Genomic DNA, 115,343 nt, shown 5'->3' on the forward strand with positions numbered 1-115,343 from the left:
TACTCCGGTCGCGATCCGAAGGACATCGGCGCCTACATGCGTCCGAAAATGCTCCAGGTTTTCCCGCAATTGGCGGACGTTAAAATCGATTATCAATGGGGCGGCATGATCGGTATCGGCGCCAACCGTTTACCTCAGATTGGCCGCCTGGCCGACCAACCCAACGTGTATTACGCCCAGGCCTACGCCGGCCATGGCCTCAACGCCACCCACTTGGCGGGCAAGTTGCTGGCCGAAGCCATCAGTGGCCAGCAACAGGGGCGCTTCGACCTGTTCGCCCAGGTGCCGCACATCACCTTCCCCGGCGGCAAGCACCTGCGCTCGCCGCTGTTGGCACTGGGGATGTTGTGGCATCGCCTCAAAGAGCTGGTGTGATTCAGTCGCGCCAGAAGGGCTTGAGACCTTCCTGGCGCGCCTGTTCGGCGGTCAACCCGACATCGCGCAGTTGTTCGCGGGTCAGATGCAGCAACGCCTTGCGCGTGTGACGACGGTGCCAGAACAGACCCCAGCGGCTGATATCGCGCGGCGCCGTCGCCCGCTCTTGTCCTGCCTGCAGTTCCTGACCGTGTAGCGCCAGCCGCACATCGCTCATGCCGTTCATTTTGCCGCCCCTCATTTGCCTTGTTGCCTTGAGTGACAAGGATGGGCGCAGGGCACAAACCATTACAGATTCAACCCGAATTTATTAAATCCATACAGATACTGCCTATCGGCGGCTGAATCCTGTATTTTCGGGCGATCTGTAATGGTTTCTCGGGAGCGACCGCCATGACCCTGTACATGAACCTCGCCGAATTACTGGGCACCCGCATCGAACAGGGCTTCTATCGCCCTGGAGACAGGCTGCCTTCTGTACGGGCTTTAAGCGTGGAACACGGGGTCAGCCTGAGCACCGTGCAGCAGGCCTATCGCTTGCTGGAAGACAACGGCCTGGCAATGCCGAAGCCGAAATCCGGCTACTTCGTGCCAGTCGGCCGCGAGTTGCCGGCCCTGCCCGAAGTTGGCCGTCCGGCACAGCGGCCTGTGGAGATATCCCAGTGGGACCAGGTACTGGAGCTGGTTCGCGCAGTCCCGCGCAAAGATGTCATACAGATGGGGCGCGGCATGCCGGATGTATTGTCGCCGACCATGAAGCCGCTACTGCGTAGCCTGGCTCGCGTGAGCCGCCGCCAGGATCTGCCGGGCCTGTATTACGACAATATCCTCGGCTGTATGGAGTTACGCGAGCAGATCGCTCGACTGTCACTGGACTCCGGCTGCCAACTGACGGCCGAGGACATCGTAATAACCACCGGCTGCCATGAGGCGCTGTCCGCCAGCATCCATGCGATCTGCGAGCCTGGTGACATCGTCGCGGTGGACTCGCCGAGCTTCCACGGCGCCATGCAGACCCTCAAGGGCCTGGGCATGAAAGCCCTGGAAATCCCCACCGACCCGATCACCGGCATCAGCCTCGAAGCCCTGGAGTTGGCGCTGGAACAGTGGCCGATCAAAGTCATCCAGCTGACCCCCAACTGTAACAACCCCCTGGGCTACATCATGCCCGAGGCGCGCAAAAAGGCGCTGCTGACCCTGGCCCAACGCTTTGACGTGGCGATCATCGAAGACGATGTTTATGGCGAACTGGCCTACAGCTACCCACGCCCGCGCACTATCAAATCCTTCGATGAGGACGGCCGTGTAGTGCTGTGCAGCTCATTCTCGAAAACCCTGGCGCCGGGCTTGCGCATTGGCTGGGTCGCGCCGGGTCGCTACCTCGAGCGGGTGCTGCACATGAAATACATCAGCACCGGCTCCACCGCAACACAACCGCAGATTGCCATCGCCGAGTTCCTCAAAGGTGGCCACTTCGAACCGCATTTGCGGCGGATGCGCACCCAATACCAGCGTAATCGTGACTTGATGATCGACTGGGTCAGCCGCTACTTCCCGGCAGGCACTCGCGCCAGCCGGCCTCAAGGCAGTTTCATGCTCTGGATCGAGCTGCCGGAAGGCTTCGACACGCTCAAGCTCAACCGCGTGTTGGTGGAGCAAGGCGTACAGGTGGCCGTCGGCAGCATCTTTTCGGCGTCGGGCAAATACCGGAACTGCCTGCGCATGAACTACGCTGCCAAACCGACCCCGCAGATTGAAGAAGCCGTGCGCAAGGTGGGCACTGCCGCAATCAAGATGCTGGCCGAGGCCGCCGACTGACCTTTCGCGGGAATTTGCCGTCATATGCCGACAACCGTCCTGATCTGGAAGCAACTCCCTTGATGATTCAACGGCTATTACCGTTTTTCCTGTTGGGAGCCCTGGCTCTGGGCGGCTGCGCGACGGTGAGCACGCCGCGCATCCCCAGCGACGCCCTGCCCGCCGCGCAATCGTCGTTCGGCCGCTCGATCCAGGCCCAGGCGGCACCGTATCAAGGCCGCTCCGGCTTTCGCCTGCTGCCCAACAGCAGCGAGGCTTTCATGGCCCGCGCCGAGCTGATCCGCAACGCCCAGACCAGCCTCGACCTGCAGTACTACATCGTGCACGACGGCATCAGCACCCGTATGCTGGTGGACGAACTGCTCAAGGCTGCTGACCGCGGCGTGCGCGTGCGCATCCTGCTGGACGACACCACCAGCGACGGCCTCGACCAGATCATCGCTACCCTAGCCGCCCATCCCAGGATCGAGATCCGCCTGTTCAATCCCCTGCATCTGGGGCGCAGCACAGGCGTTACGCGAGCCATGGGCCGGTTGTTCAACCTGTCGCTGCAACATCGGCGCATGCACAACAAGTTGTGGCTGGCGGACAACAGTGTGGCCATCGTCGGCGGGCGCAACCTGGGGGATGAGTATTTCGACGCTGAGCCCAACCTGAACTTCACCGACATCGACATGCTCAGCGTGGGCCCGGTGGCCGAACAGCTGGGTCACAGTTTCGACCAGTACTGGAACAGCGCGCTGAGCAAGCCGATTGACGACTTCGTCTCCAATACGCCCTCCAAAGGCGACCTGACCGCCGCGCGCGTGCGCCTGGAAGCGTCCCTGGCCGAGTCGCGACAACAGAACCACGCGCTGTACAACCGCTTGCGCACCTATCAGACCCAACCGCGCATGGACACCTGGCGCCGCGAGCTGATCTGGGCCTGGAACCAGGCGCTGTGGGACGCGCCAAGCAAGGTGCTGGCCAAGGCCGATCCGGACCCTCGGTTGTTGCTCACCACGCAACTGGCGCCGGAGCTGGAAGGCGTCAACCATGAACTGATGATGATCTCGGCGTACTTCGTGCCAGGGCAACCTGGGCTGGTGTACCTGACCGGGCGCGCCGATGCCGGTGTGTCGGTGAGCCTGCTGACCAATTCCCTGGAAGCTACCGACGTGCCTGCCGTGCACGGCGGTTATGCGCCCTATCGCAAGGCGCTGCTGGAGCACGGCGTGAAACTCTACGAGCTGCGCCGCCAACCGGGCGACCCCAGTGGCGGCAGCGGCCCACACCTGTTTCGTCGCGGCACCTTCCGGGGCTCGGATTCGAGCCTGCACAGCAAGGCGATGATCTTTGATCGGGAGAAGTCGTTTATCGGTTCATTCAACTTCGACCCGCGCTCGGTGCTGTGGAATACCGAAGTGGGTGTACTGGTCGACAGCCCGGAGCTGGCAGAGCACGTGCGCAACCTGGCGCTGCAAGGCATGGCGCCACCCTTGAGCTATGAGGCGAAACTGCAGGACGGCCACGTAGTGTGGGTGACCGAAGACAACGGTCAACTGCACACCCTGACCCGTGAGCCGGGCAGTTGGTGGCGACGGTTCAATGCCTGGTTCGCCACCACAGTAGGCTTGGAACGCATGTTGTAGGAACCGGCTTGCCAGCTCCTACAGGGCAGGCTGTGTTGCACCGAATGCACCTTGGCGCAGCAACAGCAGCACCAGGCCCAGCGCCCCCGCGGCCATCAGCAACGGCAATGCATGCCCGCTGATCCACTGGCTCCCGGCACCCGCCACCAGTGGGCCGACCAGGCAACCGATCCCCCACAACTGCGCCACATGCGCATTGGCACGCACCAGCGCATCGTCGCGGTAACGCTCGCCGATCAGGATCAGCGACAGCGTGAACAAGCCACCCGCACTCGCACCGAACACGACCCATACCGGCCAGACCAGCGAGGTATGCATCAACAACGGAATGGCCAGGCTCGACGCCAGCAACAGCACTGCACACGCCAGGAACAACGTGCGCCGTGGCAGGTAATCGGCCAGTGCGCCGATGGGCAGCTGCAGCAGCGCGTCGCCGACCACTACGGTGCTGACCATCGCCAAGGCAATCTCAGCAGTGAAGCCTTGTTGCAGGCAATACACCGGCAACAACGTCAGAATCATCGCCTCGAAAGCGGCGAATAACGCCACTGCCCAGGCAATCGCCGGCAGGCTCAGGCAGAAGCGCCACAGTTGCGCGAAGGTCACGCTGAAGGACTCGGCGCTTGGCGCGCCGGAGCGGCCCAGCAACAGGAATGGCGCCACCACCAACAAGCCCACGCCTACCCAGAAGCCGTAATCATGGTCGGTGCCGATCAAGCCCAGCAGCAACGGGCCTGACAGTTGGCTCAAGGCATAACTGCAGCCATACAGCGCCACCAGCCGGCCGCGCCACTGCTCCACCACCAACTGGTTGATCCAGCTTTCGCCGAGGATAAACACGATGGTCAGAATCACGCCGATCATCAGGCGCAGCACCAACCAGACCGGGTAGCTGGGCAGGATCGCCAGCAAGCCGATGGACACCGCACCCGCCCACAGGCACAGGCGCATGAGGTTGGCGGTGCCGAGCCATGAGGCCATGCGGCTGGAGATTTTCGCGCCGAGCAGTACGCCAAAGGCCGGCATGGCTGCCATCACGCCGATAGCGAAACTGCCGTAGCCCCAGCTTTCGAGGCGCAGGGACACCAGCGGCATACTGACGCCCAGGGCCAAACCGACGCTGAGCACCGAAGCCAGGACGGCGAAATAAGTCGCCCAACGCATTTCCACGCTCCTGTGGATAATTTTCAGGGAGTGCAAAACGAACTGTAGGAGCGAGCTTGCTCGCGAAAAACATTAACGATGACGCGCCTATCCTGGATAAACGCGGCGCCTTCTAGTTCTTCGCGAGCAAGCTCGCTCCTACAGGAATCAGCGGTGTTGCTTAGAGCTTGATCCAGGTCGCCTTCAGCTCGGTGTACTTGTCGAACGCATGCAGCGACTTGTCGCGACCGTTGCCCGACTGCTTGAAGCCACCAAACGGCGCGGTCATGTCGCCGCCGTCGTACTGGTTCACCCATACGCTACCGGCGCGCAGGGCCTTGGCAGTCAGGTGGGCCTTGGAGATATCCGCCGTCCACACCGCTGCGGCCAGGCCGTAGATGGTGTCATTGGCAATGGCGACTGCTTCTTCGGCGCTGTCGAAGGTGATCACCGACAGGACCGGGCCAAAGATCTCTTCCTTGGCGATCTTCATGGCATTGGTCACGCCATCGAAAATCGTCGGTTCGACGTAAGTACCACCCGTTTCTTCCAGCGTGCGCTTGCCACCGGCGACCAACTTGGCGCCATCGGCATGACCGGCTTCGATATAGGACAGCACGGTGTTCATTTGCTGGGTGTCCACCAGTGCGCCGACATTGGTGGCCGGGTCCAGAGGGTTGCCGGGCTTCCAGCCCTTGAGGGCTTCGATCACCAGCGGCAGGAATGTGTCCTTGATGGATCGCTCGACCAGCAGACGCGAACCGGCGGTGCAGACCTCGCCCTGGTTGAACGCGATAGCGCCAGCGGCGGATTCGGCAGCAGCTTGCAGGTCCGGTGCATCGGCAAACACGATGTTCGGGCTCTTGCCGCCCGCTTCCAGCCACACGCGCTTCATGTTCGATTCGCCGGAGCGGATCAACAGTTGCTTGGCGATCTTGGTGGAGCCGGTGAACACCAGGGTGTCGACGTCCATGTGCAGCGCCAGCGCGTTGCCGACTGTGTGGCCATAACCTGGCAGCACGTTGAACACACCTTTTGGAATACCGGCTTCAACGGCCAGGGCCGCGATGCGGATCGCAGTCAGCGGGGATTTTTCGGACGGCTTGAGGATCACCGAGTTACCGGTGGACAGCGCCGGGCCGAGCTTCCAGCAGGCCATCATCAGTGGGAAGTTCCACGGCACGATCGCGCCAACCACGCCAACCGGTTCGCGGGTCACCAGGCCCAACTGGTCGTGCGGGGTGGCGGCAACTTCGTCGTAGATCTTGTCGATGGCCTCGCCGCTCCAGCTAAGGGCATTCGCCGCGCCGGGTACGTCGATGTTCAGGGAGTCGCTGATTGGCTTGCCCATGTCCAGGGTTTCGAGCAGCGCCAGCTCTTCGGCATTGGCCTTGAGCAAGGCTGCGAAACGCAGCATGGCGGATTTGCGTTTGGCGGGCGCCAGGCGCGACCACACACCGGAATTGAAAGTGGCGCGGGCGTTTTCAACGGCGCGCTGGGCGTCGGCCACGTCACAGCTGGCAACGGTGGCCAGCAGGCGGCCGTCGACCGGGCTGATGCATTCGAAGGTGTCACCGGAAGCGGCGGCGGTGTACTCGCCATTGATGTAGGCGCGGCCTTCGATCTTCAGATCCTTGGCGCGTTGTTCCCAGTCGGCACGGGTCAGGGTGGTCATGCGAGTGTCCTCCTCTTATTGAATACGAGAGCCAGGGGATGTCCCACGGCAGCCTCAAAGAATTCTTGCCCGCCAGCCAATGGTTCGGCGCAAGGCAGCTGCCACCCTAAACCAGCGGCTGGGGGTGTTTCAATATATTTGACATAACGCCAGTAAACGCCCTTGCGATGTTCATTTTAATAAACATAGACTTTGGGCTCTCCAACCGCAGGCCAGACGGGACACGCACATGAGCATCCAGGACATCGTCGACTTCAGCCAAGCCAAGACCGCCGCCGAGCGCTACCGCCCTGCCGCTGAAAAAATCCTCAAGGGCGATCCCGAACAGACGATCTACAACCACTACAACAGCCCCTGCGGCCAGATGAGCGCGGGCGTGTGGGAAGGTGAAGTCGGGCACTGGAAGGTTAGCTACACCGAACACGAATACTGCGAGATTGTGCAGGGCGTGTCGGTGCTACGAGATGCCGATGGCAACGCCAAGACCCTGCGCGCCGGCGACCGCTTTGTGATTCCGGCTGGGTTCAGCGGCACCTGGGAAGTGCTGGAGCCTTGCCGCAAGATCTACGTGGTGTTCGAACAGAAGGCCTGACCGGTAAATCGCAGGCAAAAAAAAGCCCGAATCGTGAGATACGGGCTTTTTTTCACAAGGAGGAAAATCAATTACTTGATTTTGCCTTCTTTGTAGATCACGTGCTTGCGAACGCGCGGGTCGAACATTTTCTTTTCGAGCTTGTCCGGGGTAGTACGCTTGTTCTTGTCGGTAGTGTAGAAGTGACCAGTACCGGCGCTAGAGATCATTCGAATCAATTCACGCATGATATAGCTCCTTAGATTGTGCCAGCGCGGCGCAATTCAGCCAGCACGACAGTGATGCCACGCTTGTCGATGATGCGCATGCCTTTAGCAGATACGCGCAGACGGACGAAACGTTTCTCTTCTTCAACCCAGAAGCGGTGATGCTGCAGGTTCGGCAGGAAACGACGACGGGTTTTGTTATTTGCGTGGGAAATGTTATTCCCAGTCACCGGACCCTTACCGGTAACTTGACAGACTCTCGACATGCCTCAGCCCTCTAAAACCACATGCCCAACCCGGCATGGGTTGGCCGCTTAATCTCTCAGTCATTTGGCGCCAGGCGCCGCGTTTCTTTAGGGTCTTACCGGCTACACCTACAAGCGAAGGAACCGGGCCCCTAGAAAAGAGCGCTGCTTTATACCAGAAAGACCCAGGTGCAACAACAGCCCGAATGTTTTTACTGGCGTAAATCTTGGCGGCAGACGCCTGAACCGTTGCCAGGAGGGGCCGCTGTCACAGCCGACCGCTCGTCGCACAGAATGATTTACAGCGCCCGCGCGCACCATTAAGTGCTCGGCAAAATGCGCTGAGGTGCCATCAAAACAGCATTTGGGGCAAAAGCACAGGCAAAAATGGGCTAGTCATTTACCAATCAGACCTCTACGGTAGGACTTTTCCAGACTGCACTCGCAGATGGGCCTTCGATCTGCAAAGGAAACCGAACATGCGCCTCGCTGCCCTACCGCTATTGCTCGCCCCTCTCTTTATCGCGCCGCTGGCCTCTGCCGCCAGCAACTTGAGCGTCTGCACCGAGGCCAGCCCCGAAGGGTTCGATGTGGTGCAATACAACTCGTTGACCACCACCAACGCCTCGGCCGATGTGCTGATGAACCGCCTGGTGGACTACGACGCGGCCAGCGGCAAACTGGTGCCCAGCCTGGCGGACAGTTGGGAAGTCTCGCCGGATGGCCTGACCTATACCTTCAAGCTGCACCCGGATGTGAAATTCCACCGCACCGAATACTTCACCCCTAGCCGTACCCTGACCGCCGAAGACGTGCGCTTCAGCTTCGAGCGCATGCTCGACCCGGCCAACCCCTGGCACAAGATCGCCCAGAGCGGCTTCCCCCATGCGCAGTCGCTGCAACTGCCGACGCTGGTCAAGAAAATCGACGCCCTTGACCCGCTGACCGTGCGTTTCACCCTGGATCACGCCGACTCTACCTTTCTCGCCGCCCTGAGCATGGGTTTTGCCTCGATCTACCCGGCGGAATACGCCGACAAACTGCTCAAGGCGGGCACGCCGGAGAAGCTCAACAGCCAGCCAATCGGCACCGGGCCGTTCATCTTCAGCCGGTTCCAGAAAGATGCCGTGGTGCGCTACAAGGCCAACCCGGACTACTTCGCCGGCAAACCGTCTGTGGATAACTTGATCTTCGCCATCACCCCGGACGCCAACGTGCGCCTGCAAAAATTGCATCGCGACGAATGCCAGATCGCCCTGTCCCCCAAACCGCTGGATGTGGGCGAAGCCGAAAAGGACCCGGCGCTCAAGGTGGAAAAAACCGCCGCATTCATGACCGCCTTCGTGGCCATCAACAGCCAGCACCCGCCTCTGGACAAGCCCGAAGTGCGCCAGGCAATCAACTTGGCGTTCGACAAAGGCAGCTACCTCAAGGCCGTGTTTGAAGGCACCGCCGAAGCTGCCAACGGACCTTTCCCGCCCAACACCTGGAGTTACGCCAAGGAGCTGCCGGGTTATCCACAGGACCTCACCAAGGCCAAGGCGCTGCTGGACCGCGCCGGACTCAAGGATGGTTTCAAGACCACTATCTGGACACGCCCCACCGGCAGCCTGCTGAACCCTAACCCGAACCTTGGTGCACAGCTGTTACAGGCTGACCTGGCCAAGGTCGGCATCCAGGCCGAGATCCGCGTGATCGAATGGGGCGAGCTGATCCGCCGCGCCAAGGCCGGCGAACACGACCTGCTGTTCATGGGCTGGGCCGGCGACAACGGCGACCCGGATAACTTCCTGACCCCGCAGTTCTCCTGCGCAGCAGTGAAATCCGGCACCAACTTCGCCCGCTATTGCGACCCCGCGCTGGACAAGCTGATCAGCGCTGGCAAGACCACCAGCGAGCAAGGCGTACGCACCAAGCTCTACCAGCAGGCCCAGGCGCAGATCCAGCAACAGGCGCTGTGGTTGCCGCTCGCGCACCCGACCGCGTTTGCCCTGGCCCGCAAGAATGTCGAGGGCTACCAGGTGAGCCCATTCGGACGCCAGGACTTCTCCAAAGTCAGCGTCAAATAACCCTTGTAGGAGCTGGCTTGCCAGCGATGGCTTCAGCGAAGTCCATCGCGATCTTGCGGACCTGATCGCCGGCAAGTCGGCTCCTACATCCACCCATACTCCGCCATCGACAACGGGTCGCCATCCCCCACGATGATGTGATCGAGCACCCGCACATCCACCACTTCCAAGGCTTTTTGCAGCAGCCTGGTCAATTTTCGATCAGCCGCACTCGGCTCAAGGCTGCCGGAAGGATGGTTGTGGCACAGGATCAACGCCGCCGCGTTGTACGCCAGGGCGCGCTTGACCACTTGCCGGGGATAGACCATCGCCGCATCGATGGTGCCCTGGGACAACGCCTCGAAACCCAGCACCCGGTGTTTTGAGTCGAGAAACAGGCAACCGAAGGTCTCATGAGGCTCGTGCCGCAACAACGCCTTGAGGTAATCCCGCACGGCCACAGGGCTTTCCAGCACCGAGTCCTGGCGCAAGCGTTCGGCCATGTGGCGCCGGGCCATTTCCAGCACCGCCTGCAACTGGGCAAACTTCGCCGGTCCCAACCCCAATTGCTGGCTGAACAGCGCCTGGTTGGCCTCCAGCAAGGGACGCAAGCCGCCAAATTGCGCCAACAGATGGCGCGCCAGGTCCACCGCGCTCCGACCGGAAACCCCGGTACGCAGGAAGATCGCCAGCAGCTCCGCATCCGACAGGCTCGCCGCGCCCCCTTCCAAAAGCTTTTCCCGGGGCCGCTCCGCCACCGGCCAATCACGAATACTCATCTCACCTCCCTCTCCATACGCGCCGTGGCATGTGCGCCGCTGTTGCCTAGCGGACGCTGTGTTATCGTAGGCCCTCTTTTTTGCAGGCGATTTCCCCTGGGGAGGGGGCATCGCAGGCGTCACTGAACTGGCATCACTGAACTGGAAAGGCAAACCAATGCAGCGTCTGTATCGGAAACGCATCGTTCTCGGCGTTGGCGGCGGCATTGCCGCCTACAAGAGCGCAGAACTGGTTCGCAGGCTCCTGGACCAAGGCGCCGAAGTGCGCGTGGTCATGACCCGCGGTGGCAGTGAGTTCATCACCCCACTGACCATGCAAGCGCTATCCGGCCACCCGGTTCACCTGGACCTGCTGGACCCGGCCGCCGAAGCCGCCATGGGCCATATCGAACTGGCCAAATGGGCCGACCTGGTGCTGATCGCCCCGGCCACCGCCGACCTGATCGCCCGTCTGGCCCAAGGCATCGCCGATGACCTGCTGACCACCCTCGTACTGGCCACAGACGCCACCGTCGCCATCGCCCCGGCCATGAACCAAGCCATGTGGCGCGACCCAGCCACCCAGGCCAACACCCAACTCCTGCAAAGCCGTGGCCTCAAGGTGTTCGGCCCGGCGTCCGGCAGCCAGGCCTGCGGCGACGTTGGCATGGGCCGCATGCTCGAAGCCACCGACCTGGCGCTGTGTGCGGCCGAGTGCTTCCAGCACCTGGCCCTGACCGGCAAGCATGTGCTGATCACCGCTGGCCCGACCCAGGAAAACATCGACCCGGTGCGCTACATCACCAACCATAGCTCAGGAAAAATGGGCTTCGCTTTGGCTGAAGCGGCGGTCGAGGCAGGCGCGCGCGTCACCCTGATCACCGGCCCGGTGCATTTGCCGACCCCGGATCGGGTCACACGAATCGACGTAGTCAGCGCCCGCGACATGCTGGCGGCCTGTGAGGCGGCCATTCCGTGCGACCTGTTCATCGCCTCGGCAGCAGTTGCAGACTACCGCCCGGAAGTGGTCGCCCCGCAAAAGCTCAAGAAGGACCCTACAAGCGGCGACGGCCTGCTCCTGCAAATGGTGCGCAACCCAGACATCCTGGCCACCATTGCCACCCGCGCGGACCGTCCGTTCAGTGTCGGCTTCGCCGCCGAGACCGAGCATTTGCTGGACTACGCCGCACGCAAATTGAAAGACAAAAACCTCGACCTGATCGTTGCCAATGATGTCGCCAACCCGAGCATCGGCTTCAACAGCGAGGAAAATGCCTGCAGCGTGATCGACCGCGACCTGCATGCCACCCTTTTCGCCCAGACCAGCAAGGGCAAGATTGCCCGCCAACTGATCTCTTTTATCGCCCAACGGCTGAACCAGGTTTAATTTCCATGCACGCTTTGCAAGCCAAGATCCTCGACCCACGCATCGGCAACGAATTCCCACTGCCGGCCTACGCCACCCCAGGCTCCGCCGGCCTCGATCTGCGCGCCATGCTCAAGGAAGACACTGTCCTTGAGCCGGGCCAGACCATTCTTATTCCGACCGGCTTGTCGATCTACGTAGGCGATCCTGGCCTGGCAGCCCTGATCCTGCCGCGCTCTGGCCTGGGCCATAAACACGGCATCGTGTTGGGTAACCTGGTCGGCCTGATCGATTCGGACTACCAGGGCGAACTGATGGTGTCATGCTGGAACCGTGGCCAGACCGCGTTCAACATCGCTGTCGGCGAACGCATTGCCCAGTTGGTACTGGTGCCGGTGGTGCAGGCGCACTTCGAACTGGTACAAGAGTTTGATGAAACCCAACGCGGCGCAGGCGGTTTTGGGCATTCCGGCAGTCACTGACTAAGCTAATTCTGGCCGGGCGCTGTTGCCCGGCCCGACGCCACCGCAAGGCTTTTCAGGACGAAGAATGCGCGGATTTTATCAGCGAGATTTCCCCATAGAAATCAAAGTATTACGCAGACATAAACACGGAGCCAGCGCTCCGATGGCATTTTTGCACCACGAACTCTCTGCCGAAAACACCGTCATACCCTTCAGTTTGCGCCTGCCGGCCAGCCACATTAAGGCCAGCCTTGCCCCCTTCAGATGGAGTTTCCCCCCGCGATGAGTACCGCAGCCCGCGTAGCCCCAGCATTCCCCGACAGTATCTTTCGCGCCTATGACATCCGTGGCGTGGTGCCCAAGACCCTGACGGCCGAAACCGCCTACTGGATTGGCCGCGCCATCGGCTCCCAGAGCCTGGCCCAGGATGAACCCAACGTTTCGGTCGGCCGTGACGGTCGCCTGTCAGGCCCGGAGCTGGTGGAACAACTGATCCAGGGCCTGGCCGACAGTGGTTGCCATGTCAGCGACGTGGGCCTGGTGCCAACGCCCGCGCTGTACTACGCCGCCAACGTACTGGCCGGCAAGTCCGGGGTGATGCTCACCGGTAGCCACAACCCGTCGGACTACAACGGTTTCAAGATCGTCATCGCTGGCGACACCCTGGCCAACGAACAGATCCAGGCCCTGCACGACCGCCTGAAAAACAACGATCTGACCAGCGGCAAGGGCACCATCACCAAAGTCGACATCCTGCAACGCTACTCTGATGAAATCACCCGTGACGTCAAACTCGCACGCCGCCTCAAAGTGGTGGTGGACTGCGGTAACGGCGCGGCCGGCGTGATCGCCCCGCAGTTGCTCGAAGCCTTGAACTGCGAAGTGATTCCGTTGTTCTGCGAGGTCGACGGCAACTTCCCCAACCACCATCCGGACCCGGGCAAGCCTGAGAACCTGGTGGACCTGATCGCCAAGGTCAAGGAAACCGGCGCGGATGTGGGCCTGGCCTTCGACGGCGACGGCGACCGCGTGGGTGTGGTGACCGAGACCGGTGAAATCGTGTTCCCGGATCGCCTGTTGATGCTGTTTGCCCGTGACGTGGTGGCGCGCAATGCCAACGCCGAGATCATCTTCGACGTGAAGTGCACCCGCCGCCTCACCCCGCTGATCAAGGAATATGGCGGTCGCCCGCTAATGTGGAAGACCGGCCACTCGTTGATCAAAAAGAAAATGAAGGAAACCGGCGCGCTATTGGCCGGCGAAATGAGCGGCCACGTGTTCTTCAAAGAGCGCTGGTTCGGCTTTGACGACGGTATTTACAGCGCTGCGCGCCTGCTGGAGATCCTCAGCAAGGAAAAATCCACCGCCGAAGAGCTATTCCAGACCTTCCCGAACGATATTTCTACGCCAGAGATCAATATCCATGTGACCGAGGAGAGCAAATTCAGCATCATTGACGCACTGCACGATGCGCAATGGGGCGAAGGTGCCAACCTGACCACCATTGATGGTGTGCGAGTCGATTACGCCAAAGGCTGGGGCCTGGTTCGCGCGTCCAACACCACACCGGTGCTGGTCCTGCGTTTCGAGGCGGATACCGAGGCTGAGTTGCAGCGCATCAAGGACGTGTTCCACGCCCAGTTGAAACGTGTTGCCCCTGATCTCCAATTACCGTTCTGATTTTTTACCGGAGCCCTGAATGACCCTCGAACGCGAAGCCGCTGCCAACACTGCCAAGGTCCTGTCCGAAGCGTTGCCTTACATTCGACGCTATGTCGGCAAGACGCTGGTGATCAAGTACGGCGGCAATGCCATGGAAAGCGAAGAGCTGAAAACCGGCTTTGCCCGCGACATCGTGTTGATGAAAGCCGTGGGGATCAACCCGGTGGTAGTGCACGGCGGCGGCCCGCAAATCGGCGACCTGCTCAAGCGCTTGTCGATCGAGAGTCACTTCATCGATGGCATGCGTGTCACTGACGCGCAGACCATGGACGTGGTGGAGATGGTCCTCGGCGGCCAGGTCAACAAAGACATCGTCAACCTGATCAACCGTCACGGCGGCAGCGCCATTGGCCTGACCGGCAAGGACGCGGAACTGATCCGCGCGAAAAAACTGACCGTGACTCGTCAGACGCCGGAAATGACCCAGCCGGAAATCATCGACATCGGCCAGGTGGGTGAAGTGATCGGCATCAACACCGACCTGCTGAACCTGCTGGTCAAAGGTGACTTCATCCCGGTGATCGCGCCCATCGGCGTGGGCGCCAACGGTGAGTCCTACAACATCAACGCCGACCTGGTGGCCGGCAAGGTCGCCGAAGCATTGAAGGCTGAAAAGCTGATGCTGTTGACCAACATCGCCGGCTTGATGGACAAGGAAGGCAAGGTGCTGACTGGCTTGACCACGCAACAAGTGGACGAGTTGATCGCTGACGGCACCATCTACGGCGGCATGCTGCCGAAGATCCGTTGCGCGCTGGAAGCGGTGCAAGGCGGCGTGGGCAGCTCGCTGATCCTGGATGGTCGCGTGCCGAACGCGATCCTGCTGGAAATCTTCACCGATACCGGTGTGGGTACGCTGATCAGCAACCGCAAGCGTCCATGATGTAAAAATCTTGAATAGACCGTAGTTTTCGACGGCTCTTTCGGCGACACGTACCTATGTACGAAACCTCCGAAAGAATCGACGAAATCTGCGGTCTTTTTTATGCGAGAGGGAAATGCCCTACCGCAATGATCGAAGCATCCGACATCTTGCCGGCATACATCTGCTTAGGATCTTCCTTAAATCCACAGGAGATCTTCCCCATGCAAAAAACCTACACCCCCTACGGCAGCGACGTATCGGCAGGCACCTATGAGTGTGCCGACTGCGGACGCCACTACAGCAATCAGTCGAAGACTTCCCTTCCACCCTGCCCAAACTTCAAAGCAAGCCCGCACCTGCTAAAAGGCTGGAATATCCTCACCGGCCAGGGTGACGCTGTCGAAGATCCGTACCCGAACCAGCCTTCCCAATAACGGTGGGAGACTGAACCATGCAGATCTCATTCACTATTGATGCCCATACTTTCCAGCAGGAACAGCGGGAGCCGGTCAATAAAACCCTAAAAATTTCCGACAGCGAGATTGCAAGCGCGCTATAACGCATCGCCAAAGCACTGTTATGCCAGACGCTGGGCCTGAATGCCGTTGGGTGAAATCGTCGCGGTCAGCGGCCTGCTGCTGACCCTGACCACCTTCATGTTCAACTTGGCGTGGCCCAAGGTACATGATGCATTAGCAATGGATGAGAACCAATCAGGCGCGCAGGCCAGGAAACGTAGCAGGACGAAAGTCATCAATATTTTGCTTGCCTGCGCACTGCCCATGACCAGTACTTTCATGGCGCTGTTTTACGTAAACCTGCCCACCGCGGTCCGTGTCATGAACAGCAGCACACTGGACCTGTGGAACTTCGACGTGGATCGCACGCTGTACGTGCTAGTGGTCCTGGCATTGCGGGTGTTTGCGCTGTTCAATGCCTGGCTCGTCGTGCGACTGATCGATAAATGGCGGAAATTGGGTTAACCGCCAGTCGGGCTGCCGTGTTTCAACGCTCATGAGCGCCATAGCAACCCTGACCCTTATTCCAAAAAAAAGGCCCTGTTTTCACAGGGCCTTTTATTTAGACGCCGAACTGCTCGCGGTACGCCCGCACGGCCGGTAGATGCTGCTTAAGCTGCGGGTCGTCTTCCAGGAACTGCAACACTTGGTTCAACGACACAATGCTCACCACCGGAATGCCGAAATCGCGCTCCACTTCCTGGATGGCCGACAATTCACCGTTGCCACGTTCCTGGCGGTTCAGCGCGATCAGCACGCCGGCAGCCTTGGCGCCATCCTGGGAGGCGATGATCTGCATGACTTCGCGGATCGCAGTACCGGCGGTGATCACGTCGTCGATGATCAGCACGTCGCCCTTGAGTGGAGCCCCGACCAGGCTACCGCCTTCGCCGTGGGCCTTGGCCTCTTTGCGGTTGAAACACCATGGCAGATCCTGCCCGTGATGCTCAGCCAAAGCCACGGCCGTTGCCGCCGCCAGGGGGATACCCTTGTAGGCTGGGCCGAACAGCACGTCGAAGGAAATACCGCTTTCAACGATGGCTGCCGCGTAGAAACGACCCAGCTGGGCCAGGGCCGAACCCGAGTTGAACAAGCCTGCATTGAAGAAGTACGGGCTGGTGCGCCCGGACTTCAAAGTGAACTCACCGAAGCGCAAAACGCCGCGATCGATGGCAAAACGAATGAAATCGCGTTGATACGCCTGCATGAAAAAAGCCTCAGATACCACGGATTTAGCTAATTAGGTGGACGGCGTGTATCATACACGCACGCGATTTTTGGGGCCATTTATGCGGATCATCAGTGTGAACGTTAATGGTATTCAGGCTGCAGTCGAGCGTGGTTTGCTCAGTTGGCTGCAAGCCCAGAATGCCGACGTCATCTGCCTGCAGGATACCCGCGCCTCCGCCTTTGAACTGGACGACCCAGCCTTCCAACTGGATGGCTACTTCCTTTATGCCTGCGATGCCGAAGTGCCCACCCAAGGTGGCGTGGCTTTGTATTCGCGGTTGCAACCCAAGGCGGTCATCAGCGGCCTCGGCTTCGAGACAGCCGACCGCTACGGGCGCTACCTGCAAGCCGATTTCGATAAGGTCAGCATCGCGACCTTGCTGCTCCCTTCGGGGCAGAACGGCGATGAAGACTTGAACCAGAAGTTCAAGCTAATGGACGATTTCGCCCGTTACCTGGATAAACAGCGACGCAAGCGTCGCGAGTACATTTATTGTGGCTCGCTGTACGTGGCGCAACAGAAGCTGGATATCAAGAACTGGCGCGACAGCCAGCAATCCCCGGGTTTCCTGGCGCCGGAACGTGCCTGGATGGACGAGATTGTCGGCAACATGGGCTATGTGGATGCCCTGCGCGAAGTCAGCCGCGAAGGCGACCAGTACAGCTGGTGGCCAGACAACGAACAAGCTGAGATGCTTAACCTGGGCTGGCGTTTCGACTACCAGTTGCTCACCCCAGGTCTGCGCCGGTTCGTGCGCAGCGCACGCCTGCCGCGCCAGCCACGCTTCTCGCAGCACGCGCCGCTGATCGTGGACTACGACTGGACATTGACCATCTAAGGTCTTTTTCCAGGCACAAAAAAACCGACATCGCTGTCGGTTTTTTTGTGGGTGCTCATTATTTGATCAGGCGCCAGGTCAAGGGGTAGCGATAAACAATCCCCTTGTTGGCCTTGATGCTGCCAATGATAGTCAGCACCACTGTGGCGATCGCCAGGGCAACCATCAGGAAAAAGCCAATCACTGCAAAAGCCAGCACGATGCAAGCGATCCAGGCGATGGCCACGGTGATCTGGAAGTTCAGCGCTTCCTTGCCCTGATCATCAATGAACGGGTCCACTTCTTTCTTCATCTGCCACAGGATCAGTGGCCCCACGACGCTACCGAAGGGGAACACGAAGCCCAGAAACGCCGCGAGATGGCACAACATTGCCCCCTGGCGCACTTCGTAGGAAGGCGTAGGCACCGGCATTTGGCTGTTGTCATTCATGGCGTTTCTCCTTGAAACGGGCTCAGTCAGCCAGGGCGGCGTTCTGCAGCTCGAAGATTTCGGTCATGCCTTTCTGGGCCAGGGCCAGCATGGCGTTCAGCTCGGCCGGCTGGAATGGCGCGCCCTCGGCGGTGCCCTGTACTTCGATGAAACCACCGGTGCTGGTCATGACCACGTTCAGGTCGGTCTCGGCAGCCGAGTCTTCCAGGTAGTCCAGGTCCAGCACAGGCTCACCCTGATACATGCCTACCGATACCGCAGCAATCATCTGCTTGAGCGGGTCACCGCCTTTCAGGCCGCCACGCTTCTTGATCACTTTGAGTGCATCAACCAAGGCCACCATGGCGCCGGTGATGGACGCAGTACGGGTGCCGCCGTCGGCCTGGATCACGTCGCAGTCGACATACAGGGTCACGTCGCCCAGCTTGGACATGTCCAGGGCTGCGCGCAGGGAGCGGCCGATAAGACGCTGGATTTCCAGTGTACGGCCGCCCTGCTTGCCACGGCTGGCTTCACGCTGGTTACGCTCACCGGTGGCGCGCGGCAGCATGCCGTACTCGGCGGTCAACCAACCCTGGCCCTGGCCTTTGAGGAAACGCGGCACGCCGTTTTCGACGCTGACGGTGCAGATGACCTTGGTATCGCCAAACTCGACCAGTACAGAACCCTCGGCGTGTTTGGTGTAGTTGCGGGTGATGCGGATCGAGCGGAGCTGATCGGCAGCGCGACCACTTGGACGTTTCATAGGGAGACACCTGTACTGAGGACGAAAAACTGCCGAGCATTATAGAGCCGCGAGCCGTTTCGGGGCACTGCTAAAAAATTCGGTTACGAATGCTCGGGTTTGGGCGTGTCCGTCCCACTGCGCTACAATCCCGCGCCTTCTTAATCATCAGCCCGTGTTTGCGGGCTGCAACGCGAGGTACCTCCATGGTGCACAGCATGACCGCCTTCGCCCGCGTCGAAAAAGCCGGCGTCCAAGGCACCCTGAGCTGGGAACTGCGCTCGGTCAACAGCCGTTACCTGGAGCCGCACCTGCGCCTGCCGGAGTCGTTCCGCGATCTCGAAGGCGCCGTGCGTGAAGCACTGCGCCAGGGTATTTCCCGCGGCAAGCTGGAATGCACCCTGCGTTTTACCGAAGAAACCACCGGCAAGGCCTTGCAGATTGACCGCGACCGCGCCGCGCAACTGGTCGCCGCAGCCGAAACCATCGCCGGCCTGATCAAGCAGCCGGCCGCGCTCAACCCGCTGGAAGTGCTGGCCTGGCCCGGTGTACTGGTGGCCGACGCCACCGACCCGCAAGCCCTTAACGCCGAAGCGCTCGCCCTGTTCAACCAAGGCCTCAAGGAGCTGAAAGCCGGCCGCGAGCGCGAAGGCGCCGAGCTGGCGCGCTTGATCAGCGAGCGCCTGACCGCCATTGAAGCAGACGTTGTCACCCTGCGTGAACTGGTGCCGCAGATGCTCGCCAGCCAGCGCCAGAAGGTGCTCGACCGCTTCACCGACATGAAGGCCGACCTCGACCCCACGCGCCTGGAGCAGGAAATGGTCCTGTTGGCGCAGAAGAGCGACGTTGCCGAAGAGCTCGATCGCCTGAGCACCCACATCCTCGAAGTGCGCCGCGTGCTCAAGTCCGGCGGTGCCGCCGGTCGGCGCCTGGACTTCCTGATGCAGGAACTCAACCGCGAAGCCAATACACTGGGCTCCAAGGCGTTCGACCCGCGCAGCACCACGGCGGCGGTCAACCTCAAAGTGTTGATCGAGCAGATGCGCGAACAAGTACAGAATATTGAGTAAGGCAACCTCCATGACCCACAGCACCGGCACCCTGTACATCATTTCCGCCCCTTCGGGCGCGGGCAAGAGCAGTCTGGTCAAGGCCCTGACCGACGCTGACGAGCAGATCCGCATTTCGGTTTCCCACACCACCCGCGCCATGCGTCCGGGTGAGGTAAACGGCGTGCACTATCACTTCGTCGAGCGCACCGAGTTCGTCAAGATGATCGAACACGGTGACTTTCTGGAGCGTGCCGAAGTGTTCGGCAACCTCTACGGCACCTCGCAAAGCCACCTGCAGCAGACTCTGGATGAAGGCCACGACCTGATCCTGGAAATCGACTGGCAGGGCGCCGAGCAAGTGCGCAAGCTGATGCCCCAGGCGCGCTCGATCTTCATCCTGCCGCCTTCGCTGGAAGCCTTGCACCAACGCCTGACCAACCGTGGCCAGGACAGTGACGAGATCATCGAAGGTCGTATGCGTGAAGCCGTCAGCGAAATGAGCCACTACGTCGACTACGACTACCTGATCATCAACGACGATTTTGCCCACGCACTGGACGATTTGAAGGCGATCTTCCGCACCAATCAGCTCCAGCAAAAGCGCCAGCAACAGCGTTTCGGCAAATTACTGGCCGAACTGCTCGGTTGATTGGCTCTTCCCAAAACCGCTGCAAGGGCTTTACATTGGCACTTGTAGCGGTTTTGCGAGGGCCTGCGAAAAATCAGCGCTTCCCTAAACGCTGGTGATTTTTTAAACTGTTTAGTCCGCTCGCCCAACCGGGCAGCGCGCATCTTGCATTCGCTCCGAGGAATACCATGGCCCGCGTAACCGTTGAAGACTGCCTAGAACACGTGGATAACCGCTTTGAGCTGGTCATGCTCTCTACCAAGCGTGCCCGTCAACTGGCCACTGGCGGCAAAGAGCCCCTGGTCCAGTGGGAAAACGACAAGCCTACCGTTGTAGCCCTGCGTGAAATCGCTGAAGGCCTGATGAGCTACGAGTTCATCGCCAACGCTGAAATCGTTGAAGACGAACCGCTGTTTGCAGCGTTCGAGGACGAGTCCAACGAGGCCGTCTAAGCCTATGCCTGGTCGACGTAGCACGGCGCGGGGTCACAGCCAACGGCAGGAGTTCACACTTTGCCGAGCATAGACGCCCTCGCCGATCGCTTATCGGCCTACCTCGGCCCAGACCAGGTCAACCTGGTCCGCCGAGCGTATTTCTACGCCGAACAAGCCCACGACGGCCAACGCCGGCGTAGCGGTGAGGCGTATGTCACCCATCCTCTTGCGGTGGCAAATATTCTTGCCGACATGCACATGGACCATCAAAGCCTGATGGCCGCGATGCTGCATGACGTGATCGAAGACACCGGCATCGCCAAGGAAGCGCTCAGCGCACAATTTGGCGAAACCGTGGCCGAACTGGTCGACGGGGTCAGCAAACTGACCCAGATGAACTTCGAGACCAAGGCTGAAGCCCAGGCGGAAAACTTCCAGAAGATGGCCATGGCCATGGCCCGCGATATCCGGGTGATTCTGGTCAAGCTGGCCGACCGGCTGCACAACATGCGCACGCTGGAAGTGCTGTCCGGCGAAAAACGCCGGCGCATCGCCAAGGAAACCCTGGAAATCTACGCGCCCATCGCCAACCGGCTGGGCATGCACGCCATTCGTATCGAATTCGAAGACCTCGGTTTCAAAGCCATGCACCCGATGCGTTCGGCGCGCATCTACCAGGCGGTCAAGCGCGCCCGGGGCAACCGCAAGGAAATCGTCAACAAGATCGAAGAGTCCCTGAGCCATTGCCTGGCGATCGACGAGATCGAAGGCGAGGTCAGCGGCCGGCAGAAACACATCTACGGCATCTACAAGAAGATGCGCGGCAAGCGTCGGGCCTTCAACGAGATCATGGACGTGTATGCGTTCCGGATCATCGTCGACAAGGTCGACACCTGCTACCGCGTGCTGGGCGCTGTACATAATTTGTACAAACCGCTGCCGGGGCGCTTCAAGGATTACATCGCGATTCCCAAGGCCAACGGCTACCAGTCGCTGCATACCACGCTGTTTGGTATGCACGGGGTGCCGATCGAGATCCAGATCCGCACCCGCGAAATGGAAGAGATGGCCAACAACGGCATCGCCGCCCATTGGCTGTACAAATCCAGCGGCGACGAGCAGCCAAAAGGCACCCATGCCCGTGCCCGCCAGTGGGTCAAGGGCGTGCTGGAAATGCAGCAACGTGCCGGCAACTCCCTCGAATTTATCGAAAGCGTGAAGATCGACCTGTTTCCGGACGAGGTCTACGTGTTCACGCCCAAAGGCCGGATCATGGAGCTGCCCAAAGGCTCCACGGCGGTCGACTTTGCCTACGCCGTGCACACCGATGTGGGCAACAGCTGCATCGCCTGTCGGATCAATCGTCGTCTCGCGCCGCTGTCCGAACCGCTGCAAAGCGGCTCCACGGTCGAGATCGTCAGCGCACCGGGCGCACGCCCGAATCCGGCATGGCTCAACTTTGTGGTCACCGGCAAGGCGCGCACGCACATCCGCCACGCCTTGAAACTGCAGCGCCGCTCCGAGTCCATCAGCCTGGGCGAACGCCTGCTGAACAAGGTGCTCAACGGTTTCGACAGCGCCCTGGACAAGATTCCTACAGAGCGCGTGCAAGCGATGCTCCACGAGTATCGCCAGGAAACCATCGAAGACCTGCTGGAAGATATCGGCTTGGGCAACCGCATGGCCTACGTGGTCGCCCGCCGCCTGCTCGGCGAAGGCGAACAATTGCCAAGCCCCGAAGGTCCGCTGGCGATTCGTGGCACCGAGGGCCTGGTGCTCAGCTACGCCAAGTGCTGCACGCCGATCCCGGGCGATCCGATTGTCGGCCATTTGTCGGCGGGCAAAGGCATGGTGGTGCACCTGGACAACTGCCGCAACATCACCGAAATCCGCCACAACCCGGAAAAATGCATCCAGCTCTCATGGGCCAAGGATGTCACCGGCGAATTCAACGTCGAGTTGCGGGTGGAGCTGGAACACCAGCGCGGCCTGATCGCCCTGCTCGCCAGCAGCGTCAACGCAGCCGACGGCAATATCGAGAAGATCAGCATGGACGAACGCGATGGTCGCATCAGCGTGGTCCAGTTGGTGGTCAGCGTTCACGACCGCGTGCACCTGGCCCGCGTGATCAAGAAACTGCGTGCCTTGACGGGTGTGATCCGCATCACTCGCATGCGCGCCTAAGCCACATTACAAGGAGTCATTCATGACCAAGACTGTTATCACCAGCGATAAAGCCCCGGCCGCCATCGGCACCTACTCCCAGGCGATCAAGGCAGGCAACACCGTCTACATGTCCGGCCAGATTCCACTGGACCCAAAGACCATGGAACTGGTTGAAGGCTTCGAAGCACAGACCGTGCAGGTCTTCGAAAACCTCAAGTCGGTGGCCGAGGCTGCCGGCGGTTCGTTCAAAGACATCGTCAAGCTGAACATCTTTCTCACCGACCTGAGCCACTTCGCCAAGGTCAACGAGATCATGGGCAAGTACTTCGAACAGCCTTACCCAGCCCGCGCCGCCATCGGCGTTGCCGCCCTGCCAAAGGGTGCACAGGTTGAGATGGACGCGATTCTGGTCATCGAGTAAAACACCCGGCGCAGCCCCCATAGGCTGCGCCGACTTCGTTTTAAAAGGATTTCATGATGCGCAAAGCGCTTGTAGCCTCATCACTGCTCGCCCTGTTGCTCGGCGGCTGCGCCAGCAACCCTGCCGACCGGGATGTGAGCGGCACCTGGATCAACCAGGTCGCCATCGATGCGGCGGCCAAAGGCGGCCCTTTGCGTGAAGCCCTGCAGAGCTTTGGCCCGAACCTCGAATGGGAGGTCAATACCAAGGCCTCGCAGGCACGCTACTACAACGGTTTTGAAGTAGCGGAAGGCAAATTGCTGGGTGAAAAGTCCGGCGCGTGGAGTGTGGACTTCTACGGCAGCTCCGCCACCGAACTCAAGCGCAAAGGCAAACAGCTGCTGCAAGTGGCCAACGACAACGAGCCGGAACAGCTGTTCGCTCGCCCCAAAGAGCCCGCACCGGAAGGCGCGCCACTGGGCGCAAACTTCGAGCGTGCGCTGTACGCCGCTTATATGGGGGGTGACTGGAAGATCCTCGACGGTTTCGGAAGCGGCGCCATCGTGCAATTCCACGCCAACGGCAAGGTCGCTGGCCTGCCGAATGTCGATCAGTACTCGCTGTGCCTGGCGGGCGATTGCGCGTCCATGAGCGGTGGCTACGACAGTATCTGGCTGCAGTTGAACGGCCAGGGCAACCCGTGGATTTTTGTGCGCAAAGGCAAGCAACTGGAGATCTTCCAGGCGATCAATACCGCGCAGGCGGATGAGGTGCCTTCGTTTACGCCAGGGCCACGTCAGTGGCTGCTGGAAAAACAGTGACACCAAAAAAAGGAGCCTTAGGGCTCTTTTTTCTTAGTCTGTCCCATGACTTTTCCTTCCTATATCGGATAGCCCGATGCACAAGTTACTTGCCCTCGGGCTGATCCTGCTGGGCGGCTGCACACATGCGCCGCAACCCACGAACATCAGCGGGTTGTGGATCAACCAAGCGGCAATCGACTCGGCAGCCCAGGGCAGACCCTTGCTGCAATCCATTCATGTGCATGGTTTAAACCTGGAATGGAACATCGACACTCGTGCAAACAAAGCGCAATTCAGCAATGCATTCGAACTGGGCGAAGGCGAGTTGTTGCCGAAGGCTCCCGGCAAGTGGACTGTCGACTACAGGGGCTACGGCACCGACGAACTGCAGTTGGACGGCAGCCAACTGATCCAGCAGCCCAAAGAGCACATGGTCGGCCAGGTGTTCAGACGCCCAGCCCAGCCTGCCCCTGCGAGTGCACAGTGGGGCACAACATTCAGACGGGCGCTGAATTCAGCTTATATGGGCGGGCGGTGGAAAATCATTGAAGGCCAAGGCGTTGGCAATACCGTCGAGTTCATGGCCGACGGCAGCCTGTCCGGACTGGCGCACAATGACCGGTATAAGCTCTGCCTTGGCGGCGATTGCGCTACCCAAGGTGCGGGCAATGACTCCCTCTACCTAGGCAGGGGCGATGTCGGCGACGGGTGGTTTTTTGTACGCCACGGCAAACGAATGGAATTTCTGAAGGCGATCAATCAGTCCGCGCCGTATGAAATCCCCCATCTCGTTCCAGGCCCACGCCAGTGGCTACTGGAAAAACAATAACCCGTTGCAGTAGCGGGCGTGCCAGCTCCCTGCAACGGGAGCGGTCAGCCTTTTAGGATTGCCGCATAACCTTCTCGATAACTCGGATAGGTCGGCACCCAACCCAACGCCTTGGCTCGGGCATTGCTGCATTGCTTGCTGCCAGCACGCCGCACACTCGCGTCATCAGCCCATTCGGTCACACCCAGATACTCACGCAACCAATCCACCACCTCGGCCAGCGGCGCAGGCGCATCGTCGACGCCGATGTAGACCTTCTCCAGCGAGCCGCCCTTTTCCACATGACGCAACAAAAACGCCAGCAAACCCGCTGCGTCATCTGCGTGAATGCGGTTGCCATATAAAGGTGGGTCGATTGCCACGCGGTACCCTTGGCGAACCTGGGTCAACAGCCATTCGCGGCCCGGTCCATAGATACCAGTCAGCCGCACAATGCTGGCGGGAATGCCACTGTCGAGTGCAACTTGCTCAGCCTCCAACATTACTTGCCCGGAATATCCCTTCGCCTGAGTCTCCGACGTTTCGTCGACCCACTCGCCATTTTGCTGCCCGTAGACGCTGCTGCTGGATACAAACAGCAGGTGCTTAGGCTCCTGCCCGTAGTCGCCCAGCCACTCCAGCACATGTTTCAGCCCTTCAACATAAGCAGCGCGATAGCCGGCTTCGTCATGGTCCGTCGCGGCAGCGCAGTACACCAGATAATCCACCCCGCCGATCGGCCAGGTGTCAGGGCAATCCTTGTTGAACAGGTCACCGGCAATACCGATCACGCCCTCGGGCAGCCGCGAAATATCGCGGCGCAGGCCATGAACCTCCCATTCCGAGTCGAGCAACTGGCTGGCCAGCCGGCTCCCTACATCGCCACAGCCGGCAATCACAACAGAAGGCGCAGACATCACAAAACTCCGTACTGAAAGGTCTAGGTTAGCCCTCGCGAGTGACCGACGGCCAGAAAAAGGGCAAATAAAGTAACTGTATTACTTCTGTTAACAAGAATTACTTGCAATAATAACCGCCCATTTGTCCTCGACCCCTTGGGTCTGGAAGGACGATCACTCATTTTTTCTCTCAGGTCCGGCCAGCATGACACGTAATACAACCCCCGCTTCGCCAACCAAGCTTCACAGCCCATCCCGCGCCTGGCGTGCGATTGCTGCGCTGCTGTTCAGCGTACTGCTGGCACCGACCGCCGCCTTCGCTGACGCCACCGCACCCGCCACCCCGGCTGCCGCCGAGCAAAATGCCGCGGCACCGGCAGCTCCAGTGGCTGCGCCGGCCGCCACCGACCCGGCCCTGGCGGCTGACCCAGCCTCCGCCGAAGACACCGGTGTGGTGCTGGAAGAAGACAACACCCTGGGCATGGCCCATGACCTGTCGCCGTGGGGCATGTACCAGAACGCTGACGTGGTGGTGAAAGCCGTGATGATCGGCCTGGCCATCGCCTCGATCATCACCTGGACCATCTGGATCGCCAAAGGCTTCGAGCTGCTGGGCGCCAAACGTCGTCTGCGCACTGAAATCGTCCACCTGAAAAAGGCTACCACCCTCAAGGAAGCCAGCGAAAGCGCGACCAAGAAGGGCACCCTGGCCAACACTCTGGTGCACGACGCGCTGGAAGAAATGCGCCTGTCGGCCAACACCCGCGAAAAAGAAGGCATCAAGGAACGTGTGGCCTTCCGCCTGGAGCGCCTGGTGGCAGCCTGCGGTCGTAACATGAGCAGCGGCACCGGCGTGCTGGCAACCATCGGTTCTACCGCGCCGTTCGTCGGCTTGTTCGGTACCGTGTGGGGCATCATGAACAGCTTCATCGGCATCGCCAAAACCCAGACCACCAACCTTGCCGTCGTTGCCCCTGGAATCGCCGAAGCCCTGCTGGCGACCGCCCTGGGCCTGGTTGCCGCGATTCCTGCGGTGGTGATCTACAACGTCTTCGCCCGTTCGATTGCCGGCTACAAAGCCCAGGTATCGGACGCGTCGGCAGAAGTCCTGCTGCTGGTCAGCCGCGACCTCGATCACCTGCCTACCGAGCGCAGCTCGCAACCGCACATGGTGAAAGTGGGGTAATCGGCCATGGGCCTGCATTTGAATCAAGGCGACGACGAACTCGTCGAGAACCACGAAATCAACGTCACGCCGTTTATCGACGTGATGCTGGTGCTGCTGATCATCTTCATGGTGGCGGCACCGTTGGCGACCGTGGACATTAAGGTCGACCTGCCCGCGTCCAGCGCCAAACCTGCGCCACGGCCAGAGAAACCGATCTTCCTCAGCGTCAAGGCGGACCAACGCCTGTTCCTGGGCGAAGAAGAAGTCAAAGCTGAAACCCTGGGCCCGGTGCTCGACGCCAAGACCCAAGGCAAGAAAGACACGACGATCTTCTTCCAGGCTGACAAGGGCGTGGACTACGGCGACCTGATGAGCGTGATGGATGCCCTGCGGGCAGCCGGCTACCTCAAGGTCGGCCTGGTCGGACTTGAGACGGCAGCCAAGAAATGATCACGACGCGCCACAAACTGACGCGTTATGGCACCAGCCTCGCCGTCGTACTGGGCGTGCATGCCGTCGCGATCGCTATCGCGCTTCATTGGTCCGCGCCGCGCACGGTGCAGTTGCCGCCGGCTGCCATGGTCATCGACCTGGCACCGATGCCAGCCCCGCCGCCGCCAGCGCCGCCCAAGGTGGTAACGCCGCCGCAACCGCCTGCACCGGTGGAAGAGCTGCCCCTGCCGAAACTGGCCGAGGCACCCAAGCCAACGATCCAGGTGCCCAAGCCGGTCAAGCCCAAGCCTAAACCGCAGCCGCCGAAGCCTGTGGAGAAGAAGATCGAGCCGCCCAAGGAGAAACCCTCCGAGGATCCGCCGAGCGACGCTCCGCCGACCCAAGCACCGGCTGAGAAATCGGCCCAACCTGTACCAGGCCCTTCTCCGCAGCAAATCGCAGCGAAGGCTTCCTGGGAAGGCACGCTGCTGGCTCACTTGCAGAAGTACAAAAAGTACCCGCCAGGCGCGCAGGCCCGTGGCAAGGAAGGCCTGAACCGCCTGAAGTTCGTGGTGGATGCCGAAGGCAACGTGCTGTCCTACGAGTTGGTGGGCCGCTCCGGCAACGCCGACCTGGACCGCGCCACGCTGGACATGATCCGTCGCGCCCAGCCACTGCCCAAGCCACCGGCAGACATGCTCAAAGGTGGCAGCATCGAGATCGTTGCACCGTTCGTGTACAACATCGAGAAGCGTCGTCGCTGAAAAATGAAGGTGGTGAGGGGCAACCCTTACCACCTTCAGCAAAATCTGCGTAACTCCCCGCTCAATCCCCAGCAAAGTTCTGATAACGTGCGTCTATCGATTGCAGCCGGTATGCTTGGCCCGCAACCTCATGGACGCCCGCTATGACTCTTACAGAATTACGCTACATCGTTACCCTCGCCCAAGAGCAGCACTTCGGCCACGCGGCCGAGCGTTGCCATGTCAGCCAGCCGACGCTGTCGGTGGGCGTGAAAAAGCTTGAAGACGAACTCGGTGTGCTGATTTTCGAGCGCAGCAAGAGCGCCGTGCGCCTAACGCCTGTGGGCGAAGGCATTGTGGCCCAGGCCCAGAAGGTGCTGGAGCAGGCGCAGAGCATTCGCGAACTGGCCCAGGCCGGCAAGAACCAGCTGACCGCACCGCTGAAAGTCGGCGCCATCTACACCGTCGGCCCGTACCTGTTCCCGCACCTGATCCCGCAACTGCACCGCGTCGCGCCGCAGATGCCGTTATATATCGAAGAAAACTTCACCCACGTGCTGCGCGACAAACTGCGCAACGGCGAGCTGGACGCGATCATCATCGCCCTGCCGTTCAACGAAGCGGACGTGTTGACCCTGCCGCTCTACGACGAGCCGTTCTACGTCTTGATGCCCGCTTCCCACCCGTGGACGCAAAAGGACACCATCGACGCCGGCCTGCTCAACGACAAGAGCCTGCTGCTGCTGGGCGAAGGCCACTGCTTCCGTGACCAGGTATTGGAAGCCTGCCCGACCCTGACCAAGGGCAACGACGGCGCCAAGCACACCACCGTGGAATCCAGCTCCCTGGAAACCATCCGGCACATGGTCGCCTCCGGCCTGGGCATTTCGATCCTGCCGCTGTCGGCGGTGGACAGCCACCACTACGCCCCCGGCGTGATCGAAGTGCGCCCACTGACGCCGCCGGTACCGTTCCGTACCGTGGCGATCGCCTGGCGCGCCAGCTTCCCACGACCGAAAGCGATTGAGATCCTCGCCGATTCGATCCGCCTGTGCTCGGTGGCCAAGCCGACGGCTGCGAGCTAAGCAACGGTATGACTGAGCTGTCGCAGGTGTCGGTGACGGCACTCAAGGGTGTCGGTGAAGCCATGGCCGAGAAGTTGGCCAAGGTCGGCCTGGAAAACCTCCAGGACGTGTTGTTCCACCTGCCCCTGCGCTATCAGGACCGCACCCGCGTGGTGCCCATCGGCCAGTTGCGCCCTGGGCAGGACGCGGTGGTCGAAGGCACGGTCAGCGGCGCCGACGTGGTGATGGGCAAGCGTCGCAGCCTGGTGGTGCGTCTGCAGGATGGCACCGGTGGCCTGAGCCTGCGCTTCTACCATTTCAGCAACGCGCAGAAAGAAGGCCTAAAACGCGGCACCCGCGTACGCTGCTACGGCGAAGCGCGGCCTGGTGCATCGGGCCTGGAAATCTATCACCCGGAATACCGCGCCATTACCGGCGATGAACCGCCGCCAGTCGACACCACGCTCACACCGATCTACCCGCTCACCGAAGGCCTGACCCAGCAACGCCTGCGCCAGCTGTGCATGCAGACGCTGACGATGCTCGGCCCGAAAAGCCTGCCCGACTGGCTGCCGCTGGAGCTGGCCCGCGACTATCAACTGGCGTCGCTGGACGATGCGATTCGCTACTTGCATCACCCGCCTGCCGATGCCGATGTCGACGAGCTGGCGCTGGGTCATCACTGGGCCCAGCACCGCCTGGCGTTTGAAGAACTGCTGACTCACCAACTCTCCCAGCAGCGCCTGCGCGAAAGCATGCGTTCCCTGCGTGCGCCGGCGATGCCCAAGGCCACGCGTTTGCCCGCGCAATACCTGGCCAACCTGGGCTTTGCGCCGACCGGCGCCCAACAACGCGTCGGTAATGAAATCGCCTACGACTTAAGCCAGCAGGAACCCATGCTGCGCCTGATCCAGGGCGATGTGGGCGCAGGCAAGACCGTGGTCGCCGCTCTCGCCGCCTTGCAAGCGCTGGAAGCTGGTTACCAAGTGGCGTTGATGGCGCCCACCGAAATTCTTGCCGAGCAGCACTTCATCACCTTCAAGCGCTGGCTCGAGCCTCTGGGCCTGGAAGTGGCGTGGCTGGCCGGCAAGCTCAAGGGCAAGGTACGCGCAGCGGCTCTGGAGCAGATTGCCGGTGGTGCACCCATGGTGGTGGGCACCCACGCGCTGTTTCAGGATGAAGTGCAATTCAAGAATCTGGCGCTGGTGATCATCGACGAACAGCATCGATTCGGCGTGCAGCAACGCCTGGCCCTGCGCCAGAAAGGCGTGGGCGGGCGCATGAACCCGCACCAGTTGATCATGACCGCCACGCCGATCCCGCGCACCCTGGCGATGAGCGCCTACGCCGACCTCGACACCTCGATCCTCGACGAACTGCCGCCCGGCCGGACGCCGGTCAACACCGTATTGGTCACGGACACCCGACGTGTCGAAGTGATCGAGCGCGTGCGCGGCGCCTGTGCCGAAGGGCGCCAGGCGTACTGGGTGTGCACGCTGATCGAAGAGTCCGAGGAGCTGACCTGCCAGGCTGCCGAGACCACCTTTGAAGACCTCACCAGCACCTTGGGCGAGCTCAAGGTCGGCCTGATCCATGGCCGCATGAAGCCCGCAGAAAAAGCCGCCGTGATGGCCGAATTCAAGGCCGGTAACCTGCAACTGTTGGTGGCTACCACGGTGATCGAGGTCGGTGTGGACGTACCCAACGCCAGCTTGATGATTATCGAGAACCCCGAGCGCCTTGGCCTGGCGCAACTGCACCAGTTGCGCGGCCGGGTCGGCCGGGGCAGCGCCGCCAGCCATTGCGTGCTGCTCTACCACCCGCCGCTGTCACAGATTGGTCGCCAGCGCCTGGGCATCATGCGTGAAACCAACGACGGTTTTATCATTGCCGAAAAAGACCTCGAGCTGCGCGGCCCCGGTGAAATGCTCGGCACCCGCCAGACCGGCCTGCTGCAATTCAAGGTCGCCGACCTGATGCGCGACGCTGACCTGCTGCCGGCCGTGCGCGATGCGGCGCAAGCGCTGCTCGAACGTTGGCCGGATCATGTCAGCCCATTGCTGGACCGCTGGCTACGCCATGGGCAGCAATACGGCCAAGTGTGACGCCTGACTTTGTAGGAGCGAGCTTGCTCGCGAAGCGCGTTAACGATGACGCGGACACCGGGGAATGAACGCGGTGACCTGGGATGTCTTCGCGAGAAGCTCGCTCCCACAGAGGTTCAGCGCCAACCGCGTCACAAACAACAGTTAACCGACCAACACTTGTATCAAGCTGGTTATACTTCGTGGACTGTAAGAAATTGGATCAGGCCATGTCAGAAGTTGCCCTCGCCACAGCCCCACTGACCGCCCCGCCGGTCATTCGGGCTCTGCTCGCAAAACTCGCCATCCCCTACACGGAAGTCACCGACCTACCGGGCCTGAATCCTGCGCGAAAGGTCCAGGCCGTGTTGCTGGAAGACGCGGTGGGCGCACTGATGGTGCTGTTCCCGCAGAACCAATTGCTCGACCTCAACCGCCTCGCCGAACTCACCGGTCGCCGCCTCACGGCAGTATCGCCGGATCGCGTCGAACGCATGCTGGGCAAGCACGAACTGACCCTGTTGCCAGGCCTGCCGCCGCTCACCAGTTCGCCGTGCCTGTACGAAGGCAGCCTGCTCAACGAGCCGAGCCTGCTGGTGCATTCGGGCGAAGCCGGGCTGCTACTGGAAATACCGACCGACACGTTCAAGACGATGCTGACCAAGGCCAGCGCCGGCCACTTCGGCGAGCCGCTGAGCAACATCCGCCCCAACCTTGACCGCCCGAATGATGACCGCGAGGAAATTACCCAGGCGATGCAGGCATTCACCGCCCGCCGCATCCAGCAACGCCTGGAAGCGACCATCGAGATTCCACCGCTGGCCGACACGGCGCAGAAGATCATCAAGCTGCGTGTCGACCCGAATGCCACCATTGATGACATCACCGGCGTGGTCGAAACCGACCCCGCTTTGGCTGCGCAAGTCGTGAGCTGGGCCGCGTCGCCCTACTACGCGTCGCCGGGCAAGATCCGCTCCGTGGAAGACGCCATCGTGCGCGTGCTGGGTTTTGACCTGGTGATCAACCTGGCGCTGGGCCTGGCATTGGGCAAGACCCTGAGCCTGCCCAAGGATCACCCGCACCAGTCCACACCCTACTGGCACCAGTCAATCTACACCGCCGCCGTGATCGAAGGCCTGACCCGCGCTATGCCCCGTGCCCAGCGCCCGGAAGCCGGACTGACCTACCTCGCGGGCCTGCTGCACAACTTCGGTTACCTGCTGCTGGCTCACGTGTTCCCGCCGCACTTTTCGCTGATCTGCCGTCACCTGGAGGTCAACCCGCACCTGTGCCACAGCTATGTCGAGCAACACCTGCTGGGCATCAGCCGCGAGCAAATCGGTGCGTGGCTGATGCGCTACTGGGACATGCCGGATGAACTGTCCACTGCCCTGCGCTTCCAGCACGATCCGACCTACGATGGTCAGTACGCTGAATACCCGAACCTGGTGTGTCTGGCGGTACGCTTGTTGCGCAGCCGTGGGATTGGCTCCGGGCCGGATGAGGCGATTCCGGATGCGCTGCTTGAGCGTCTGGGCTTGAGCCGTGACAAGGCTGAGGAAGTGGTGGGCAAAGTGCTGGATGCCGAGGTGCTGTTGCGCGAGTTGGCGTCCCAGTTCAGCCAGGGCTAACCCACCACCTGTTACATCGCCATCGCCGGCAAGCCGGCTCCTACAGAGTTTGTGTAGGAGCCGGCTTGCCGGCGATGAATTCAACCCTGCTTTTTCTTCGGCTTCAAATACTTGGTCAACCCCTGGAACCAGATCACCAGCGCCGGGTTGCCCTTGATCTGGATCGACTTGTCCTGAATCCCCGTCATGAACGCCAATTGCTTGTTCTTCGCCTGCATCGTGGCGAAGCCGTAGGCCGCATCTTTAAAGGCGATGGCGAACGCCGGCGAAGGGTGAACACCCGAACGGCTGGTGATGCGCTGGTCTTTGACGATGAAGTGACGGGCAACCTTGCCGTCGAGGGTCTGCAGCTGGAAGGCCAGGTCTTTGTCACCCAGTTGCTGCTGGAAGGCGGGATTGGTGCGGCTGGCTTTGCCCATCATCAGGCCCAGCACCCACAGGAGAAGACGAAATTTCATGCACACGGCCTCGGTGTAATTATTGAGTGGCCGCAGCAGTTTAACGATTTGCAGAAAGAACGCCACCGATCTCGCGCATTAGCAGGAGATCGGCTGACGTTTGACGCTTATAGCAGCATGTTACTTAAACGTTAGGGCAAGGTACCGGTGCCCAGTCGGCCAGGTTCGGATCGCGGCAGCTGCCTTCGAGCTGGGCCTTACCGGCGCTGGCGACCTGCTTGCTTTCAGCTTGCTTGGCCTGCACGGTCTGAATGCTCTTCTCGGTGGTGACAGCTTCTTTCGGCACGACTGGCAGAGCCTGCTTTTTCGCAACCTTGACCGGCTTCTTGCCCTTGGCAGGAGCGACCACAGGAGCGGTGTCGGCGGTCGCCACGGTCACCACGTCGTTACGCTGCACGCCCACTTGCTGCAGGTCTTTCTCGTAGGCCTGGGTGTAGTTGTTCAGGTCTTCGCTGGCCTTGCCGTTGACCGCAACGATCAGGTCATTGGATTCCTTCAGGCCTGCCACGATTTCCGCCAGGCGCTTGCGGCCTTCGGTGTCGTTGACGGTTTTGGCCTTGCGGTCGGCCACCAGCTTGGTGAACGCGCTCTGGTAGCACTGTTGCGACGCTTTGGCGTACGCGGTGCTGCGGTCGATGTCGGACGCGCTTTTGTTGAAGTCGGTGGAGTAGGACGCAATGCGCTGGTTGTCATCGCTGATCTGCTTCTGGCGCTCGGTGTAGTAACCCGCCGCACCGCCGGCCAGGGCGCCGCCCGCTGCACCGATGGCGGCGTTACGGCCGCGCTTGTCGGAGTCGCCGGTCAGGGCGCCCAGCAGTGCACCGCCGGCCGCGCCGATGGCTGCGCCGGTGACGACCGACTTGGTCATGTCCGAGTCAGTCGCACGCAGGTGCTGCACCGGCTCGTAGCAGTTCGGGTAGTACTCTACCTTGGTGCTCGACGCGACCTTAGAGGCCGGCGACGTGGCACAACCGGTCAACACAGTGCTGAAACCGGCCGCGATCAGCAGCAAGTGACGCTTGGAAACCGCCTTACGGGAAAAAAGCATAGGTGTGTTCTCGTTTAAGTTTGACTTGCCCAGCACGGCCCACCGCCGCCTGAGTCCCTTCCAAGCTCGCCATACAGCCAGCGCTCATCGCTGACCGCTCGCTGCGAGCAATTCCTTCAAGATCGTTGCCGGGTCGGCCCGCTGTTGCTTGCGGTAGTTGCCGACATGGCGAACGAACAGTGTTGCGCGCGTCACCAGGCTCTTACCGAGCACCGGCTTGCGATCCAACTCTTCCTTGATCCGTTGAAACTGCGCCTGGATCACCGCATCGGTGTAACGCGTGCCAGTGGCCAGGTTGTCGATATAGATCGCCACCGCGCCATCGAGCGCGCTACGGCCATTGGCAATCGCCATGTCGAACAGCTGCGCGCTGGCCTCGTCCTTGTTGTCCAGGGACTGTTGGCGGCTCTTCTGCAGGTTGGCCAGGCGGATGTTGTAGTTGGCGATGGTTTCGGCCACCAACGCGGCCGACTGGATCAGGTTGCCCGCCGCCTCTTCGCGTTGCTGGGCGATCAGCGAGACGTTGCGCTTGAGCTCTTCGTTGACCAGCCCCAGCTCGGCTTGCAGCTTGGGGTCGGCGCTGGCGGCAATGATGCTGTCCAGGCGCTTGGTCGGGTCCTGGGCATCGTCGATGGCGTCGGTCAGCGAAGCCAGGCGACCTTCTTTCTGCCATTGGGCGAACAACTCCTTGTAACGTGAACGCGGCGCCGACAAGGCACCAATCGCCACGCGGAACCCGGTGGTCTCGTTGCTTTGCTCGGTGCCGTCGGCGGCGAACAGCGGGTACTCGCGGCGCATGCCGGTGAACAGCGTGCCCTCGCCTTCCAGGTAGTTGCCACCCTTGACCACAAAGCCGCCGTAGGTGCCCTGGCGACGCCCGGCGTGCACCAGTTGGAAGGATTCCTGGACCATTTCCGCCGCGTTGCCGATCACATCGAACAGACCGATCGGGTTGGGCAACTTGGTGCCGATAGGCATCAGGCGCGCAGCCTGGCCGGTACCGCCGGCGACCTGGTTGAACACGGCGTAATCGCCGAGCGGGCCGTCGCTGTCACTGCCTTCAGTACGGCGCGGGAACAGCCGCGCTTCCAAGTCCTGGCGGCTGACGGCATGACCGCCACGCGCGGCGAATTCCCACTCCACTTCGGTGGGCAGGCGCACAAAACCCAAACCGCCGTCGTCCGCCGAAGAGCCGCGTCCGCTCACCGGCAGCAATTCGCGGTGATATTTCATCAGCCAGGCGCTGTACACCGCCGAAAAACGCTCGGCCTCAAAGCGCGACAGTTTGACCTTGGGCAAGCGCCCGGCCATGCCGGTGGGTGCGTCGCACGCAGGCGCGGGTTCACCACTGGCCAACGATTGCGCCTGGGACATCACCTGGGCGTACTGGCGTGCGGTCACTTCGTACTTGCCGATGAAGTAGAGCATGGGCTTGAGCGGGGTCTTGGCGTCGGTCTTCGGCATCAAGGGCGCGATGATTTCGTTCCAGTCTTTGGGCAGGTCCTTGAGGGTGAACTGGCCATTGATGAAGTCGCGGCGGTAGCCGGAAATGAATGACTGCTGATAGCCCGCCTCGCCTTCGGCAAAGGGGTAGCCGAGGCTGATCTCGCGGTCATCCAGGGTGCCTTGGGCCAACACGTAGGCGTAACGAAACACCATGTTGCCTTCGCACGGCAGCGGCAGGCTGACGTCGCCCTCCAGCGGCTTGGGGTTATCGAGTTTGTCACTCGCCTCATCGGCCCAGGCCATAGAGGCCAGGGCCAGCGCCACACAGGCGCCCAGTAACTTATACATCTCTGATTCCTTCAGAAGCCTGGATCCGCGCCACTCGCCAGCCACCACAGGCCGCCGCCACGGCGCTGACGCCCATGACTGCAGCCAGGGCCAGGCCGTAATGACGTGCCAACAGGTGGCTGGCGTGTTCGCCCGGCACCTGCACAAATAACGTGTTCAAAGCCGCCTCGGCCAAGCCATACAGGCCGGCACTGAGCACGGCCGCGAAACCTGCGCTGTACAGCGCCTGCACCACCACAAACAACAACAGCCCACCGGTGGAAAACCCCAACAGGCGCAACACCGACAATTCCCGACGCTTACGCACCACGGCGGCCAACGCTCCAGCAAAGATCGCCGCAAACGCCCCCGCCAACGCCAACCCGCAGATCACCCAGAAAACGATCGACAGGTTGCGGCTCAACGACTGCACCTGCGCGATGGTCTGCGCCTGGGTCGACACCAGCAGGTTCTGCCCGGCGAAAAACACCCGCAGCGGTTCCACATCGGTGAGGCTCTGCGCATACAGGCGGAATGCCGGATACACGCGCTGTTCACTCACACCGACCGCTTCACCCTCCCAGCCCAAGGCCGGCACCGCACGACCATCGCGGTAATCTTCTGCTGCTTCCAGCAATTTCAAATCGGCAAACAGCCCATCACGGGCGAAGGCTTCCAGCGGCAATACCGCCAGCACCTGCAAACGCGTGCGCTGGGCCTCGAAGCGTCCTGCCACTTGCCGTGCAAAGCTGGTCTCCAGCCAATCCCCTGGCCGCGCTGCCAGCTTCTCGGCGGCGGTGTGACTCAGCACGATCTGGTCCAGGCCCCTCGGCACCGGAAGACCCGCCAGCAAGGGATCACCCGATGCGGTCGGCAGCATTTCCAGGGCCAAGGCGCCCACCTGCGCGGTCGCCGCAATTTGTCGCGTGCGCGGGAGTGCAAACGCCACATCGCTGCGCTGGCCGAGTTGCTCGATAAAGGCGCTGCTGAATCGACCACCGCCCAACGGAATAATTTCACGGGTGGCGGGGTCGGTCTGCAAACGTTCGGTCAAACTGCTAACCAGTCCAAATTTCAGGCCGAATAACACTAGCAACGGTGCAATGACGGCGACCAGCGCCAATACCGAACAAACCGACAGCCAGGCATCGTTGCGATAGTCCTGCCAGGCCAGCGACGCCACCAGACCGAGGCGCATCAGCACACCTCCCCGAGGGTCGCGGTGACGCCGCCGTCGGTGTCGCGACGGCAACTGATACGCCGCACCTGCAAGCCACTGGCGCGGGCCAGGGGTTCGTCATGGGTGGCAATCACACAGGCGGCACGGTGTTCGCGCGCCTGGGCCAGCAGCGCCTGCATCACGCGCTCGGCATTCAAGGGGTCGAGGGACGCCGTCGGTTCATCCGCCAACACCAGTTGCGGCGCATGAGCCAGGGCGCGGGCACAGCTGACGCGCTGGCGTTGGCCCACCGAGAGCGCCGCCGGTTTCTTGGCCAACTGGTCGCTGATCTCCAACTGCTCGGCCAGGCGCGCCACGCTGCCGTCGTCCTTCAAGCCCAACAGTTGCCGTGACAAGGCGATATTGCCACGCACATCGAGAAACCCCAGCAAGCCGCCGGTTTGCAGCACATAGCCCAGATGCTGGCTACGCAGCGCGGCCAGCATGGATTGCTGATCACCGCGCCACAATCCGGCAATGTTCTGCTGATGAAATTCAAACTGCCCGACCTGATCCGGCGCCAATACCAACGCCAGCAAATCCAGCAAGGTGCTTTTGCCACAACCGCTGGGCCCGACAATCGCCAATTGCTCACCCGCACGCAGCGTCAGCGCCGGAATCACCAGGCTGTAGCGCTGGCTGCCGACGCCCCGGCTCTTGTGCACCGCGTTCAGGTTCAGCATCACGGCAACGTCGACAACGGCACGCGGTACAACGCGTCACCCGGCTCGGCATCGCCGAAACGGACCCAGTTGGCCACATCATTGTGGAAGGTTTCGTAGAGGCGGATCTTCGAATCCAGCTCGTCGATAAAGTCTTCCTGCTCGGCCACGCTCAACGACAACCACAGGTCCTGGGTCATGTTCAGCGACTTGCTGCGGTACGGCAGGCCTTCCAGGTATTCACCCAAGATGCCGCCGTCGGCCAGGTTGCCGCCCTTGCGCAGGGCCTGTGGGTCGCGGCTCATATAGGCGGAGGCGCTGGCGATTTCCTGGAAGAAGTCCTTGGGTGAAGTCTGGGTCTTGCGTGCCGCGTCGACGATCAATTTCAGCGACTGCTGCAGGTCATTGAGCTGCAACTTGGTCAGCATCACACACACCTGGAACGCCGGCAGTGCCGGGTTGGTCAGGTCGCGGTCGGCAGTCCAGGCGCTGACCAGTTGCGGTGCCTGACTCGCGGCTTTACGGCCGAGGAAATCCATGTGCATGGCATAACCGACGGCGGCGGACTTATCCGCCAGACTCGGCGCGCTGTTCAACAACGGCACCGGCTGTGGCGTGTTGCTGCGCACTTGATGCACAAGATTGGCGAACACCGTACCTATCTCATCCACACGCTCTCCGAGCTTGCGCACATCACCACCGGGCACCGCCGTGTAGAGGTCGCCGATCTGAGGGTTGGCGTCGGCGGTGAGGATGCGGTACTGGCTCTCGGCGCCGGCATGGGTTTTCTTGCCGGCGTCGGTACGCAGGTGCAGGGCGTAGATCTTGATCTGTTTGCCCAGCGCGGCCTGGCGTACCTCGGCTTCGTTCATCTGGGTGGCGGCGAACGGATCGTTCTTGCGCAGCGCACCGGCATCGGTGACCAGCAGGATGATGCGTCCGCCATAGCCGGACCAATCCATGCCATCCACTGCCTGCATCACGCCGGCGAACGCATCTTCGTTGAACGAATGGCTGGACACAGTGGACGCCTTGACCTGGCGCGCCATGTCGAGGAAACGTTGCGGGTCGCGGCCCTGATCGAGGGTGATCAAGGTCTTGGCGACGTATTCCAGGCCAGGGGTTTTCTTGATGCTGCTGCGAAAGCCGACCATGCCGAAGCTCACGCTGTCCAACTCGCCGCGTTCGCCGATGCGCGTTTGCAGTTCGTGCACCACGTCGCGGATCTGGTCGATGTAGGGCTGCATGGAAACGGTGGTATCCACCACCAGCACAACAGCCGTGCGGAAGGCGTCAGCATTGGCGTTGATCACCGGCGTGGCCGGTTTAGCGGCGCTGGTGCCTGGGTCGATGGAGGCCACATTGAGCAACTGCACCGGCTGGCCGTTTTCGTCGAAGCTCTCTTTGGCGTCGAAGATCGGCAGCAGGTAGAACTGGTTTTGCGGCACAGCGCTGGCGGTCGGTTCCATGGCCAGGATCTGGCTGTTGTCCTCACTGTTTTTCTGCGCCTTGGCCAGTACGCCTTTGGCGGCGGCCGGGTCAGCCAGCAACCTTTCCACTTCAGCGGATTGGCGCAGGAACATTACCGGCGCGCGGCCTGAACGCTCGGTGAACTTGAGCACCAGGCTCTGCTTCCAGTCGCTGACCTGGGACGCGGGCAACCAGCCGTCGCTGCGGCCATCGGTGGCGGCGCCGACGCGTACCCATGGGTTGCCGTCAACGTCCTTGCGTTGGTAGACGTAAAGCACGGAAAACGCCGGCAAAGCCTTGCCCGGCGCACTGCCGGCGTCCGTTGAAAGCTTGGCGCCGGGTTTGCTGAGGACGCGTTGGAACAGGGTTTTCTTACCCGCCATCAGCAACGGACGCTGACCGCCATCCACTTCTGCCACAGGCGGCGCCACAGGGGGCACAACCACCGCAGCCGGGGGCTTGGCCACGGGCTCATCGCTGCCGCTCAACCACCAATAACTCGCACCACCAATGGCCAACGCAACCGCCACTGCAACAGCGGCGAGTGCCAACACCGGCCCACGGCGCTGCTCGCTGTGCTGGGTCGGCGGCACCACCGGTTGGCGCACCGGCTGGGGTTTCTCGGTGGGGATCTCGATGGATTCCGGGGTGATGCCGGCCAGATCAAAACTCATGGGGATCGGCAACGGCCGCACCAAGGTAGCCTCTGGCGATTCCGACGGCAGGTTATCCAACGCCCGCAACAACGCCGCCGCATCCGCGAAGCGCTCCGCCGGATCCTTGGCCAACAGCTTGCGCAGCACCTCCTGATAACGACCGTGGTGCACCGGCAATTCGGGCAGCGGTTCAGTCAGGTGCGCGAGCGCCGTGGAGAGCGCATCGGTGCCAGTGTATGGCAGCTTGCCGACGAGAATCTCGTACAGCACCACGCCCAGCGCGTACAAGTCGGCGCGACCATCAATTTCTTGTCCCCGCGCCTGCTCTGGGCTCATGTAACTCGGCGTGCCTACGGCAAACCCGGCCTGGGTGAACTGAGTGCGATCATCCAGCGATTTGGCGATACCGAAGTCCGACAGCACCGCCGTACCATCGGCACGGAACAGAATGTTCGCCGGTTTCACATCGCGGTGCACCAAGCCCTGGGCGTGGGCATAGCCCAGCGCCGAGGCGATCTGGCGAATCAGCGTCACGCCCTGCTCCGGCGTCATCCCGGCGGCGATGCGCTCCTTGAGCGTGCCGTTGGGCAGGTATTCCATGGCCATGTAATACAGCTCACCGACGTTGCCGATGTCATGGATGGTCACCGTGTGCGGATGCGACAAGCGCGCCAGGGTCTTGCCCTCACGCAGGAAGCGTTCGCAGAAGCTCGGGTCAGCCGCCAATGCCGCCGCCATCACCTTCAACGCCACCTTGCGCTCCAGGGAACGCTGGGTCGCCAGGTACACGCTGGCCATGGCGCCTTCGCCGATCTCGCCTTCAATGTCATAACCCGGAATCAGGATGTTCATGCCGATACCTTCACAACGATGGCGGTGATGTTGTCCGGCGCACCCCGGTTGAGTCCCAGGTGCACCAGGCTGCGCACGATTTCATCCGGCGTGTCGTGGCCGAGGACTTCGCGGATCTCATGGTCTTCGACGGTCTTGTTCAGGCCATCGCTGCACAGCAAATAGCTGTCACCGGGAGCGATCAGCAGGTCGACCACCGCCAGTTCCAGGTGCGCTTCCACGCCAATCGCACGGGTGACGATATTGGCGCGTGGATGCGTGCGGGCGTCGGCTTCGCTGAGCAGGCCGCTGTCTTGCAGGTCTTGCACGTAGCTGTGGTCGCGGGAGATACCTTCCAGCACGCCGTCGCGCAGGCGGTACAAGCGGCTGTCGCCAGCCCACAGGCAAACGCCGCGCAGGCCACGGGCGGCCAACAACACCACGGTGCTGCCCATCATGGTCACGCCACGATGGGCGGTTTCTTCGCGCACGGCGGCGTTGATGCGCAGCAGGTCGTTGCGCAGCGCCGCCGTGTATTCATCCAGCGAGCGCCCCACCGGCACGCTGCGCAAGCTGTCGACGATCAGGCTGCTCACGTAATCCCCCGCCGCGTGCCCGCCCATGCCGTCGGCCACCACCCACAGGCGGTTTTCCGGCAGGTCCAGGCAGGCGTCTTCATTGACCTGGCGGACCATGCCCACATGGCTTTTGCTCGCGGATTTGTACGTCGACCCCATCTACACCACACCTTCTTGTCCGAGCAAAAACTGCGCAAAATCGTCGGCGGCAGGCAGGCCCTGACACCGCAACAAACCAGGGGAAATCGTCTGCGAGCCACGGCCCCACCACAGGCTCGCGCCTTCGCAGGCCTGTTCGGCCAGGGCGGTCAGACGCCCCTGAGGCACGGTGGTAGCCACCCGTTGCAGGCCGGCGAAACGGCTGCCCACGGTACGCGGTTCGCTCGCCGGGAAACCCAGGCCATCGAGGCCTTCATTGAAGCCTTCGAAGGTAGCACCGGCATCCAGGGTGCTGAGCAGCAACGCTTCGGCCTGCTCGAACCAGGTGTCCGGCCCGCCGACCAGGGACGCGGGATTGGTGTCGTGATCGAGCAAGGTCACCACCGCCAGAGGGAAGTAGCGCCCGACCCGGTCGATGCTCGGCATCACCACACCCGCCGCCGCGTCCGGTCCGCATACACCCGGCGCCAGCACAAAGCGCCACAACGGGCTGACCAGGTAGGTGTTGAGCCAGTCGCCGCCCAGGCTGCTCTGGCCGGCGAGCAGACCCGCCGCCAACCAGCTGTCCCACGGGCCGATAAAACTCTGGGGTAGCGCGCGGCTGACAAAGTCACCACGACTGGCCAACTTGCCGTAGAAACCCAGCGTCGTCATAGCCGCTCCGGCAGGCTGAAGCCACTGAGCACGCGGCTCTTGAACGGGTTGAAGGCGCTGTTGGCGCGCAGTTCGTAGGCGATGCTCGCACCGTCGACGCGCAGGCGCAGGTTGAAGCGGTCCGGGGAATTACCAGCCGTAAGGTCCGATTGCTCCAGCAGGCGGAACCAGGCCCACGGTCCGTCCAGGGTCACGCCGGAACGGCCACTGGCCGACGGCGGCATGATGGAAATACGCACCACGCCAATGCTGCCGGGGTTTGGCCATTGCATCGCCACTGGGCGGCTTGGGCCGTGGTCGTAGCTCAGTTGCTGACCGTCCAGGTCCAGCAGGAACTGGGTGATGGTCGGGTCCATCGACACCGGTTTGAGTTCGAAACGCACGATGGGCTGGGTGCCACCCGAGCGGAAGAACGCATCGCGGATCGTCGCTGCGCGCTGGAAGGTTTGCAGCACGCCCGGAGCAATGCCGAGCTTCTGCGCCGCGCCCGGCTGCCAGCGCCAGGTCTGCGCGGAGGTGTCTACGTAAGGCTGCAGGTATTTGCGGAAGTAGTTGTCCATCACTCCGCCCACGCCGAAGAACTGGCCGAAGTCATCCAGGGTCGCGTCCCGTGCGCTGCCCGGCGACATCGGGTAGCGGCCGGCCAGGGACTGGCGATACACGTTGACCACTTCGCTGACCCAGGCCGCGTTCAGTTGATTGCGCACCCCGCCCATCATGCTGTTGGTGGTGGAATTGACCACCGACTTGACCATGCCCTGCACCAACGGTGGCTGGCGTTCGGCATTCAGGCTGACCCGCGTGGCCGCAGCGGCCGCCTGGTTCTTCGCCTCACCGAGCAAGGCATCACCGCTGGCGCCGACCATGGCGCTGACCTGCACATACAGCGCATTCATGTCGGTGAGCAGGCCATCGATGGCCGCTGGCTCGCCTTCATTCTTGCTGACGATGCTGTTGAGTTCGGCAAAGTGTGCGGTCACCGGATCATCCGCAGCAGCAGGTGCATTGGCGGTCGGTTGTTCCTGGCCAAGCAGGCTGCCCAGGCGCTCCTTGAGCTTGTCGACGCCCCCTTCCACCGGTACGCCTTTAGCGGCCAATTGGCGCTCTTCGGCTTGCAGATCGGTTTCCTTGGCCACCGCCACCAGCAGTTTTTTCAGCGGAGAAGTCGGACCGGAAATCACCCGCAATACGTCGGCCGCCTGGGCCACGCTGGTGATCGGCACAAAGTCGATGTCCGCCAGCAACGCATCCCACTGACGCTGGTAATCCTGGAAATACAGGCGGCGTACGTCGGCGGCGAGGCTCACCACGTTCTGCTGGTCGGCCTGTTCGTGCCCCAACACCCACTGCTCTTCAGCCAGGGTGCCGGTCTGGTTCAGGCTGCTCAACAAAAACGCCTGGCGATAGCCCTTGGCGGTGAAGAACCCACTCAACGGCTCGCCCAGTGGTTTGCCACTTTTGCGGCTGAACACCAGCGCCGCATCACGACCGGCGGCTTCGTTGATGCGAAAGTCCGGGATGCCTTCGGGCAGTTTCTGGCGCTTGACCCGGTCATACACACGCTGGGCTACCGGCAGTTGTTGCAACTGACGACGCAGGTCATCGATCAGGCGTGGGTCGAGGCGAGCACTCGGTGGATGGCGTTCAAACAGCGCCTGCAAGTGCCCGGCCAATGCCTGGCGCTGATCGGCCGGCAAGTCGCGCGGCAGGTTGCGGTCCCAGTCGAGGGCGATCCAGGCCTTGATGAAGTCCGGGTCGTAATGCTCGGAATCGGCGAGCATCAGGTAGGCCTTGAGGCCTTCGTAGAGGAAGTCGGAATTGCCGCCGCCGTGCAGTTGCTCTTCGATGCGCGTCACCAGGCGTGGCGCGAACACGGCGATCAGCAGCTTGCGGTAGACACTGGCGGACTCGGCTTCAAGCATGTCGCCCTGGTACAGCCCCAGGCCTTCGGACCAGCTTGGCGAGTCGCCGGCCAGGTTCTTCACGGCGTTGAGCAATGGCAGCACCGCGAGGATGTCACGCTGCGCGGGGCTCAGGTTCTGCACGGACTGGCCCAGCGGTGCGACCTTCTGGTCGACCTGGGCGATATAGGCCTGGTTGGCGCGGTAACTCACCCACCACAGGCCGCTGACCACCACGACCAGTGCCACGGTGGCGGCCAGCACCCCGCGTGCAATCCACTTGCGCCGACGCTCGACCTTCGGGTTCACCCCCACCAAGCCACGCTCGGCAAACGCCACCGCAGTGAAGAGTTTTTCGATGAAGTAACTGCGCCCGGTGCCGCTCTGGCGCGCCAGGTGCTGACGGTCCAGGTTCATGCTTTGAGCCATGGCGCCGATCAGGCGGTCGATCGGGCTGCCTTCCTGGGTGCCGCTGGTGAAATACACACCGCGCAGCAACACGCGCTCTTCAAAGGCATTGGGCTTGAACACGCCTTCGAGGAAGCTTTGCAGGCAATCCTTCAACGCACCGAACTGCTGCGGGAAGCCGTAGATCAGGTCGCGGCGCGCCGGGTCGCGTTCCTGTTGCAGGCGTTCGACCAGGCGTTCGTTGAGGCGCTGTTCCAGGCCAGCGAACTCGCTTTGCAGGTGTGCCAGCGGGCTGTCGCTGTTTTTGCCGTCGTCCAGGGCAAAGGTCATGCCCCACACCTGGGCGCGCTCTTCCTTGCTCAGGTTGTCGAAGAACTCCATGAAGCCCGGCACCAGGTCGAGCTTGGTCAGCATCAGGTAGATCGGAAAGCGCACGCCCAACTGGGTGTACAACTCCTGGATCCGCAGGCGGATGGCGGCGGCATGGGCGGCGCGCTCGGCGTCGGTGCCGAGCAACAGGTCCGACAGGCTGATGGCGATGAAGGCACCATCGATAGGCCGGCGCGAGCGCTGTTTTTTCAGCAGGTCGAGGAAACCCAGCCACGCGGCTTTATCCACCGTGGAGTTGCTGTCCTGGGTGGTGTAGCGGCCAGCGGTGTCGAGCAACACAGCCTGATCGGTAAACCACCAGTCGCAGTTGCGCGTACCGCCGACGCCGCGCACGGCACCGGCGCCCAACTGTGCCGCCAGCGGGAAGTGCAGGCCGGAGTTGACCAGCGCCGTGGTCTTGCCCGAACCCGGCGGGCCGATGATCACGTACCACGGCAGCTCGTAGAGGTTGCGGCGTTCATCGCCACCCAGCTTGGCCTTCTTCAGCAGCGCCAGGGCCTCGTCCATGCGCTGGCGCAGGGTGCTGAGTTCTTCGGCGGTGGCGACGCTATTGGGGTCTGCCGGGGTTTCGGCGGCCAGGCTGCGCATCACTTCGGCGGCCTGGCGACGGGCCTGGATAATGCGGAACACGCGGTAGGCAATCCACACCGCGAACACCAGGATGATCAGCGCCCAGCGGCGCCCTTCCGGCACCAGCACGTCGAGCAACGGCCCGACAAACCAGATGATCAGGCTCAGGGCGATCAGGCCCAGCACGGGAATCACCCAGCGAATCATGAAACTGAAAAACGCCTTCACTCGACGCCCTCCGCCAATACGGTGATTTCAACCCGACGATTGCGGGCGCGGCCTTCTGCGGTGGCGTTGGTCGCCACCGGCTCGGTGTCGCTTCGGCCCTCGGCGCTGAAGCGCTCCGCCTGGCCAGTCTTTGCCGCGAGGATTTCCAGCACAGACTTGGCCCGTGCTTCCGACAGCGCCCAGTTGGACGGGAAGCGCAGCGTGGCAATCGGGCGGTTGTCGCTGTGCCCGGTCACGCGTACCTGGCCTTTCACTTTGCGGATGGCATCGGCGATGCGCAGCATCAGCGGTTGGTAGTCATCGACAATGCTGGAACTGGCGGACGCAAACAGCTCGTCGCCACGGATGGTCACCACTGAACGGTCGACCGCATCTTCCACGGCAACGCGCCCGGCCTTGATGTCTTCCACCAGGAAACCGGCCAGGCGTGGGCGCTCGATGACTTTGGGTTGTGCCACCGGGCGGTCGATGGCCTGCACCGGGATTTCGCCCAACGCGTGAATATTCTTGAACACCGGCTCGGCATCCGACGCCAGCTTCATGCGCAAACCAAACAGCAGCGCCAGCAACAGCGCCACGCCGATAGCCACGGCGATCCATGGCGGCATGAATTGCGCCAGGCGATCCCGCGCCACGGTCACGCCGCGCCAGTGTGGCGACAGTTCACGTTCGTGTTCGCCACGGGCGCTGCGAATGGCGGCAGCCGTGCGTTCACGCAGGGTTTCCAACTGACTGCGGCCGTCGTTCATTACGCGATAACGGCCTTCAAAACCCAGGCACATGCACAGGTACAGCAGCTCCAGCAGGTACAGGCGTTCCCGTGGACTTTGCAGGCAATGGTCGAGCAACTGAAAGACTTTCTCACCGCCCCAAGCTTCGTTATGCACCGTGATCAGCAGGCTCTGTTTGCCCCAGTCACTGGTGCTGCCCCATGGCGTACTCAACACCGCTTCATCCAGCGCGGTGCACAGCGCATAACGGGCCAGCAGTACTTCGTTGCGGGCGATACCGGCCGCTTCGGCGCGTTCTTCGAACTGGCGCAGATACGCCAGCAACTGCGCGCGCAGGCTGGCCGGCGCCGGGTGGGCGATGGTGTTGCGCAGGCGCGTCAGCAGTGTCAACAACGGGCCGGCGGCGCTTTCCAGCGGGTTGAGGCCCTGGCTTTTGCCGGTGAGCATCGGCGCGGCTGGCATGGCCAGCGGCGACGGTTCGGCACGCGCAGGTTCCGGCGCCCGACCACCCGGACGCGGCATGAACTGGGTGCGGTCATCATCATTGGGATGCATCGCGGATTATCCTCGGATCGCCCAAAAGGCCAGGTTCAAGCCCGGGAACTGCCCGGCGATGTGGAAGGCAAAGCCGCCGGAATTGCCCAGCTGTTGCCAGGCCTCGCTGCCGCGATCCAGCTCGTAATAGGTGGAACCTGCGTGGTACGGCAATTGGCGCGGCGCCACGGGCAGAGGCAACAGGGTGATGCCCGGCAGTTGCAGGTTGACCAGGTCGCGGATGTGCTCCACCGAACCAACCTTGCTCTGCTGGCCGAAGCGCGCGCGCAGGGTTTCGCCGGGGACATCGGCACGCACCACCAGGATGAAGCTGGCGTTGTCGAGCAGGGTTTTGTCGGCCAGCATCGCCACGTGCACGCCGTAGGCTTTCTCGACAATCGGGATCGGCGTGGCCTTGCTGTCGATCAACATCGACAGCGCTTCACGCAAGGCGGCCATCACCGGAGCAAAGCTCAGCGCCAGGTCGTCGTGCTGGTACTGGGGGTATTCCTGGGGACGGCGGCCTGAGGTCGAGAAGGTGGAGAACTCTCCCGCCAGGCTGACCAGTTCGCTGAAAAAGCGCTCCGGGTGCAGCGGGCTCAACTGGCTCAAATGCTGGATCAGCGGTTGGGCGCGGTTGACCAGTTGCAGCAGCATGAAATCGGCAATCTCCGACGCGCCACCGGCGCCCGAAGCGACCACGCGCCCCGCCAGGGCTTCGCCGCGTTGGTGCAGCAAGCCGAGCAGTTCGCTGCGGAATGCGGTCAGCGGCTTGCTCGCAGCGACGTCCAGCACGGGCGGAATGTAGGTGTCGTCGAGTACCAGTGCGCGGTCGGCGCGTTTTTCCTTGATGCGCACCAGGCCGATGGCGGCGTAATCGCTAATGCCATCCTGGGCGGTCAGCAGGCGCAGAGCCCGTGAGCCCAAGGCCACCGGTGCGCGGTTTTCGAAGGGTGCGTTGTCGTCACGCACTTCGCGGACCTGGCTCACGTAACGCGCCGCCTCCAAGGCTTCGCCTTCCTCCACGGTATCGCGGGCACCGGCACGCTTGAGCGGCAGCGCCAGGTACACCAGGCCATCGCGCAGGTTGTCGTCGATGTTCAGCGGGCTCGGCGCCAGATCGTCCTGGGGAATGTTGAACGGCGTGCCGTCGGGCAACAGGCCACGCGCCGAGACGATCGCCAGCTTGCCCTGGGCCAGCAGGCCCTGGTCGATCAGCAGCTCGGAAAAACCCCAGGCCCCGGCCGACAAAGGGCGGCTGCGGGCGTCGATCAGGTTTTCCAGGTAACGGTCATGCTGCTGGAAGTGCTGCGTTCCGATGAACATGCCTTCCGACCAGACCACGCGATTGTTCCAGGACATGGGGGCTCCGATTGCTTCTTATTGGGCAGGGCTGGATGGGGTGACCACGACGTCGGCGCGCACGGCACGCACATCGAGGCTGATCTGGTATTCGGTGTATTGGCGCGCGGGCACGTTGATCACCGTGCGCCATTGCGCGCGGTCCAACTCGCGATAGCCCACCAGCAAACCGATCTGGCGCGTGGACGGGTCGAGGTCGCGCTGGATGCTCAGTTGCTCGCCGGGCTGCACCATCACTTCGTCCTGGTCCAGCAGGTCCAGGCCCAGGGTCGATTGCGCCCGGTCAGCCAGGGCGAAGTAATCGGAGCGGGCAAAGGTGGCGGCGTTTTTCAGTTCGAAGATGCGCACCCGCACCGGCGCAGCCTGGCCGTTGGCGCCGGGGTTGAGCCCGTTGATCGCATGAAAGTGCAGCTCGACGGCGGCCGTCTCCGCTTCGGCCTCGGCGGCTGTTTCGGGTTTGGCGGCGTCTTTGGCACACGCCGTCAGCAGAAGCAGTGTGGCGACTGCGAGTAAAAACCTGGGAATCATCCTGCGTCCTCAATGACGTATTTAGCTATCCGTTGATCCATGTGTTGCGGCGCGGTTTTACCGACGCTGTCGTGCGCTGTGCTCTTCGTAGGCCCGGCTGAATTCGCGGCCGAACAGGTCCTGGAAATCTTCCTGGGCCTCGCGGGAAATATTGCTGTAGAGCTCGGTGAATTGCTGCCAGTACTGAGCCTGGCGTGAGCCGTTGAAAATACTTGAGAGCCCGCCGGGCTTGCCCATGCGCTCTTCCAATTGCGCCGGTTCAAAACGCGTGAGCAGGTGTTTGATCGCCGCTTCCACGCCGGCCATCACCGCCAGTTGGTGGGCACGCAGGTCGTTGAAACTGTCGCGTACGGCGAGGTCCGGTGCCATAAACGCCTGATTGCCGTGGCGAAGCAAAAGCAGTAACGCTTCGTCAGCATTCGGGGCGAATTTCAACGGATTGTTTTCAGCGGGCTGGATCATGGTCTGCTGCATGCGGAACTCGCCCTTGAGGCTGGCGCGGGCACGCAACACGTCGATCAGGCCTTCGACCATCAGTCGGTAGCTGCGGCCGATGTTTTCCATCTGGGCCTCGGCCTGGGCTTTGTCCAGGCGCAGTTGATCGAGGCCAGCGCCGCGCAGAAAGGCTTGCAGGAGGTCGGGTTGCTGAGTGTTTGCCACAGGCTCGACCGCAGGTGGCGGCTGAATGACCGGTGCGGGCGGCGGAGCAACGGGCGCAGGTGCATCGCCAAACAGGTCCCAATCTTCGGGAATCACCGAGCCCGAAACCACGGGTTTCTCGAGCGCAACGGGCGTCGGCGGACGGAAGTCATGCTGCTCGGACGGCACATGGTCCGGCACGGTCGGCGGCGGCACGGCGGTGGGGCTGAGGAAGTCGAACAGGTCCGGCAGCGTGTCCATCGACGAAGCGCCCTGGAATTGCGGCGCGATCACCGGCACCGGCGTGGGCTTGCTCGCCACGGCCCCCATCAGCGCTTCAAAGCTGTTCGGCGAATCGCCGGCAAACGGCTGGCTGTCGACGGCCTGCACGTTGAAGTCGATGCGCGCCTGGATCTCGTAATCACCGATGCGGATCAACTCACCGTCTTGCAACGGTTCGCTGTTACCCCGACGCATACGGATACCGGCTTTAACCAACTCCACACCATTAGTGCTGTTATCGGTTAAATAATAACGACCCTCTTTGTATTGAATAACGCAATGTTGCGAGGAGACCAAGCGCTCTGGATCAGGCAGTACCCAGTCATTATCGGAACTGCGGCCAATAGCCATCGAGCCCTGATTCATGGACTTTTCGGAGCACTGCCCAGGGGTAATCTTGTGATAACTAGTGATAGTCAAACACAGCGACATCTTGCCTCCTTGCTGATACTTCGCGCGCGGTCGACTCCCAGGACAGCGCCTCCCGGGATATCGCCATCAGGTCGAGCGATCGACCGTCTAAAACCTGCCAATGCCAGCATGATCGCTGATCTTAACTGGGCTCTATGACAAAAATCCTGTCCCGGTGCGTCGTTCGACCCACCAGTCGCGCAGGTTGTTAAGCACCGCACATCTGTCACAGAGGGCGAATAGCTTACCTTGACAAGCCCTAAGTACTACACCAAAAATGCACAACTTCTTGAATACCAGTGATGGCACATTAGTGGCATCTTGCTTATATGACCAAGAAAACATGCAAAGTTCCTCGCGCAACTAATGCATGAATTGCCCGCCGTCTAACGGGCTGATAGGGAGATCAAATTCAGTGGATGTGCCGTTGCTGCTCACCGCCGTTTCCGCGACTTCGCCCTGTGGCGAAGACATGGAATATGACGCGCAATTTCTGCAATTGGAGCGTGATGCCAAGGGCCAACCCGAGCGCAGCATGGGCGACTCCATCCTGCCCGCTGAACCGCCGGAATGGCGCAGCATCCAGCAGCAAAGCCTCGACTTGCTCGGGCGCAGCAAAGACCTGCGCATCACCCATTTCCTGCTGCAAAGCGCCCTCGCCCTCCAAGGTGTGGCGGGCCTTGCAGAAGCACTGACGCTGATCGACGCGTTGCTGCGCGATTACTGGGCCGACCTGCACCCGCGCCTGGATGCCGACGATGACAACGACCCCACCGTACGCATCAACGCCCTCACTGGCCTGACCTGCGACACCAATATTCGCTTGCTGCGCGAAAGCATCCTGACACGCTCGCGCACTTTCGGGCCCGTGAGCCTGCGCGCGGCGCTCAACGCCAGTGGCCTGTTGAGCTTCCCCGACGAGCAACTCGGCGCCCAGCAGCTCAACGCCGCGTTCCTCGACAGCGACCCCGAGCACCTGCAAGCCACCCGTAACGCGCTGATTGCGGCGCGTGCGGCGTGCGAAGCCATCGAACGGCAGGTCAACGATCAGGTCGGTTCCGCCCAGGGCGTGGACCTCAGTGCCTTGAAGCAACCCCTCAAGCAGGCGTTGCAGATCCTTAATCAAGCGGTGCCCGGCACCGACAGCAGCAGCGAACCCGAGGCCGTCAGTGACGACAATGCCCCCTCGGCCGACTTCGCCGCTGCGCCCGCAGCACCGCGCCCAGTTGGCGACATCGCCAGCCGCGACGATGTGCTGCGCAGCCTCGACAAGATCCTTGCGTATTACACCCGGTACGAGCCTTCGAGCCCGCTGCCGGTGCTGTTGAACCGGGCGAAGCATCTGGTGCACGCCGACTTCGCGGCCATCGTGCGCAATCTGATTCCCGACGGCATGTCCCAATTTGAAAACCTGCGCGGCCCGGACGGCGAATAAACCGCCCGACTGTGCAGTAACAACACCGTCGCTCAAGCGACCAGGAGCAGCAACGTGGCGAAGCAAAGTTCTCAGAAATTCATCGCGCGCAACCGCGCGCCTCGAGTGCAGATCGAGTACGACGTCGAGCTTTACGGCGCCGAGAAAAAGGTCCAGCTGCCCTTCGTGATGGGCGTGATGGCCGACCTCGCCGGCAAGCCCGCCGAGCCTTTGGCGCCGGTGGCCGACCGCAAGTTCCTTGAAGTGGACGTCGACAATTTCGACTCACGCCTCAAGGCCATGCAGCCGCGCGTGGCGTTCCACGTGCCCAACGAACTGACCGGCGAAGGCAACCTGAGCCTGGACATCACCTTCGAAAGCATGGACGACTTCAGCCCGGCCGCCGTGGCCCGCAAGGTCGACTCGCTGAACCAACTGCTCGAAGCCCGCACCCAACTGGCCAACCTGCTGACCTACATGGACGGCAAGACCGGCGCTGAAGAAATCATCATGAAGGCGATCAAGGACCCGGCATTGCTCCAGGCACTTGCCAGCGCGCCGAAGCCTGCAGGGGATCAGTAATCATGACCGACAATACCGCCCGCGAAGGCAGCCAGATCCTGGGTGCCACCGAAGAAGCCAGCGAGTTCGCCAACCTGCTGCTGCAGGAATTCAAGCCCAAGACCGAGCGTGCCCGCGAAGCCGTGGAAACCGCCGTGCGCACCTTGGCCGAACAGGCTCTGGCGCAAACCGATCTGGTGTCCAATGACGCGATCAAGTCGATCGAATCAATCATCGCTGCCATCGACGCCAAGCTGACCGCCCAGGTCAACCAGATCATCCATCACCAGGATTTCCAGCAGCTGGAAAGCGCCTGGCGTGGCCTGCACTACTTGGTCAACAACACCGAGAGCGATGAGCAGCTGAAGATCCGTGTGCTCAACATCTCCAAGCCGGACCTGCACAAGACCCTGAAGAAATTCAAGGGCACCGCGTGGGACCAGAGCCCGATCTTCAAGAAGATGTACGAAGAAGAATACGGCCAGTTCGGCGGCGAGCCGTACGGCTGCCTGGTAGGCGACTACTACTTCGACCAGTCGCCACCCGATGTCGAACTGCTGGGCGAGCTGTCGAAAGTCTGCGCCGCCATGCACTCCCCGTTCATCGCTGCCGCTTCGCCGACTGTGATGGGCATGGGCTCGTGGCAGGAACTGTCGAACCCGCGCGACCTGACCAAGATCTTCACCACCCCGGAATACGCGGGCTGGCGTTCGCTGCGTGAATCGGAAGACTCGCGCTACATCGGCCTGACCATGCCGCGCTTCCTGGCGCGCCTGCCGTACGGCGCCAAGACCGACCCGGTGGAAGCCTTTGCCTTCGAAGAAAACACCGACGGTGCCGACAGCTCCAAATACACCTGGGCCAACGCCGCGTACGCGATGGCGGTGAACATCAACCGTTCGTTCAAGCACTACGGCTGGTGCTCGCGCATCCGTGGCATCGAGTCCGGCGGAGAAGTGGAAAACCTGCCGGCGCACACGTTCCCTACCGATGACGGTGGTGTGGACATGAAATGCCCGACCGAAATCGCCATCAGCGACCGCCGTGAAGCGGAACTGGCGAAGAACGGTTTCATGCCGCTGCTGCACAAGAAAAACACCGACTTCGCCGCGTTCATTGGCGCCCAGTCGTTGCAGAAACCGGCCGAATACGATGACCCGGACGCCACCGCCAACGCCAACCTGGCCGCACGCCTGCCGTACCTGTTCGCCACCTGCCGTTTCGCCCACTACTTGAAGTGCATCGTGCGCGACAAGATCGGTTCCTTCAAAGAGAAGGACGAAATGCAGCGCTGGTTGCAGGACTGGATCCTCAACTACGTGGACGGTGACCCTGCGCACTCCACCGAAACCACCAAGGCCCAGCACCCATTGGCTGCCGCCGAAGTGATCGTGGAAGAAGTGGAAGGCAACCCGGGTTACTACAACTCCAAGTTCTACCTGCGCCCGCACTACCAGCTCGAAGGGCTGACCGTGTCGCTGCGCCTGGTATCGAAGCTGCCTTCGGCGAAAAGCGCATAACCACGAATGAGCCGGCTCTTCTGTGGGAGCCGGGCTTGTCCACGATGCACGCGACGCGGTCTGCCAGTCAGACCGCGGCGAAGCAATCGCAGGCAAGCCAGCTCCCACAGAACAGCATTGCCCATTGGGCTTAAACAAATATCGTGGCTGAGTCCACACAGGGAGAAAACATGGCTGTTGATATTTTCATCAAGATCGGCGACATCAAGGGCGAGTCCATGGACAAGGCCCACAAGGACGAAATCGACGTGCTGAACTGGAGCTGGGGCATGGCCCAGTCCGGCAACATGCACGTGGGCGGTGGCGGCGGCGCGGGCAAGGTGAATATCCAGGACCTGTCGCTGACCAAGTACGTCGACAAGGCCTCGCCGAACCTGATGATGCACTGCGCCAGCGGCAAGCACATCGACAAGGTCAAGCTGACCGTGCGTAAGGCCGGTGGCGAAAGCCAGGTCGAGTACATGGTGATCAACCTGGAAGAAGTGCTGGTCACCTCGCTGAGCACCGGCGGTTCGGGCACCGATGACCGCCTGACCGAGAACGTCACCCTGAACTTTGCCCAAGTGATGGTCGACTACCAGCCGCAGAAAGCCGACGGCACCAAAGACGGCGGCGCGATCAAGTTTGGCTGGAACATCCGTTCCAACACCAAGCGCTGATAGCCCTTGAGGCCGTGGCTTCGCGCCACGGCCACAACCCACTTGTCCCTCTCACAACCCGTCCGTGGAGCCGCTTTGGTGGTCACTGAAATCGCTTCCCGCGACCGTCTGCAACCGTCCCTGTTGGACCGGTTGACTGACGACGATCCAACCAACCCCAAGGAAAGCGCCGACAAACGCGTGCTGTCCCTGACCCAATTGAAAGCCTCGGTGCTGCGCGACCTGGCGTGGCTGCTCAACACCACGTCGTTGCTCGATGCCGATGCCACGCTGCACACACCGGCCGGTACTTCGGTGGTCAACTACGGCCTGCCGGCGCTGGCGGGCAACAGTGTTTCAAGCGTGGATATCAAGGCCTTGGAAGCGTTGATCTACCAGGCCATCGCTACCTTTGAGCCACGCATTCTGCGCCACACCCTGCGCGTAAAAGCCCGCGTCGGCCATGGCGAGATGAACCATAACGCGCTGAGTTTCGAGATCGAAGGCGACCTGTGGGCACAGCCCGTGCCGTTGCGCCTGCTGCTGCAAACCGACCTGGACCTGGAATCCGGCCACGTACGCGTGGTCAACGCTGACCAGCGGAGGCGCCCATGAACCCACGCCTGCTGGAGCTGTACAACCAGGAACTGCACCACGTGCGCGAAAGCGCCGCCGAGTTCGCCAAGGAATATCCGAAGATCGCCAGTCGGCTGACCCTGTCCGGCATGGACTGCGCCGACCCGTACGTCGAACGTTTGCTCGAAGGCTTTGCCTACCTAACGGCCCGCGTGCAGCTCAAGCTCGACGCCGAGTACCCGACCTTCACCCACAACCTGCTGGAAATCGCCTACCCGCATTACCTGGCACCCACGCCGTCGATGACCGTGGTGCAATTGCAGACCGCCCCGGATGAAGGTTCGCTGGCCAGTGGTTTCCCGCTGCCTCGCGACACCGTATTGCGCGCTGCGCTGGGCCGCGAAACCCAGACCTGCTGCGAGTACCGCACCGCGCACGCGGTGACGCTGTGGCCGTTGCAGGTGAGCAATGCCGAATACTTCGGCAACCCTGCCGCCGTGTTGGGTCGCCTGGCCGCCAGTGAGCCAAAAGCCAAGGCCGGCCTGCGCCTGACCCTGCGCACCGGCGCCGAATTGCCGTTCAACAGCCTTGACCTGGATAACCTGCCGCTCTACCTCAGCGGTGCCGACGAGCAACCATTCCGCCTCTACGAACAACTGCTGGGCAATGCCTGCGCGGTGTTTGCACGCAAGCCGGGTGGCGATTGGGTCGAGCGCCTGCCGCAGGATGCACTGCGCTCCCGTGGTTTTGACGATGCCGACGCCGCCATGCCGGTGGTCGCACGCGCGTTCCAGGGCTATCGCCTGTTGCAGGAATACTTCGCCCTGCCCCACCGCTACCTGTTCGTCGAGTTCGCTGAACTGAGCCGTGCGGTCAAACGCTGCGATGGCCAGGAGCTGGAATTAATCGTGTTGTTCGACCGTCATGAGCCGAGCCTGGAAGGCAGCGTCGGCGCAGCGCAGTTCCTGCCGTTCTGCACGCCAGCAATCAACCTGTTCCCCAAGCGCGTGGACCGCATCCACTTGTCCGACCGGGTCAACGAACACCATGTGATCGCCGACCGCACGCGGCCGATGGACTTCGAGATTCACTCGTTGAGCGGCATCACCGGTCACGGTACCGGGCCGGAGCAGCCGTTTTTGCCGTTCTATGCCGTGCGTGATCCATCACGCTACGGCCGCGACCAGGCGTATTACACCGTACGCCGGGAGCCCCGCGTCTTATCCAGCGACCAGCGCCGCAACGGCCCACGCTCCACCTATGTGGGCAGTGAGACCTTTGTCAGCCTGGTGGACAGTCGCCAATCGCCCTACGGCCATGACTTGCGCCAACTCGGCGTGACTGCGCTGTGCACTAACCGCGACTTGCCCCTGTTCATGAGCATCGGCAACGGCAAGACCGACTTCACCCTGGCCGACAGCGCCCCGGTGCTGTCCGTGCGTTGTGTGGCAGGCCCGAGCCGCCCACGCGCCAGCCATGCCCATGACGCCAAGGCCTGGCGCTTGATCAGCCAGTTGTCGCTCAACTACCTGTCCCTGAGCGAACAGGGCCAAGGCGCGGCGGCCTTACGCGAACTGCTGCGCCTGTACGGCGACAGCAACGACGCCGCCCTGCAGTTGCAGATCGAAGGCCTGCGCGAGGTCAGCAGCAAAGCCGTGACCCGACGTTTGCCGATGCCCGGCCCGATCGTGTTTGGCCGTGGCCTGGAAATCACCTTGGAATTCGATGAAAACGCGTTTCGCGGCACCGGCGTGTTCCTGCTCGGTGCGGTGCTGGAACGCTTCCTGGCACGCTACGTGTCGATCAACAGTTTTACCGAGACGGTGATCCGTACCACCGAACGCGGCGAGATCATGCGATGGAAAGCCAAGCCCGGACGTCGTCCGACCCTGTGAGTACCCTGGATGCGATGCATCAGGAGCCCTGGGAATACGATTTCTTCCAGGCGCTGCGCCGTATCGAGTGCGAATCGCCAAACCTGCCGCGACTGGGCCATTCCCTGCGCCTGGCGGATGACCCGCTGCGCCTGGGGCAACAGGCCGATTGCACCTTTGCGCCGGCCACACTGGCCTCGGTCGATCCCGGTGGCGACGGCAAACCGGCGCGGCTGGAGCAATTCTTCTTTGGCCTTGGCGGCCCCAATGGCCCGCTGCCGCTGCACATCACCGAGTACGTGCGCGAGCGTCAGCGCAACAACGCCGACAGCACCAGCAAACAGTTCCTCGATGTGTTCCACCATCGCCTGCTCAGCCTGTTTTACCGGGCCTGGGCCGAGGCGCGGCCGACAGTCAGCCACGACCGTCCTGACGATGATTACTGGTCCGCGCGCCTAGCCGCCCTGAGTGGACGGGGCATGCCGAGCCTGCTGAATCAGGGGCTCATCCCGGACACCGCGAAGCTGCATTACAGCGGCCACCTGTCGGCGCAAACCCGCTATCCAGACGGCCTGAAAGCCATTCTCAGCGAGTACTTCGGCCTGCCGGTGGAGATTGAAGAGTACGTCGGCCAATGGCTGGAGCTGCCCGAGCGCAGCCGCGTCAGCGTGAGCGCCAACCGCCTGGGCGTGGACTTTTGCCTGGGCAGCTTCGTGTGGGACCGCCAGCACAAATTCCGCATCCGCCTGGGGCCGCTCACGCTGGATGACTACATGGGCATGCTGCCTGGCCACCAGCCGTTCAACGAGTTGGTGGCGTGGGTGGCCGAGTACCTGGGCCATGAACTGGACTGGGACCTCAACCTGGTTTTGCAACAACCCGAAGTGCCGGCGCTGCAACTCAATGGTCAGTTCCGCCTGGGCTTCAACACCTGGCTCGGCAAGCCCGAGCATGACGCCAACGACCTAATCCTGGCCCGGCATTACGCCGATCACGCCACCACCTCAAGGAATCCAGAGCATGGGTGAAATCAGTCGCGCCGCACTGTTCGGCAAACTCAACAGCGTGGCCTACAAGGCCATCGAAGCCGCCACCGTGTTCTGCAAACTGCGGGGCAACCCGTATGTGGAACTGGCCCACTGGTTCCACCAGTTGCTGCAATTGCAGGACTCGGACCTGCACCGCATCATCCGTCAGTTCAACGTGGAGCCGGCGCGCCTGGCCCGGGACCTGACCGAAGCGCTGGACCGTTTGCCGCGTGGCTCGACGTCGATCACCGACCTTTCCTCCCATGTGGAAGAAGCCGTGGAACGCGGTTGGGTCTACGGCAGCCTGATGTTTGGTGAAAGCCAGGTGCGTACCGGCTACCTGGTGCTCGGTATCCTGAAGACGCCAAGCCTGCGCCATGCGCTGTTGGGCTTGTCTGCCGAGTTCGACAAGATCAAGGCCGAGGCCCTGAGCGAGCGTTTCGACGAGTACGTCGGTGATTCGCCGGAGAACGCGCTGAGCGCCAGTGATGGTTTCAATGCCGGTGCCGTGCCCGGTGAAGCCAGCGGTGCCATGGCGCCGAGCGCGATGGGCAAGCAGGAAGCCCTCAAGCGCTTCACGGTCGACCTGACCGAACAGGCCCGCAGCGGCAAGCTCGACCCGATTGTTGGCCGTGACGAAGAGATCCGCCAACTGGTCGACATCCTCATGCGTCGGCGCCAAAACAACCCAATCCTCACTGGCGAAGCCGGGGTGGGCAAGACCGCCGTGGTCGAAGGTTTCGCCCTGCGTATCGTCGCCGGCGACGTGCCGCCAGCCTTGAAAGACGTGGAACTGCGCAGCCTCGACGTGGGCCTGCTGCAAGCTGGCGCGAGCATGAAAGGCGAGTTCGAACAGCGCCTGCGTCAGGTTATCGAAGACGTGCAGGCCTCGCCCAAGCCGATCATTCTGTTTATCGACGAAGCCCACACACTGGTGGGTGCCGGCGGCGCCGCCGGCACCGGTGACGCAGCCAACCTGCTCAAGCCGGCCTTGGCCCGCGGCACCTTGCGTACCGTGGCCGCCACCACCTGGGCCGAGTACAAGAAGCACATTGAGAAAGACCCGGCCCTGACCCGTCGCTTCCAGGTGGTGCAAGTCGCCGAGCCGTCGGAAGACAAAGCGCTGCTGATGATGCGTGGCGTGGCGTCGACCATGGAAAAGCATCACCAGGTGCAGATTCTCGACGAAGCGCTGGAAGCCTCGGTGAAACTGTCCCACCGCTACATCCCGGCGCGCCAGCTGCCGGACAAGTCCGTGAGCCTGCTGGACACCGCCTGCGCTCGCGTCGCCATCAGCCTGCACGCGGTGCCGGCGGAGGTGGACGACAGTCGTCGTCGCATCGAGGCGCTGGAAACCGAGTTGCAAATCATCGCCCGTGAGCATGCCATCGGCATTGCGATTGGTGCGCGCCAAACCAACACCGAGGCGCTGTTGAGCGCTGAGCGTGAGCGTCTGGCGACCTTGGAAAGCCGCTGGGCTGAAGAGAAAACCTTGGTGGACGAGTTGCTAGCCACCCGTGCAACGCTGCGTGAAAAGGCGGGCGTGGTGGACAGTGGCAACGATGAGCTGCGCGCCCAACTGGTCGACCTGCAACAGCGCCTCACCGCCCTGCAAGGCGAAACCCCGCTGATCCTGCCCACCGTGGATTACCAGGCCGTGGCCTCGGTGGTCGCCGACTGGACCGGCATCCCGGTGGGCCGCATGGCGCGCAATGAATTGGAGACAGTGCTCAACCTCGACCAGCACCTGAAAAAACGCATCATCGGCCAGGACCACGCCCTGCAGATGATCGCCAAGCGCATCCAGACCTCCCGCGCCGGCCTCGACAACCCGAGCAAGCCGATTGGCGTGTTCATGCTGGCCGGCACCTCCGGCGTGGGCAAGACCGAAACTGCCCTGGCCCTGGCCGAAGCCATGTACGGCGGTGAGCAGAACGTCATCACCATCAACATGAGCGAATTCCAGGAAGCCCACACGGTGTCGACCCTCAAGGGCGCGCCACCGGGTTATATCGGCTACGGCGAAGGCGGCGTGCTGACCGAAGCCGTACGACGCAAACCCTACAGTGTGGTGCTGCTGGACGAGGTGGAAAAAGCCCACCCGGACGTGCATGAGATCTTCTTCCAGGTGTTCGACAAGGGCGTGATGGAAGATGGCGAAGGCCGGGTGATCGACTTCAAGAACACCCTGATCCTGCTGACCACCAACGCCGGCACCGAGCTGATTTCCCATGTGTGCAAAGACCCGGCGAACATCCCTGAGCCGGAAGAAATCGCCAAGGCTTTGCGCCAGCCGCTGCTGGAAATCTTCCCGCCCGCGTTGCTCGGCCGCCTGGTGACCATCCCTTACTACCCGCTGAGCGACGAGATGCTCAAGGCGATCACCCGCCTGCAACTCAACCGCATCAAGAAGCGCGTAGAGACCACCCACAAGGTGGCTTTCGATTACGACGACGCGGTGGTCGACCTGATCGTCTCGCGCTGCACCGAGACCGAAAGTGGCGGGCGCATGATCGATACCATTCTGACCAACAGCCTGCTGCCGGACATGAGCCGTGAGTTCCTCACGCGCATGCTCGAAGGCAAGGCGCTGGCGGGGGTACTGATCAGCAGTCGGGATAACGAATTGCACTACGACTTCAGCGACGCCGGCTGACGGAACGCCATTCAACTGTAGGAGCCGGCTTGCCGGCGATAGCGGCCTGACATTCAACATTGAGGTTGACCGGGCCACCGCTATCGCTGGCAAGCCAGCTCCTACAGGGGGTTCGGTTCGTCAGGTACAACGACATTTACGGGTTAACCGATGCTATTCAACCAAGCCTCACGCCTGGCCAAAATCACCAGCCCCCTCGGGCCGGATGTGCTGTTGCTCAATGAAATGGGTGGCGGTGAAGAGCTGGGCAGGCTGTTCAACTACGAGCTGCAACTGACGTCCCTGGACGCCAACATCGATCTCAACCAGTTGCTCGGCAAGCCCATGAGCGTGGGCCTGCAACTGGCGGACGGTGGCGAGCGGCACTTCCACGGCATCGTCGCACGGTGCAGCCAGAACATCGACCAGGGCCAGTTCGCCAGTTATCAGGTGACGCTGCGCCCTTGGCTGTGGTTGCTCAGCCGTACCTCCGATTGCCGGATTTTCCAGAACCTGAGCATCCCGCAGATCATCAAGCAGGTGTTCCGTGACCTGGGGTTTTCCGACTTCGAAGACGCCCTGAGCCGGCCATACCGCGAGTGGGAATACTGCGTGCAGTACCGCGAGACCAGCTTCGACTTCGTCAGCCGCTTGATGGAACAGGAAGGCATCTACTACTTCTTCCGCCACGAGCAGGACCGCCATGTGCTGGTGCTGGCCGACGCCTACGGTGCCCACACCACGGTGCCGGGCTACGCGTCGATCCCGTACTACCCCAAGGACGAGCAGCAACGCGAACGCGACCACATGCACAACTGGCACCTGGCGCACGAAGTGCAACCGGGTTCGCTGGAGCTCAACGACTACGATTTCCAGCGCCCCAGCGCCAGCATCGACGTGCGCTCGGCCATGCCTCGCCCGCACACCGCCGGCGACTACCCGCTGTACGACTACCCCGGCACCTACGTGCAAAGCGAGGACGGCGAACACTATGCCCGCACCCGCATCGAAGCCCTGCAGACCCTGCATGAGCAGATCGAATTCAGCGGCAACGCCCGTGGCCTGGGTTCGGGCCATTTGTTCAGCCTCACCGGCTTCAGCCGCCAGGACCAGAACCGCGAATACCTGATCGTCGGCTGCCGCTACTACATCGTCCAGGAAAGCCTGGAAAGCGGCGGCGGTTCGGGCTCGGCACAGTTCGAAAGCAGCCTCACCTGCATCGACGCCCAGCAGAGCTTCCGCCCGTTGGCCAGCACCCACCGCCCTATCGTCAAAGGCCCGCAGACCGCGCTGGTGGTCGGCCCCAAAGGCGAGGAAATCTGGACCGACCAGTACGGCCGGGTGAAGGTGCACTTCTACTGGGACCGCCACGACCAGTCCAACGAAAACAGCTCATGCTGGATTCGCGTGTCGCAAGCCTGGGCCGGCAAGAACTGGGGCTCGATGCAGATTCCACGGATCGGCCAGGAAGTGATTGTGAGCTTCCTTGAAGGTGACCCCGACCGGCCGATCATCACCGGACGGGTCTACAACGCCGAGCAGACCGTGCCTTACGACCTGCCGGAAAACGCCACCCAGAGCGGCATGAAAAGCCGTTCGAGCAAGGGCGGCACGCCGGCCAACTTCAATGAAATCCGTATGGAGGACAAGAAGGGGTTGGAGCAGTTGTACATCCATGCCGAGCGTAATCAGGACATCGTGGTCGAGGTGGATGAAAGCCATTCGGTGGGGCATGACCGGAATAAGAGCATTGGGCACAACGAGACGGTGACCATCGGCAACAACCGCCTGCGCATCGTCAAGCAGGAAGACATCCTCTCGGTGGGCCAGCGCAAGACCGACAGCATCAGCCAGAGCTATGTCATCGAAGTCGGTGAAAACCTGCGCCTGGTCTGCGGTGAAAGCATCCTGGAGTTGAACGCCAGCGGGCAGATCAACCTCACCGGCGTGCAGATCAGCTTCTATGCCAGCGGCGATGCCGAGTTCAACACCGGCGGCGTACTGCACCTGAACAACGGCGGCGGCCCCGGCGCCACGCCCGATGGCCAGGGCCAGAAAGCCGCCATCGACGCCAATATCAAAGCCGCGTTCCCCACGCCTAAAAGCTCCTGACGAGACCTGCTTTCATGACGTATCGAATCAACGAATTCCAGTTCCAACTGCCGGCCAGCGAGCTGCAGGACGCGACGATCAATATCCTCAAGTTCCCGGAACTGGGGACTTCACTGATCGTCAGTCGCAGCTTGCTCGCCGAGGGTGAAACCCTGCACAGCAACTTCAATGACCAACTCCAGCGCCTGGAAAAACAGGTGCAGGATTTACGCTATCAACCCGGTGTCGACGTGCGTTTGGGCGCGGCCCAAGAGGTGGAAGGCATCGAGCTGCGCAGCCAATTCAACAAGGGCAATGACAAGGTGTTCCAGTATCAACTGGCGCTGGTGCTACCGGGTACGCGCAAGATGCTCGCCTTGAGTTACGTGAAGGCCGACAAGCTTGGGGATGCCGAGGCAGCGCACTGGGCGTTGATCAAAAATTCGCTGTCGTTCGACACTGTTTCTTGATGAGCGGCCTGCATGTCTGACGCGTTATGGGCGGCCCGGATGGGCGATGCACTGACCCACACCTCGATGATGGCGGATATCCTCGGCGGCGTGCTGGAGGTGGCGGCCAACGTGGCGATCACGGCACTGGCGACTGCCGCAGTCGCGGCCGCCGTGGGGGTGACTATTGCTACCGCCGGTATCGGCGGCTGCATCCTCGGCGCGGTGGTGGGCATTGTCGTCGGCATGGCCATGAGCAAGACGGGGGCCGACAAGGGCCTCAGTAAGATGTGCGAGAGCTTCGCCAATGCGCTGTTCCCGCCCGTGGTGGAAGCCACGATTGCGGTGGGCTCGACCGACACGTTCGTCAACAGCATTCCGGCTGCGCGGGCCGCGGGCTCCATTCCCTCGCACGTGGCGCCCGCTGGTACGGAGCTTGAGCAAGCACCGCCGGAGCCCGACCCCGAGCCAAAACCCGAGCCTGGCTTCCTGGACATGGCCGAGGGTTTCTTCTCCCAGCTATGGCGGCCCACCGTCGCCACGCCTGCACCGGGTGTGGTGCCGGCCCTCACCGACATGGTCCTGTGCGCCCGCCATCCGCCGATGCCGCCACAGCTTCTGGCGGAAGGGTCTGACAAAGTCACCATCAACGGCCAGCCCGCCGTGCGCAGCGGTGATCGCAGCATGTGCGAGGCGACGGTGGTGTCGTCGGGGCTGATCTCGCCAAACGTCACCATTGGTGGTGGGACGGTGGTGGTGCAGGAAATTCGCAGTGGGAAGACCCCCGGCGTTGGCTTGGCGATTGAAGCATTGATGATGCTTAAAGGAGCCAAGGGCAAGACGCTGAGTAATTTGCCGTGCATGTTGCTCAGCGGGGTGGGTTCATACGCGGTGAGCCAGGCCATCGGGGCCATGACTAACGCGGCTATGGGCTCGATGAACCCAGTGCACGCGGCTACAGGCGCCAAGGTCCTGGGTGGCGAGGCAGAGTTGGATTTTGTGCTGCCGGGCGTACTGCCGATTCACTGGCAGAGGTTCTATAACAGTCGTGACGAGCGCCGCAGTGGGATGTTTGGCGCCGGCTGGAGCGTGTCCTACGAAGTCAGTGTCGAGGTCCTGCCGCACCCCGCCGGGGGTGAAGAACTGACTTATACCGATGAACAAGGCCGACAAATACAGCTCGGTTCGGTTGCTTTGGGCAGTGCGATGTTCAGTCCGGGCGAGGGCTTGAGCATTCGTCGGCACCGCAACGGCCAATTGCTGATTGAAAGTGATGACGGACTTTATCGCCTGTTTGACCCAACGCCAGGCACCAGCTCATTACTGCGCCTGAGTCAGTTGGGCGATCGCAATAACAACCGCATTTATCTCGACTATGACGATCTCGGGCGATTGGTACGTCTTCGCGACACTTTCGACCTGGTACAGGTGGAGCTGATCCGCGAGCAAGGTCGTGTGAGCCGGATTGAACGCGTGTATAGCGACCTGCCGCGAGAAGTATTGGTCAGTTATGAACACGACTTGGCAGGCGACCTGGCAATCGTGCGCGATGCGACCGGCCAGATTCAAAGACGCTTTGCTTATGACACCGGGCGGCGAATGGCAGAGCATCAACTGCCCACCGGCTTGCGCTGCTTCTACGAGTGGGCATTGATCGCCCAGGCTGAATGGCGCGTTGTCCGGCATTGGACGGATGAGGGCGACGAGTACCAATTCGAATACGACCTGGCCGCAGGCACAACGTGTATTACCGACAACGCGCAACGGGTTAGCACACGAGTCTGGAACACTCAGCACCAAGTCATTGCCTATACCGACAACCTCGGCAATACCTGGCTATTTGAGTGGAATGACGAACGCCAGTTGCTAAGCGCCACAGACCCCCAAGGGGGGCGCTATGAATATCACTACGACGAATCAGGCAACCTGATTGGAGAAATCGATCCCCTAGGTCGCAAAGAGGCTTCATCGTGGCTGGCGCATTGGTCGCTGCCGCTGGCTCGAACCGATGCCGCAGGCAACAGCTGGCAGTTTCGCTATGACCCGCGCGGTAACTGCATCAGTGAGACTGATCCCCTTGGCAGTGCCACCCGTTATCGTTATGACAGTCGTGGACAAGTCGTCGAAATCATCGACGCCACTGGCAAGCAGAAAAAACTATCCTGGAACGGGCTCGGCCAGTTGATCGAGCACATCGACTGTTCAGGCTACCCGACTCGATTCAGTTACGACCATCGTGGTTATTTGCAAGCCATCATCGATGCACTTGGCGAGCGTACCCAGTTCAGCTATGACGCAAAGGGGCGCCTGCTCAGTACCCAGCTGCCAGACGGCCGAACTGAACACTATTTGCGCAGTATCAGTGGCCAGTTGGTGGGTTATACCGATCCCGCCGGGCACACAACTCACTACCAGCACAACCGCCGGGGCCAGGTTAACCTGCGTACGGATGCCCATGGTCGCCAGGTACAGTTTGGGTATGATCGATTTGGCCGCCTGCAAGCGCTGACCAACCAGAACGGTGAAACATACCGATTCACCTGGGACGCCAGCGACCGGCTAATTGAACAGCAAGACCTGGACGGCAGCGCCAAGCGTTACAGCTACGACCCGCTCGACAGTGTCTGCGTGGTCACCGCCGTACCGGCGCCGCACGGCAACGGCATGGCGGTTGTCCCCTCAACGCCCCTCGACCCGATTGTTCATTATCTTGAGCGGGACGCGATGGGTCGCTTGATCGGCAAGGTAACGGCCGATGGGCGCACCGACTATTCCTATGACCCGCTGGATCGCCTCATTGCAGTGAGCACTGTCGATGCGCAGGGAAACGCACAGCGCCTGGCTTTCAACTACGACGCGCTGGGTCAATTGCTTGGAGAGCATAGTGTTGCTGGCAGCCTGCAGCATCACTATGACGAGTTGGGCAACCTTATCCAAACGCGCTTACCCGACGGGCGTTGGCTCAACCGTCTGCATTACGGCAGCGGTCACCTTCACCAAATCAACCTCGATGGACGCGTTATCAGCGACTTCGAGCGCGATCGCTTGCATCGAGAAGTGTTGCGTACGCAAGGTCAGCTCAGCACCCGCAGCGAATACGACCGCAATGGTCGCTTGCGAGCTCGTCAATGCAGAAATGAAGGTGTTTCGACGTTACTGGCGCCGACGATGCAAATAGCGTTCGACTACGACCCTGCCGACAATCTGATTGGCAAGCTTGAACAGCTGCCCACTCACCAGCATCGTCAATTGCTTCACTACGATGCGACTGCGCGCATCATTGCCAACCAGGACAATCTGCAGGGGCAAACCGAAACATTCGCCTACGATGCGGCCGCCAACTTGCTTGATCCGCCGCAGGCGGCGAGCGGGCTGGTGGTACACAACAAACTGCTGACCTATCAGGACAAGCGTTATCGTTACGACGCTTTCGGCCGTCTCGCTGAAAAGCGCAGTGCGAAATGGGGCACTCAGCTTTTTACCTACGACGCTGACCACAGACTGATCGAAGTACGCCATCAAAAGGCTGAGCGAACGACTGTTATAAAAATGACGTATGACCCTTTGGGTCGTCGTATCGCTAAAAGCGAACATGACAGCCATGGCTTCCCGGTGGGACAAACGCACTTCGTTTGGGACGGGTTGCGCTTATTGCTGGAACGCAAAAATAACCAGAGCAGTCTGTACCTCTACGAAGGTAACGGCTACGAACCCCTGGCACGTGTCGATGGCACTGGCGAACATCAGCGTGTGCGTTACTACCACAATGATTTAAACGGTTTGCCTGAACAGTTGACGGAAGCGGACGGGCATACGCTGTGGCAATCGCGTTACCAGGTATGGGGCAACAGCGTCAGGGAAGTTCGCGAACCCTATTACATCGAGGAGCAGAACCTGCGTTTCCAGGGACAATACCTGGATCGGGAGACGGGCCTGCACTACAACACCTTCCGCTTTTATGATCCGGACGTAGGGCGGTTTACGACGCCCGACCCTATTGGGCTGGCAGGTGGGATTAACCTCTATGAATACGCGCCGAACCCTATCGTCTGGACTGACCCCCTTGGATACAAGGGTTGCAACGTCAAGGCAGGAGATGGCAAGACACACGATATCGTTCTTGAACTGACCAGGAAGCAGTACAAGCAGACGTTCGGTCACATCGCTGATGTCATCAAGGCGCGAGGAAAAAATATATTCACTATCGATCGCCTGGGCGCGGCAGATAACCGCAAAGCCTCTCTGGCCGGTCACCCGTCCGTCAAGGCACTGGATCGGGATGAATTCCCGATGGCGATGTTCAAAGAAGGTGGCAAAGGGGCTAGCGTCAGGTACATCGACCCTAGCGACAACCGAGGCGCAGGCTCCTCGATCGCGCATGCCCTGAGCGGCTATGACGACGGGACCCGAGTAAAAATAGTCGTGAAGTAACCGATTGGAGATTTCCATGCATATCACAGAAGCACTTGATTCACTCTCTGCTGCCAGCGGCCCATTGGCAGACCGCGTGTCGAAAGTGGCAGCCAAATACAATAAAACGCAGAAGTCACGTATCGAATCGCTGACCCGTCTGGCTTACCTGTTGTACGTCATCAATGAAAACGACCTGGCCGAGCAGCTCACTGCACCGCTGAGCAAAATCCCTTTTGAAAATAACTATGACTATTGGGTCTGGATCGAGGCGTCACTGGTACTCAACGGCACCCTGGCGAGGGCGCGCGGTGATGAACCCGTGTACGCTGATGCGCTTGCTCGTGTATTGGCGGCGCTGAACACCGGAAACGAGCTGCAAGTCACGGTGAAGCGCAACACCCATGAACGCTTTGTAAGAGGCGAGACCTTGAGCCTGGACAAAATCCAGGACGCGGAGAACGAGGGCGACTTTGTGACAGAGGGCAATCAACGTGTCACTTACCTGATGAGCCTGTTAAAAATTCAGTTTTTTGATAAACCCGAACATTACCCGCACGAAAAGATAAAGGCCGATATCGAAGAAAATGTCGCCAGAATCAATGAAATCATTGGCAAGATCGGATTAGAAAAGCTCACGCCATTCAAATGAAGTCTTGTTTAATCCAATAAAAAATGGGCACCCGACCCAGTCGGCGTGCCCATCTCTCCTACCACCCCGCCCCCTTCGAGACGGTAACGCTCTTACGCGTTAACAGTGTCTTTCAGCGATTTGCCTGGCTTGAACGCAACCGTGTTGCTGGCCTTGATTTTCACCGGCTCACCGGTTTGAGGGTTTTTGCCAGTGCGGGCGCCGCGATGGCGTTGCAGGAAGGTGCCGAAGCCAACCAGGGTGACGCTGTCCTTGCGGTGCAGGGCGCCGGTGATTTCTTCGAGAACGGCGTTGAGGACGCGGTTGGCCTGTTCTTTGGTGAGATCCGCTTTTTCAGCGATGGCGGCTGCGAGTTCTGGTTTACGCATAAGTGAAGCCTCTTTGACGGTTTTTTGTTGTTATGTCCGTGCTGCTCTCTTCTGGAGCAGCGCCCAAAGCGCCGCAGGCTCTACTCTGCGGCAGACGGGAGTGAGGATGGCATGCCCTCGCACGCTCCGCCAGTCTAGCGGCGACCTTTCTAGTGGGAAAAACGTGCTTAATCCGACAGAACGACCGGTATTTACGCCAGCAACGGCGGAAGTTCTTTATTGAGGGCCAGTTTTTCCATCACCGAGGTGCCGGTCAGTGCGTAACCCAGCAGGCGGCCACTGGCATCGCGGCACAGGGCCTTGATGTCGGCGCCCTCGCCTTCCACGTTCCAGACGCCTTCGGTGCCCCGTGGCGGTGGCGAGACCACCAGAGGGCAGACCGGCGTCTTGACGGTCACCGGCATCGGGCCGTAGCTGACGGCGGTGGCGTTGCCGGCCAGGGTCTGGGCCAACGCACGGGCGCAGCTCATCAGCGGCATCACGTACAGCAGGTTCAGGCCGTCGACCTCGGCGCAGTCGCCCAGGGCGTAGATATTGGCGTGGGAGGTCTTCAGATGGCGGTCCACCATGATCCCGCGATTGGTCTGCAGGCCGGCGGCGGCGGCCAAGTCGACGCGTGGGCGCAGGCCGATAGCCGAGACCACCAGGTCGCAGGCGATCACTTCACCGTCCGACAGGTGAGCTTCCAGGCCATCAGCGGTGCGCTGCAGGCGATTGAGCACCGGGCCCAGGTGGAAACGCGCGCCGAGGCCTTCGAGGCCGGCCTGTACCGCGGCGGCGGCGGCCGGGTGCAGCAAGGTTGGCATGACCTGCTCGCACGGCGCTACCAGGTCGATCTCATAGCCGCCAAGGATCAGGTCGTTGGCGAACTCGCAGCCGATCAGGCCGGCGCCGAGCAGCAGCACGCGGCGCTTGCCGGCAGCAGCGGCACGAAAGCGTGCGTAGTCTTCGAGGTCGTTTATCGGGAAAATCAGTTCAGCCGCATCGCCCTCAACCGGCACACGCACGGTTTCTGCGCCCCAGGCCAGGATCAGGTCGCGGTAAGCCACCGCTTCCTCACCAATCCACAAGCGCTTGTGGCCAGGGTCAATGCCGCTGACGCGCGTGTGAGTGCGCACTTCGGCCTTGAGTTGCTCGGCCATGGCGCCAGGTTCAGCCATGCTCAGGCCATCGGCTTCCTTGTTCTTGCCAAAACCAGTGGAGAGCATGGGCTTGGAGTAGGAGCGCCCGTCATCTGCGGTGATCAGCAGCAAGGGGGTCTCGCTGTCGAGCTTGCGAAACTCCCGGGCCACGTTGTAACCGGCCAATCCTGTGCCGATGATCACGACAGGTGCGTTCATTCCCTTCTCCTTGTAGTACTTATCTGAAAACCAAAAATCAGCCGATTTCGATCATTTCGAAATCCATTTTGCCCACGCCGCAGTCCGGGCACAGCCAGTCTTCCGGGACGTCTTCCCAACGGGTGCCAGGCAGAATTCCGTCATCCGGCCAGCCGTCTTTCTCGTCATAGATCAGGCCACAGACTACACATTGCCACTTCTTCATCACTTGCTTCCTCAGGGTCAGGCATCTTGGCCGACGGTCGATAGACCCACGTTGCCGTGCGGCTCAGGGCGTTTTGTACTGATCGGGGCCGGCAGATGCAAGCACGATCGACGCAAACAGCCGGTTCAGACCGGCAAAAACCCGGGACGCCATGGTAAGCTCGCCGCCTCTTTTGCTGCCAATACTGACTCACCGTGCCGCACTCAATCGACCCTCCCGATGCTTGCCAATGGCTGACCCAGAGCCTTCTGAGCCCCCTGCCCACGCCTTTGATCCTCAATTGGCTGTTTGATGAAGGGTCAATGACGCAGCGGCTGACGCGCCTGTCCAACAATGGCTTCAGCATCACGCCGCTATTTGAGGGTTGGCAGCCGCTACGCGACGACGAGTGCGCAGCCCTCGACCTGCCCCCAGCCAGCGTCGGCTGGGTACGCGAAACGTATTTGCACGGCAACGGCCAGCCCTGGCTGTTCGCGCGTTGCGTGGCCGCCCGCAGCACCTTGCAAGGTGACGGCTTGCACATGGACGCACTGGGCAGCCGCCCACTCGGTGAATTGCTGTTCAGCGAACACGCATTCAGCCGCCAAGCCATAGAGGTGTGCCGCTACCCACGCCAATGGCTACCCAAGGACAGCCAGATCGAGGGTCTATGGGCGCGTCGGTCGCGCTTTGACCGTGGCGCGTTGAGCGTATTGGTGGCCGAGATCTTCCTGCCAAGCGTGTGGCAAGCGGTGCATGCCCATCCGGAGAACTGCTGATGTACCAACGTCTGCTCAAGTCCCTGAACCACCTGAACCCCAGGGCCTGGGATTTCATTCAGCTGACCCGCATGGACAAGCCCATCGGCATCTACCTGCTGCTGTGGCCGACGCTGTGGGCGCTGTGGATCGCCGGCAAAGGCTCGCCCTCTTTGATCAATATCGTGATTTTCGTTTTGGGCGTGGTGCTGACCCGCGCCGGTGGCTGCGTGATCAACGACTGGGCGGACCGCAAGGTCGACGGCCATGTAAAGCGCACCGAGCAGCGCCCGCTGGTGAGCGGCAAGATCAGTTCGAAAGAGGCGCTGGTCTTTTTCGCGGTGCTGATGGGCATCAGTTTCCTGCTGGTGCTGCTGACCAACGCCACCACCATCCTGCTGTCCCTTGGCGGCCTGGCGCTGGCGGCGAGCTACCCATTCATGAAGCGTTACACCTACTACCCACAGGTGGTGCTGGGGGCGGCGTTCTCGTGGGGCATGCCGATGGCGTTCACCGCCGAGACCGGCAGCCTGCCCGCCACCGCGTGGCTGCTGTATATCGCCAACCTGCTGTGGACGGTGGGCTACGACACTTATTATGCGATGACCGACCGCGATGACGACTTGAAGATCGGCGTGAAATCCACGGCCATTCTGTTCGGTGAAGCTGATCGCGTGATCATCCTGACCCTGCAGGGCCTTTCGCTGGCGTGCCTGCTGCTGGCGGGCGCACGGTTCGAACTGGGGGGCTGGTTCCACCTGGGCTTGCTGGCGGCGGCCGGCTGTTTTGCCTGGGAATTCTGGTACACCCGGGACAAGGATCGGATGAAGTGCTTCAGGGCGTTCCTGCACAACCACTGGGCGGGGTTGGCGATATTTATCGGGATTGTGCTGGATTACGCGTTGCGCTGAGGTTTTTGTGGCGGCCGGGCTTACGCCTTCGCGGGCAAGTCGAATCGTCGCACCGCCGCTCCCACATTTGGAATGCGTTCCCTTGCAGGAGCCGGCTTGCCGGCTCCTGCAGAAAGATCAGGGCTTGGCGACCTTCCAAGCGCCGTCCATTTTGCCGTCACCGGTCATGTCGCCCGCCTTCTTGTCCATGATGAAGGTATAGAGCGGCTTCCCGCTGTATGCCCATTGGCTTTTCTGATCGTCACGGGTGATGACGGTCCATTTACCCATTGGCTTATCGGTGGACTCAGCCATCAGTGGGGGCCAATTGGTGGCGCACTTGTCATTGCACATGGACTTGCCTTCGGCATCCTTGGCAAAGGTGTAAAGCGTCATGCCCTTGTGGTCGACCAGCATCCCGTCTTTCGTCATCGCGGGTTCCGCCGCGAATGCCAGGGTCGGCAGCGCCAACGCCGCCGTTACCAGCAGGGCTTTCCAGGAAATCGTGCTGTAAGTCATCGGAACCTTCCTTTTGTGGTTGTCAGGATTCGGACCCAAAGCGTAGTCCAGAGAGGCGGGAATTGCCCGAGCGACTAAATTACTGTCACACGACTGCAATAATTCCGTTATCTAATGCGGCGCAAGACAGTTAAATGACAAGAGGATTTTTGAGCATGGTTGGCAGGAGCATTCTGATTGTTGACGACGAAGCGCCCATCCGCGAGATGATCGCCGTTGCGTTGGAAATGGCCGGCTACGACTGCCTGGAGGCGGAGAACTCCCAGCAGGCCCATGCCATTATCGTCGACCGCAAGCCGGACCTGATCCTGCTGGACTGGATGTTGCCCGGCACCTCCGGCATCGAACTGGCCCGCCGTCTCAAGCGTGACGAGCTGACCGGGGACATCCCGATCATCATGCTCACCGCCAAGGGCGAAGAGGACAACAAGATCCAAGGCCTGGAAGTCGGCGCCGACGACTACATCACCAAGCCGTTTTCCCCACGCGAGTTGGTCGCTCGTCTGAAAGCCGTATTGCGCCGCGCCGGCCCAACCGATGGCGAGGCGCCTATCGAAGTCGGCGGCCTGCTGCTGGATCCGATCAGCCACCGCGTGACCATCGATGGCAAGCCGGCCGAGATGGGGCCGACCGAATACCGCCTGCTGCAATTCTTCATGACCCACCAGGAGCGCGCCTACACCCGCGGCCAACTGCTGGACCAGGTGTGGGGCGGCAACGTGTATGTGGAAGAGCGCACTGTGGACGTGCATATCCGCCGCCTGCGCAAAGCCTTGGGCGATGCCTACGAGAATCTGGTACAAACCGTGCGCGGCACGGGCTACCGCTTTTCAACCAAAGGCTGAGCCGGTCCCTTCTTTCCTTAACAGCTGACAAGGACGCATGTTTAAGTGAACCAAAACTGGCATGGCACCCTGATCCGCCACATGCTTTTGCTGATCACCGGCTGCCTGTTGGTGGGTCTGGTCAGCGGTTACTACGGCTGGAGCCTGGCAGCCGGCATCGCCTTGTACCTGGGTTGGACCCTCAAGCAACTGCTGCGCCTGCATGAATGGCTGCGCCAGCACAAACCCGATGAAGCACCGCCCGATGGCTACGGCCTGTGGGGCGAAGTGTTCGACAGCATCTATCACTTGCAGCGCCGCGACCAAAGGGTGCGCGGACGCCTGCAAGCGGTGATCGACCGGGTACAGGAATCCACCGCCGCGTTGAAAGATGCGGTGATCATGCTCGACAGCGATGGCAACCTGGAATGGTGGAACCGCGCCGCCGAGACCCTGCTGGGCCTCAAGACGCCCCAGGACAGCGGCCAGCCGGTGACCAACCTGGTGCGCCACCCGCGCTTCAAGGAGTACTTCGAACAGGAGAACTACGAAGAAGCCCTGGAAATCCCCTCACCCACCAATGACCGCGTGCGCATCCAGCTGTACCTGACGCGCTATGGCAACAACGAGCACCTGATGCTGGTGCGCGACGTCACCCGCATCCACCAGCTGGAACAGATGCGCAAAGACTTCGTCGCCAACGTCTCACACGAGTTGCGCACACCGCTGACGGTGATCTGTGGCTACCTGGAGACGCTGCTGGACAACGTCGACGAGATCAATCCGCGCTGGAGCCGTGCCCTGCAACAGATGCAGCAGCAAGGTTCACGCATGCAGACACTGCTCAACGACCTGCTGTTGCTGGCCAAGTTAGAGGCGACCGATTACCCGTCGGATAACCATCCTGTCGCCGTGCAAAGCCTGCTGCAGACCATCAAGAACGACGCACAGGCCCTGTCCGGCCAACGCGGCCAGCAGATCACCCTGGAAGCCGACCCCGCCGTGCTGCTCAAAGGCAGCGAAGGCGAGTTGCGCAGCGCGTTTTCCAACCTGGTGTTCAACGCCGTGAAGTACACCCAGGACAAAGGCAACATCCGCATCCGCTGGTGGGCCGACGAACAGGGCGCGCACCTGAGCGTGCAAGACTCCGGCATCGGCATCGACGCCAAGCACTTGCCGCGCCTGACCGAGCGCTTCTACCGCGTCGACTCCAGCCGCAACTCCAACACTGGCGGCACCGGGCTTGGTCTGGCAATCGTCAAGCACGTGCTGCTGCGTCACCGCGCACGCCTGGAGATCAGCAGCGTGTTGGGCCATGGCAGTACGTTTACCTGCCATTTTCCGCCAGCACAGATGACACGATCGAAGGCAATTGATCAGGACACCTGACGGCCCGCCCGGCAGTGGGCACTAGGCAAGCGCCCCGTCAGCCGCTACATTGGCCGACTTGCGCCTGCCTTTCAGGCCCACCTGCCACCCCTTATTGAACACACGGAACCTGCAAAACCCCATCATGGACCCTTCCCCTGGTATCACCCTCGCTACACTCTTCGCCGACTTCGGCATGATTCTTTTTGCACTGATCCTGGTACTGCTCAACGGTTTCTTCGTTGCGGCGGAATTTGCCATGGTCAAACTGCGCGCCACCCGGGTCGAGGCCATCGCCCACAAGAACGGCTGGCGCGGGCAAATCCTGCGCACCGTGCACAGCCAGCTCGACGCGTACCTGTCAGCCTGCCAGCTGGGCATCACCCTCGCCTCCCTGGGCTTGGGCTGGGTCGGTGAGCCGGCCTTCGCGCACATCCTTGAGCCGCTGCTGGGCGCCGTGGGCGTCGAGTCGCCGGAAGTGATCAAGGGCGTGTCGTTCTTTGCAGCGTTCTTCGTGATTTCCTACCTGCACATTGTGGTCGGTGAGCTGGCGCCCAAGTCCTGGGCGATTCGCAAACCCGAACTGCTGTCGTTGTGGACGGCGGTGCCGCTGTACCTGTTCTACTGGGCCATGTACCCGGCGATCTACCTGCTCAACGCCAGCGCCAACGCCATCCTGCGCATCGCCGGCCAAGGCGAACCCGGCCCGCACCACGAACACCATTACAGCCGTGAAGAACTCAAGCTTATCCTGCACTCCAGCCGTGGCCAGGACCCGAGCGACCAAGGCATGCGCGTGCTGGCCTCCGCCGTGGAAATGGGCGAGCTGGAAGTGGTGGACTGGGCCAACTCCCGAGAAGACCTGGTCACCCTGGACTTCAACGCCCCGCTCAAGGAAATTCTCGCGCTGTTCCGTCGCCACAAATTCAGCCGCTACCCGGTGTATGACGCGGTGCGCAACGAATTCGTGGGCCTGCTGCACATCAAGGACCTGCTGCTGGAACTGGCGGCCCTGGACCATATCCCCGAGTCGTTCAACCTCGCCGAGCTGACCCGGCCGCTGGAGCGTGTGTCGCGGCACATGCCGCTGTCGCAACTGCTGGAACAGTTCCGCAAAGGCGGCGCGCACTTCGCCCTGGTGGAAGAAGCCGACGGCAAGATCATCGGCTACCTGACCATGGAAGACGTGCTGGAAGTGCTGGTGGGCGATATCCAGGACGAACACCGCAAGGCCGAGCGCGGCATCCTGGCCTACCAGCCGGGCAAGCTGCTGGTGCGTGGCGACACGCCGCTGTTCAAGGTGGAGCGCCTGCTGGGCGTGGACTTGGACCACATCGAAGCCGAAACCCTGGCCGGTCTGATCTACGACACCCTCAAACGCGTGCCGGAAGAGGAAGAAGTACTGGAGGTCGAAGGCTTGCGCATCATCATCAAGAAGATGAAAGGGCCGAAGATCGTGTTGGCCAAGGTGCTGCTGCTGGATTGATCGTCAATTGCCCAATGCAAAATTGGGCAATGCGCCGACCGGCTGGTTGAACTCATACGGGATCGACACCAGCCCCGCCTCGGTGGCGCGCTGCACCACAAAATGCAGATGCGGCCCGCTGCTGTTGCCGGTATTGCCCGACAACCCCAGCGGGTTTCCTACCGCCACACGATGCCCAACCCTGACACTGACCGAGCCTTGCTTGAGGTGCAGGTACACCGCCTCACTGCCGTCGTCATGACGCACTCGCACAAAATTCCCGGACGCATCATTGCCACGCCCGACCTGCTCATTCTCGGTCTTCACCACCATTCCGCTGCGTGCCGCAATGATCGGCGTGCCTTCGGGCATGGCGATATCCATGGCGTAGCGGCTCTTACTATCGGTATGGCTGAAAGTGCCGTTGGGACCTTGGGTCAGGCGAAATGGGCCGCCACGCCAGGGCAAGGGATAGCGGTAGGCTTGTTGTGGACGATTGGGCTTGGGCACGACAAGCATCGGTCGCTCAACCTTGCGCTCCTGGATCACGAACGCCAGGGCACCCGGTGTATACCGGTCGCTGATAAACACCAGGCCATTGGCATCGACGGATTTGTAGAGGGTCATGGCCTGGGTCGACACGGCGACCGTGGCCAGCCCACAGCACAGCAAAAAGCGCATGAGCATGGCGCGAACCTGCCGGGATGACTGAACGGCAGGCTAGCAAGGGATCGTTACAGTCTGTAGTGAGCGGGCTTGCCCCGCGCTGGGTGGCGAAGCCGCCCTAATGGGAGCCACCGCATTTTCTCGGATGATACGCGCCGTCTGGTTTTGGGGCGGCTTCGCCACCCAGCGCGGGGCAAGCCCGCTCACTACAAATCACGCACCCGGCACAAAATGCTTCTGCGCCGTACCCCTTGCGATCAGACGGGAGATGTAATCGAGCTTCTGCGCGTCCTGGTCGATGAACCGGAAGGTCAGTTGCAGCCAATCGCTGTCAGGCTTGGGTTCGAAGGCGACGATAGCGTGCAAGTAGCCGTTGAGACGGGCCACTTCGGCGTTGTCGCCTTGTTCCAGGTCGAGCACGGCGCTTTCCAGTACCTGGGGCAGGACTTCGCTACGACGTACTACCAGCAGCGCTTCCTTGATGCTCAGCGCCTTGATCACGCATTGCTGGGTGCCACTGGACAGGCGCAATTGACCTTGGCCACGGCCACCGGCAGGGGATGCAGCTGCAGGCGCCTGAACCGGCGGGCTGTTGAGCAGGCCTCGGCTCGGTGCAGGGGCAGCCGCCGCCACAGGAGCCGACTTGAGTGCTTCGGGCTTGCCGCCGGTCAGGGCGCTGAGTGAATCGTTGCCAAAGGCCGAGTTCATTTTGGTCGGCGCGCTGGCGACCAGCGCGTCGAGCCGACCGATCTTGTGCAGGGCCTGCTTGACCTTGTTCAGCAACTGCTCGTTGGTGAACGGCTTGCTGACATAGCCCGAAACCCCGGCCTGGATGGCCTGGACCACGTTTTCCTTGTCGCCACGGCTGGTCACCATCACGAACGGCATGGCTTTGAGGTGAGGCTGCTCACGGCACCAGGTCAACAGTTCAAGGCCAGACATCTCCGGCATTTCCCAGTCGCACAGCACCAGGTCGAAGCTCTCGCGCATCAGGATGGCCTGGGCCTTTTTGCCGTTCACCGCGTCTTCAAGCTTGATCCCGGGGAAGTAGTTGCGCAGGCACTTCTTCACCAGGTCGCGGATAAACGAGGCGTCATCCACCACCAATACACTGACTTTACTCATCGACCCTTCATCCTATTAACACTTCGGCACGCAAGACGCCTGACTGATGGCATTTTGCCAAAACTCGGTAGTCACGTTGGGAATTTATCTCGCTCAACGTGTAAAAAATTCAGTGGCCACAAACAAAAACGCCCGACCAAAGGCCGGGCGTTAATTTCTCGGGCAACCTTACTTATCGTCAGTTTGGCCCGGAACATTAGGGATAAGATCGGCCGAACCTTCAACTTCGGCCTTCATGCGCTTGAGGCCCATGTGCCGTACGTCGGTGCCGCGCACCAGGTAAATCACCAGTTCCGAGATATTACGCGCGTGGTCGCCGATACGCTCCAGCGAACGCAGCACCCAGATAATGCTCAAGACCCGCGAGATAGAGCGTGGGTCTTCCATCATGTAAGTCGCCAGCTCACGCAGCGCGGTCTTGTATTCGCGGTCGATGATCTTGTCGTACTGGGCCACCGACAGTGCCAGCTCAGCATCGAAGCGAGCAAAGGCGTCGAGGGCATCGCGCACCATGTTGCGCACCTGGTCGCCGATGTGGCGCACTTCCACGTAACCGCGTGGCGCTTCGCCTTCTTCGCACAGTTGGATGGCGCGGCGGGCGATCTTGGTGGCTTCGTCGCCGATGCGCTCCAGGTCGATCACCGACTTGGAGATGCTGATGATCAAACGCAGGTCGGACGCCGCCGGCTGGCGGCGGGCCAGAATGCGCAAGCATTCTTCGTCGATGTTGCGTTCCATCTGGTTGATCTGGTCATCGATCTCACGCACTTGCTGGGCCAAGCCCGAGTCGGCCTCGATCAGCGCGGTGACGGCGTCGTTGACTTGCTTCTCCACCAGCCCGCCCATCGCCAGGAGGTGGCTGCGCACTTCCTCAAGCTCGGCGTTGAACTGCGCGGAGATGTGGTGGGTAAGGCCTTCTTTGCTAATCATGTTGGCGTCCTTGGAGCGTCCGGTAAGGTGCGGAAAACCGCAGCGTCAGTGCGAGGAAAATCCCGGCATCCTAGCCGTAGCGACCGGTAATGTAGTCTTCGGTCTGCTTCTTCGCCGGATTGGTGAACAGGGTATCGGTGTCGCCGAACTCCACCAGTTTGCCCATGTACATGAACGCGGTGTAGTCGGAAACCCGCGCCGCCTGTTGCATGTTGTGGGTCACGATGACGATGGTGAACTTGGACTTGAGCTCGTAGATCAGCTCTTCGACTTTCAGCGTGGAGATCGGGTCGAGTGCCGAGCAAGGTTCGTCGAGCAGCAGTACTTCCGGCTCGACGGCGATGGTGCGGGCAATGACCAGACGCTGCTGCTGGCCGCCGGACAGGCCGAGGGCCGATTCGTGTAGACGGTCCTTCACTTCGTCCCACAGCGCCGCGCCTTTCAAGGCCCACTCGACTGCTTCGTCGAGGATGCGTTTCTTGTTGATGCCCTGGATGCGCAGGCCGTAGACCACGTTTTCGTAGATGGTCTTGGGGAACGGGTTGGGCTTCTGGAACACCATGCCCACGCGGCGACGCAGCTCGGCCACGTCTTCGCCCTTGCGGTAGATGTTGGTGCCGTAGAGGTTGATCGCACCGTCTACGCGGCAGCCGTCCACCAGGTCATTCATGCGGTTGAACGTGCGCAGCAGCGTGGACTTGCCGCAGCCCGACGGGCCGATGAAGGCGGTCACGCGCTGCTTGGGGATGTTCATGCTGACGTCAAACAGCGCCTGTTTTTCACCGTAGTACAGGCTCAGGCCCGGCACTTCGATGGCCACGGTTTCCTGGGCCAGGCTCAGGCTCTGCTTGTCGCGACCCAGGGCAGACATGTTGATGCCGTGGGTGTGGGTGTCTTGTTGCATGGGATGCTCCCTGTGCTACCAATTCGTTGTGTTGAACCGCAGGCATCGGGCCTGCGGCAAGCAATATTCAGATCAGCTATCCAACGCTTTGTATTTTTCGCGCAGGTGGTTACGAATCCACACCGCCGACAAGTTGAGCGTGGCGATCACCAGCACCAGCAGCAACGCGGTGGCGTACACCAGCGGCCGTGCGGCTTCGACGTTGGGGCTCTGGAAGCCGACGTCATAAATATGGAAGCCCAGGTGCATGATCTTCTGGTCCAGGTGCAGGTACGGGTAGTTGCCATCCAGCGGCAGTGACGGCGCCAGTTTCACCACGCCGACCAGCATCAGCGGCGCCACTTCACCGGCGGCGCGGGCCACGGCGAGGATCATGCCGGTCATCATCGCCGGGCTGGCCATCGGCAGCACGATCTTCCACAGCGTTTCCGCCTTGGTCGCGCCCAGTGCCAGGGAGCCTTCACGTACGGTGCGAGGAATCCGCGCCAGGCCTTCTTCGGTGGCCACGATCACCACCGGCACCGCCAGCAGCGCCAGGGTCAGCGAGGCCCACAACAGGCCCGGCGTACCGAAGGTCGGGGCCGGCAGGGCTTCGGCGAAGAACAGGCGGTCAACCGAACCGCCCAATACATACACGAAGAAGCCCAGGCCGAACACGCCGTAGACGATGGCCGGTACACCGGCCAGGTTGTTCACGGCGATACGGATGACGCGGGTCAGGGTGTTCTGCTTGGCGTATTCACGCAGGTACACCGCCGCCAGCACGCCAAACGGAGTGACGATCATCGCCATGATCAGGGTCATCATCACGGTGCCGAAGATAGCCGGGAAGATCCCGCCTTCGGTGTTGGCTTCCCGTGGGTCATCGCTGAGGAATTCCCAGACCTTGCTGAAGTAGAAGCCGATCTTGGTAATCGTACCCATGGCGTTCGGCTGGTAGGCGTGCACCACTTTGCCGATGCCGATTTCGATTTCCTTGCCGTTGCCGTCGCGAGCGGTCAGCGCGTCGCGGTTGAACTGGGCGTGCAGGTCGGCCAGGCGGGCTTCGATGTCTTGGTAACGGGCATTCAGCTCGGCGCGGTCGGCATCCATGTCGGCCTGGGCGGCGGCGTCGAGCTTGCCTTCCAGCTCCAGTTTGCGGCCGTGCAGGCGGATGCGCTCCAAACCGGCGTTGATCGCGCCGATGTCGGATTTTTCCAGGGTTTTGAGTTGAGCGGCCAGCTTGTTGACGCGATCCACACGGGCCTGCAGCTCCGGCCATGCGGCCTCGCCTTCGGCGATGACTTTACCGTCCTGCTTAACGTTGACCAGGGTGCCGTAGAAATTACCCCACTCACGGCGCTCGATGGTCATCAGGTTCGCCGGCGTGGTCTGGTCCTTGAGCCACTCGCCGACGATCCAGGTGAAGTCGTTGCCGTTCAGGTCACGGTTGCCGACCTTGATCAGCTCGCGGGTCATGAACTCCGGACCTTGGTCCGGCACCGGCAGGCCAGCGCTTTTCAGGCGCTCGCGGGGTACTTCTTCCTTCTGCACCACTTCGCCGATGACGATATGGTTTGCCTGGCCCGGCACGTTGTAGTTGGCCTGGATCAGGTCGGCCGGCCAGAAGTGGCCCAAGCCACGCACGGCGATCACCGCCAGCAAACCAATGGTCATGATGACCGCGATGGACACCGCGCCACCACTGATCCAGACGCCGGGGGCGCCGCTCTTGAACCATCCATTCAGGGAGTTCTGTTTCACAGACTTCTACCTTTCTTAAAGCGACGAGTATTTCTTGCGCAGACGCTGACGAATCAGCTCCGCGAGGGTGTTCATGATGAAGGTGAACAGCAGCAGCACCAGTGCCGAGAGGAACAGCACGCGGTAGTGACTGCCGCCCACTTCCGACTCGGGCATTTCCACTGCGACGTTGGCCGCCAAGGTGCGCAAGCCTTCGAACAGGTTCATCTCCATCACCGGGGTGTTACCGGTGGCCATCAACACGATCATGGTCTCGCCGACAGCGCGGCCCATACCGATCATCAATGCCGAGAAAATGCCCGGGCTGGCGGTCAGGATCACCACGCGTGTCATGGTCTGCCACGGCGTGGCGCCCAAGGCCAGCGAGCCCAGTGTCAGGCCGCGTGGCACGCTGAACACGGCATCTTCGGCGATGGAATAGATGTTCGGGATCACTGCGAAGCCCATGGCCAAACCCACTACCAGAGCGTTGCGCTGGTCGTAGGTGATGCCCAGGTCGTGGGAGATCCACATGCGCATATCGCCGCCGAAGAACCAGGTTTCCAGGTACGGGCTCATGTACAGCGAGAGCCAGCCCACAAACAGGATCACCGGGATCAGGATCGCGCTTTCCCAGCCATCGGGAACGCGCAGACGCAGGGATTCAGGCAAGCGGCTGAAGATGAAGCCGGCGACAAGGATGCCAATCGGCAGCAGCATCAACAGACTGAAAATGCCCGGTAGATGCCCTTCCACATACGGCGCCAGGAACAGGCCGGCGAAGAAGCCAAGGATCACCGTCGGCATCGCCTCCATCAGCTCGATCACCGGCTTGACCTTGCGGCGCAGGCTCGGGGCCATGAAGTAGGCGGTGTAGATCGCTGCCGCAACAGCCAGTGGCGCAGCCAGCAGCATGGCGTAGAACGCCGCCTTCAAGGTGCCGAAGGTCAGCGGGGCCAGGCTCATCTTGGGTTCGAAGTCGGTGTTGGCGGCGGTCGATTGCCAGACGTATTTAGGCTCGTCGTAGTTTTCGTACCAAACCTTGCTCCACAGTGCGCTCCACGATACTTCAGGGTGCGGGTTGTCGAGCATCAGCGGTTGCAGCTTGCCGCCGGCTTCCACGATCACGCGGTTGGCCCGTGGCGACATGCCATACACGCCTTGGCCGTCGACTACAGGGTCGACCAACAGGGTGCGGTGTGCAGTGCTGTGGAACACGCCGAAGTTGCCGGACGCGTCGAGGGCGGTGAAGCCTTTGCGGCGCTCTTCGGCGGAAATTTCCACGATCGGCGTAGTGCCCATCTGGAAGGTGCGGATCTGCTTGAAGCGCTGCTCGCCATCCGGGTCGCGAGCCATGAACCACTGGGCCAGGCCGCCCTTGGAGTTGCCGACGATCAGCGAGATACCGCCCACCAGCTGCGTGCTGGCGGTGACTTCAGCGTTGCCGTCTTCAAGCAATTTGTAGCGACCGTTGAGGCTCTTGTCGCGCAGGCTGAACACGTCGGCCAGGGCGCGGCCGTTGATCACGTACAACCATTGCTGACGTGGGTCGATGAAGATCGCTTTCACCGGCTCGGTCATCTGCGGCAGTTCGATGCGCTTCTGCTCGCTGGTGACTTCGCCGGTCATCATGTTTTCTTCGCGGCTCAGGGACAGCACGTTCAAGTGCGAACCGGCGGAACCCGCAACCACCAAGGTCGAATCGGTGGCGTTAAGGGCGACATGCTCCAGCGGGCGACCGGCGTCATCCAGCACGATCGGCGTTTCACCGTAGGGGTATTCGACCGCAGGCGTAATGGTTTTCTTGCCGTCCGGGTAGGACACCTTATAGGTGTGGCGGAACACCATGGACTGGCCATTGGACAGACCGAGAATCACCAACGGGCTACCGGGCTGGTCTTCACCGATAGAAGCAACGCTGGTGCCGGCAGGCAGTGGCAGGTCGACACGCTTGAGTTCGGCGCCGGTCTCCACATTAAAGAACAACGCCTGGCCCTTGTCGGAAACTCGCATGGCGACTTGGTTCTGCTCTTCGAGGGAGATCATCAGCGGCTTGCCCGCGTCCTGGATCCAGGCCGGGGTCAGGGCGTCTTCCTTGGTCAATGAGGCACCTTGGAACAGCGGCGCGACGACATAAGCAAGAAAGAAGAAAATCAGGGTGATAGCGCCGAGGACGGCGAGGCCGCCGACCAGCACATACCAACGGGTCAGGCGATCCTTGAGCGCGCGAATGCGGCGCTTGCGTTGCAGCTCAGGCGTATTGAAGTCAATGCGCTTGGGGGGAGAAGTCGTCGTCATGGTGGAATTGGCCAGATCATTCATGCGCACACCCTAGCGATCCTGTATGACAGAAAGATGACAGTGCAGTGACGCAACAAAGCCGCCGCGAAGCAAGGCTGGCAGCGGACTAGAAAATTCGGATGCGGGGCCGATACTCCGGCCCCGCAGAGGCAATCAGTTGCCTTCTTTCAGACCCAGGTCAGCCAGGGCCTTGGCGGCGACTTTGGCTGGCAGTGGGATGTAGCCGTCTTTCACCACAACTTCCTGGCCCTGCTTGGACAGAACCAGCTTCACGAACTCAGCTTCCAGCGGGGCCAGAGGCTTGTTCGGGGCTTTGTTGACGTACACGTAGAGGAAACGCGACAGCGGGTATTTGCCGTTCAGGGCGTTTTCTTCACTGTCTTCGATGAAGTCAGTGCTGCCTTTCTTGGCCAGGGCCACGGTTTTCACGCTGGCGGTCTTGTAGCCAATGCCCGAGTAACCGATGCCGTTCAGCGACGAGCTGATCGACTGCACGACCGAAGCCGAGCCCGGTTGTTCGTTCACGTTTGGCTTGTAGTCGCCTTTGCACAGGGCTTCTTCTTTGAAGTAGCCGTAGGTGCCGGATACCGAGTTACGACCGAACAGTTGAACCGGCTTGTTGGCCAGGTCGCCGGTCACACCCAGGTCACCCCAGGTTTTCACGTCGGCTTTGCCACCGCACAGACGAGTCGAGGAGAAGATCGCGTCGACTTGTTCCATGGTCAGGTGCTGGATCGGGTTGTCCTTGTGCACGAACACGGCCAGGGCATCCACGGCAACCGGGATAGCGGTTGGCTTGTAGCCGTACTTCTGCTCGAAGGCCGCCAGTTCGGTGTCCTTCATCTTGCGGCTCATCGGGCCCAGGTTGGAGGTGCCTTCAGTCAGCGCAGGTGGTGCGGTAGCGGAGCCAGCAGCTTGAATCTGGATGTTGACGTTCGGGTATTCCTTTTTGTAACCCTCGGCCCACAGGGTCATCAGGTTAGCCAGGGTATCGGAACCGACGCTGGACAAGTTGCCCGACACACCAGTGGTCTTAACGTAAGCCGGAATTGCCGGATCAACACCAGCGGCCACCGCGTTGGCGGTCGCAACGCCAGCAGCGACAAAAGTCATTGCCGCCATCAAACGTTTCAGTTTCATGCCTTGCTCCTAGCAGATAGGGATAGTTGGATCGGGGCCAAGTATCGGGAGGCCGTGTGAACACTCTATGTCTGCAATGTGACAGTTAGATGAAAGGCCACTATTGAGCGAGAAACTGCCATGACGTGGGGAGCATTGAGAAAGGTTTCTCAAGATCCAACTCGGATTTTTCCGACAGCCCTTTAAGGTTGCCGCTCGGAAGTGCGGCTCCTAACCTGCCAGGGCATCCAGGCTTGAGCCGCAATATCTCACCTCAGGTTGACAAAAATATAGTTAGGCATAGCCTTGTCAACCCAAGGAGAATTTTTATGATTAATGACCGAATTCGCCGCGCAAGGCTGCTACGAGGCCTGTCACTCGAGGCTCTGGCGCTTCAGCTAGGCGATATCACCAAACAAGGCTTGAGCAAATATGAGAAAGGGTTAAGCACTCCCAACTCCAGGCGCCTCCTGCAATTGGCCAAGGCACTGGAAGTAAGCCCGGAGTATTTTTTTCGTCCTGAAGCCTTGCCTCTGGCTCCACTGGAGTTTCGCAAACTGGCCAAAATGCCTCAGTACCGCCAAGTGCAAGTCGAGGAACAGGTCCGCGAGCACCTGGAGCGCTACATCGCCCTTGAAGAATGCTTCGAGCCGTTGGATATCCAGACCGCTAGAACCCCAGCGTACTTATTACCCGTGTCTTCCATAGAAGAAGCCGAGATAGCGGCTGACGAACTACGCAAGTATTGGGGGATAGGCGGCGATCCGATCGCCCACCTGACCGAACAACTGGAAGAACATGGGATCAAGGTGGTGATGCTGGATGGCCCGGATGATTTTGACGGCGCCTGCGTCGCCACCCGTGACGGCGAACATGTCCTGATTGCCTTGAATACCCAGCGTCCGGGTGAACGCATTCGTTTTACCGCGGCTCATGAGTTGGGACATTGGGTCATGCAACTGCCCGAAGAAATGCCAGAGCGCGAAAAAGAGAATTGCTGTCATCGTTTCGCCGGCGCCTTTCTTTATCCAGCTGACGCCGTTACCCGCGATTTTGGTAGCCGCCCTCGCTCGAGAATTCATACTCAGGAACTACTGATCGCCAAGCGTCAGTACGGAATTTCAATGCATGCCGCATTGCGCCGCCTCAAAGATCTCGGTCTGGTAGGTGATACCGGCTACAAACTGCTCACCATCCAATTCAGCACTCATGGTTGGCGCAAGGCTGAACCCGAGCCAATCCCCTGCAAACCACCGCAGCGCTTTGAATCCTTGGTGTTCTGGGCACTGGCGGAAGAGTTGATAACCAGGTCTCGGGCCGCGGAATTACTGCGAAGACCTCTGAAGGCACTGGAGAGTGCATGAGCCTGATCTATATCAGCGATACGAATATCTGGATCGACTTCAGAAATGCCGGACTGCTGGAACAGATGTTCAAACTGCCCTTTACCCTCTGCTGTACCGACTTTGTTTTATATGAGCTGGAAGACATCTTCCACGACGAGTTGCTCGCCCAGGGCCTTTTGGTTGAGTCGTTCGATGAAAGAGGCGTACAAAAATTAGTCAATTTGAAAATTGAGCATGGCAACAGCTCAATGGCTGATGTGTCCTGCTATTTATTGGCTCATACCACGGGTAGGCCATTGCTGACAGGTGATGGGAAACTGCGTCGCCAGGCGCAGAAAGAGGGCATCCAAGTACGTGGCGCCCTCTGGCTACTGGACCTCATGATCGAGCACCACACAATCACCTCATCAGTCGCCGCGCAAGCCCTGGAAAATATGCTTTGGCACGGCGCGAGATTGCCAGGAGCGGAATGCGAAAGCAGGCTCTCACGTTGGCGAGAGCCTGATCAGGATTAGCGTGCGCGCTTCCACAGATACCCACCCACCAACATCCCCATCACACACAGGGCAGCCACATAGTAAGACGGCCCCATCGGGCTTTCCTTCATCAGCAGCGACACCGCCAAGGGCGTCAGGCCGCCGAAAATGGCGTAGGCCACGTTGTAGGAGAACGACAACCCGCTGAAACGCACCACCGGCGGGAAGGCCTTGACCATGACGTAAGGCACTACGCCAATAGTGCCGACGAACAGGCCGGTCAGCGTGTACAGCGGGAACAGCCAGTCCGGGTGAGCGATGAGGCTGTGATAGAGGGTCCAGGAGGTTGCCAGCAACAGCGCGCAACCGACGATCAGCACGCGGCCAGCACCGAAGCGGTCCGCCAGGGCGCCCGAGGCTATGCAGCCCAGGCTCAAGGCGACGATGGCCAGGCTGTTGGCCTGCAGCGCAACGGTGGCGCTGAAGTGATAGACCGTTTGCAGCACGGTCGGGGTCATCAGGATGACAACGACGATACCGGCCGACAGCAGCCAGGTCAGCAGCATCGACAGCACGATGGCACCCCGGTGATCACGCAGTACCGCACGCAATGGCAGCTCGGCGGCCAGGGTCTTGCGTTGCTGCATCTCGGCGAAGATCGGTGTTTCATGCAGCCAGCGGCGCAGGTACACCGACAACAGGCCGAACACGCCGCCGAGCAGGAACGGGATGCGCCAGGCGAAATCCGAGACCTGCTCCGGGCTATAAAGAGTGTTGATCGCGGTGGCCACCAGCGAACCCAGCAGAATGCCGGCAGTCAGGCCGCTGGTCAGGGTGCCGCAGGCGTAGCCGATATGGCGCGGCGGTACGTGTTCGGAGACGAACACCCAGGCGCCTGGCACTTCACCACCAATCGCAGCGCCCTGGATGATGCGCATCAGCAGCAACAGCACCGGTGCCCACAGGCCGATCTGCGCGTAGGTTGGCAGCAGGCCCATGATCAGGGTCGGCACGGCCATCATGAAGATGCTCAGGGTGAACATCTTCTTGCGGCCAAGCAGGTCCCCGAAGTGCGCCATGATGATGCCGCCCAGGGGGCGGGCCAGGTAGCCGGCGGCGAAGATGCCAAAGGTCTGCATCATGCGCAGCCATTCGGGCATGTCCACGGGGAAGAACAGTTTCCCGACCACGGTGGCGAAAAACACGAAAATGATGAAGTCATAAAACTCCAGCGCCCCGCCCAAGGCAGACAGCGACAGGGTTTTGTAGTCGTTGCGGGTCAGCGGGCGCGAAGGTTGCGCACTGCTTGCGGGCACGGAGGACATGGCAAGGCTTCTCTTATAGTAATCAGGACGGCAAGCGGGACTTGCGGCAGGTTTGGCAAGATAGCAAATCGCTAGAAAAAGCACAGCGTTGAGCGAATAACAGTTCAAAGGCGCGGAATATTCCCGTTTCCTGCTCTTTATCTGCGCCTAGAAGCACAGTTGCCGGAAAAAGCCGCGATACAGCCGCTAAATGCCGACCAAATGAGCCTCCAGAGGTCGTCGTGGCGTCAGGGTCTCGATATACTCGGCCCTTGCAAGCGCAAGAACCGCAGTCTTGAGGGGCTGCTGTGCCAAGACGTCGTTGGGTGCCATCCAGCCGATTTGGCAGAGTTTCCCTTTAGTACGCCTTACGAGAAACGCATCACGCGGTGTATGTTGGTGCTGAAACGTTTTTTTCGAAGACGGCTATCCACTTGAAATACCCATGAAGCGTTACGGGTCAGAGGCCCTCGGCATGATCGAACTCGAACAAGAAGATCCTATCCCGCAAGGCGATCTCGCCCTGCAAATCACCGCGCTCCCGCGTGAAACCAACGGTTTTGGCGACATCTTCGGCGGCTGGCTGGTCGCGCAGATGGACCTGGCCGGCACGGCCATGGCCAGCAAGGTCGCAGGTGGGCGTGTGGCAACCGTGGCCATTGATCGCATGGCGTTCCTGGTACCGGTCGCGGTGGGCGCGCAGCTCTCCTTTTATACCCAGGCCCTGGAAATCGGCCGCAGCTCGATCCAGATGATGGTCGAAGTGTGGAGCGACGACCCGCTGTCCAGCGAATGGCGCAAAGTGACCGAGGCGGTATTTGTATTCGTCGCCATCGACGGCAGCGGTCGCACGCGCTCGGTTCCGTCGCGCGCACGTTAAACCTCGCCGGGATTTGACGGTCAATTGCCCCATTGCCTGCCATGAAGAGTGCTTTGTTATGCCGACGCCCCACGTTGAAACCGTGAAAATCGACGAGCTGGACTGCTGGCGCATTCGCCACAACGGCGCCGAACTGATGGTGGCCCAGCAGGGCGCGCACATCTTCAGTTACGGACGCGATGGCGAACAGCCACTGATCTGGCCGAACCCTGAAGCGGTGTTCAAGAAGGGCAAGGGCATTCGGACCGGCGTGCCGGTGTGCTGGCCGTGGTTTGGTGTATTCGACCGCAACCCGCAGAGCGTCAAGGCGATGCGTCAGAGTGACCAGCCCGCCGGCGCCCACGGTTTCGTGCGCACCGCGTTGTGGGAATTGGCCGCAACCGAGCTTGGAGGTGAAGCGCTCCGCGTGGATCTGGTGCTGCCGACCCCGGCAGGCGGTTTTCCTGGCTGGCCCCATCAGGTCGACCTGACACTGAGCCTGCTGCTGGATGAGCAACTGCATATCCGCCTGACCAGCCATAACCGTGGCACCGACACGGTAACCCTCAGCCAGGCGCTGCATACCTACTTCGCCGTCAGCGATGTGCGCAATGTGCAGGTCGAAGGCCTGGACGGGCGTGCCTATATCGACACCGCCGATGGCTGGACCGAGAAGACACAATCGGGCCTGCTGCACTTCACCGCCGAGACCGATCGCATCTACCTCGACACGCCGTCGCAACTGAATATCGTCGACAAAGACTGGCAGCGCCGTATTCAGCTCACTGCCGAGGGCTCGAAGTCGACGGTGATCTGGAACCCCTGGACCGAGCGCGCCAAGGCTTTCGACGACATGGCCGACGATGGCTGGCCAGGCATGCTGTGCATCGAGACGGCGAATGTGCTGGATGACGTGGTGGTGTTGGCACCAAGTGAAAGGCACACGCTGCAGGTGAGCATCACAGCGATACCTGCGGGTTAATCGCTGCGCTGCGCGGTGGACGGGGACATTACTTATATAGGACCGCGTGTCTGAACGGCCTCGCTAGAGTGCGAAATCGCATCTAATAGCAGAGGCAACACGATGATCCCCTCTCCCCAGGAAGTAACGCAACAGTCTCCCGCCGACGTGGCCGAACTCATGGCCACGTGCAATAACACACTTATCGCGACCCTCAGCGCTCAGCCCTCACTGACCTTTTGCGCCAATAAGCGAGTGTTGGAAGAAATCAACGGATTGTTTGATCGGTATTCAACCCAGCACATCTACCTCAAAACTCCAGAAGACACTTTGACAGGCCCGCCCACCGAACAGGACCGCGCACTGATAACCCTAGTGAACAATGCATTGCATCAATGCCGGATTCCGGATTATTACAGCCCGCGTCATGACGTCTATATCTATAAAAACAACACCTTCACTCGGCTCGACGACACAAGCCAGCTAACCATCAGAACCCTGATAAATACCTTGCTGGAACCTGACCATTATCTGAATAGCCTCAACCAATACTGGAACGCCAATCACAGCGCAACCGAGCAAACCAATCAAAGCTTCATCGCTAAAACCGTCGCGCTGCTGATTCAGTGCGAGGCATCATTGAGATTCGAAACAGCCTCACTTGAGCCCGCCAGCGTTGCGCTGGTGCGGCAGCTGAGTACCCCCACCTCGCCAGAACCGCTGAATTTATTTCACCTCGGCTTTCAAGATACGGCGCATACCGACGAAATCGCGCTGGTCGGTGCATTTGCCATCAGCACGTGGGCACCGAACGAGCACCCAACCGCCAACCCCACAGTGCTCTACCTGCCAGGCCAGCGCTTGGCTGAATTTGCCAGCCCGACCGCGCTGAAAATACATCTGACAACGCTTCTGAAAAGCGTGCGTGGGCGTGAGCAATTGCTGATCAGCGTTGCACATCGTCAACATTCGGCGTTAGAAAGCCTGACGCAAAGAGCCAGCCAGGATGGGAGCGTCAACCTGGTTCCTGTCACTGCCGTCGAGCATTTTTTCGAGCATCAGATCAGCCTGCTCATCACCAAGCAACGCCAGGATATCGAACACCACTGGTCCGTCAGCCGCAGCGCCCAGGGCGGCGTCACTGAACGGATCAACCGGTCGGCGAACCTTGCACCGTTGCTGGATTTCAGCGAGGCCATCGAACGACACGCCCGCCCACTCTTAACCCTCAGCACACAACGCAGGGAGGCGACGCGCGCCGCTCAGCAACGGCTGATACAGCAACAAACCGACCGATCAATTGATTTCATTGGCTTGCTCGCACAGTTGAAAAGCCTCCAGGCACAGACTGCACCGCAGCCATTGGCGCATCAGTTCTTTACACCTCATCGCCAATCTCCGCTGTACAAAGCCTGCGCGCAGGCCGTGACCGTTTTGCAGAAGCTCAAGAATGACACCGACTTTACAACCTGGCTGAGCACATGGCCGAGCAAGACCGAGGCCGGTTTGGGCGCCTGGTCCATACTCGCAAAGCTCATCAGTAACCAGCCAGCTATTGTGGATTCGCCGCTGACTCGCTTTACCATTCAGGGCAAGCCGCTGCCCCTGAGCGAAGTGCCCACTTACTGGAGAAATGATGTTCACACTCTGATAGCGGCGCGGCGAGACATTGGTGGTATTCGAGAGGACGGTACTGTCCAGTTTGATCTTGCACTCAAGTTCTACGGTGTCCATATCGCCACCGATAGCCCGCTCCAACTTGTAATCGAGCGACTGCAGGAGCGCGCCGCCACGCTATCGCTAGAGATAGATGACGACAGGCTGCCTTTTGATGAACTCATTGACGAGCAAGGAGATGCCAGCCTGCAACGGCGGTTTTTTGAACGTCAATCGATAGGTAAGAAACCGATATTCGAACAACTGACCGAAGGTTTTCTGACGCCACAACGCGAAGCACAAGCGTTGAAGACGCCCACGGTGGTACTCGAACAATGGCTCAATACCCCGCAATGCCTTGAGTTTGGAAGCCAACTGGTCAAGGCATTGGATTGGTATACCGTCAAAGATGAAACACCACCGGTAAAAGTGCTGCGCGACTTGGTCTGGCGGGCACTATGGCTGAATTTTGAACGCCCTGCAGACCGCGCTCGAGTGACCGTCGCCGGAGAAGAAATAGCAACGCCACGTCACTGGGGCCACAGCTATCACTATATTCGTCAACAAATTGAGCGGTCCCTGAGCGCCAAACACCAACTCACTCCCGCAGGTGTGCAACTGGCCATGCGCCTGCTGCAACGGGGTTCTGCTGCAGAAATCTGGGTGAGAGGCATTCCCGACGATTTGCGTTACGCCAGCTCCATCGCCTGGGTGAATTTCAAGGCTGGCGTGATGCTTGCGCAAGCCATTGCACCCGATGCTGCGCAACACATGACCTTCCAACAATTGCTCGAGTTACTCGCGACAGCAAGCCGGGATGCCACGCCCGAGCAAAAAATGGTCATCTCGATAGCCAGGTTGGGGCCAACGCTGGAATGGGCCCAAGCCAATGGCGTATTGACGTCGGCAAAAACTGACTTTACCCCTGAACAAGTCCAATTGGCCGTAGAAGCCTTGGAGCAACACGAACAGGAAATGATTCAGGCAACCGAAACGATTTCTCAAGCACCACCTGGCCGCTGGCGCTTCACCACGGATGACGCCTTCGACGTGGGGTTTAGTGACTACCTGAGCGGTGTCAAAGCAGCCTACCAAACCTTGATCAGGGCCTTGCTACCCAACCTGTCATTGCTTGATCGCACCGCGATCGAAAACGGCGAGGTAACGTTGTATGCCCTGCGCCAAGAGATTCGCGGCCTGCAGGTTGGGCAAGAAAACGCGCAGAACATCGCTGCCGCCAGAGGCCGCCACGGCTTCATCATCCGGGCCCAAGTGAAGCACCGCACCACTTATTATGAGGTGTTCCCTCGGGCGGCAATCATCCGTGCACGCCCGGATATTAAAACGCTGACGATCAATGGCAATGTTGTCGTGGAAACAACAGGCGGCTCAAGCCGTTCGGGCAAAGGAACCTTTCGGCGCGCGACCGCCATGCCGTTCGACTGGGAAGCCTACCAACACAGCCGTCGTCCTCGAGACGGTGAGTCCAGCCTGGTGATCGCCGAGCAGATCGGCCAGGTGTTACCCGCCACCGCGCCCGCCCCTTCGGAAACTATGTGGGAAGCACAATCATTGTCTTCAGTGCGCAGTCGAGCACTGGCAGCCATCGTTGCCAATGATCTATTTCACACTGACGAATCTCAGCTCAAATTGACCGCCAAGCGTAACGTTGACGTGCTTGATACCGCGCAACAAACCGTTGACGACTTTCTCTACTACGCCAAGATGCTGGTGCCCTTCTGGGGCGGCGTCGAGGACATCGCCTCGGGCGATCCGCAACGCGTGGAGAGAGGGGCGTTGTCATTGTTCACCGACTTGATCTCCTTCGCGGCTCCCATTGGTAAATACGTCGGCGGTTCGGCACGCTTAATTGCACAAGCCGGGAGAATCAGTTTTCAGGCAGCGCTACCGAAGTTCGCAACCCTCACCAAAACGTTTTTACTGGGCGCCATCAGAGAGCTAAACCCGCTCGAAGCGGTGCCAGCTCTGCTCAAACTCGGAGGCTTGGGTGGGTTGCGGCTCAGCGCTGCAGTTGGGCGTCAGGTGGATGCAGGCCTGGCGTTGTTCAGAAAAGCGCTGGGCAAACCAACGATCGCACCCACTGGCCGAACGCTACAGTCGGTAGACCCGCGAGTCTGGAACCCCCTTGAAACGCAGGACAGTCTGTTTACCGTGGCAGGCGTCGATCATATTCCCATGCGCAGTGTCGGCACCGATCTGTTGCCCGAATATCGCCTGATCGATCCACTGACCAATGCAGTCTTCGGCCCCCGGTACATCCCATGGGGCGAATGGGGCCTGCAACAAATCCCGGATCTTGACGACTACATCGCGCGCGTCTCGCATGAGCAAGCCATGGAATTCAGCCGTCGGGACAACGGCATCTACGATGGAAAAAATCAGCAGAGCTATGTGCGTGCCCGCGGACAGTGGTACGTCGTCGACACCCGCCACAGCCTCACAGGTGAGGTCGAGTTCTATATCGTTCACCCGCGCAACAAGACACGCCCTGCTTACCGCGTCGTCAACAAGGACGGGGGTTGGGTCCCGGTCGACCAAAGTGGACATGCCGGGGGAAGGCTAGAGGAGCTTAGAAAAGCCAATGCCAAACAGGATGCGCACTACGAACAAATGTTCGTGAAGGTTGAGGCCTCTACAATCCTGCTGGACCAGGCGATTCGATCAACCGAATTCAATACGATACATTTGCTGTTTGATAAAGCGTTCCTACACTTGGAGACCGCTCAAGAATTGGGCCTGGTATACGCAAAGCACGGTAGCTTTCCAGTATTCAAACCCAAGGAATTCGTTACCACACCGGACCTTGGCAGGGCTCGGCTGATCGATTCCATTGAAAAAGCTGACAATCTTGGTCCGCGTTATGCGGCAATCATTGATAACCTGGAAGGCTATTTGGAGGCCCAGCAAAAAAGTCTTCAACGGTTGATAGAGGCCAACATATTCGATAAGCAAGATGCCGTACTTAAACAGCTTACCGATTTTCTCGACGCTAAACGGAAGGTCGTTAACACCATAATCGAGCAGACCAAGGTGTTAAAGTCGTTGCTGGACGAAGAGCTGGAAAACATGCTCGACGTTCTGGAAAAACTCCCGGTGAAAAAACTCCCGGTGAATACAGCCGGGCCATCACGCATCCCCTCCGTACCGCCTGGCACGCCGAAACCACCGTCCACCCCCCCTCTGCCGCCGGCGCCCCCAAATGCTGAGCCGAAAAATCGCATCTCAATACTGATTGCCGGCGACGACCCCCTCACAACCATAACCGTACTCGCCAAGCCCAGAGCCGGGAACAGTGACATCGCAGACGTCCTCGACAGTCGTGGTCAGCGCCTCAACACCTATATCAGGGTCGGCGAAGACAAGCTCTGGCTCAAATCCAACATCCAGATCAAAGAGCCGAGTGCGCCAGCATCTTCCAACCAAACAACTATCACGCAGGAACTGAACGCTGCCGCCAGGAAAATGCAATATTTGATTGAAGAGTATGATGACCTCATCGTGTTTTACAGGAAAAGCACGTCGGCCGAACCAGCGGGTGCCGAAGCGCTCATCATGTCCGGCGCGACCAAGCTCAATCAAGGCGCCGATGACCTTCAGGCGGCCTGCAGTGCCATCACCGATGAGGCAACCCGACAAGGCCTGCTGGCGCAAGCGACCCGCTTCAGGGAGAACGCCACCCGCTATAACCTCATGGCGAAAGCGTTGCGTCTGGAGCTGATTTCCAAGCAAGCCCCCAATGGCAACGCCCTGGCGTTCTTGCACAGTCAACCGGGTGTGCTGAGCCTCCGTAAAACCCTGGACCGAGTAGCAGGCACCCGACAGATACAAAAGCCGGGCGGCCGAACCTGGATAAAAGTTCCAGACTTCCTGGACGAGTTTGAGATTCGCGTGAGAGACAAGCCCTGGGCCTACGCTCACATGCACTTTGAACAGGCCTCCCACACCGTCCCCGGCAAAATCCATCTAAAGACACCGGCACAGCGATCACTGGGGGCAAACGCTCAAACCAATGCTGCTCGCGAAGGCTCGCGCCTGGATATTCATCGTGCAGAGATCTATTGGCCACAGGCCAGGCGGGTGTTTTACCCAGCGTTGCCAGAATGACTCGACACACTTGTGATCGCACAAGCAGGGTGGTCGACAATGGGTTAAAGATCCGACTCCTTGACCGCCCGCACTTTCACCGCATCCAGGGCATAGGCCGCATCGGCCAGGTCATTGTTGACCTTCTCGACTTTGAGGGTGCCCGTGACCCACAGCGGTGTGTAGATATCATCCAGCGTCAATCCCTTGGGATAACGCACCAGCACCAGTTGGTTAGGCGGCGGCGGTGGCACGTGGATGCATGCACCTGGGTACGGCACCAGGAAGAACAAGGTGCTGCGGCCCTTAGCGTCGGTTTCCAGCGGCACCGGGTAACCGCCGATGCGGATGCTCTTGCCGTTCATGGCGGCCACAGTCTTGGTGGAATACATCACCGCCGGTAAGCCTTTGCTCTGCTTCAGGCCACCTTTGTCAGTGAAGGTGCCCTGGGCTTCGGGGGAGTTGTGGTCGATCTCGGGCATGGCTTCGAGGGCTTTCTGGTCGGAAAGCGGCATCAGGTCCAGCCAGTCGGTTTCCGGCAATTCGCCAGCGTGCGCAAGGCCGGAGCCCAGCAAAAGAAGAGTCAACAGAAGACGGCGCATGGAGAGGCTCGGCAAGTACAAGTGCCGAGCATTCTAGCCCTCTGCGCCTGCGCAGCGCAGAGGGCTTTGTCGCTTAACTCATTTCTTTTTCAGCAGACCGTAGATCACCAGCAGCACGATGGCACCGATCAGCGCACCGATAAAGCCGGCGCCCTGGCCCGCCTGGTAGATGCCCAGGGCCTGACCACCGTAGGTCGCGGCCAGGGAGCCGGCGATACCCAGCAGGATGGTCATGATCCAGCCCATGCTGTCGTCGCCTGGCTTCAGGAAACGCGCGAGCAGGCCGACGATCAAGCCGATAAAGATGGTTCCGATGATACCCATGGCATTTCCCTCTGATTGAATGTGAGTCATGGCAAAGCCTAGTCAGGCTTTGCCATCCTGCAATCAGAGAGACGGCGGCAACCAATGGTTCCCGCCGACCCGAGGCTTTATTGCTCGGCGATCAGCGCTTCAACCTTGAGGATCTGCGCTTCCAGCGTTGCGCGGTCCTTGCAACGCAGGTTAGCGTGGCCGACCTTGCGCCCGGCCTTGAAGGCCTTGCCGTAGTGGTGCAGGTGGCAGTCGTCGATGGCGATGACTTTTTCCACCGCAGGCACGGTGCCGATGAAGTTGAGCATGGCGCTCTCGCCGACCTTGGCCGTGGAGCCCAGTGGCAAGCCCGCTACCGCCCGCAGGTGGTTTTCGAACTGGCTGCACTCGGCGCCTTCGGTGGTCCAGTGCCCGGAGTTGTGCACGCGCGGAGCGATTTCGTTGGCCTTGAGGCCACCGTCGACTTCAAAGAACTCGAACGCCATCACGCCGACGTAATCCAGCTGCTTGAGCACACGGCTGGAATAATCTTCCGCCAGGGCCTGCAACGGGTGGTCGGTGCTGGCCACGGACAGCTTGAGGATGCCGCTGTCGTGGGTGTTGTGCACCAACGGGTAGAAGCGGGTTTCGCCATCACGAGCACGCACGGCGATCAGCGAGACTTCGCCAGTGAACGGCACGAAGCCTTCCAGCAGGCAGGCAACGCTGCCCAGCTCGGCAAAGGTGTCCACCACATCAGCGGCGGTGCGCAGGACTTTCTGGCCCTTGCCGTCGTAACCCAGGGTGCGGGTTTTCAACACGGCCGGCAGGCCGATGCCGGCAACGGCAGCGTCCAGGTCTGCCTGGGACTGGATGTCGGCGAAGGCTGGGGTCGGAATGCCCAGATCCTTGAACATGCTTTTCTCGAACCAGCGGTCGCGAGCGATGCGCAGGGCTTCGGCGCTCGGGTACACCGGCACGAACTGCGACAGGAAGGCCACGGTTTCAGCCGGGACGCTTTCGAACTCAAAAGTCACCAGGTCGACTTCGTCGGCCAGTTGGCGCAGGTGGTCCGGGTCGCTGTAGTCAGCCCGCAGGTGTTCACCCAACGCGGCCGCGCAGGCGTCCGGGGCCGGGTCCAGGAAAGCGAAGTTCATCCCCAGCGGGGTTCCCGCCAGGGCCAGCATGCGGCCCAGTTGGCCGCCACCGATTACACCGATTTTCATCGTCAACAACCTCAGGCAATGCGTGGGTCTGGATTGTCCAGCACGCTGTCTGTCTGCTCAGCACGGAATTTTTTCAGCACCGCATGGAATTGCGGGTGCTTGGCGCCCAGGATGCTGGCGGACAACAGCGCGGCGTTGATCGCGCCCGCTTTGCCGATAGCCAGCGTGGCCACCGGGATCCCGGCCGGCATCTGCACGATGGACAACAGCGAATCCACGCCCGAGAGCATCGCCGACTGCACCGGTACACCGAGCACGGGCAGGTGGGTCTTGGCCGCACACATGCCGGGCAGATGCGCTGCACCGCCGGCACCGGCGATGATCACCTCGATGCCACGGGATTCTGCTTCATCGGCATACTGGAACAGCAAATCCGGAGTGCGGTGGGCGGAGACCACTTTCACTTCGTAGGGAATGCCGAGTTTTTCCAGCATATCGGCGGTGTGGCTAAGGGTGGACCAATCGGACTTGGAGCCCATGATCACGCCAACCAATGCACTCATCGTCGTGCCTCTTCTCTCTGGGCGCCCGCAGGCGCGTCAAAAAACAACAAGCCACGCGGGAAATCCGGCGTGGCTTGGTGTACGAATTAAGGCCGGTTGGACCGGCCGAAGGCCGCGCAGTATACCGTAATAATGCAGATAAACAGCCCCTTGAATGACCATCTGTCCAGTGGCGCAAAGCGGCGGTTTTATTGACTTTGAGGTCAGCGAAAGCACCCCACTCCTTGTAGGAGCCGGCTTGCCGGCGAAAGCGGTTTGCCAGCCACTATAAGGCTCGCCGACCCACCGTGATCGCCGGCAAGCCGGCTCCTACAGTCAGGCGCGTTCGGCAGCGGCCCCACCTTCCAACTTGCGCCACAACAATCGCACATTTGCCTTACGTACCAAGGCACAGCGATACAGGCGAATTTCCAGCGGAACATGCCATTGCGGGCCGCCGCACACCACCAGCTCACCGCGCGCCAACTCCGCCCGTACGCTCAGTTGCGGCACCCAGGCGATGCCCAGCCCTTCCAAAGCCATGCTCTTGAGGCTGTCAGCCATGGCGGTTTCATACACGGTGGTGAAGCGTAGGGCGCGCTGGCGCAACAGCAGGTGCACCGAACGGCCAAGAAACGCACCGGCGCTATAGGCCAACAACGGCACGCTGCCCTCGCCTTCCAGGTCGAACAGCGGCTTGCCATCGGCATCGGCGGCGCATACCGGCAGCATTTCAGTGTTGCCCAGGTGCAGGGAGGGGAAGATTTCCGAGTCCATCTGCATCGCCGCATCCGGATCGTAGAACGCCAGCATCAGGTCACAACCGCCTTCGCGCAGGGCATGCACGGCATCACCGACGTTAGTGGCGACCAAACGCGTGGCAATGTTCAAGCCTTCGTTACGCAATTGCGCAATCCAGCGTGGGAAGAAACCCAGCGCCAAGGAGTGAGCCGCCGCCACTTGCATGACTTCGCCCTGCCCGCCTTCCAAGTGATGCAAATGGCGCAGCACTTCACCGAGCTGCTCGACCACTGTGCGCGCAGTGACCAAGAACAACTGCCCTGCCGCCGTCAGCTCCACCGGCGTGCGCGAGCGGTTGACCAGGGTCAGGCCCAACGCCGCTTCAAGGCTGCGGATACGGCGGCTGAACGCCGGCTGGGTCACGAAGCGTCGCTCTGCCGCCTGGGAAAAGCTGCGGGTGGCCGCCAAGGCGCTGAAGTCTTCCAGCCATTTGCTCTCAAGGTTCATTGCTGCCTCCCGTGGATACGCACCATTTTGGCACACACGCCCGCCATGATAACCGGGTCACACCTGCATTATGCCGTTTGTGCATAGGCCAGTGTTTAACAGCATTGGCCCAAAAACTTCCACAAGCCTAGCATTCGCAGCGTTCCGGCCAGTTCCGGGTCCCTATCGAGATGATTTCCGTCATGTCCTCTGCTGCATCATTCCGTACCGAAAAAGACCTGCTTGGCGTACTTGAAGTACCGGCTCAAGCGTATTACGGCATCCAGACCCTGCGAGCGGTGAACAACTTCCGCCTCTCGGGCGTTCCGATTTCGCATTACCCGAAATTGGTGGTCGGTCTGGCAATGGTCAAGCAAGCGGCGGCTGACGCCAACCGCGAGCTGGGTCAGCTCAGCGAAGCCAAGCACGCTGCCATCAGCGAAGCCTGTGCCCGTCTGATCCGCGGCGATTTCCATGAAGAGTTCGTGGTGGACATGATTCAAGGCGGCGCTGGCACTTCAACCAACATGAATGCCAACGAAGTCATCGCCAACATCGCGTTGGAGGCCATGGGCCACAACAAGGGCGAATACCAGTACCTGCATCCGAACAACGACGTGAACATGGCGCAGTCGACCAACGACGCCTACCCAACCGCGATCCGCCTGGGTCTGCTGCTGGGCCATGACGCGCTGCTGGCCAGCCTCGACAGCCTGATCCAAGCCTTCGCCGCCAAAGGCGTCGAGTTCGGCCATGTGCTGAAAATGGGCCGCACCCAATTGCAAGACGCCGTGCCGATGACCCTCGGCCAGGAATTCCGTGCCTTCGCCACCACCCTGAGCGAAGACCTGGCCCGTCTGAAAACCTTGGCACCAGAGCTGCTGACCGAAGTGAACCTGGGCGGCACCGCCATCGGCACCGGCATCAACGCCGACCCACGCTACCAGGCCCTGGCCGTACAACGCCTGGCCACCATCAGCGGCCAGCCGCTGGTGCCGGCAGCCGACCTGATCGAAGCCACCTCTGACATGGGCGCCTTCGTGCTGTTCTCCGGCATGCTCAAGCGTACCGCGGTGAAGCTGTCGAAGATCTGCAACGACTTGCGCCTGCTCTCCAGCGGCCCACGTACCGGCATCAACGAGATCAACCTGCCGGCCCGCCAGCCAGGCAGCTCGATCATGCCCGGCAAGGTCAACCCGGTGATCCCGGAAGCCGTGAACCAGGTTGCATTCCAGGTCATCGGTAACGACCTGGCCCTGACCATGGCAGCCGAAGGCGGCCAATTGCAGTTGAACGTGATGGAGCCGCTGATCGCCTTCAAGATCTTCGACTCGATCCGCCTGCTGCAACGCGCCATGGACATGCTGCGCGAGCACTGCATCGTCGGCATCACCGCCAACGAAGCACGCTGCCGCGAACTGGTCGAGCACTCCATCGGCCTGGTCACCGCGCTGAACCCGTACATCGGCTATGAAAACGCCACCCGCATCGCCCGTATCGCCCTCGAAAGCGGCCGCGGCGTGCTGGAACTGGTGCGTGAAGAAGGCTTGCTCGACGATGCCATGCTCGACGACATCCTGCGCCCCGAAAACATGATCGCTCCACGTTTGGTCCCGCTGAAGGCCTAAGTGTTTGTTGCACCGCTCACCAGGTTGAGGGACTAGACACCTCTCACCTTTTGAGGGCCTGAAGGCTCGTTCTTCAGGCCCTTTTTTTTGCTTGTAGGAGCGAGCTTGCTCGCGAAAAACGGCAAGACACCACGTCCATCCAGGAGGTACGCATTATCGTTCACGACCTTCGCGAGCAAGCTCGCTCCTACAAACCTTTAATCGCCTCGGGCAGACGGATCCCGTTCGCCTAGGTATAGTGCCGCCCCTCTTCGCGTCTGCGGCCGTCGGTAACGAGGCCCGGATACAGCGCGAAACCGCATGAATAACAACCCGCAAAAGGATTGGGGTCGAACTGCCGCGCACTGCCTGGTGCCATGCGGCGTGGTCGGACCGTCCTGCGTTTGCCATTAGAAAAATCAGCGAGGAACACTCCATGCTCGAAGTCATCAACGACTTCCTCTCAGGGAAAGTACTGATCGTGCTCATTGTCGGGCTCGGCGGTTATTTCACGATTCGCTCGCGTTTCGTTCAACTGCGTCACTTCTTCCACATGTTCTCGGTGTTCAAAGACAGCCTGAAGAGCAGCTCCGGTCAGCTCAGCTCCTTCCAGGCGCTGATGCTCAGCCTGGCCGGCCGTGTGGGTGCAGGCAACATTGCCGGCGTCGGCATTGCCGTGACCCTGGGTGGCCCCGGTGCCGTGTTCTGGATGTGGGTCACCGCGTTGGTGGGCATGTCTTCGAGCTTCATCGAGTGCTCCCTCGGCCAGTTGTACAAACGCACTGACGCCGAAGGCACCTTCCGTGGCGGCCCGGCCTACTACATCCAGCACGGCCTGCAGAAGCGCTGGCTGGGTATGGTCATGGCCTTCCTGCTGCTGGTGACCTTTGGTTTTGCGTTCAATGGCCTGCAAGCCCACGCCGTGACTCACTCGCTGAACAACGCCTTCGGCCTCGACACCACCTACACCGGCCTAGCGCTGGCTGTATTGCTGGGCCTGGTGTTCATCGGCGGGATCAAGCGTATTGCCTCGATTGCCGACCTGCTGGTGCCGGTCAAGACCTTGGTGTACATCGCCGTGACCCTGTATGTGATCGTGCTGCAATTCGACCACGTTCCGGCCATGCTCGCGACCATCGTCAAGAGTGCTTTCGGTCTCGACCAAGCCTTCGGTGGCCTGGTCGGCAGTGCAATTATCATGGGCGTAAAGCGCGGCGTATTCGCCAACGAAGCCGGTCTGGGCAGTGCGCCTAACGTGGCGGCGGTGGCTTCCGTGGAGCACCCGATCGCCCAGGGCGTGGTTCAGGCGTTCAGCGTGTTCCTCGACACCTTCGTGATCTGCACCTGTACTGCGCTGCTGATCCTGCTTTCCGGCTTCTACACCCCAGGCTTTGAAGGCGACGGCATTGCCCTGACCCAGAACTCCCTGGCCGCTGTGGTCGGCGACTGGGGGCGCATGTTCATCTCCGTGGCCCTGGCGTTGTTCGTGTTCACTTCGATCATGTACAACTACTACCTCGGCGAGAGCAACCTGCGCTTCCTGGTCGGTAACAACCGCAAGGTGCTGATGGGCTACCGCGCACTGGTGCTTGTGTTGATTTTCTGGGGTTCCATCGAGAACCTGAGCACCGTGTTCGCCTTCGCTGACATCACCATGACCATGCTCGCGTTCGTCAACCTGTTCGCCCTGGCGTTCCTGTTCAAGATCGCCATGCGCATCCTGAACGACTACGACAACCAGCGCGCAGCGGGCATCAAGACCCCGGTGTTCGATTCCAGTCAATTCCCTGACCTGGACCTGGACCGTAAGGCCTGGCCGGCCAATCCGGTAAAACCGGAAGCGGCGCCATCGGCAGAGCTGAACGCTCAAACGCAACGCTAAGCGTAGATAGATGACACGCCGCCTCGCCTTGGGCATGCTCTGGGCCCGGCGGCGTTTTTCGTTCAGGAGAATCTCAATGTCAGCATCCAACAACGTCATGGTGCTCTACACCGGCGGCACCATCGGCATGCAGGCCAGCGCCAATGGCCTGGCCCCCGCATCCGGCTTCGAAGCCCGCATGCGCGAACAGCTTGCCAACGAGCAACTGCCCAACTGGCGTTTTCGCGAAATGTCGCCACTGATTGACAGCGCCAACATGACCCCGGACTACTGGCAGCGTTTGCGCACGGCCGTGGTCGAGGCGGTGGATGAAGGCTGCGATGGCGTACTGATCCTGCATGGCACCGACACTCTGGCCTACAGCGCGGCGGCCATGAGCTTCCAATTACTCGGCCTGCCTGCGCCAGTGGTGTTTACCGGCTCGATGTTGCCCGCCGGCGTGCCTGACAGCGATGCCTGGGAAAACGTCAGCGGCGCGTTGATTGCCCTGGGGACAGGCCTGGCGCCCGGCGTTCACCTGTATTTCCATGGCGCGCTGATGGCGCCGACCCGCTGCGCGAAGATCCGCAGTTTTGGCCGTCATCCGTTTGCCGCATTGCAACGCAACGGCGGCGTGGCCCAGGCTGATGTAATCCCGGCGGCGCTGCATTTTCGCCAGCCGAAAGCATTGGCCAATGTCGGCGTGCTGCCGCTGGTGCCTGGCATTGCTGCCGCGCAACTGGATGCGCTGATCGACAGCGGCATCCAGGCACTGATCCTTGAATGCTTCGGCAGCGGCACCGGGCCAAGCGACAACCCCGCGTTCCTCGCCAGCCTGCAACGCGCGCAGACTGAAGGGATTGCGGTCGTAGCCATCACCCAGTGCCACGAAGGCGGCGTAGAGCTGGACGTCTACGAAGCCGGCAGTCGCCTGCGCGGCGTGGGCGTCTTGTCCGGCGGCGGCATGACCCGGGAAGCAGCGTTCGGCAAGCTCAATGCGCTGATCGGTGCCGGGCTCGCTACCCAGGAAGTCCGCCGCCTGGTGGAGCTGGACCTGTGCGGCGAGTTGCGCTGAGCGGTATGTAACTTGCTCCTCTTCCAGCCATCCCGTGGCTGGAAGACTCTATGTTGCACTCCCATCTCACCACCCTCAACGCCGTCTCGCTGGTCATTAATGCGTTCAAGGCCGAAGGCTTGCCCGCTGAAACGTTGCTCGCGGGCAGCGGCATTTGCGCCGCCGACTTGAGCCGCGCCGACGCCTGCATCACCACCAACCAGGAGATGCGTGTATGTACCAATGCAGTCGCGCTGCGGCGGGATATTGGCCTCGAATTGGGCCGCAAGATGCATGTGTCGTCCTACGGCATGCTCGGTTATGCCCTGCTCACCTGTGCCACCTTCGGTGACGCTTTGCGCCTGGCTCTGCGCTACCCGGCGCTGTTGGGAACACTTTTCGAGCTGAGCCTGGAAAACGACGGTGAGCGTATCTGGCTGACTGCCGCCGATTACCGGGAAACGCCCGCGCTGGAAATGTTCAACGTCGAATTCTGCCTGGTTTCGCTGAAACTCATCTGCGACGACCTGCTGGGCCAGCCGCTGCCGTTACTCGGTGCGTGTTTCGAATACAGCGCGCCGGACTATCACGCGCGCTACCACGAGTGCTTCGCGTGCTCGCTGCATTTTGAAGCCAGCGCCAACGCCTTCGCGTTTGATAAGCGCTGGCTCGACCAGCCGCTGCCATTGGCCGACGCCGTCACCCATCAAGCCGTGACCGATCGCTGTCGCAAGCAGAACCTGGAGTTCACCGGGCGTCAGGCCTGGCTGGGTCGAATCCGCCGTCTGCTCGCCGCCCAGCTCCACGCCGCGCCCGGCATTGAAGGTTTGGCTGAGCAGATGAACTGTTCCGCGCGAACCTTGCGTCGGCGTCTGCATGACTTGGGCAGCAGCTACCAAGAACTGCTCGACGAGCTGCGCTTCGACCGCGCCAAACAGTTGCTGGGGCAGGACGAGCTGCCAATCTACCGAATCGCCGAACAACTCGGTTTCAGTGAAACCGCCAGCTTTCGCCACGCATTTGTACGCTGGAGTGGTGTGGCCCCCAGTCAATTTCGCCCCTGACGCATCGCAATGGCGCGCCGATGCGCGCTAACGGGGCGAATTGCGGACACACAATTTGGCCGTATTTATCCCCTTTTGGCCGCTCTTGCCGTTTTCTTAAAAGCGCCCCACCGCAAGACTGCATTGACTGACACAGCTTGCGGAGAACAACAAATGCTGACGATCTACTCAGACGATCACCACCTGCACCACGGCCGTTGTGAACTGATGGACGGGCAACTGATGCCCTGCTTCGAAATGCCCTCGCGGGCCGATCACGTGCTCCAACGGGTAAAAGACCGCGAACTGGGCCCGGTCCACGCCCCGCAGGACTTTGGCTTGGCACCGCTGCAACGCATCCACAGCCGCGACTACCTCGACTTCTTCCAAGGCGCCTGGCAACGCTGGACCGCCTACGGCCAGGACGGCGACCTGTTGCCCTACACCTGGCCCGCTCGCACCTTGCGCCGTGTGTTGCCCACCAGCCTGCACGGCCAACTCGGTTACTACAGCTTCGACGGCGGCGCGCCGATCACCGCCGGCACTTGGCAAGCGGCGTACAGCGCGGCGCAAGTGTCGCTCACGGCGCAACAGGCGATCCAGCAAGGCGCGCACAGTGCTTTCGCGCTGTGTCGCCCGCCAGGCCATCACGCTGCCAGCGATTTGATGGGCGGTTATTGCTACCTCAACAACGCCGCCATCGCCGCCCAGGCCTTTCTCGATCACGGCCACCAGAAGGTCGCGATCCTCGACGTCGACTACCACCACGGCAACGGCACGCAGTCGATTTTCTATGCGCGCAGCGACGTGCTGTTCACCTCGATCCACGGCCACCCGGAAGCAGAGTTCCCGTTTTTTCTCGGTTATGCCGATGAGTTGGGCGAAGGTGCAGGTGAAGGCTTCAACTTCAATTACCCGCTGCCGGCAGGTTCCGGCTGGGACCAGTGGAGCACAGCGCTTGAAGAGGCCTGCGCCGAGATTGAACGCTATGGCGCCGACATCATCGTCGTATCCCTGGGCGTGGACACCTTCAAGGACGACCCTATCTCGCAGTTCAAACTCGACAGCCCGGACTACCTGGCGATGGGCGCACGTATCGCCCGCCTGGGCAAACCCACGCTGTTCGTGATGGAAGGCGGCTACGCCGTCGAAGAAATCGGCATCAACGCCGTTAACGTCCTCGAAGGTTTCGAACAAGGATCAGCACCATGAAGATGCTCAAGTACGTTGCCCTCTGCGCTGCCGTTCTCGGCGGCGCGGCCCACGCCGAAGAGAAAACCCTGCGGGTCTACAACTGGTTCGACTACATCACGCCCAAAGCGCTCGAAGACTTCAAGACACAAAACCCCACGGTCAAATTGGTGTACGACATCTTCGATACCAACGAAGCCCTGGAAGCCAAACTGCTCACCGGAAACTCCGGCTATGACGTGGTAGTGCCGTCCAATGTGTTCCTGGCCAAGCAAATCGAGGCCGGAGTTTTCCAACCGCTGGACCGCAGCCAACTGCCCAACTGGAACCACCTCGACCCCAAGCTGATGAAGCTGATCGAAGCCAATGACCCGGGCAACAAATTCGCCGTGCCCTACATGTACGGCACCATCCTGATCGGCTTCAACCCCGACAAGGTCAAGGCAGCGTTGGGCAGCGACGCACCGGTCGACAGCTGGGACCTGATTTTCAAGGAAGAGAACATCAGCAAGCTCAAGCAATGTGGTGTCGCCCTGCTGGACTCGCCTTCGGAAATCCTGCCCCTGGCCCTGCAACACTTGGGCCTGGACCCCAACAGCAGCAACCCCAAAGATTATGAGAAAGCCGAAGCGCTGCTAATGAAAATCCGCCCGTACATCACCTATTTCCACTCGTCCAAGTACATGGCCGACATCGCCAACGGTGACATCTGCGTGGCCGTCGGCTATTCCGGCAGCTTCTCCCAGGCCGCCAACCGGGCCAAGGAGGCCAAGAACGGCGTGACCGTAGACATGCGCCTGCCCAAAGAAGGCGCGCCAATCTGGTTCGACATGCTCGCCATTCCCAAAGGTGCGAAAAACCCGCAGGACGCCTACACCTTTATTAACTACCTGCTGCAACCGCAGGTGATCGCCCCAATCAGCGATTTCGTCGGCTACCCCAACCCGAACAAGGACGCTACCGAGCAGGTCGATGCAGCAATCCGCAACAACCCCAACCTGTACCCCACCGAGGCGGCGATGGCCACGCTGTATACCTTGAAGCCGCTGGGCCGAGATGCGGAACGCGCCAGGACGCGGGCCTGGACCAAGATCAAGTCGGGCACGTAACGAGCGTCGCCTCTCAAGCCACGGGGCTCCCCAGGAAAATCTCGCGAGCCGCCGCATTGGCGAGGGGCCCGCGATAAACCCTTTGGCCGGTATTGTTTTCATACTCGCGGCCCAGCCTGCGCTGGGCCGCCGTTTTCAGGTGAGCGGCAGTCGGTTGCTGGTCAGGGGCTTGCAGACTGGCATAGTGAAAATGCGCATACCACAGAGACTTGTTGCCCGCGCTGAGGTCCTGAACCTCGTACTCCTGCAAGTAATCCGTCTTACCCTCAATCGTTTCGGGGACCTTAGGCGCCGCGAGCACAATGCCCCGGCTATCAACGCCAAGGTAGAGGGCCATCCTTTCGGTATGTCGGTAGGTAGTTGACTCGCGTACTTCGGTCACAGACGTAGCGGTTCCTCAACGCTATACCGCCTAAGCCCGTCGCCTAACCTGTCCAGGCCTCGCGCAATCGACCCAACGCCTGGCTGATCGCCGCCTCCGGCACTGCGGCAAACCCCAGCACCAGCCCGGCACGCTGATCGGGCGGGGTGCTGGAGTCGGGTAGCCAATAGCTGCTCAGGCCATTGACCTCCACCTCCACGGCGCGGGCCTGCTCCACCAATTGGTGCTCACGGGCCAGGCTGTCCACCCGCACGGTAAGGTGCAACCCAGCGGCCGTATTTGGCAGGTTGTCCACGCCCGGCAGCTCGCTTGGCCAGCCGTTCAGCAATGCGTTACGCCGACTGAGTGCGGCTCGGCGCATACGCCGGATGTGCCGCTGGAAATGCCCGGCCGCCATGAACTCGGCCATCACCGCCTGGGTACTCACTTCGGAATGGCGCATGTCCACCGCACGCCGCCGGGAGAATGCATCCACCAGTCCCACCGGCAAAACCAGATAGCCCAGGCGCAACGCGGGAAACGCCACCTTGCCGAAAGTACCGACGTAGAGCACCCTCCCGCTACGATCCAGGGCCGCCAGGGGCGACAACGGTGCGCCGCTGTAACGGTACTCGCCGTCGTAGTCATCCTCGATGATCCAGCCACCCGTGCGCTCGGCCCAGGCGAGCAATTCCAGGCGTCGCGCCAGGCTCATCACCACCCCCAACGGATACTGATGGGACGGCGTGACATAAGCCACCCGGCAGCCCTGCAGGGTGTTGAGCACCTGGCAATCAATGCCCTCGCCATCCACCGGCACGCCGTGCAACTTTCCGCCCGCCAGGGCGAACGCATGCCCGGCTGCGCGATAGCCAGGGTTTTCCACCGCCACGCCGTCACCGCGCTCTACCAGCAACTGTGCACAAAGGCTGATCGCCTGCTGCGCGCCACTGGTGATCACTATTTGTTCAGCCGTGCACTGCATGCCCCGTGAGCTACGCAGGTAGGCGGCGATCAAACCGCGCAGGCGACCGTCGCCCGCCGGGTCGCCGTAACAGAGTTGTTCCAGGTCCGGCTTGCGCCAAAACGCCCCGTTCAGCTTGGCCCATACCTCAAATGGGAACAGATCGAACGCCGGTACGCCTACCCGAAATGCCCGTGGCGGTCCCGCTGGAGGCTGGGGCAGATGGTTGGTTTTTATCTGCGCCAAGCCCCCGCTGTGGATAACTTCACTGTCCAGATCCTGCGGTAAATTGGCCCATTTTGTGGATAAGGCTGGGGATAAGCCTGTCGATAACCCTGTGGATACTTTTGTGGATAGTTTTTTAGCCGTGGGCAATTGGGCGACGTAAGTGCCGTCACCGACCCGACTCTCAATAAACCCCTCCGCATACAACTGGTCATAGGCGCGCACCACGCTGTTACGGGAAATCGACAACGCTGCCGCCAAGTCACGGGTAGCCGGCAAGCGCGTGCCGCTGACCAGCCGCCCGTCCAGCACGCGCTGGCGCAGGGCTTCATACAGCTGGCGAGTCAGCCCTTGGCGGCGGTCCAGCTCAATACCGGCGGGGTTGAACGACAAGGGCGGTGAGATAGGCGACATATTGGACCTATGAAATGGCTGCCAGATGGATCTTTAAACCAGCCATTAGCCTGCCTAGGATGCAAGCATTCGCCAAGGAATATTTGCATGTACACACCGCGCGCCTTTGCCCTCGATGATTTGCCCGAAATCCAGCAACTGATCCAGCACACTCGCCTGGCACAGCTTGTAACCGTTGGTGAGCAAGGCTTGCTGGCCAGCCACTTACCGCTGTTGCTTAACCCCGATGAGGGCGCGAACGGCACGCTGTACGGGCACCTGGCCAAAGCCAATCCTCAGTGGAGGGATTTGCAGAACGGTAGCGAAGCCCTGGTCATTTTTGCCGGTGCCGAGGCCTATATCAGCCCGGCGTTTTACCCGGCCAAGGCCGAGCACGGCAAAGTGGTGCCCACCTGGAACTACATCGCGGTGCACGCCTATGGCACGCCTGAGGTGTTCAGCGACGCCGAGCGCTTGCTCAGCGTGGTCACGGCGCTGACGGATCGCCATGAAGAAGGGCGCGCCCAGCCCTGGAAAGTCAGCGACGCCCCGGCTGACTACATTGACGGCATGCTCAAGGCCATCGTCGGCTTCGCCCTGCCGGTGGAGCGCCTGATCGGCAAACGCAAACTCAGCCAGAACCGCAGCCCGGCCGACATGGCTGGCGTACGCGACGGCCTGGCCGCCAGCCCCGACGTGCGCGACCAGACCCTCGCCCGCTTTATTCCCCAAGGAGCTTCTGAATGAGCCCGATCGACATCCGCCCCGTCACCGCCGCCGACCACGCCGCGTGGTTGCCGTTGTGGCAGGCATATTTGACGTTCTACAACACCGAACTGCCGGACGCTGTGAGCCAAAGCACCTGGCAACGCCTGATCGACGCCAACGAGCCGACCCATTCGGCGCTGGCCTGGCAGGATGGCAAGGCGGTGGGCATGGTCAACTTCATCTACCATCGTTCCAACTGGAGCATCGAAAACTCCTGCTACCTGCAGGATCTGTTGGTGGACCCGGCCCAACGCGGCACCGGTGTCGGCCGCAAGCTGATCGAATTCGTCTACACCACCGCCAAGGCCGATGGATGTGCCAAGGTGCACTGGCTGACCCACGAAACCAACGCCACCGCGATCCAGCTGTACGAACGCATCGCCGAACGCCCGGGTTTCATCCAATTTCGCAAAGGCCTTTAAGGAGCGCAGCATGTCCACTTCTCTCGCAGACTGGAAAGGCGTCCCGGCACCGACCGTGCAACTGCTTGAAGGGCGTTTTATCCGCCTGGAAAAACTCGACCCCACGCGCCATGGCGATGATTTATTTCAAGCGCTGCAAGGTCCCAATGCCGACCCGAAACTGTGGGATTACTTGCCCTACGGCCCATTCCCGGAGCGCAGCGCCTTCAATGACTGGCTGAACAACCACGCGGCCCACAAAGACCCGTATTTCTTCAGTGTGATCGACCGCGTCACCGGCCAGGTTCAGGGTCTACTCAGCCTGATGTCCATCGTCCCCGAGCAAGGTCGCATTGAAATCGGCCACGTCACCTTTGGCGCGCCGATGCAGCGCTCGCCGAAAAGCACCGAGGCGGTATACCTGCTGGCCAAATACGCGTTCGACCAAGGCAACCGCCGCCTGGAGTGGAAGTGCAACAACGCCAATGGCCGTTCCAAATACGCAGCCGAGCGATTGGGGTTCAGCTTTGAGGGCGTGTTCCGCCAGCACACAGTGGTGAAAGGCAAGAACCGGGATACCGCGTGGTACTCGATCATCGATTCGGAGTGGCCAAAGATTGAGGCGGGTTTTGAGGAGTGGTTGTCGCAGGCCAATCAGAGCGGTGACGGGCAGGTGAAAAGCCTGGCGCAGTGCCGGGCCTGATGATGTAGAGGATTGTTCCCACAGGGGTGGGAACAGTCGCGTCAAAGATCGCGCCGAACCTTCACCACGCCCATCCTCAACCCGAACGGCCTGAACACCGCATTCAGCGACTTCAGGGTCTGATTGCCCTCGCCATGCTCGATATGCACCAAGGTCCGCACCGAGATTTTGCACATTTTGGCAAATTGGCTTTGGTGCAGGCCAGTGACTTCGGTGCGCAGACGGCGTACGGCGTCGCCTATCTCAAGCGAACCATTGGTTAGGCCTTGTTCAATACTCTCAATGACGCGCGCCCGCTGATCAATCGAAAGGCTCATCTCAACCCCCAGGTTTTCAAGCGCTGATCAAGGTCACGCAAGCCAATTTGTGGATGGTTCAAGGTGACTTCCGGTAGACCGCTGGCAACCAGGATGTCGGGTAGTGCTCGTAGGTGTTCTGCATCTTGGCGCAGGCGTTCAAAGGCCAGTGCAGGATCGACAAATTGCGAAAGGGCATCACAAACGCCACGCCAATCAACCTCACCTGCCAACTCCAATGAGCGCGGCCATTTGGTCGAGCGGCTGATGCCTGCGTCATCCATGACCATAGGCGCCAGATCGTAAATCGGAGCCAGACGCAGGCTGTCATCACCGCGGATGATCGAGATGTTGCGCCCGTGATTGTCTGAATTACCCAAAATCTTGTTCAGCAAATCGCGGCGCAAGTACTCGGCTACGAGGTCAGTCACCTGCTCATCCTGGCCCGCTGCGCGCCAAAACCCGACTAGCATTTCCAGCACACTCGTATGGTTCATGCCAGCGACGTCAACTGCTATACCCGACAATGAGAGTATCGACTCGACCGCTAAACGTTTGACCCCTTTGGCACCGACACTGCGGTCGAATCGATGCATCCATAAGCTCGGTTTAATCCCGTCGGCGTCCTCAAGCGTCAGGCCCTCGGCCGCGACGGTATCAATTCCAAGCGCCTGAATGGCCTTGTAATAGTGGTACTCACTTCGAAGGATGTCTTGGTCGCTTTGCAAACCCTTGTTTCGGGAAAACTTGACAAACCAGTGCTGGCTCACCTGCTCATCGGCCAGCACAGCATCGGGATACAGCAGTCCTTCACGGCTTTGCGCCAGCAACAATTTAGGCGCTTCCCCCCCCGCGCCGGTAGCACCGCCAATCGCGGCGCCCTCCTCGTAAGCGTACTCAAGAAAGCGATTGTCGCGCCCCACTACCTCTTTTCGCTCGAACCCTATCGCTCGCCGCCCATCTTCTGTCTGGAGGGCTTCCTTGACGCGCATATGGCCAACGGGCGCGGGTGTACTGCGCGCCAGCAGAAATAGATCCTCTCTGATTCCGTCAGGTTTATCCTGCCCAATTCGCGCCATAAGAAAGCGCTTTGCGTCGCCAGCGGGTGCGATGTCATACAGAAAGGCAGGGGCTTGTTTTAGCGCTCCCTGCTCCCAGTTCAACGGCACTCTTGCACTGACCGCCTTGGCAAACAGGGTTTCAATCTGCTCGTAATGGCTGACCAAATAGTCAGACTCGTAGCCAAAACGACACGGGCTGTCGAAGCCTTTTTGCGGCTCGGCAAAATCCAAGGTCATCGCATCCTGCCAACGGCCCGTTTCAAAAACCTGGAGGGTGAGCCTGAGAGGGGTGTCTATTGGCAATTTAATGCACCTGGAAGTCAAGGTTCGTCACTTAAACTGCAATATAGTGCATAGAATCAAAGAAAGCTGCCTAAAAAACGCAATAAAATGCAAATCCATCAACCGCTAAGCTCAAGGCGGCCAATAACAGATGCGTTTTAATCGCACCGCACTAGAGACAACTCTCGCAAACCAGAGGTCGGTAGCCTGACAGTTATCGCCTCGCCATCTCGCTAAATTCCCGGCCTCATTCATCAGAGGTTGGGAATTCATGCCCTTTACACAGCACAGACTTGCATTTGTCATCGCCCTCGCCCTCAGCGCCGCCAGCCTTCAATCCGCGCAAGCGCGAGGCGATATCGAATACACGCCCTACATGTTTCAACCGTACGATGCGCTGCCAGATGAGTGGTTTGACGAGCCCGAAATCGAAGCCGCCCCACTCGATAGCTACCTCACCCAGAGAGCCACCTCGCACAATGGCTTGCAAGTGGCCAAGGTGCTGGAGCCCGCGCTGATAAGGTTACTTGAGTCCGGGGAGCTGACCTCCGAGGAAATCAAAGCCCTGGAAAAATTTGGCGATGCGCTGGATAAGCAACCCGGCGGGATCGGCGCAAGCCTTGAGCAATTGGCCGGTAGCCAGAACGCCAACCTCGCTGGCGCAACGCAAAACACCACGCAGCTACTGAGTAACCAATTGCTCTCGACGCTGCGCACGCTGCCCGCTGACGACAACGGTCACTTCTGGGTGCAGGGCGTGGGCAACGGCGGTAGCCTCGACAAACAAGGCGGCAGCGCCGGCCTGAAACACGATACCCACGGTCTGTTGTTGGGTGCCGACTGGGCACCGGATCATGCTTGGCGGGTTGGGGTCATGGGCGCCAAATCCAGCAGCAATCTCAATGCACAACGCTTCTCCGCCGACCTGGACAGCTGGCACCTGGGGGGTTATGCCGTGCGTACGGACGGGCCACTGGCCCTGCGCCTGGGAGTGATCTACAGCGACCATGCCGGCCGGAACAAACGTAACGTCAACCTGCTCGACTACAAGGAGCAGCTAAAGGGCAGCTACAACGCTCAAAGCCAAACCCTGTTCTCCGAGCTGGGCTATCAACTGGGCAGCACCGATGTCAGCGTCGAGCCCTTCGCTGGCATCGGCTTCCAACGCTACCACCGCGACAGTTTCAAGGAAACAGGAGGTTTGACGGCGTTGAACGTGGGCGCGCAAACCCAACAAAACCTGAGCAGCACCTTCGGCCTGCGCCTGGCAACGGTGTATCGGTTCGATAGGCAGATCAGCCTCACCCCTCACCTCAGCACAGGCTGGAAGCACCTCTACGGCGAAGTCGACAGCAAAGTCCGCCATTCCTACCGTGCCCTGCCAGGACTGATAGACGGCTTCACCGTCAAGGGCACCTCGCTCGACCGCAATAGCCTGGACCTGCAAGCCGGCCTGGACCTCGCGTTGTCGACACAACACACCTTAGGCCTGACCTACAGCGCCCAAGCCGGTACAAACAGCCGTAACCAAGGCTTGATGGGCCAATGGAGGATGAGCTTCTAACCCGGTCAAATTTCGGGCAAAAAAAAGGGGAGCACCTGCCCCCCCGAGGATTAAACGGTCGTGTCGAAGGCTGTATCAGCCTTCGATTTCAATCAGGATTTCGCCAGGGTTGACCCGGTCGCCCTTGGCCACATGAACGGCGGCCACCTTGCCGGCAATCGCTGCCTGCACTTCGGTTTCCATCTTCATGGCTTCGGTGATCAGCACGGCCTGGCCGGCCTTGACCACGTCGCCTTCCTTGACCAGCACGTCTACGATATTGCCCGGCATTGCGGTGCTGACATGACCCGGCGCAGTGGCGTGCTTGCGCTTGCTGCCGCCGGCGCTGACAAACTCGTTGAGCGGTTCGAACACCACTTCTTCCGGCATGCCGTCGATGGATAGGTAGAAGTGACGCTTGCCTTCAGCCTTCACGCCCACACCGGTGATGTCCACGCGGTAGCTTTCACCGTGCACGTCGATGACGAACTCGGTCGGCACGCCTTCGCCACCGGCACGGGCCACGCCGCCGGCTTCAGGAATCGGCAACAGCACTTCCGGCGCCAGGGTGCCGGCGTCGCGTTCTTCGAGGAACTTGCGCCCGATGTCCGGGAACATGGCGTAGGTCAGCACGTCTTCTTCGGACTTGGCCAACGCGCCGATTTCGCCGCGCAGCTTGGTCATTTCCGGCTTGAGCAGGTCGGCCGGGCGTACGTCGATCACTTCTTCACTTCCGATGGCCTGGCGGCGCAACTTCTCGTTCACGGTGCCAGGCGCCTTGCCGTAGCCGCCTTGCAGGTAGAGCTTCACTTCGTTGGTGATGGTCTTGTAGCGCTCGCCGGCCAGCACGTTGAAGAACGCCTGGGTGCCGACGATCTGAGAGGTCGGCGTCACCAGAGGCGGGAAGCCGAGGTCTTCACGTACGCGCGGGATTTCGGCCAGCACTTCGCTCATGCGATTGAGTGCGCCCTGCTCCTTCAACTGGTTGGCGAGGTTGGAAATCATCCCACCCGGCACCTGGTTGACTTGCACACGGGTGTCGACGGCGGTGAATTCGCTTTCGAACTGGTGGTATTTCTTACGCACGGCGTAGAAGTACAGACCGATTTCCTGCAGCAGTTCCAGGCTCAGGCCGGTGTCGAATTCGCTGCCTTTAAGGGCGG

Annotated in this window: 101 protein-coding genes and 1 pseudogene (2 of these 102 only partly in view); 57 read left to right on the forward strand and 45 right to left on the reverse strand. The window is 60.9% G+C overall.

The window, feature by feature from the left end:
- Positions 1–375, forward strand: partial view of an NAD(P)/FAD-dependent oxidoreductase gene (locus ACP7C6_RS17885; RefSeq protein WP_426109056.1) — the 3' end only. Its footprint begins 918 nt before the window's first position; the window shows 375 of its 1,293 coding nt (coding positions 919–1,293); its start codon lies beyond the left edge, outside the window; it ends in the stop codon at positions 373–375.
- Between the two features lies 1 nt (position 376).
- On the opposite strand, the gene ACP7C6_RS17890 is transcribed toward ACP7C6_RS17885, so the two are convergent.
- Positions 377–601, reverse strand: coding sequence for a DUF1127 domain-containing protein (locus tag ACP7C6_RS17890; protein WP_016975915.1), 225 nt, complete (start codon positions 599–601; stop codon positions 377–379).
- A 167-nt stretch (positions 602–768) separates the two neighbouring features.
- On the opposite strand from ACP7C6_RS17890, the gene ACP7C6_RS17895 reads away from it, so the two are divergent.
- A complete protein-coding gene (locus ACP7C6_RS17895) occupies positions 769–2,193 on the forward strand; it encodes a PLP-dependent aminotransferase family protein (RefSeq protein WP_028618466.1) in 1,425 nt (474 codons plus the stop codon).
- Between the two features lie 62 nt (positions 2,194–2,255).
- Positions 2,256–3,824 (forward strand): phospholipase D family protein, encoded by a 1,569-nt coding sequence (locus ACP7C6_RS17900; protein WP_426109120.1) that lies wholly within the window; start codon positions 2,256–2,258, stop codon positions 3,822–3,824.
- Positions 3,825–3,842: 18 nt separating this feature from the next.
- Here ACP7C6_RS17900 and ACP7C6_RS17905 read toward each other — a convergent pair whose 3' ends face one another.
- Together ACP7C6_RS17905 and ACP7C6_RS17910 are read right to left on the reverse strand one after the other, a co-directional pair.
- Entirely contained in the window at positions 3,843–4,988 is a 1,146-nt protein-coding gene (locus tag ACP7C6_RS17905; protein ID WP_426109057.1) for an MFS transporter, read from the reverse strand.
- Between the two features lie 160 nt (positions 4,989–5,148).
- Positions 5,149–6,642, reverse strand: coding sequence for an aldehyde dehydrogenase (locus ACP7C6_RS17910; protein ID WP_028618469.1), 1,494 nt, complete (start codon positions 6,640–6,642; stop codon positions 5,149–5,151).
- A gap of 229 nt (positions 6,643–6,871) precedes the next feature.
- On the opposite strand from ACP7C6_RS17910, the gene ACP7C6_RS17915 reads away from it, so the two are divergent.
- Positions 6,872–7,234 (forward strand): cupin domain-containing protein, encoded by a 363-nt coding sequence (locus ACP7C6_RS17915; RefSeq protein ID WP_028618470.1) that lies wholly within the window; start codon positions 6,872–6,874, stop codon positions 7,232–7,234.
- 71 nt (positions 7,235–7,305) lie between these two features.
- Here ACP7C6_RS17915 and rpmG read toward each other — a convergent pair whose 3' ends face one another.
- Positions 7,306–7,461, reverse strand: coding sequence for a 50S ribosomal protein L33 (gene rpmG / locus ACP7C6_RS17920; protein ID WP_003176906.1), 156 nt, complete (start codon positions 7,459–7,461; stop codon positions 7,306–7,308).
- Between the two features lie 11 nt (positions 7,462–7,472).
- Positions 7,473–7,706 carry a 50S ribosomal protein L28 gene (gene rpmB, locus ACP7C6_RS17925; protein WP_010207494.1) on the reverse strand — a complete coding sequence of 78 codons (234 nt, stop codon included), beginning with the start codon at positions 7,704–7,706 and terminating at the stop codon, positions 7,473–7,475.
- A gap of 458 nt (positions 7,707–8,164) precedes the next feature.
- On the opposite strand from rpmB, the gene ACP7C6_RS17930 reads away from it, so the two are divergent.
- Positions 8,165–9,754, forward strand: a complete 1,590-nt coding sequence (locus tag ACP7C6_RS17930; RefSeq protein WP_028618471.1) for an ABC transporter substrate-binding protein — start codon at positions 8,165–8,167, stop codon at positions 9,752–9,754.
- 83 nt (positions 9,755–9,837) lie between these two features.
- On the opposite strand, the gene radC is transcribed toward ACP7C6_RS17930, so the two are convergent.
- Positions 9,838–10,512, reverse strand: coding sequence for a RadC family protein (gene radC, locus ACP7C6_RS17935; RefSeq protein WP_068937861.1), 675 nt, complete (start codon positions 10,510–10,512; stop codon positions 9,838–9,840).
- Between the two features lie 157 nt (positions 10,513–10,669).
- Here radC and coaBC point away from each other — a divergent pair, with 157 nt between their 5' ends.
- From coaBC to ACP7C6_RS17965, 6 genes and pseudogenes are all read left to right on the forward strand, one after another.
- Entirely contained in the window at positions 10,670–11,878 is a 1,209-nt protein-coding gene (coaBC, locus tag ACP7C6_RS17940) for a bifunctional phosphopantothenoylcysteine decarboxylase/phosphopantothenate--cysteine ligase CoaBC (RefSeq protein WP_028618473.1), read from the forward strand.
- Positions 11,879–11,883: 5 nt separating this feature from the next.
- Positions 11,884–12,339, forward strand: a complete 456-nt coding sequence (dut, locus tag ACP7C6_RS17945; protein WP_016975923.1) for a dUTP diphosphatase — start codon at positions 11,884–11,886, stop codon at positions 12,337–12,339.
- Positions 12,340–12,579: 240 nt separating this feature from the next.
- Positions 12,580–14,001, forward strand: a pseudogene (locus tag ACP7C6_RS17950) (phosphomannomutase/phosphoglucomutase); the annotation flags it as partial.
- Positions 14,002–14,020: 19 nt separating this feature from the next.
- The gene (gene argB, locus ACP7C6_RS17955; RefSeq protein ID WP_017735763.1) at positions 14,021–14,926 is read left to right on the forward strand and encodes an acetylglutamate kinase; all 906 of its coding nucleotides are present in this window, start codon (positions 14,021–14,023) and stop codon (positions 14,924–14,926) included.
- Positions 14,927–15,129: 203 nt separating this feature from the next.
- The gene (locus ACP7C6_RS17960; protein WP_028618475.1) at positions 15,130–15,342 is read left to right on the forward strand and encodes a hypothetical protein; all 213 of its coding nucleotides are present in this window, start codon (positions 15,130–15,132) and stop codon (positions 15,340–15,342) included.
- Between the two features lie 165 nt (positions 15,343–15,507).
- A complete protein-coding gene (locus tag ACP7C6_RS17965; RefSeq protein WP_236317250.1) occupies positions 15,508–15,891 on the forward strand; it encodes a hypothetical protein in 384 nt (127 codons plus the stop codon).
- Between the two features lie 97 nt (positions 15,892–15,988).
- On the opposite strand, the gene pyrE is transcribed toward ACP7C6_RS17965, so the two are convergent.
- Positions 15,989–16,633, reverse strand: a complete 645-nt coding sequence (gene pyrE / locus ACP7C6_RS17970) for an orotate phosphoribosyltransferase (protein WP_028618476.1) — start codon at positions 16,631–16,633, stop codon at positions 15,989–15,991.
- 82 nt (positions 16,634–16,715) lie between these two features.
- Between pyrE and ACP7C6_RS17975 the strand changes: the two genes are divergently transcribed.
- Positions 16,716–17,495 carry an exodeoxyribonuclease III gene (locus tag ACP7C6_RS17975; protein ID WP_003195493.1) on the forward strand — a complete coding sequence of 260 codons (780 nt, stop codon included), beginning with the start codon at positions 16,716–16,718 and terminating at the stop codon, positions 17,493–17,495.
- 58 nt (positions 17,496–17,553) lie between these two features.
- On the opposite strand, the gene ACP7C6_RS17980 is transcribed toward ACP7C6_RS17975, so the two are convergent.
- Positions 17,554–17,925: a DUF4870 domain-containing protein gene (locus ACP7C6_RS17980; RefSeq protein ID WP_025856354.1), complete on the reverse strand. Its 372-nt coding sequence runs from the start codon at positions 17,923–17,925 to the stop codon at positions 17,554–17,556.
- Positions 17,926–17,947: 22 nt separating this feature from the next.
- Positions 17,948–18,670 (reverse strand): ribonuclease PH, encoded by a 723-nt coding sequence (gene rph / locus ACP7C6_RS17985; protein ID WP_016975928.1) that lies wholly within the window; start codon positions 18,668–18,670, stop codon positions 17,948–17,950.
- A gap of 185 nt (positions 18,671–18,855) precedes the next feature.
- Here rph and ACP7C6_RS17990 point away from each other — a divergent pair, with 185 nt between their 5' ends.
- From ACP7C6_RS17990 to ACP7C6_RS18020, 7 genes are all read left to right on the forward strand, one after another.
- Positions 18,856–19,719, forward strand: coding sequence for a YicC/YloC family endoribonuclease (locus tag ACP7C6_RS17990; RefSeq protein WP_028618477.1), 864 nt, complete (start codon positions 18,856–18,858; stop codon positions 19,717–19,719).
- A 10-nt stretch (positions 19,720–19,729) separates the two neighbouring features.
- A complete protein-coding gene (gmk, locus tag ACP7C6_RS17995) occupies positions 19,730–20,350 on the forward strand; it encodes a guanylate kinase (RefSeq protein ID WP_016975930.1) in 621 nt (206 codons plus the stop codon).
- A 167-nt stretch (positions 20,351–20,517) separates the two neighbouring features.
- Positions 20,518–20,781, forward strand: coding sequence for a DNA-directed RNA polymerase subunit omega (gene rpoZ, locus ACP7C6_RS18000; RefSeq protein ID WP_003176920.1), 264 nt, complete (start codon positions 20,518–20,520; stop codon positions 20,779–20,781).
- A gap of 60 nt (positions 20,782–20,841) precedes the next feature.
- On the forward strand, positions 20,842–22,947 hold the full coding sequence (spoT, locus tag ACP7C6_RS18005; RefSeq protein ID WP_016975931.1) for a bifunctional GTP diphosphokinase/guanosine-3',5'-bis pyrophosphate 3'-pyrophosphohydrolase: 2,106 nt from the start codon (positions 20,842–20,844) through the stop codon (positions 22,945–22,947).
- A gap of 22 nt (positions 22,948–22,969) precedes the next feature.
- The gene (locus ACP7C6_RS18010) at positions 22,970–23,350 is read left to right on the forward strand and encodes a RidA family protein (protein WP_003176922.1); all 381 of its coding nucleotides are present in this window, start codon (positions 22,970–22,972) and stop codon (positions 23,348–23,350) included.
- Between the two features lie 56 nt (positions 23,351–23,406).
- On the forward strand, positions 23,407–24,150 hold the full coding sequence (locus ACP7C6_RS18015; protein WP_426109058.1) for a hypothetical protein: 744 nt from the start codon (positions 23,407–23,409) through the stop codon (positions 24,148–24,150).
- Positions 24,151–24,226: 76 nt separating this feature from the next.
- Positions 24,227–24,961: a hypothetical protein gene (locus ACP7C6_RS18020; RefSeq protein WP_426109059.1), complete on the forward strand. Its 735-nt coding sequence runs from the start codon at positions 24,227–24,229 to the stop codon at positions 24,959–24,961.
- 44 nt (positions 24,962–25,005) lie between these two features.
- Here the strand turns inward: ACP7C6_RS18020 and ACP7C6_RS18025 are convergent, their stop codons facing one another.
- Positions 25,006–25,857 carry an SDR family oxidoreductase gene (locus ACP7C6_RS18025; RefSeq protein ID WP_426109060.1) on the reverse strand — a complete coding sequence of 284 codons (852 nt, stop codon included), beginning with the start codon at positions 25,855–25,857 and terminating at the stop codon, positions 25,006–25,008.
- Positions 25,858–26,044: 187 nt separating this feature from the next.
- Here ACP7C6_RS18025 and exbB point away from each other — a divergent pair, with 187 nt between their 5' ends.
- The 6 genes from exbB to ACP7C6_RS18055 all read left to right on the forward strand — a co-directional run bounded on the left by exbB (position 26,045) and on the right by ACP7C6_RS18055 (position 32,961).
- A complete protein-coding gene (gene exbB / locus ACP7C6_RS18030) occupies positions 26,045–27,025 on the forward strand; it encodes a tonB-system energizer ExbB (protein ID WP_068937857.1) in 981 nt (326 codons plus the stop codon).
- A 6-nt stretch (positions 27,026–27,031) separates the two neighbouring features.
- Positions 27,032–27,457: a TonB system transport protein ExbD gene (gene exbD / locus ACP7C6_RS18035; protein WP_003195519.1), complete on the forward strand. Its 426-nt coding sequence runs from the start codon at positions 27,032–27,034 to the stop codon at positions 27,455–27,457.
- Positions 27,454–28,203: a TonB family protein gene (locus ACP7C6_RS18040; protein ID WP_016975935.1), complete on the forward strand. Its 750-nt coding sequence runs from the start codon at positions 27,454–27,456 to the stop codon at positions 28,201–28,203. Before exbD ends, ACP7C6_RS18040 begins: the two co-directional genes overlap by 4 nt.
- A gap of 143 nt (positions 28,204–28,346) precedes the next feature.
- Positions 28,347–29,267: a hydrogen peroxide-inducible genes activator gene (locus ACP7C6_RS18045; RefSeq protein ID WP_016975936.1), complete on the forward strand. Its 921-nt coding sequence runs from the start codon at positions 28,347–28,349 to the stop codon at positions 29,265–29,267.
- 8 nt (positions 29,268–29,275) lie between these two features.
- A complete protein-coding gene (gene recG / locus ACP7C6_RS18050; protein WP_426109061.1) occupies positions 29,276–31,351 on the forward strand; it encodes an ATP-dependent DNA helicase RecG in 2,076 nt (691 codons plus the stop codon).
- A 209-nt stretch (positions 31,352–31,560) separates the two neighbouring features.
- Positions 31,561–32,961: an aminoacyl-tRNA deacylase and HDOD domain-containing protein gene (locus ACP7C6_RS18055; protein WP_122687020.1), complete on the forward strand. Its 1,401-nt coding sequence runs from the start codon at positions 31,561–31,563 to the stop codon at positions 32,959–32,961.
- An 80-nt stretch (positions 32,962–33,041) separates the two neighbouring features.
- Here ACP7C6_RS18055 and ACP7C6_RS18060 read toward each other — a convergent pair whose 3' ends face one another.
- From ACP7C6_RS18060 to tagH, 13 genes are all read right to left on the reverse strand, one after another.
- Positions 33,042–33,419, reverse strand: a complete 378-nt coding sequence (locus ACP7C6_RS18060; protein WP_426109062.1) for a helicase — start codon at positions 33,417–33,419, stop codon at positions 33,042–33,044.
- 124 nt (positions 33,420–33,543) lie between these two features.
- A complete protein-coding gene (gene tagQ / locus ACP7C6_RS18065; RefSeq protein ID WP_028618483.1) occupies positions 33,544–34,467 on the reverse strand; it encodes a type VI secretion system-associated lipoprotein TagQ in 924 nt (307 codons plus the stop codon).
- An 84-nt stretch (positions 34,468–34,551) separates the two neighbouring features.
- Positions 34,552–36,261 (reverse strand): formylglycine-generating enzyme family protein, encoded by a 1,710-nt coding sequence (locus ACP7C6_RS18070; protein WP_426109063.1) that lies wholly within the window; start codon positions 36,259–36,261, stop codon positions 34,552–34,554.
- Positions 36,254–37,438: an ABC transporter permease gene (locus ACP7C6_RS18075; RefSeq protein WP_305383287.1), complete on the reverse strand. Its 1,185-nt coding sequence runs from the start codon at positions 37,436–37,438 to the stop codon at positions 36,254–36,256. The genes ACP7C6_RS18070 and ACP7C6_RS18075 overlap by 8 nt, the downstream gene beginning before the upstream one ends.
- Positions 37,438–38,142, reverse strand: coding sequence for an ABC transporter ATP-binding protein (locus tag ACP7C6_RS18080; RefSeq protein WP_305383288.1), 705 nt, complete (start codon positions 38,140–38,142; stop codon positions 37,438–37,440). The genes ACP7C6_RS18075 and ACP7C6_RS18080 overlap by 1 nt, the downstream gene beginning before the upstream one ends.
- On the reverse strand, positions 38,142–41,099 hold the full coding sequence (locus ACP7C6_RS18085) for a serine/threonine-protein kinase (protein WP_426109064.1): 2,958 nt from the start codon (positions 41,097–41,099) through the stop codon (positions 38,142–38,144). Before ACP7C6_RS18085 ends, ACP7C6_RS18080 begins: the two co-directional genes overlap by 1 nt.
- Positions 41,096–41,815, reverse strand: coding sequence for a PP2C family protein-serine/threonine phosphatase (locus tag ACP7C6_RS18090; protein ID WP_028618488.1), 720 nt, complete (start codon positions 41,813–41,815; stop codon positions 41,096–41,098). The genes ACP7C6_RS18085 and ACP7C6_RS18090 overlap by 4 nt, the downstream gene beginning before the upstream one ends.
- Positions 41,816–42,469 carry a type VI secretion system-associated protein TagF gene (gene tagF / locus ACP7C6_RS18095; RefSeq protein WP_426109065.1) on the reverse strand — a complete coding sequence of 218 codons (654 nt, stop codon included), beginning with the start codon at positions 42,467–42,469 and terminating at the stop codon, positions 41,816–41,818.
- On the reverse strand, positions 42,466–45,966 hold the full coding sequence (gene tssM / locus ACP7C6_RS18100; protein WP_426109066.1) for a type VI secretion system membrane subunit TssM: 3,501 nt from the start codon (positions 45,964–45,966) through the stop codon (positions 42,466–42,468). Before tssM ends, tagF begins: the two co-directional genes overlap by 4 nt.
- Complete coding sequence (locus tag ACP7C6_RS18105) at positions 45,963–47,252, reverse strand: DotU family type VI secretion system protein (protein WP_426109067.1); 1,290 nt, start codon at positions 47,250–47,252, stop codon at positions 45,963–45,965. The genes tssM and ACP7C6_RS18105 overlap by 4 nt, the downstream gene beginning before the upstream one ends.
- A gap of 6 nt (positions 47,253–47,258) precedes the next feature.
- A complete protein-coding gene (tssK, locus tag ACP7C6_RS18110) occupies positions 47,259–48,593 on the reverse strand; it encodes a type VI secretion system baseplate subunit TssK (RefSeq protein ID WP_028618492.1) in 1,335 nt (444 codons plus the stop codon).
- Between the two features lie 18 nt (positions 48,594–48,611).
- Positions 48,612–49,121, reverse strand: coding sequence for a type VI secretion system lipoprotein TssJ (gene tssJ, locus ACP7C6_RS18115; protein WP_028618493.1), 510 nt, complete (start codon positions 49,119–49,121; stop codon positions 48,612–48,614).
- A 57-nt stretch (positions 49,122–49,178) separates the two neighbouring features.
- Entirely contained in the window at positions 49,179–50,474 is a 1,296-nt protein-coding gene (gene tagH, locus ACP7C6_RS18120) for a type VI secretion system-associated FHA domain protein TagH (RefSeq protein ID WP_305383291.1), read from the reverse strand.
- A 394-nt stretch (positions 50,475–50,868) separates the two neighbouring features.
- Between tagH and tssA the strand changes: the two genes are divergently transcribed.
- The 12 genes from tssA (at position 50,869) to ACP7C6_RS18180 (ending at position 68,301) form a co-directional block, all read left to right on the forward strand.
- On the forward strand, positions 50,869–51,888 hold the full coding sequence (gene tssA / locus ACP7C6_RS18125) for a type VI secretion system protein TssA (protein WP_028618495.1): 1,020 nt from the start codon (positions 50,869–50,871) through the stop codon (positions 51,886–51,888).
- Between the two features lie 54 nt (positions 51,889–51,942).
- Positions 51,943–52,449: a type VI secretion system contractile sheath small subunit gene (gene tssB / locus ACP7C6_RS18130; RefSeq protein ID WP_010207547.1), complete on the forward strand. Its 507-nt coding sequence runs from the start codon at positions 51,943–51,945 to the stop codon at positions 52,447–52,449.
- A gap of 2 nt (positions 52,450–52,451) precedes the next feature.
- Positions 52,452–53,948 (forward strand): type VI secretion system contractile sheath large subunit, encoded by a 1,497-nt coding sequence (tssC, locus tag ACP7C6_RS18135; protein ID WP_010207548.1) that lies wholly within the window; start codon positions 52,452–52,454, stop codon positions 53,946–53,948.
- A 170-nt stretch (positions 53,949–54,118) separates the two neighbouring features.
- A complete protein-coding gene (locus ACP7C6_RS18140; RefSeq protein ID WP_005792512.1) occupies positions 54,119–54,607 on the forward strand; it encodes an Hcp family type VI secretion system effector in 489 nt (162 codons plus the stop codon).
- A gap of 78 nt (positions 54,608–54,685) precedes the next feature.
- Positions 54,686–55,201, forward strand: coding sequence for a type VI secretion system baseplate subunit TssE (gene tssE / locus ACP7C6_RS18145; protein ID WP_005792513.1), 516 nt, complete (start codon positions 54,686–54,688; stop codon positions 55,199–55,201).
- Positions 55,198–57,057 carry a type VI secretion system baseplate subunit TssF gene (gene tssF, locus ACP7C6_RS18150; RefSeq protein ID WP_426109068.1) on the forward strand — a complete coding sequence of 620 codons (1,860 nt, stop codon included), beginning with the start codon at positions 55,198–55,200 and terminating at the stop codon, positions 57,055–57,057. Before tssE ends, tssF begins: the two co-directional genes overlap by 4 nt.
- The gene (gene tssG, locus ACP7C6_RS18155; RefSeq protein WP_068937812.1) at positions 57,021–58,064 is read left to right on the forward strand and encodes a type VI secretion system baseplate subunit TssG; all 1,044 of its coding nucleotides are present in this window, start codon (positions 57,021–57,023) and stop codon (positions 58,062–58,064) included. Before tssF ends, tssG begins: the two co-directional genes overlap by 37 nt.
- Positions 58,057–60,720, forward strand: a complete 2,664-nt coding sequence (gene tssH / locus ACP7C6_RS18160; RefSeq protein WP_353632035.1) for a type VI secretion system ATPase TssH — start codon at positions 58,057–58,059, stop codon at positions 60,718–60,720. Before tssG ends, tssH begins: the two co-directional genes overlap by 8 nt.
- A 150-nt stretch (positions 60,721–60,870) precedes the next feature.
- A complete protein-coding gene (locus ACP7C6_RS18165) occupies positions 60,871–62,811 on the forward strand; it encodes a type VI secretion system Vgr family protein (RefSeq protein WP_426109069.1) in 1,941 nt (646 codons plus the stop codon).
- 14 nt (positions 62,812–62,825) lie between these two features.
- The gene (locus ACP7C6_RS18170; protein ID WP_311893528.1) at positions 62,826–63,260 is read left to right on the forward strand and encodes a DcrB-related protein; all 435 of its coding nucleotides are present in this window, start codon (positions 62,826–62,828) and stop codon (positions 63,258–63,260) included.
- A gap of 12 nt (positions 63,261–63,272) precedes the next feature.
- Positions 63,273–67,670, forward strand: coding sequence for an RHS repeat-associated core domain-containing protein (locus ACP7C6_RS18175; protein ID WP_122555056.1), 4,398 nt, complete (start codon positions 63,273–63,275; stop codon positions 67,668–67,670).
- A 16-nt stretch (positions 67,671–67,686) separates the two neighbouring features.
- Entirely contained in the window at positions 67,687–68,301 is a 615-nt protein-coding gene (locus tag ACP7C6_RS18180; RefSeq protein WP_028618502.1) for a DUF6707 family protein, read from the forward strand.
- 92 nt (positions 68,302–68,393) lie between these two features.
- Here the strand turns inward: ACP7C6_RS18180 and ACP7C6_RS18185 are convergent, their stop codons facing one another.
- From ACP7C6_RS18185 to ACP7C6_RS18195, 3 genes are all read right to left on the reverse strand, one after another.
- The gene (locus ACP7C6_RS18185) at positions 68,394–68,669 is read right to left on the reverse strand and encodes an HU family DNA-binding protein (protein ID WP_003176958.1); all 276 of its coding nucleotides are present in this window, start codon (positions 68,667–68,669) and stop codon (positions 68,394–68,396) included.
- Positions 68,670–68,860: 191 nt separating this feature from the next.
- Positions 68,861–70,009, reverse strand: coding sequence for an NAD(P)/FAD-dependent oxidoreductase (locus ACP7C6_RS18190; RefSeq protein WP_426109070.1), 1,149 nt, complete (start codon positions 70,007–70,009; stop codon positions 68,861–68,863).
- Between the two features lie 37 nt (positions 70,010–70,046).
- Positions 70,047–70,214, reverse strand: coding sequence for a rubredoxin (locus ACP7C6_RS18195; protein ID WP_015886569.1), 168 nt, complete (start codon positions 70,212–70,214; stop codon positions 70,047–70,049).
- 194 nt (positions 70,215–70,408) lie between these two features.
- Here ACP7C6_RS18195 and ACP7C6_RS18200 point away from each other — a divergent pair, with 194 nt between their 5' ends.
- Positions 70,409–70,972: a chorismate--pyruvate lyase family protein gene (locus tag ACP7C6_RS18200; RefSeq protein ID WP_028618504.1), complete on the forward strand. Its 564-nt coding sequence runs from the start codon at positions 70,409–70,411 to the stop codon at positions 70,970–70,972.
- Entirely contained in the window at positions 70,972–71,862 is an 891-nt protein-coding gene (gene ubiA, locus ACP7C6_RS18205; RefSeq protein WP_068937809.1) for a 4-hydroxybenzoate octaprenyltransferase, read from the forward strand. Before ACP7C6_RS18200 ends, ubiA begins: the two co-directional genes overlap by 1 nt.
- A gap of 117 nt (positions 71,863–71,979) precedes the next feature.
- On the opposite strand, the gene ACP7C6_RS18210 is transcribed toward ubiA, so the two are convergent.
- Positions 71,980–72,360: a COG4315 family predicted lipoprotein gene (locus ACP7C6_RS18210; protein ID WP_028618506.1), complete on the reverse strand. Its 381-nt coding sequence runs from the start codon at positions 72,358–72,360 to the stop codon at positions 71,980–71,982.
- A gap of 155 nt (positions 72,361–72,515) precedes the next feature.
- Here ACP7C6_RS18210 and phoB point away from each other — a divergent pair, with 155 nt between their 5' ends.
- From phoB to ACP7C6_RS18225, 3 genes are all read left to right on the forward strand, one after another.
- The gene (gene phoB, locus ACP7C6_RS18215; protein ID WP_003176964.1) at positions 72,516–73,205 is read left to right on the forward strand and encodes a phosphate regulon transcriptional regulator PhoB; all 690 of its coding nucleotides are present in this window, start codon (positions 72,516–72,518) and stop codon (positions 73,203–73,205) included.
- 81 nt (positions 73,206–73,286) lie between these two features.
- Positions 73,287–74,573 carry a phosphate regulon sensor histidine kinase PhoR gene (gene phoR / locus ACP7C6_RS18220; protein ID WP_218170090.1) on the forward strand — a complete coding sequence of 429 codons (1,287 nt, stop codon included), beginning with the start codon at positions 73,287–73,289 and terminating at the stop codon, positions 74,571–74,573.
- A 124-nt stretch (positions 74,574–74,697) separates the two neighbouring features.
- A complete protein-coding gene (locus ACP7C6_RS18225; RefSeq protein ID WP_010207573.1) occupies positions 74,698–76,038 on the forward strand; it encodes a hemolysin family protein in 1,341 nt (446 codons plus the stop codon).
- A 3-nt stretch (positions 76,039–76,041) separates the two neighbouring features.
- Here the strand turns inward: ACP7C6_RS18225 and ACP7C6_RS18230 are convergent, their stop codons facing one another.
- The 7 genes from ACP7C6_RS18230 to ACP7C6_RS18260 all read right to left on the reverse strand — a co-directional run bounded on the left by ACP7C6_RS18230 (position 76,042) and on the right by ACP7C6_RS18260 (position 84,805).
- The gene (locus ACP7C6_RS18230) at positions 76,042–76,704 is read right to left on the reverse strand and encodes a M23 family metallopeptidase (protein WP_426109071.1); all 663 of its coding nucleotides are present in this window, start codon (positions 76,702–76,704) and stop codon (positions 76,042–76,044) included.
- Positions 76,705–76,896: 192 nt separating this feature from the next.
- On the reverse strand, positions 76,897–77,808 hold the full coding sequence (locus ACP7C6_RS18235) for a response regulator (RefSeq protein WP_028618509.1): 912 nt from the start codon (positions 77,806–77,808) through the stop codon (positions 76,897–76,899).
- Between the two features lie 168 nt (positions 77,809–77,976).
- Positions 77,977–78,738 carry a phosphate signaling complex protein PhoU gene (phoU, locus tag ACP7C6_RS18240; protein WP_016978634.1) on the reverse strand — a complete coding sequence of 254 codons (762 nt, stop codon included), beginning with the start codon at positions 78,736–78,738 and terminating at the stop codon, positions 77,977–77,979.
- Between the two features lie 70 nt (positions 78,739–78,808).
- Positions 78,809–79,642: a phosphate ABC transporter ATP-binding protein PstB gene (pstB, locus tag ACP7C6_RS18245; protein ID WP_010207582.1), complete on the reverse strand. Its 834-nt coding sequence runs from the start codon at positions 79,640–79,642 to the stop codon at positions 78,809–78,811.
- A 72-nt stretch (positions 79,643–79,714) separates the two neighbouring features.
- Positions 79,715–81,385: a phosphate ABC transporter permease PstA gene (gene pstA / locus ACP7C6_RS18250; RefSeq protein WP_016978635.1), complete on the reverse strand. Its 1,671-nt coding sequence runs from the start codon at positions 81,383–81,385 to the stop codon at positions 79,715–79,717.
- A gap of 15 nt (positions 81,386–81,400) precedes the next feature.
- On the reverse strand, positions 81,401–83,434 hold the full coding sequence (locus ACP7C6_RS18255) for an ABC transporter permease subunit (protein WP_426109121.1): 2,034 nt from the start codon (positions 83,432–83,434) through the stop codon (positions 81,401–81,403).
- 384 nt (positions 83,435–83,818) lie between these two features.
- Positions 83,819–84,805 (reverse strand): phosphate ABC transporter substrate-binding protein PstS, encoded by a 987-nt coding sequence (locus ACP7C6_RS18260; protein ID WP_016978637.1) that lies wholly within the window; start codon positions 84,803–84,805, stop codon positions 83,819–83,821.
- A 308-nt stretch (positions 84,806–85,113) separates the two neighbouring features.
- Here ACP7C6_RS18260 and ACP7C6_RS18265 point away from each other — a divergent pair, with 308 nt between their 5' ends.
- Positions 85,114–86,148 (forward strand): helix-turn-helix domain-containing protein, encoded by a 1,035-nt coding sequence (locus ACP7C6_RS18265; RefSeq protein ID WP_028618511.1) that lies wholly within the window; start codon positions 85,114–85,116, stop codon positions 86,146–86,148.
- Positions 86,145–86,645 (forward strand): type II toxin-antitoxin system VapC family toxin, encoded by a 501-nt coding sequence (locus tag ACP7C6_RS18270; protein ID WP_305383295.1) that lies wholly within the window; start codon positions 86,145–86,147, stop codon positions 86,643–86,645. The genes ACP7C6_RS18265 and ACP7C6_RS18270 overlap by 4 nt, the downstream gene beginning before the upstream one ends.
- Here ACP7C6_RS18270 and ACP7C6_RS18275 read toward each other — a convergent pair.
- Positions 86,642–87,931: an MFS transporter gene (locus tag ACP7C6_RS18275; RefSeq protein WP_122687007.1), complete on the reverse strand. Its 1,290-nt coding sequence runs from the start codon at positions 87,929–87,931 to the stop codon at positions 86,642–86,644. The two genes, ACP7C6_RS18270 and ACP7C6_RS18275, sit on opposite strands and share 4 nt — an antisense overlap.
- 454 nt (positions 87,932–88,385) lie before the next feature.
- On the opposite strand from ACP7C6_RS18275, the gene ACP7C6_RS18280 reads away from it, so the two are divergent.
- The 3 genes from ACP7C6_RS18280 (at position 88,386) to ACP7C6_RS18290 (ending at position 95,511) form a co-directional block, all read left to right on the forward strand.
- On the forward strand, positions 88,386–88,790 hold the full coding sequence (locus tag ACP7C6_RS18280) for an acyl-CoA thioesterase (RefSeq protein ID WP_003176975.1): 405 nt from the start codon (positions 88,386–88,388) through the stop codon (positions 88,788–88,790).
- 58 nt (positions 88,791–88,848) lie between these two features.
- The gene (locus tag ACP7C6_RS18285; RefSeq protein ID WP_028618513.1) at positions 88,849–89,751 is read left to right on the forward strand and encodes a D-hexose-6-phosphate mutarotase; all 903 of its coding nucleotides are present in this window, start codon (positions 88,849–88,851) and stop codon (positions 89,749–89,751) included.
- A gap of 102 nt (positions 89,752–89,853) precedes the next feature.
- Positions 89,854–95,511, forward strand: a complete 5,658-nt coding sequence (locus ACP7C6_RS18290; RefSeq protein WP_426109072.1) for a hypothetical protein — start codon at positions 89,854–89,856, stop codon at positions 95,509–95,511.
- Positions 95,512–95,555: 44 nt separating this feature from the next.
- Here ACP7C6_RS18290 and ACP7C6_RS18295 read toward each other — a convergent pair whose 3' ends face one another.
- The 5 genes from ACP7C6_RS18295 to ACP7C6_RS18315 form a co-directional block, all read right to left on the reverse strand.
- The gene (locus tag ACP7C6_RS18295) at positions 95,556–96,092 is read right to left on the reverse strand and encodes a DUF3299 domain-containing protein (RefSeq protein WP_050587912.1); all 537 of its coding nucleotides are present in this window, start codon (positions 96,090–96,092) and stop codon (positions 95,556–95,558) included.
- Between the two features lie 78 nt (positions 96,093–96,170).
- On the reverse strand, positions 96,171–96,416 hold the full coding sequence (locus ACP7C6_RS18300; RefSeq protein ID WP_028618516.1) for a GlsB/YeaQ/YmgE family stress response membrane protein: 246 nt from the start codon (positions 96,414–96,416) through the stop codon (positions 96,171–96,173).
- 107 nt (positions 96,417–96,523) lie between these two features.
- Positions 96,524–97,609 (reverse strand): 5-(carboxyamino)imidazole ribonucleotide synthase, encoded by a 1,086-nt coding sequence (locus ACP7C6_RS18305; protein ID WP_426109073.1) that lies wholly within the window; start codon positions 97,607–97,609, stop codon positions 96,524–96,526.
- 11 nt (positions 97,610–97,620) lie between these two features.
- Positions 97,621–98,112 carry a 5-(carboxyamino)imidazole ribonucleotide mutase gene (gene purE, locus ACP7C6_RS18310; RefSeq protein WP_003176980.1) on the reverse strand — a complete coding sequence of 164 codons (492 nt, stop codon included), beginning with the start codon at positions 98,110–98,112 and terminating at the stop codon, positions 97,621–97,623.
- A 315-nt stretch (positions 98,113–98,427) separates the two neighbouring features.
- A complete protein-coding gene (locus ACP7C6_RS18315) occupies positions 98,428–99,339 on the reverse strand; it encodes a LysR substrate-binding domain-containing protein (protein WP_028618518.1) in 912 nt (303 codons plus the stop codon).
- A gap of 182 nt (positions 99,340–99,521) precedes the next feature.
- On the opposite strand from ACP7C6_RS18315, the gene aspA reads away from it, so the two are divergent.
- From aspA to ACP7C6_RS18345, 6 genes are all read left to right on the forward strand, one after another.
- Positions 99,522–100,946 carry an aspartate ammonia-lyase gene (gene aspA / locus ACP7C6_RS18320; protein WP_028618519.1) on the forward strand — a complete coding sequence of 475 codons (1,425 nt, stop codon included), beginning with the start codon at positions 99,522–99,524 and terminating at the stop codon, positions 100,944–100,946.
- A gap of 415 nt (positions 100,947–101,361) precedes the next feature.
- Entirely contained in the window at positions 101,362–102,807 is a 1,446-nt protein-coding gene (locus tag ACP7C6_RS18325) for an alanine/glycine:cation symporter family protein (protein ID WP_028618520.1), read from the forward strand.
- 76 nt (positions 102,808–102,883) lie between these two features.
- Complete coding sequence (locus tag ACP7C6_RS18330) at positions 102,884–103,861, forward strand: asparaginase (RefSeq protein WP_426109074.1); 978 nt, start codon at positions 102,884–102,886, stop codon at positions 103,859–103,861.
- Between the two features lie 50 nt (positions 103,862–103,911).
- Entirely contained in the window at positions 103,912–104,904 is a 993-nt protein-coding gene (locus ACP7C6_RS18335) for an AraC family transcriptional regulator (RefSeq protein ID WP_028618522.1), read from the forward strand.
- Between the two features lie 153 nt (positions 104,905–105,057).
- On the forward strand, positions 105,058–106,095 hold the full coding sequence (locus ACP7C6_RS18340) for a histone deacetylase family protein (protein WP_068937800.1): 1,038 nt from the start codon (positions 105,058–105,060) through the stop codon (positions 106,093–106,095).
- Complete coding sequence (locus tag ACP7C6_RS18345; protein ID WP_028618524.1) at positions 106,092–107,183, forward strand: polyamine ABC transporter substrate-binding protein; 1,092 nt, start codon at positions 106,092–106,094, stop codon at positions 107,181–107,183. Before ACP7C6_RS18340 ends, ACP7C6_RS18345 begins: the two co-directional genes overlap by 4 nt.
- 13 nt (positions 107,184–107,196) lie before the next feature.
- Here ACP7C6_RS18345 and ACP7C6_RS18350 read toward each other — a convergent pair whose 3' ends face one another.
- Together ACP7C6_RS18350 and ACP7C6_RS18355 are read right to left on the reverse strand one after the other, a co-directional pair.
- Entirely contained in the window at positions 107,197–107,565 is a 369-nt protein-coding gene (locus ACP7C6_RS18350) for a hypothetical protein (RefSeq protein WP_353632025.1), read from the reverse strand.
- A 43-nt stretch (positions 107,566–107,608) separates the two neighbouring features.
- Entirely contained in the window at positions 107,609–109,147 is a 1,539-nt protein-coding gene (locus tag ACP7C6_RS18355; RefSeq protein WP_426109075.1) for a PLP-dependent aminotransferase family protein, read from the reverse strand.
- Between the two features lie 87 nt (positions 109,148–109,234).
- Here ACP7C6_RS18355 and ACP7C6_RS18360 point away from each other — a divergent pair, with 87 nt between their 5' ends.
- Genes ACP7C6_RS18360 through ACP7C6_RS18370 form a run of 3 tightly spaced genes read left to right on the forward strand, consistent with a single transcriptional unit; the run spans position 109,235 to position 110,998 of the window.
- Positions 109,235–109,873 (forward strand): FMN-binding negative transcriptional regulator, encoded by a 639-nt coding sequence (locus ACP7C6_RS18360; protein ID WP_426109076.1) that lies wholly within the window; start codon positions 109,235–109,237, stop codon positions 109,871–109,873.
- A complete protein-coding gene (locus ACP7C6_RS18365) occupies positions 109,870–110,316 on the forward strand; it encodes a GNAT family N-acetyltransferase (protein ID WP_028618528.1) in 447 nt (148 codons plus the stop codon). Before ACP7C6_RS18360 ends, ACP7C6_RS18365 begins: the two co-directional genes overlap by 4 nt.
- A 10-nt stretch (positions 110,317–110,326) precedes the next feature.
- Entirely contained in the window at positions 110,327–110,998 is a 672-nt protein-coding gene (locus ACP7C6_RS18370) for a GNAT family N-acetyltransferase (RefSeq protein WP_068937797.1), read from the forward strand.
- 41 nt (positions 110,999–111,039) lie between these two features.
- Here the strand turns inward: ACP7C6_RS18370 and ACP7C6_RS18375 are convergent, their stop codons facing one another.
- Positions 111,040–111,315: a helix-turn-helix domain-containing protein gene (locus tag ACP7C6_RS18375; protein WP_122686997.1), complete on the reverse strand. Its 276-nt coding sequence runs from the start codon at positions 111,313–111,315 to the stop codon at positions 111,040–111,042.
- Complete coding sequence (locus ACP7C6_RS18380) at positions 111,312–112,592, reverse strand: type II toxin-antitoxin system HipA family toxin (protein WP_426109122.1); 1,281 nt, start codon at positions 112,590–112,592, stop codon at positions 111,312–111,314. The genes ACP7C6_RS18375 and ACP7C6_RS18380 overlap by 4 nt, the downstream gene beginning before the upstream one ends.
- Positions 112,593–112,908: 316 nt before the next feature.
- Between ACP7C6_RS18380 and ACP7C6_RS18385 the strand changes: the two genes are divergently transcribed.
- Positions 112,909–114,201 (forward strand): autotransporter outer membrane beta-barrel domain-containing protein, encoded by a 1,293-nt coding sequence (locus tag ACP7C6_RS18385; protein ID WP_311893517.1) that lies wholly within the window; start codon positions 112,909–112,911, stop codon positions 114,199–114,201.
- A gap of 75 nt (positions 114,202–114,276) precedes the next feature.
- On the opposite strand, the gene oadA is transcribed toward ACP7C6_RS18385, so the two are convergent.
- Positions 114,277–115,343, reverse strand: the 3' portion of a protein-coding gene (gene oadA, locus ACP7C6_RS18390; protein WP_068937795.1) for a sodium-extruding oxaloacetate decarboxylase subunit alpha. The gene runs 742 nt beyond the window's last position; the window shows 1,067 of its 1,809 coding nt (coding positions 743–1,809); the start codon falls outside the window, past its right edge; its stop codon occupies positions 114,277–114,279.

This window comes from Pseudomonas sp. TWR1-1-4 (assembly GCF_049897165.1).
GTDB lineage: Bacteria > Pseudomonadota > Gammaproteobacteria > Pseudomonadales > Pseudomonadaceae > Aquipseudomonas > Aquipseudomonas canadensis.

What these genes read in the sequence shown, in the direction of transcription:
- ACP7C6_RS18375 (WP_122686997.1), bottom strand. Translation starts at nt 111,315, where the DNA reads ATGAGCCTTTCGATTGATCAGCGGGCGCGCGTCATTGAGAGTATTGAA.
- rpoZ (WP_003176920.1), top strand. Translation starts at nt 20,518, where the DNA reads ATGGCCCGCGTAACCGTTGAAGACTGCCTAGAACACGTGGATAACCGC.
- tssC (WP_010207548.1), top strand. Translation starts at nt 52,452, where the DNA reads ATGACCGACAATACCGCCCGCGAAGGCAGCCAGATCCTGGGTGCCACC.
- tagQ (WP_028618483.1), bottom strand. Translation starts at nt 34,467, where the DNA reads ATGCTTTTTTCCCGTAAGGCGGTTTCCAAGCGTCACTTGCTGCTGATC.
- ACP7C6_RS18085 (WP_426109064.1), bottom strand. Translation starts at nt 41,099, where the DNA reads ATGAACATCCTGATTCCGGGTTATGACATTGAAGGCGAGATCGGCGAA.
- dut (WP_016975923.1), top strand. Translation starts at nt 11,884, where the DNA reads ATGCACGCTTTGCAAGCCAAGATCCTCGACCCACGCATCGGCAACGAA.
- ACP7C6_RS17990 (WP_028618477.1), top strand. Translation starts at nt 18,856, where the DNA reads ATGGTGCACAGCATGACCGCCTTCGCCCGCGTCGAAAAAGCCGGCGTC.
- ACP7C6_RS18300 (WP_028618516.1), bottom strand. Translation starts at nt 96,416, where the DNA reads ATGGGTATCATCGGAACCATCTTTATCGGCTTGATCGTCGGCCTGCTC.
- ACP7C6_RS18015 (WP_426109058.1), top strand. Translation starts at nt 23,407, where the DNA reads ATGCGCAAAGCGCTTGTAGCCTCATCACTGCTCGCCCTGTTGCTCGGC.
- phoU (WP_016978634.1), bottom strand. Translation starts at nt 78,738, where the DNA reads ATGATTAGCAAAGAAGGCCTTACCCACCACATCTCCGCGCAGTTCAAC.
- ACP7C6_RS18305 (WP_426109073.1), bottom strand. Translation starts at nt 97,609, where the DNA reads ATGAAAATCGGTGTAATCGGTGGCGGCCAACTGGGCCGCATGCTGGCC.
- ACP7C6_RS18105 (WP_426109067.1), bottom strand. Translation starts at nt 47,252, where the DNA reads ATGCATCCCAATGATGATGACCGCACCCAGTTCATGCCGCGTCCGGGT.
- ACP7C6_RS18265 (WP_028618511.1), top strand. Translation starts at nt 85,114, where the DNA reads ATGATTAATGACCGAATTCGCCGCGCAAGGCTGCTACGAGGCCTGTCA.
- ACP7C6_RS18280 (WP_003176975.1), top strand. Translation starts at nt 88,386, where the DNA reads ATGATCGAACTCGAACAAGAAGATCCTATCCCGCAAGGCGATCTCGCC.
- ACP7C6_RS18185 (WP_003176958.1), bottom strand. Translation starts at nt 68,669, where the DNA reads ATGCGTAAACCAGAACTCGCAGCCGCCATCGCTGAAAAAGCGGATCTC.
- exbB (WP_068937857.1), top strand. Translation starts at nt 26,045, where the DNA reads ATGACACGTAATACAACCCCCGCTTCGCCAACCAAGCTTCACAGCCCA.
- ACP7C6_RS18370 (WP_068937797.1), top strand. Translation starts at nt 110,327, where the DNA reads ATGTCCACTTCTCTCGCAGACTGGAAAGGCGTCCCGGCACCGACCGTG.
- ACP7C6_RS18295 (WP_050587912.1), bottom strand. Translation starts at nt 96,092, where the DNA reads ATGCGCCGTCTTCTGTTGACTCTTCTTTTGCTGGGCTCCGGCCTTGCG.
- recG (WP_426109061.1), top strand. Translation starts at nt 29,276, where the DNA reads ATGACTGAGCTGTCGCAGGTGTCGGTGACGGCACTCAAGGGTGTCGGT.
- tssF (WP_426109068.1), top strand. Translation starts at nt 55,198, where the DNA reads ATGAACCCACGCCTGCTGGAGCTGTACAACCAGGAACTGCACCACGTG.
- ACP7C6_RS18060 (WP_426109062.1), bottom strand. Translation starts at nt 33,419, where the DNA reads ATGAAATTTCGTCTTCTCCTGTGGGTGCTGGGCCTGATGATGGGCAAA.
- ACP7C6_RS18075 (WP_305383287.1), bottom strand. Translation starts at nt 37,438, where the DNA reads ATGCGCCTCGGTCTGGTGGCGTCGCTGGCCTGGCAGGACTATCGCAAC.
- ACP7C6_RS18045 (WP_016975936.1), top strand. Translation starts at nt 28,347, where the DNA reads ATGACTCTTACAGAATTACGCTACATCGTTACCCTCGCCCAAGAGCAG.
- ACP7C6_RS18020 (WP_426109059.1), top strand. Translation starts at nt 24,227, where the DNA reads ATGCACAAGTTACTTGCCCTCGGGCTGATCCTGCTGGGCGGCTGCACA.
- ACP7C6_RS18190 (WP_426109070.1), bottom strand. Translation starts at nt 70,009, where the DNA reads ATGAACGCACCTGTCGTGATCATCGGCACAGGATTGGCCGGTTACAAC.
- ACP7C6_RS18010 (WP_003176922.1), top strand. Translation starts at nt 22,970, where the DNA reads ATGACCAAGACTGTTATCACCAGCGATAAAGCCCCGGCCGCCATCGGC.
- ACP7C6_RS18270 (WP_305383295.1), top strand. Translation starts at nt 86,145, where the DNA reads ATGAGCCTGATCTATATCAGCGATACGAATATCTGGATCGACTTCAGA.
- tssH (WP_353632035.1), top strand. Translation starts at nt 58,057, where the DNA reads ATGGGTGAAATCAGTCGCGCCGCACTGTTCGGCAAACTCAACAGCGTG.
- ACP7C6_RS18385 (WP_311893517.1), top strand. Translation starts at nt 112,909, where the DNA reads ATGCCCTTTACACAGCACAGACTTGCATTTGTCATCGCCCTCGCCCTC.
- ACP7C6_RS17895 (WP_028618466.1), top strand. Translation starts at nt 769, where the DNA reads ATGACCCTGTACATGAACCTCGCCGAATTACTGGGCACCCGCATCGAA.
- tssG (WP_068937812.1), top strand. Translation starts at nt 57,021, where the DNA reads ATGGAAAGCCAAGCCCGGACGTCGTCCGACCCTGTGAGTACCCTGGAT.
- ACP7C6_RS18260 (WP_016978637.1), bottom strand. Translation starts at nt 84,805, where the DNA reads ATGAAACTGAAACGTTTGATGGCGGCAATGACTTTTGTCGCTGCTGGC.
- aspA (WP_028618519.1), top strand. Translation starts at nt 99,522, where the DNA reads ATGTCCTCTGCTGCATCATTCCGTACCGAAAAAGACCTGCTTGGCGTA.
- ACP7C6_RS17900 (WP_426109120.1), top strand. Translation starts at nt 2,256, where the DNA reads ATGATTCAACGGCTATTACCGTTTTTCCTGTTGGGAGCCCTGGCTCTG.
- pstB (WP_010207582.1), bottom strand. Translation starts at nt 79,642, where the DNA reads ATGCAACAAGACACCCACACCCACGGCATCAACATGTCTGCCCTGGGT.
- tagF (WP_426109065.1), bottom strand. Translation starts at nt 42,469, where the DNA reads ATGACGACGCTGGGTTTCTACGGCAAGTTGGCCAGTCGTGGTGACTTT.
- ACP7C6_RS18165 (WP_426109069.1), top strand. Translation starts at nt 60,871, where the DNA reads ATGCTATTCAACCAAGCCTCACGCCTGGCCAAAATCACCAGCCCCCTC.
- ACP7C6_RS18025 (WP_426109060.1), bottom strand. Translation starts at nt 25,857, where the DNA reads ATGTCTGCGCCTTCTGTTGTGATTGCCGGCTGTGGCGATGTAGGGAGC.
- phoR (WP_218170090.1), top strand. Translation starts at nt 73,287, where the DNA reads ATGCTTTTGCTGATCACCGGCTGCCTGTTGGTGGGTCTGGTCAGCGGT.
- ACP7C6_RS17965 (WP_236317250.1), top strand. Translation starts at nt 15,508, where the DNA reads ATGCCGTTGGGTGAAATCGTCGCGGTCAGCGGCCTGCTGCTGACCCTG.
- purE (WP_003176980.1), bottom strand. Translation starts at nt 98,112, where the DNA reads ATGAGTGCATTGGTTGGCGTGATCATGGGCTCCAAGTCCGATTGGTCC.
- ACP7C6_RS18040 (WP_016975935.1), top strand. Translation starts at nt 27,454, where the DNA reads ATGATCACGACGCGCCACAAACTGACGCGTTATGGCACCAGCCTCGCC.
- ACP7C6_RS18365 (WP_028618528.1), top strand. Translation starts at nt 109,870, where the DNA reads ATGAGCCCGATCGACATCCGCCCCGTCACCGCCGCCGACCACGCCGCG.
- ACP7C6_RS18090 (WP_028618488.1), bottom strand. Translation starts at nt 41,815, where the DNA reads ATGGGGTCGACGTACAAATCCGCGAGCAAAAGCCATGTGGGCATGGTC.
- rpmB (WP_010207494.1), bottom strand. Translation starts at nt 7,706, where the DNA reads ATGTCGAGAGTCTGTCAAGTTACCGGTAAGGGTCCGGTGACTGGGAAT.
- gmk (WP_016975930.1), top strand. Translation starts at nt 19,730, where the DNA reads ATGACCCACAGCACCGGCACCCTGTACATCATTTCCGCCCCTTCGGGC.
- ACP7C6_RS18180 (WP_028618502.1), top strand. Translation starts at nt 67,687, where the DNA reads ATGCATATCACAGAAGCACTTGATTCACTCTCTGCTGCCAGCGGCCCA.
- ACP7C6_RS17915 (WP_028618470.1), top strand. Translation starts at nt 6,872, where the DNA reads ATGAGCATCCAGGACATCGTCGACTTCAGCCAAGCCAAGACCGCCGCC.
- rph (WP_016975928.1), bottom strand. Translation starts at nt 18,670, where the DNA reads ATGAAACGTCCAAGTGGTCGCGCTGCCGATCAGCTCCGCTCGATCCGC.
- rpmG (WP_003176906.1), bottom strand. Translation starts at nt 7,461, where the DNA reads ATGCGTGAATTGATTCGAATGATCTCTAGCGCCGGTACTGGTCACTTC.
- argB (WP_017735763.1), top strand. Translation starts at nt 14,021, where the DNA reads ATGACCCTCGAACGCGAAGCCGCTGCCAACACTGCCAAGGTCCTGTCC.
- ACP7C6_RS18380 (WP_426109122.1), bottom strand. Translation starts at nt 112,592, where the DNA reads ATGACCTTGGATTTTGCCGAGCCGCAAAAAGGCTTCGACAGCCCGTGT.
- phoB (WP_003176964.1), top strand. Translation starts at nt 72,516, where the DNA reads ATGGTTGGCAGGAGCATTCTGATTGTTGACGACGAAGCGCCCATCCGC.
- ACP7C6_RS18225 (WP_010207573.1), top strand. Translation starts at nt 74,698, where the DNA reads ATGGACCCTTCCCCTGGTATCACCCTCGCTACACTCTTCGCCGACTTC.
- ACP7C6_RS18315 (WP_028618518.1), bottom strand. Translation starts at nt 99,339, where the DNA reads ATGAACCTTGAGAGCAAATGGCTGGAAGACTTCAGCGCCTTGGCGGCC.
- ACP7C6_RS18330 (WP_426109074.1), top strand. Translation starts at nt 102,884, where the DNA reads ATGTCAGCATCCAACAACGTCATGGTGCTCTACACCGGCGGCACCATC.
- ACP7C6_RS17905 (WP_426109057.1), bottom strand. Translation starts at nt 4,988, where the DNA reads ATGCGTTGGGCGACTTATTTCGCCGTCCTGGCTTCGGTGCTCAGCGTC.
- ACP7C6_RS18175 (WP_122555056.1), top strand. Translation starts at nt 63,273, where the DNA reads ATGTCTGACGCGTTATGGGCGGCCCGGATGGGCGATGCACTGACCCAC.
- ACP7C6_RS18340 (WP_068937800.1), top strand. Translation starts at nt 105,058, where the DNA reads ATGCTGACGATCTACTCAGACGATCACCACCTGCACCACGGCCGTTGT.
- ACP7C6_RS18275 (WP_122687007.1), bottom strand. Translation starts at nt 87,931, where the DNA reads ATGTCCTCCGTGCCCGCAAGCAGTGCGCAACCTTCGCGCCCGCTGACC.
- ACP7C6_RS18080 (WP_305383288.1), bottom strand. Translation starts at nt 38,142, where the DNA reads ATGCTGAACCTGAACGCGGTGCACAAGAGCCGGGGCGTCGGCAGCCAG.
- ACP7C6_RS18285 (WP_028618513.1), top strand. Translation starts at nt 88,849, where the DNA reads ATGCCGACGCCCCACGTTGAAACCGTGAAAATCGACGAGCTGGACTGC.
- ACP7C6_RS18290 (WP_426109072.1), top strand. Translation starts at nt 89,854, where the DNA reads ATGATCCCCTCTCCCCAGGAAGTAACGCAACAGTCTCCCGCCGACGTG.
- ACP7C6_RS18325 (WP_028618520.1), top strand. Translation starts at nt 101,362, where the DNA reads ATGCTCGAAGTCATCAACGACTTCCTCTCAGGGAAAGTACTGATCGTG.
- ACP7C6_RS17975 (WP_003195493.1), top strand. Translation starts at nt 16,716, where the DNA reads ATGCGGATCATCAGTGTGAACGTTAATGGTATTCAGGCTGCAGTCGAG.
- ACP7C6_RS18345 (WP_028618524.1), top strand. Translation starts at nt 106,092, where the DNA reads ATGAAGATGCTCAAGTACGTTGCCCTCTGCGCTGCCGTTCTCGGCGGC.
- ACP7C6_RS18170 (WP_311893528.1), top strand. Translation starts at nt 62,826, where the DNA reads ATGACGTATCGAATCAACGAATTCCAGTTCCAACTGCCGGCCAGCGAG.
- ACP7C6_RS17910 (WP_028618469.1), bottom strand. Translation starts at nt 6,642, where the DNA reads ATGACCACCCTGACCCGTGCCGACTGGGAACAACGCGCCAAGGATCTG.
- ACP7C6_RS17890 (WP_016975915.1), bottom strand. Translation starts at nt 601, where the DNA reads ATGAACGGCATGAGCGATGTGCGGCTGGCGCTACACGGTCAGGAACTG.
- tssK (WP_028618492.1), bottom strand. Translation starts at nt 48,593, where the DNA reads ATGTCCTGGAACAATCGCGTGGTCTGGTCGGAAGGCATGTTCATCGGA.
- ACP7C6_RS18210 (WP_028618506.1), bottom strand. Translation starts at nt 72,360, where the DNA reads ATGACTTACAGCACGATTTCCTGGAAAGCCCTGCTGGTAACGGCGGCG.
- ACP7C6_RS18335 (WP_028618522.1), top strand. Translation starts at nt 103,912, where the DNA reads ATGTTGCACTCCCATCTCACCACCCTCAACGCCGTCTCGCTGGTCATT.
- tagH (WP_305383291.1), bottom strand. Translation starts at nt 50,474, where the DNA reads ATGTCGCTGTGTTTGACTATCACTAGTTATCACAAGATTACCCCTGGG.
- radC (WP_068937861.1), bottom strand. Translation starts at nt 10,512, where the DNA reads ATGAGTATTCGTGATTGGCCGGTGGCGGAGCGGCCCCGGGAAAAGCTT.
- pyrE (WP_028618476.1), bottom strand. Translation starts at nt 16,633, where the DNA reads ATGCAGGCGTATCAACGCGATTTCATTCGTTTTGCCATCGATCGCGGC.
- ACP7C6_RS18070 (WP_426109063.1), bottom strand. Translation starts at nt 36,261, where the DNA reads ATGTATAAGTTACTGGGCGCCTGTGTGGCGCTGGCCCTGGCCTCTATG.
- ACP7C6_RS18235 (WP_028618509.1), bottom strand. Translation starts at nt 77,808, where the DNA reads ATGAGTAAAGTCAGTGTATTGGTGGTGGATGACGCCTCGTTTATCCGC.
- ACP7C6_RS18230 (WP_426109071.1), bottom strand. Translation starts at nt 76,704, where the DNA reads ATGCTCATGCGCTTTTTGCTGTGCTGTGGGCTGGCCACGGTCGCCGTG.
- ubiA (WP_068937809.1), top strand. Translation starts at nt 70,972, where the DNA reads ATGTACCAACGTCTGCTCAAGTCCCTGAACCACCTGAACCCCAGGGCC.
- ACP7C6_RS18195 (WP_015886569.1), bottom strand. Translation starts at nt 70,214, where the DNA reads ATGAAGAAGTGGCAATGTGTAGTCTGTGGCCTGATCTATGACGAGAAA.
- ACP7C6_RS17960 (WP_028618475.1), top strand. Translation starts at nt 15,130, where the DNA reads ATGCAAAAAACCTACACCCCCTACGGCAGCGACGTATCGGCAGGCACC.
- ACP7C6_RS18140 (WP_005792512.1), top strand. Translation starts at nt 54,119, where the DNA reads ATGGCTGTTGATATTTTCATCAAGATCGGCGACATCAAGGGCGAGTCC.
- tssJ (WP_028618493.1), bottom strand. Translation starts at nt 49,121, where the DNA reads ATGATTCCCAGGTTTTTACTCGCAGTCGCCACACTGCTTCTGCTGACG.
- exbD (WP_003195519.1), top strand. Translation starts at nt 27,032, where the DNA reads ATGGGCCTGCATTTGAATCAAGGCGACGACGAACTCGTCGAGAACCAC.
- coaBC (WP_028618473.1), top strand. Translation starts at nt 10,670, where the DNA reads ATGCAGCGTCTGTATCGGAAACGCATCGTTCTCGGCGTTGGCGGCGGC.
- ACP7C6_RS18355 (WP_426109075.1), bottom strand. Translation starts at nt 109,147, where the DNA reads ATGTCGCCTATCTCACCGCCCTTGTCGTTCAACCCCGCCGGTATTGAG.
- ACP7C6_RS18360 (WP_426109076.1), top strand. Translation starts at nt 109,235, where the DNA reads ATGTACACACCGCGCGCCTTTGCCCTCGATGATTTGCCCGAAATCCAG.
- ACP7C6_RS17980 (WP_025856354.1), bottom strand. Translation starts at nt 17,925, where the DNA reads ATGAATGACAACAGCCAAATGCCGGTGCCTACGCCTTCCTACGAAGTG.
- ACP7C6_RS18055 (WP_122687020.1), top strand. Translation starts at nt 31,561, where the DNA reads ATGTCAGAAGTTGCCCTCGCCACAGCCCCACTGACCGCCCCGCCGGTC.
- ACP7C6_RS17930 (WP_028618471.1), top strand. Translation starts at nt 8,165, where the DNA reads ATGCGCCTCGCTGCCCTACCGCTATTGCTCGCCCCTCTCTTTATCGCG.